This window comes from Streptomyces sp. SA15, from assembly GCF_002291145.1.
GTDB lineage: Bacteria > Actinomycetota > Actinomycetes > Streptomycetales > Streptomycetaceae > Streptomyces.
The window spans coordinates 179957-293706 of the sequence record NZ_NTGE01000099.1 but is presented as its reverse complement, the minus strand read 5'-3'; the positions used below and the strand labels follow the sequence as shown (position 1 = coordinate 293706).

Genomic DNA, 113750 nt, shown 5'->3' with positions numbered 1-113750 from the left:
TATAAAGAGATGCTACATCGAGCTGATACTCAGTATCAAGATGAGTTGCGGAGTCGATGCTGTACGCTGCCCCGCATCAGCGAGGCACGTTTGACAACTGGAGGACAGAGATGTCTTCACATGTGGCGGCCGGTGACCAAGTGACGTCAGGACTAGACCGGCGTACCGAGCTGAGAGAGTTCCTGCGTTCTCGCAGGGCCCGGCTCAGGCCCGAGGACGTGGGCATGCTCTCGCACGGGCGACGGCGGGTTCCCGGGTTGCGGCGCGAGGAACTGGCGCAGTTGGCGGGGGTGTCGTACGCCTACTACGCACGCCTGGAGCAGGGATACGGCGAAACCATGTCGGCCGAGGTGCTGGACGCCGTCGCCCGCGTCCTGCGCCTGAACGAGGAGGAGCGTGGCCATCTGATCCGGCTGGCCCAGCCCGAGCGGCAGAGCACGACGCAGGCCGCGCCCCCGCCGCAGCGGCTGCGGCCCACCGTCCAGCACCTCCTCGACACGATCGGCGTGCCCGCCTACGTCGTCGGCCGACGCCTGGACATCCTGGGGTGGAACCGGCTCGCCGCCGCCGTCTTCGGGGACTGGGCCCTGCTGCCGCCGGAGGAGCGCAACGTGGCCCGGCTGACCTTCCTCTCGCCCGCGGCGCGCGACTGCTTCGCCGACCCCGAGCGCGTGGCACTGAGGGTCGCCGGCGTTCTGCGCATGAACGCCGCCAAAAGCCCCGCGGATTCGCACCTCTCTTCCCTGGTCCAGGAGTTGTTGCAGAAGAGCGAGGAGTTCCGGCAGTTGTGGGCACGGCACGAGGTGAGCTGCGGGATCGTCGGCGAGTCCGTGCGGATGCGGCACCCGCTGGTGGGAGAGTTCGACCTCGTCCTCGAACCCATGACTCTGCCCGGGGGCGCCCCGATGCGGCTGATGACCTACCACGCCGAGCCGGGCTCCCGCTCGGAGGATGCTCTGCGGATGCTGGCCAGTTGGGAGATGGAGCGGCTGCGCTGAGACGTGGAGCCGGCCGGAGCCGATGACGGAGCTACGCGCCGACCCGCCCAACTCCGCGATCCGCCGCATCTCGGCCTCGGCCGTCGGGTGGCACAAATACCCCAGTCCTTCCACGTCCGCGCCTGAGTCATGATTCCGCACCGTGCCGACGAAGGGTGTCCAGGGAGACGTTGACCCGGTCCAGGCCCGCCGCCTTCAGGGCGGACGCGGTGCGCCCCAGGCCGATGCCGTTGGTGGTCAAGGACATCTGGGGGCGGGGGTCGAGGGCGGCGACTCGCTCGACTATGCCGACCAGGCCGGGGCGGAGCAGCGGCTCGCCGCCAGTGAAACGGACCTCTGTGACGCCGAGGACACGGACCGCGATGCCGACGAGGCGGACGATCTCGTCATCGGTGAGCAGGTCGGGCTTGGCCAGCCACTGCAGGCCCTCCTCGGGCATGCAGTACGTGCAGCGCAGATTGCAGCGGTCGGTCAGTGAGACCCTCAGGTCGGTGGCCACCCGGCCGTGGGTGTCGATGAGCACGGGGCCTCTCCTCCATGCATGTCGCGCCGTCATGCGGCCAGGACCGAGGCCGGTGACATCGGGGCCACCGGGACGGAACCGTGGATGGGACCGGGGACGCGGGACAAGGGCAGGCCGGTGCCGTTGTTGATGTGGGCGATGATCTCGGCGGTGATGGAGATCGCCGTCTCTTCGGGGGTGTGTGCGCCGAGGTCCAGTCCGATCGGTGAGTGCAGGAGCGCGAGGTGCTCTTCGGGAACGCCGGCCTCCCGTAGCCGGTCCAGGCGGTGTTCGTGGGTGCGCCGGGAGCCCATCGCACCGATGTAGCCGACCGGAAGGCCGAGGGCCAGCCGGAGCAGGGGGATGTCGAACTTGGCGTCGTGGGTGAGGACGCAGATCGCGGTACGGGCGTCGACTTCCGTGGCCTCCAGGTAGCGGTGGGGCCAGTCGACGACGACCTCGTCGGCGTGTGGGAAGCGCTGAGTGGTGGCGAAGACGGGGCGGGCGTCGCAGACGGTGACGTGGTAGCCGAGGAAGCGTCCGGCCTGGCTGAGGGCGGCGGCGAAGTCGACGGCTCCGAAGATCAGCATGCGGGGCGGCGCTGCCTGGGCGTGGACCAGGAGCGTCAGCTTCTCCGGGCAGGTGTCGGCATCCCCGCCGACCTCGACGCGGGCGGTACGGCCTGCCCGCAGCAGCGCGCGGACCTGGGTGGCCACCGCCCGGTCCTGCCGTCGGCTGCCGAGTGTCCCGTCGTACGCGCTGCCGCCCCCGAGGACGGACAGGGTGCGGCCGAGAAGGTGCTGCGGCCCGCCCACCACCTGTGCCACGGCGGCGGGCAGACCGGCCAGCACCTGTTCCAGGGTGGTGGTGAGGTGGGGCTGGTCGGCCGGGTCGTCCCGCTGCACCAGGACCTCCAGCTCCCCGCCGCAGGTCAGGCCCACGGCGAAGGCGTCGTCGTCGGAGTAGCCGAACGAGGCCCGTATCGGAGGTTCGCCCGTCTCCAGCACCTGCCCGCACAGCTCGTAGACGGCGCCCTCCACGCATCCTCCGGATATGCTGCCGACCGCCTCGCCGTCCGTGCCCACGGCCAGTGCTGTGCCGGGTGGCAGGGGTGCGCTGCCGCTGACCTTGACGACGGTGGCGAGGGCGAAGGGGCGGTCCTCGCGGCACCAGCGATACAGCGTGTCCGCGATGTTCAGCATGAGTGGCTCTCCTGGGGGAGGTTGGGAAGCCCGCCGCCGCGCCGGCATGGGGGGATCGGGGCACGCCGGCGGGCCGATCAGTGGGACGGCTCTCAGGGCCCCGCCCGGGTGGCGGGAGGGGCCCCTGCCGCCCGGGGTTCAGAGCAGGGCTTCGGCGGTGATGGGCAGGTCGCGGACGCGACGGCCGGTGGCGTTGAAGACCGCGTTCGCGATGGCCGGCGCGACCCCGACCTTCACGATCTCGCCGAGGCCCTTGACGCCGATGGGGTCGGCGTGGAGGTCCTCCCCGTCCAGATAGATCGCCTTGAGGTCGGGGATGTCGGCGTTGACGGGCACGAGGTAGTCGGCGAGGTTGGCGTTGACGATCCGGCCGTCGCGGTGGTCGGTGGCCGTGTGCTCCAGCAGGGCCTGCCCGATGCCGCCCACCATGGCGCCGAGCGCCTGGCTGTCGGCCAGCTTGGGGCTGATGATCCGCCCGACGTCGTAGACGCCCAGCATGCGCCGCATCCGCACCAGACCCAGCCGCCGGTCGACGGCCACCTCGGCGAACACCGCGCTGTAGGCGTTCATGGAGTACCGGTCGTCGCCGCTCGGGGTGAAGGTCCCACGCGTCTCCAGGTGCGTACGGCCGTTACGGGCCAGCAGTTGCCGGTAGGTCTCGCCGCGCGCGGGGTTGCCGCTCGCGTACATCCGGCCGCCGCGGACCACGATGTCGTCGGCGTCGACGCCGTGCAACGGTGACCGCTCGTCCTCGATGGCGAGTTTGATCGCCTCCTGTCGCAGCTTGTCGCAGCCGTCCTGGACGGCGGAGCCGACGCCGGCCATGGTCTGCGATCCGCCGTGCGGCGGCGCCGCCGGGAAGGTGGAGTCGCCGAGTTCGAAGCGGACCGTGCGCATGGTCAGGCCGAGGGCGTCGGCGGCGAGCTGGGTCATGGAGGTGTAGGTGCCGGGGCCCATGTCGCTGGTCGACGCCTGGACCAGGGCCGTGCCGTCGGCGTCCAGCCTGACCCGTGCCTCGGACCGCATGCGCAGGGTGTCGTAGATACCGCTGGCCATGCCCATGCCGATCAGCCAGTCGCCGTCCCGCCGGGAGCGGGGCTTGGGGTTGCGCCGGTGCCAGCCGAACTCGCGGGCTCCGGTCCGCAGGCACTCGCTCAGGCGCCGGGTGGAGAAGGGCAGCCCGCTGGAAGGGTCCTCCTGCGGTTCGTTGCGCAGCCGCAGCTCGACCGGGTCGATGCCGGTCTCGTGGGCGAGTTCGTCCATGGCCGACTCGATGGCGAAGGCGGCGCTGGACCAGCCGGGGCCCCGCATGAACGTCGGTGTGTTCACGTCCAGCGGCACGGTCCGAAACGCCTGGCGGACGTGGGGCGTGGCGTAGAGCATCTGCCCGGGGTTCATCACGCCCTCGGCGAAGTGCTCGTACGAGGACGTCTCGGCCCGTATCCGGTGGACCGCCGCGGTCAGGCGTCCGCCTCGGGTGCTGCCCAGACGCAGCCCGTACTCGTAGGCGGGCCGGTAGCCCACCCCGTAGTACAGCTGCTCGCGGGTCAGGACCAGTTTGACCGGGCGGCGGATCTCGCGGGCGGCGAGAGCCGCGATGGTGGTGTGCGGCCAGGTACGCAGCCCGTTGCCGAACGCGCCGCCGACGAACGGCGAGATGACGCGCACGTTCTCCGCCGACATGCCGAACACGGCGGCGAGTTCGTCCCGCGCGCCCACCACCCACTGGGTCTTGTCCCACACGGTGAGCTTCTCGCCGTCCCAGCGGGCGGTGGTGGCGTGCGGCTCCAGTGCGTTGTGGTGGTTACGGGTGAGCCGGTAGGTGCCCTCCAGCGTCACCTCCGCCGAGGCCAGCGCCTCTTCGGGGTTGCCGCGCACGTAGTTCTGCGGCGGCAGGGGGGCGTTCTCGGGCGCACCGGTCAGGTCGGTAGAGGGCTTCTCGGCGTCGTAGGAGACCTTCACCAGGTCAGCGGCGTGCTGGGCGGCCTCCAGCGTGTGGGCGACGACCACGGCGACGGGCTGTCCGAAGAAGCGGACCTTGTCGTCCTGGAAGACGTGCAGCCGTTCGCCGACGAAGGGGTCCAACCAGGCGCCCGGGTTGTCGCGGTAGGTCAGCGCGGGTTTGTCGAGGTGGCTGATGACGCCCAGGACGCCGGGCTGGGCGTCGGCGGCTCGGGTGTCGATGCCGGTGATCCGTCCGCGGCCGACGCTGCTGTCGACGATGACCGCGTGGACGGCTCCGTCGATGTCGTGGTCGGCGGCGTATTTGGCCTGTCCGGTCACCTTCAGCCGTCCGTCCACCCGGGACAGCGGCGCTCCGACGGCTGCCTGTGGCTGCGGGCTCACTTGCCACCTCCTACGACGCGCAGTTGGCGCTCGACGGTCCGTTTGAGCAACTCGACCTTGAAACGGTTGTGCTGGAGGGGCCGGGCCCCGTCCGCCGCCCGCTCGGCGGCCTTGGTCCACAGGGCGTCGGACGGCCGCCTGCCGATGAGCTCCCGCTCGACGGCGGTGAGCTTCCAGGGGACGGTGCCCACGCCTCCGGCGGCCACCTTCGCCTGGCGGATCACTCCGCCGCTGATGTGCAGGGCGACGGCCGCCGAGGTGAGCGCGAACTCGTAGGACTGCCGGTCGCGCACCTTCAGGTAGCCCGACCTCAGCGGGCGCGGAAGGGCCGGAAGCTCGACAGTGGTGATCAACTCGCCTGGGCGCAGGGCCTGTTCGCGTTGCGGGGTGCTCCCCGGCTTGAGGAGGAAGTCGGCGAAGGGCACGGTGTGCTCGCCGTCCGGCCCCAACAGGTGCACGGTCGCTTCCAGGGCGGCGAAGGCCACGGCCACGTCGGAGGGATGGGTGGCCACGCAGTCGTCGGAGGTGCCGAGGATCGCGTGGGTGCGGTTGACGCCGTGCAGGGCCGCGCAACCGGAGCCCGGCTCACGCTTGTTGCAGGCGGCCGTCACATCGCGGAAGTACGTGCACCGGGTGCGCTGCATGATGTTGCCGCCGATGGTGGCCATGTTGCGCAGCTGCGCCGACGCGCTCAGCTCCAGCGCCTGCGAGATCACCGGATACAGAGCGCGCACGCCCCGGTGGGCGGCGGCCTCGGACATACGGACCAGCGCGCCGATGCGCAGGCCCCCGCGCCGGGTGACCATGATCTCGCGCAGCGGCAGGGCGCTGATGTCGACCAGCGTGCGGGGGCGTTCGACGGTCTCGCGCATCAGGTCGACCAGTGTGGTGCCGCCGGCGATGTAACGGCCGCCGTCGCGACCCGCGTCGAGGGCCTGCCGGGTGCTGGAGGCCCTGGTGTAGGAGAAGGGATGCATGGGGACCGTGCCTCATTTCCCGTGCGCGGTCTGCTCGACCGCCCGCACGATCTTCACGTAGCAGCCGCAGCGGCAGATGTTGCCGCTCATGAACTCCCGGATCTCCTCCGCCGAGCCGGTGTGCCCCTCGTCGATGCAGCCGACGCCGGACATGATCTGGCCGGAGGTGCAGTAGCCGCACTGGAAGGCGTCCTGGTCGATGAACGCCTGCTGCAGCGGGTGCAGCCGTTCCCCCTTGGCCAGGCCCTCGATGGTGGTGACCTCGGCGCCGTCCAGCCGAACCGCCAGTGTCAGGCAGGAGTTGACCCGGCGGCCGTCGACCAGGACGGTGCAGGCGCCGCAGGCACCGGCGTTGCAGCCTTTCTTCGAGCCGGTCAGCCCGAGGTGTTCGCGCAGCAGGTCCAGCAGTGAGGTCCGGTTGTCGACCGTGACGGTGTGCCGCTTGCCGTTGACGGTCAGGGAGACGCGGCTGCCGGGCGGCGCCTCCGCGGCGTCCGCGGGCTCAGCGCCGAACACGGACTGCCCCGCCATGAGGCCGCCCGCCACGACCGCACCACCGACGACGGTGGTGGTCGCGATGAACGTGCGCCGGGAAGGGTCGGACGAGGGTGCCTCAGGAGATCCCTCAGGGGGAGCGACTGTTGACTCGGGGGGTTCGATGGACATGCCCACTCTCTCGGTCGACGGAAGACGGATGGCGGTACCGACCACCGTCATGTGCACGATCGGCGTGAGGACGCGAGACGGTTCAGGCCGCGGTGGACGAGCCGGGCCCTCGGCCCGCGAGGACGGCGGCGACCGGGGGTCTGAACACGGTCGGCAGCCGTCTCACCAGGCCTTCGGTGCGGCATGGCATCCACTGTGCTGCATGCGGCGCGTTACAACGAGCAAGCAGTTTTGGGACGACTCCGGTAGCTACGACTGCCGTTGGTACGTCTGGCAGTGGCAGGCAGAGCGGTCCGACCGTCGGCGGTTGTCTTCATGACGTCATGGCCGGCAGCCGGGCATGACGACACGGCGGCCGTACAGTCCGCGTACGGCCGCCGTGGTCCGGAATCGAGTGGCGGAACGGGAAACCACGGAGCGATGGTCAGGAGGGTGGTGCCGCCACGACTTGCCCCGCGCCCGACATCACCTTGCTGCACGAGGCGGACTTGGGGTGGAGCAGCCCCAGCACATGGCCGATCTCGTGGGCGGTCACGCGCGTGGAGTCGTACTCCTCGTTCTGGGCGCAGTCGAGGAAGATGTAGCCGTCGCCGTGCCCGCTCGGTGAGCGCGGCGTCGACCACGCTTGGGAGTCCTGCCCCGACCACCGTGTCCTTGTCCCGCTCCGCACCGAGCGGAATGTCACGTACGGAGAGCATGGCGCGGGACGCGTCGTGCGGAGAGCTGCGTGATCCACAGGTGCCGTGCCCCTCTCGCACCCGTGCCGCGGTCAGATCAAATCCCCATGCTCGGGAAGCGCTTGGGAGTCATGCCCCGATCGTGGTGTGCATGAGCGGATTAAATCGTTTCAAGGTCACTCAGGCCAATTCCGTCCCATCTGTTGACCATTTTCTCCACCTGCCTCTAACCTCCGGGCACTCCGACTGAAACCTTTCACCCTCGAAGGTGCCCATGCCCAGACCGCTGTCGCGCCGTAGCCTCCTCCAGCTGGGGGGCGCCGTGGCCGCCTCCGTCGTCCTCACCGGACCTCGCGCGGTCGCCGCCGCGCAGGGCGCGGGCACCGGCAAGGGCGCGCCCCCCGCGCCGACCGGGATGCTGACCGACCTGCTGCCGAAGGGGCTGGGCACCACCGCCGGGAAGCAGCCGCGGTTCAGCTGGCAGGTCCCCGACTCCGGCCCGGGCACGCTCCAGCGCGCCTACCAGCTGCAGCTCGCCGCCACCCCGGCCGGGTTCGAGGACGACCAGCTGCTCTGGGACAGCGGAAAAGTGGCCTCCGGCGCGTCCACCGCCGTGGCCTACGGGGGACCGGGGCTGAAGCCCCGTACCGCCTACTGGTGGCGGGTCAGCAGCTGGACGGACAACAACGAGCGGTCGTCCTGGTCGGAGCCGGTACTGCTGGCCACCTCGGTGGAGGACGAGTGGGAGGCCGAGCCCATCTGGGTCAAGGCCGGGCCGACCATGACCGACGGTACCTTCGCCACCCGGCTGAAGATCACCACGGTGGCCGCCGGCCTGTGGTTCCGCGCCACCAACACCGCCAACAACTACATGTGGCAGCTGCGCGCCGGAAGCACCGCCGGAGTGCTGCGTAAGCACGTGTGCGTGAACGGGACCTACACCGTCCTCGGCGAGGTCACGTTGCCCTTCCCGGTCGCCACCGGCGAGTGGGTGGACTTCGCGGTCACCCTGTCCGGCTCCACCTTCACCACCACCGTGGGCGGCACCGTCGTCGACACGACCACCCACACCCGCTACACCTCGGGCAACGTCGGCCTGCGCAACGGCTCCACCGAATCACAGGCGTACGACAGCGTCCGCTTCACCGCCGCCGACGGCACGGTGCTGCTGCAGGACGACTTCGCCTCCGACAAGGGCACTTTCTCCGCCGGCACCGTGGCGAACGGCGTGCTCACCTTCCCGGCCGGCGCCTCCTCGCTCTCCTCCTACGGCGCCGACGACACCTGGGCCCTGCTCCGCCACGAGTACGACCTGGTCGGCAAGGACATCGCCGCCGCCGTGCTCTACGTCGCGGCCACCTCCGCCACCCCCGCCCGGCAGTACGTGGCCAAGGTGTGGAGCAACGGCAGCCTGGTCGGCCATGCCTCGGTGCGCTCCGGCAGCGGAGTGGCGTACCAGGCCTTCGACATCACCGACACACTGCGCTCGGGCCGGGCCAACGCTCTGGCCGCGCTCTGCAACACCACCTCGCAGCAGAAGTTCCTGGCCCAGCTGGAGGTCACGTACGCCGACGGCAGCCGGGCCACCATCGGCTCCGGCAGCGACTGGAAGGCCCGCCGCCAGGCCGGTCTGCTGCCGGCCAAGGGCAGCGCCGGCAGCAGCTACTTCACCGTTCCCCAGGAGTACTGGGACCTGCGCCAGGAGCCCGTCGGCTGGACCGAGCCCGGCTTCGACGACGGCGACTGGTCCGCCCCCGCCGCCCGCGCCGCCATCGACGGCCTCGTCCCCGCCCCGATCGAGCCCGTACGGCTGCACGACGTCACCCCGGCCAAGGTCACCAAGGTGACCGACGGCCGCTGGCTGGTGGACCTGGGCCGGGAGATCGTCGGCGGGCTGGCGCTGGAGGTCAGCGGAAGCGCGGGCGAGACCGTCGAGGTGCGCCTCGGTGAGGAGCTGAACACCGACGGCACCGTCAAGTACCAGCTGCGCGCCACCAACACCTACCGCGAGGTGTGGACCCTGCGCGACGGCGCCCAGCGCTTCGAGCACTGGGGCTACCGCGGCTTCCGCTGGGCGGAGCTGCACACATCCCTGGACCTTTCCGAGGCAACCGTCACCGGCCGCGCCTGGAAGCTGGACTGGGACGACTCCCAGACCTCCTTCAGCAGCTCCGACGCGGACCTCGACCGGGTCTGGGACCTCTGCCGCTACTCCATCGAAGCCACCCGCGGCGACCTCTACACGGACACTCCGACCCGCGAACGCGGCCCCTACGAGGGCGACGCGCTGATCAACCAGCTCTCCGAGTACGGCGTCCAGCGCTCCTACGCGCTCGCCCGGTGGTCCAACGACTACCTGGTACGCCAGGGCACCTGGCCCACCGAGTACCGGCTGATGTGCGCGATGTCCGCCTGGGAGGACTACCTCGCCACCGGCGACGACCGGCAGCTCGCCAAGGACTACGATCTGCTCGTCGCCAAGAACCTCACCTCATACCTCGGCTCCGACGGCCTCGTCCACAAGTCGCCGGGCAACACCAGCCAGAACCTCGGCGACCTGGTGGACTGGCCGGCCGCCAGCCGTGACGGCTACGTCTTCACCAACGTCAACACGGTCGTCAACGCCTTCCAGTACGCGGCCTTCGACGCCCTCGCCAAGTGCGCCACCGCGCTGGGGAAGACCGACGACGCCACGTCCCTGCGCGACCGGGCCGACACCCTATCCGCCGCCATGCGCGACACCCTGCTCGACAGCTCGGCCGGCAGGTTCCGCGACGGCGCCGGCACCACCCACAGCGCCCAGCACGCCACCGCCTTCCCGGTGGCGCTCGGAGTCACCGACGCCCTGGACGACGCCGTACTGGCCAGACTCGGCGACACGCTCGCCGCGGGCGGAATGAAGGTGAGCGTGTACGGGGCGCAGTTCCTCCTCGACGCGCTCTTCCGGCTCGGCCGGGCCGACGCCGCACTCGGGCTGCTCACCTCGAAGGCCACCAACTCCTGGCTGCACATGCTGGACGACCTGAAGGCCACCATCGTCACCGAGGCTTGGGATCCGGCGCTGAAGCCCAACATGACCCTCTCTCACGCGTGGGCCTCCGCCCCGGCCAACGCCGTCGCCAGGCATGTGCTGGGCGTGCAGGTCACGGAGGCGGGCGCGGCCACGTTCCGGATCCGGCCCAGGACCGGCGGCCTCACCGAGGTCGACGGCACGGTCCCGTCACTGCGCGGCCCGGTCTCGGTCGCCGTCCGCCGATCCGCCGGCGCCAACTCCCTGGAGGTGACCCTGCCGCCCAACACCCGCGCCATCCTGGAACTGGAGATCGGCGACGCCGACCCGGCGGCGTACCAGGTGACCGCGGCCACCCCGGGGAACAGCGGCCGCGCCAAGGTGACATCGTTCACCGACCTGACGGGAACAGTGCTGCGGGTCGGCCCGGTCGGCTCCGGCACCGCGACGGTCGCGTTGACGCAGTAGCCCGCCCGCGAGGGCGGAGCGCCGGCTGCCCTCGGCCCACCTTGAGCACACCCAGCTGGGCCGAGGGAGGCTGGAGTGGATCGTCCGGTCGGCCGGTCATGGGTGACGAGAATCGAACTCGCGCTCTCAGCTTGGGAAGCGATGGCGCTCATGCGGCTGCACAGCAGCTGACCTGCGTGGATTCGCTGCGCCAACGCCGTTGCGCGGGCCTGATCGCACCCCCTGTTGACGCGCCGCTCGGCGGCGCGGCCGACGACGACCGGCAGCACCGTGCCGTCGGCGGCGGTGCGCCGCTCGGCGGCCTCGCCTCTGCGCCGCCGAGCGGCGCAAGCCGGGGCCGTGGGGCGACGCCCTCGCTGCCGCCGGCACTGAGCGCAGGTCCGCGACGTAGGGCCCTTGCCGGGTGATGGCAGCAGCACCCGATAGGCACCGCCTGCCTCTCAAAGCCGCGCGCCAGTCGCCCACTCGCCTCATCCAGTACGGATGACTACCTGAATGCCGGCGCTGTCAGGCCCCGGAACCCCGTCGGAGAGACGGCCCTCGAAGGAGCTCTCACTAGAGTGCGATCCATGGAACCCCGTTGGCTCTCCCCCGAGGAGCAGCGCGCCTGGCGCGCCTACCGCGACCTCAGCCTGGTACTGGAGGACGTTCTCGACCAGCAACTGCGACACAAGGCCGACCTCAGCCACCTGTACTACTCGGTGATGGTGTTCCTCTCGGAGGCCCCCGAGCGACGGCTGCGCATGACAGACCTCGCCGAACAGCTGAAGATCGCCCGGACACGGCTCTCCTACACCGTCAGCCGCATGGAGGAGCGCGGCTGGGTGCGCCGCGAGGACGCGCCGGGGGACGGACGGGCCCAGCTCGCCGTGCTGACGGACGAGGGGCTGACCGCCCTTGAGCAGGCCGCCCCCAGTCACGTCGCCACCGTCCGGGCTGCCGTCTTCGACCGGCTGACGCCTGAGCAGGCGCGCGCCTTCGGTGAAGCGTGCGAGATCATCCTCACCGGCCTCACGGGCCCGGACCGCCCGGCCTTCCCCACCGACCTCCCCTGGCGCCGCTGACCTCCTTCCAGAGGCAGAGACGAGCCTGCCGAACCCCCACCCCTCCCCGACTACCCTGCATGACCATCCAGACACCCATCGCAATATATTGCAGATTTGCAATATCAGTTTCTGGAGTGCAAGCTAATGCTTGAACCATCAAGCTTCCCCTTCTTGTCCCCACCACGAAGGAGTCGAGTGTGAAGTCCTCCCGCAAGGCATGGGCCGTCGCCGCCACCCTGGGCGTCCTGGCCGCGAGCGGTGCCACCATCGCCGCCGCCACCCCTTCCCCGAAGTCCGCCCCCAAGCACACGAGTGAAGAAGACCGGCTGCAGAAGCTGTACAAGGAGGCCGTAGCCGAGGGCGGCCGCCTGGTCGTCTACGCCGGTGACAAGCCGGGCCAGGCGGACTACCTCAAGTCCGCGTTCGTCAAGAAGTTCCCCAAGATGAAGGTCGACATCGTCGTCGACTTCAGCAAGAACCACGACGCCCGCGTCGACAACCAGATCGCCGAGCACCACGTGGTTGCCGACGTCGTCCACCTCCAGACCGTCGACGACTTCCCGCGCTGGAAGAAGGAAGGAGTGCTGCAGAAGTACAAGCCGGTCGGCTGGGACAAGGTCTTCGACCAGATCAAGGACAAGGACGGCTACTACACCGGCCTGTTCTTCTTCGCCTTCTCCAACGTCACGGCCGCCAAGCTCGGCGACGACGCGCCCGTCGAGGCCAAGGACTTCCTCAAGCCCGAGTTCAAGAACAAGCTCGTCTTCACCTACCCGAACGACGACGACGCCGTCCTCTACTACTTCAAACAGCTCACCGACAAGTACGGCTTCGACTATCTGAAGAAGCTGCTCGCCCAGAACCCGAAGTTCGTCCGCGGCACCCAGGACTCCGCCGACCTGGTCGGCTCCGGCGACTACGTGGCGAGCTTCGGCACCAGCGGAGGCGTCCCGGGCGTCGCTGAGACCACCCTGCCGAAGAAGTCGCCGTGGGTCGCCTGGCCGCAGACCGGTGCCATCCTCAAGAAGGCCCCGCACAAGGCCGCCGCCAAGCTCTACCTCAGCTGGCTGCTGTCCAAGGATGCCCAACACAACTCCATCGGCACCTGGAGCGCCCGCACCGACGTCGCCGCGCCGGCGGACCGCAAGGGCATCTTCGACTACGAGAACATGAACCCGCTCGGTCTCGGCGAGTTCATGAGCAACCGCACCGCCCTCGACCGCTACAAGGCCCGCATCAACCTCTATGTCGGCGACGTCAAGGGCGTGAACCCCTCCGACCCGCAGGGCGTGCTCGGCCTGCACCCCGTCAACCAGGACGGCACCCAGGGCTGACGGCCCTTTTCCTCCCCCTCTGCTCCCCACCGCCCGGTGCTTGTTCTTCGAGCCGGAGGCCGTCCAGGGCCTGGTCGTGTGGGTTTCGGTGCGGCCGCCGGTCTCGCGGTCGTGGCGCGCAGGTTGCGAAACCCGCGGCGGACGCGGGCCGGGGTGAGGCGTCGGGCTCGGTGCGGCGTTCCCAGAGCCGGCGGACGTCCTCAGCGAGGGGCCGGGCGAGCCGGAGCTGGGTGTGGGCGGCGATGATGAGCCAGGTCAACAGGTCGGCGGTGTCGGCGTGGCGGATCTTCGGGGCGGTCCAGCCAAGCGTCTGCTTCATCAGCCGAAACGTGTGCCCCAAGTCGAAGCGGCGCAGGAACGACCGCCACCAGCGGTCGATGTCCGCCGACGTGGCGCTCGCGGCCGAGGACCACAGCCAGACGGGTTTCGGGGACCGTGGGAAAGCGTGTTCAACGGGCAGCAGCGGCACGGCATCGCCTACCGGGCCACCGTCGTTGCTCCCGGCGCCTTCCCGATGGAGCAGGCGGGCTGATCGTCGTGACCGACCTGGTGACGTGGGCCGAGCTGGGCGGGTCGCTCGCTGCGCAGGCGGCGCGGCCTACGCCCGGCACGCCCACCCGGCGGCGTACTGGTCCACGGCTGCCCGTCTCGGTGGCCCGGCTGCTGGCCTCGTACACCTCCACCTGGACAGGGTCTGTGAGGGCAGCTCGGCAGCCCGGGCAACGCGACGAAGGCGCTGTGTACATCAATCCAGTACATGGACTACGCTTGGTACATGTCCATGAAGCGCACGAACGTCTACGCCGACCCCGAGGACCTGGCGATCATCAAGGAGGCGGCCAAGCGCCGGGGCATAAGCGAGGCCGAGATCATCCGTCAGGGGATTCATCTCGCGGCGATGGCGAACCGGGTCTGGGACGAACCGTTGTTCTCGCGGACATTCGAGGGGTCGGGGCGCACGCCCTCCAAGGCTGAGGTCGGTGACGCGGTCGCCGACGCGGTCCGCCGCGAGACGGACTCCGGAACTGCCGCGTGATCATCGTCATCGCGGATGCATCCGGCCTCCTGGCCGCTCTCGACTCGACTCACCCGGAGCACAGGGGCGCGAACGAGGCGATCATGGCGGCCGGTCTCCTGATCATGTCCCCGCTCCTGCTGGCGGAACTCGATCACGTGGCCACGCGTGAGTTGGGGCGCGAGGCCGCCCTGAGCGCGGTCGACGACCTGCGGCGCTGGATGAGCCGGGGTCGTGTCGTGATGCCGGAGATCACGGAGGACCACTTGGGTGCCGCCCAGTCCGTCCGAGTCCGCTACGGCGCGCTCGACCTGGACCTCGCCGACGCGGTGAACGTGGCGCTTGCGGCCGACTACGACACCGACGCGATCCTCACCCTCGACCGAAGGGACTTCCGGGCCGTAAGACCATTGGGCCGCCACAAGTCGTTCCGGGTACTCCCGGACGACCTTCCGCTCTGACGCGGGATCCTCGGCGGCCAAGCGCCTGCTCGCGCAAGGAGGTTGTGCCCCCTCTTGTCGAGATGCGCGATGAGCGGTAGGCGTCCGGTGTCGTTCGGGACGGGCAGGCTGAGTGCTCTGAGCACGCGAACCTGCTCATGGTTGACGTGAAGTCGCAGGTCAGTGCCGTGCTGCAGCGTGAGCGGGCTGCAACCGCAAGGCTCTCGTGCCCTCCGCATGCCCCATCTTCGAGCGCGACACGTGCCAGAAAACGCGGGAGAGCCCAGCTCGCGTAAAAGCCCCAGGCCGTTGACCTGGGGCTTCATCGTGGAGCGGGTGAAGAATCGAACTCGCGCTCTCAGCTTGGGAAGCTGCGATCATTTGCGGTCGGCCCGGCCGCTGACCTGGGCCAGAGGCCATGATGCAGTCCCATAGGGCCCTGTTGCTTTCACCGTGGTTCCCCGCTGTTCCCCGCTCGTTCTGGTGCGCTTGTGGTGCGGCGCCGCCCGGGCGGCCCTGACCGGGGAGGGCTGGCGGCCAGCGTTGTCGCGGGCGGCACGCGCGCCGACCTTGGATGGTCGGTCGCCGTCGTGATGGTGGGCGCGCCTGCCACACCACTTCTTCACGATGAGTTACATATGTGTACATAGAGTGATCATATCTGGTCACTCCCTTCACGGCTGACCTGGTGAAGCCGTGCAGATCATGACGCGAACCGGAAGAGGGGCAGGCGATGGCAGTCGAGACACGTGAGGCACCGGCGGCGAAGGCTCCGGAGGAGCTACAGGGGCAGGAACAGCTCAGCCTCAGTACCGCGGCAGCGCGCAATTTGGCCACGACCACCAAGTCGGAACCCCAGATGCAGGGGATCAGCTCGCGGTGGCTGCTGCGGAAGCTGCCGTGGGTCAACGTCCCGGGCGGTGCCTACCGGGTGAACCGGCGTTTGTCGTTCACGGTCGGGGACGGGAAGGTGACCTTCGACAAGAACGGGTCGAAGGTCCGTGTCGTTCCCGAGGAGCTGGCCGAACTTCCGTTGCTGCAGGGGTTCGACGACCGCGCGGCGTTGGGGGCGCTGGCCGACAAGTTCGTCCAGAAGGAGTACGAGCCCGGTCAGGTCATCGCGCAGGAAGGCCGGAAAGCCGACCACGTGTTCCTGATCGCGCATGGCAAGGTGGAGCAGGTCACAGCCGCGCCGTACGAGGGCGAGGCCATCGTGGGCCGGCTGTCGGACGGGGACAGCTTCGGCGGCATGGTGCTGGCCGGAGGAGATGGCAAGTGGCCGTCCACGGTCCGCGCGGCGACGGCGGCCACGATCCTGGCGCTGCCGGTCTCCGCGTACAAGACGGTCGCCGACCAGTACGAGGCACTGCGGTCGCACGTCCAAAAGCGCAGCGCCGATGCGCAGAGGCCGGCGAACAAGGCTGGCGAGGCCGCGATCGAGTTCCTCTCCAGCCACAAGGGCGAGCCGACGCTGCCCACCACGTTCGCCGACTACGAACTCCGCCCGCGTGAGTACGAGTTGAGCGTGGCGCAGACGGTGCTGAAGGTGCACACCCGGGTCGCCGACCTCTACAACGAGCCGATGAACCAGACACAGCAGCAGTTGCGGCTCACCATCGAGGCACTGCGCGAGCGCCAGGAGAAGGAACTGGTCAACAACCCCGACTTCGGACTGCTCCACAACACCGACTTCGACCAGCGCATCCCGACCCACTCCGGCCCGCCCACCCCGGACGACCTCGACGACCTGCTGAGCATGCGCCGCGGCACCAAGTACCTCTTCGCCCACCCCCGCGTCATCGCCGCCTTCGGCAAGGAGTGCAACAAGCGGGGCATCTACTTCGGCAGCGTCGATGTCGACGGGCACCACATTCCCGCCTGGCGGGGAGTGCCGATCCTGCCGTGCGGCAAGATCCCGATCACCGAACACCACACCTCGTCCGTCATCGCCATGCGCACCGGCGAGGACGACGAAGGCGTCATCGGCCTCTACCAGACCGGTCTGCCCGACGAGGTCGAGCCCGGACTCAATGTGCGATTCATGGGGATCGATGAGAAGGCGATCATCTCCTACCTCGTCAGCACCTACTACTCCGCCGCGGTACTCGTCCCGGATGCAATCGGCATTCTCGAAAACGTCGAGGTATGCGCGCGTGGCTGAGCACTCGGTTCAACGAGTGAAGGAGGGCTGAGACGGTGTCATTGCTGTCCTGGGAGTTCGCCGCCCCCGCCCCCCATGAGGCGGCGGGCCTGGCGAGCGCCTTGCGGCCCGAATCGGTAAATCCCGGGAAACGGGATCCCTTCGCCCGGTGGCCGGAGTCGGCGGCCTCGCGGCCCACGCCCCCGGCGAAGCGGGTGGCGGCATGGCTTCCCACAGGCCCGACAGGCTTGGGCACATCAGCGGCCAGGGCCCTGCTTCCGCCGCATGCGGGTCACGGCTGGTCCGCTCCGGCGACCACGGCTCCGCCCCGCGCCGGTGACCCGATTCCGGGCCTGTACTGCCCGCCCGCTGTGCCGGCCGACCCTGTCAAGGTCGCCGAGGTGGACCGGCGGCTTGAAGCCTGGGCGCATGAGCTCGCGCTGGTTCCCCCTCAATGGGCGGGCGACTTCGCCGGATTCCAGGTCGGCCGTGCTGTTGTCCTGCAACATCCCGGGGCAGCCGACCTGGAGCGCCTCGTCGTCGCGGGCAAGCTACTGGTCGCGGAGAACGTCGTTGACGACTGCTACTGCGAGGACTACGGCGGGTCTCCCATCGGCCTGGGCGGCAGGCTCGTCATCGCGCAGAGCGCCTTGGACCCCTTGCACACTGCGGACGGCTATCAGCAGCAGTGGCAGGAGGGGCTGGGCGCGGATGCTCCACTGCGCTCCTATGCAGGTGCGATGCGCGCCTTCCGGGACATCGCCACTCCCAGTCAGGTCACCCGGTTCATCCACGACATGGCGCGCCTGCACCTGGGGTATCTCGCCGAGGGCGCTTGGGCGCAGACCCGCACTACCCCGCCGGTGTGGCAGTACCTGGTGATGCGGCAGTTCAACAACTTCCGTCCCTGCCTGTCCATCGTCGACGCCGTGGACGGCTACGAACTGCCCGAGCCGCTCTACTCCCGACCTGAAGTCCAGCGCGTCACCGCGCTGGCCTGCAACGCCACCACACTCGTCAACGACCTGTACTCCTTCACCAAGGAGATGGCACTCGACGAGCACCACCTGAACCTCCCGGTGGTGATCGCCGCCGAGGAGCGCTGCGGCCTCAAGGACGCCTATCTAAAGGCCGTCGACATCCACAACGAAATCATGCACGCCTTCGAGGACGAATCCTCCGTCTTGGTCGCCGAGGACCCGATCCTGGCCCGTTACACCACCGGCCTCGCCGCTTGGGTCGCTGGCAACCACGAATGGCACCACACCAACACCTACCGCTACTCCCTGCCCAACTACTGGTGAGAAAGAAGGCAGCCGCATGACCACCACAGCGCAGCGCGCCAGCGCCGCCGAAGCCCCTCCCTTCAGCCCCTACCAGAAGTCAGTGGCCGACTACTGGAACCGCGAGAAGAACCCCGTCAACCTCCGGCTGGGCGAGGTCGACGGCTTCTACCATCACCATTACGGCATCGGCGACGTCGACTGGTCGGTTCTGGAGGGCCCTGAGGAAAACCGCGACGAGCGCATCATCGCCGAACTGCACCGCCTGGAGTGCGCCCAGGCCGACTTCCTCGCCGACCATCTCGGCGCCGTCGCCCCCGATGACCGCGTGCTGGACTCTGGCTGCGGACGAGGCGGCGGCAGCCTGGTCGCCAACAAGCGCTTCGGCTGCCACGTCGACGGGATCTCCATCTCCGAGACCCAGGTGGCCTTCGCCAACGCGCAGGCCAAGAAGCGCGGCGTGGACGACAAGGTGCGCTTCCACCTCAAGAACATGCTCGACACCGGCTTCGAGACCGGCTCGTTCCGCGCCATCTGGAACAACGAGTCGACCATGTACGTCGACCTGTCGATGCTGTTCGCCGAATACGCCCGTCTCCTCGAAGGCAGCGGCCGGTACGTCACCATCACCGGCTGCTACAACGACACGTACGGGCTGCCCTCTCGCGAGGTCTCGACGATCAACGCCCACTACATCTGCGACATCCACCCCCGCTCCACCTATTTCAAGGAGATGGCGAACAACCGGCTCGTGCCGATCAGCGTGGTGGACCTCACCGCGGCGACCATCCCGTACTGGGAGCTGCGCGCCAAGTCTTCCCTGGCCACCGGCATCGAGGACGCGTTCCTGACCGCGTACAAGAACGGCAGCTTCCAGTACCTGCTCATCGCCGCCGACCGAATCTGATCCCGCCGACCGCTTGCGAGACGCAGCGCGGACACACCGGCATGCGTCCCGCACCACTTGCGAAGGGGCTGCCCGCCGATGGATCCCGCACTGTCAGAGTGGGTGCCGGACCTGCTCCGCAAGAGAAAGCCAAGCCTCTCCGACAGCAAGTCCAGCGGTATGGACTCCGCCCCGAGCAGCACACACGACGCAGCGGACCTTGGTCGGGTACATCGTCAGCCGCAGGCCGAGGCTGATCGGCGACTAGCCCCCCGATGACCACAGGCCTTGTCCAGCGTGAGGTGCCCCGAGGGTTCTGGACAGGGCGGACTGCCAGAGATGCACGGAGTTCAAGGTCGGTGGAGCGGCTTTGGGGTGGCGCTGCTTTGGCGCGAGTGATCATGGCCCCGTAAGCTGGCGGCGCGTCGGGCAGTCTGTGGACCTGCCCGGTAAAGCACGACGTTGGGGCCATGATCTTCGAGGCTCGCGCCAAAGTGGCTCCGTAAAGCCGTGGAGCCGACCGCCCCAGCCACGACGTACCTCTTCTACGGCAAGCGGCTGATTGCTGAGCGCGCGGCTCGGGCGCCGGCCGGGCTGGAGCGGGGCGGAGACAGGAGCGCAGGCCCGGCCGGGGGCCGGGCCGCGCGCGGCGAGCGGAGCGAGCCGACTTGAACCCGTGAAGAAGGTTGTTACTCAGGCTTCGGCTGCGTCTTGGGTGTCGCTTGCAGTGCTCTCCGGCGTTTCGGCAGCTGCGATTTTGCGTCCCTGTTGAGCGGCCCGCTGAAGTGCTTGGGCTACCTCTTCGGCGGCATCAGGAGACAGCAGGATTTCTTGCGTCCAGAGGATCGACAGTCTGACGTCACCGGTCAACAGATTGGTGGCCACATCGACTTCAGTGCCGTTGCCGGTCACGTCGCGCACGGTGTCCAGATTGAAGTCGCTGCTGAATGCGCTCATGCCCTGGGTTCTCCCTGGGTGGAGGTACCGGTGGCTGCGATGCGCCACAAGGGCGCGTCGTACCGCTCCGGATGGCTGCTGATCAGCAGTTGGCGTAGGTCCTCGCGTAGGGAGCCGTTGAGGTTCAGCGCCTCGGTGATGCGGCGGAATGTTGTGTGGGTGATTCCGCGGTTCCGGGCCTCGGCTTCGAACTGGTCGAGTTGGGAGAACACGGCCTGGGGGTCGAGCTTCACTGGTGGCTGGTCTTTGAGCCATGTGGCCTTGTTGCGTTCGTAGTCGATCTCCGAGTAGCCGCAGATTTCGCGGCTGTGTGCCTCTACCTCGTCCAGAGTGGTGGTCGCCAGGATGGCGCGGGCCAGCTGGTTGCGGCTCAACGCGTCGTCCAGGTCGACCTCATGGACCCTCGGCCCTTCATCCGTGAGAGGCACGGGGAGTCCGGCGTCGCGCATCTCGCATCTGCCGCGTACGCCTCGGGCTGTCGCCGCCAGCATCCCGGTTGCCTCAGAGGGGTGCCACTCCAGGACCGAGCTGATCGACTCAACGTCCTTCGCTGTGAAGGTGTGGACTAGCGGGCCGAGCATTCCGCGCAGTTCATCGGGAGGCAGTTCGCCGTCCAGACCGGGGCCTGCCACCAGGAGGCGGATCGGTGCGTTCACCTGGCAGCACGCGGCGAGCGTGACGGCGTCGGCAAGCGGGCTCTTCAGGGTCGGCTCATCGCCTCGGGCCAGGATGTCGCCGCCTACGTCCAGGAGGTCGATCGACTCCGGGGAGAAGTGGCTTACCAACTCTTCGAGTTGGCGGGTGATGCCCTCGGCTCCGTGATGCGGGTCGATCAGCGCAAAGGTGTGCGGGAGCTCTGCTGCGAGTCGGGGCAGGGTGGAGCCTGCCGGAGCGATCGGGCGAGCCTCGGCCGGCACTGCCCAGACCGCTGGGGTGAGCTGTTCGAGGCCGGTGAAGTTGTCCGGTCCTCGGGGTCCTGGCACTGGGTCGATCAACAGGCGGTCCCACGCGTAGGTGAGGATCACCGCCTGGTCCTCGTCGCCGTAGAGGGCGGCGTGAAGCATTGCGGCGGCGACTGCGTCGCCTCCTCCTCCTGCTGCGACGATCAACCGCTTCATGCGGTTCAGCCTACGGGGTCGGAGGTTGACCACTCACTCTGTAGTGGCTAAAGGCTATAGCCACTTGGACCAGGACGTAGACCTTGATTCCCTCGTGATCCGGGTCCGGGTTGCCGAGCCTGAGCGGACCAACGGCAAACGCGCTCCCGGTGCGACCAAGTCGGATGCCGGCGCACGCTTCGTCGTCCTTCCGGGCTTCCTGGAGAAGGAGTTGAAGCGCCACCTTGCCTGGTACGCCGAGAAGGGGCCTGATGGGCTCTATTCGTCGGTGAGAAGGGAGCCCCCTTCCGCCGCACTTCTTTCGGCCGGAAGTGGAGGCGGGTCCGTACTGCTGTCGGCCTCCCAGAAGGCTTCCGCTTCTACGACCTTCGTCACACCGGACACACGCATTCAACGCGTTCTGGCGCGATGCTGAAGGACACCATGGTCCGGGCCGGACAGTCCTCCGAGAAGGCCGCGTTGATCTATCAGCACTCCGATGACGAACGGCAGCGCGAGGTGGCGGCTGGGCTCGACGAGATGGTGCGCGCCGAGCGTGCGAAGCACCACAAGGACGACCCCGCGCACCACAAGCAGAAGCCCACCGGTAGCTAGTGCCGCATCAGGCAACGCTCGCCCTGTCGTGACGCGTCGCGCCGGATCGCGCCTTGGGATCCGTTCAAGCTGGACTGAATGCCGAGCTCAGCAGTAGTTTGTGGCCGCGTGAGTCACAACGACGCCATCGCCGTGTCCCCGCCCGTGCCATCGGCCGAGCGCGAGCCGCTCTTTGTACCGAAGGCGATGACGACTGTAGTCGTGGCCGCGCTCGGGGCTTGCGTGCTGGTGAATGTCGCGTTACTTGTCGCTCAGCTGCGTCTTTACCGCGCGGCTCACGGCTCGTATGCCGCCTTCGAGAGGGAGATATGGGTCGGCAACCTCACCGGTATGAGGCTGTTCGCCTTCCTGCTGACTGGATTCGTCTTCCTTCGGTGGCTGTGGCAGATGCGGGTGAACGCCGAGGCTCTGGCGCCCGGCGGACACCGGATGAAGCGCGGCTGGACTACAGGCGCGTGGCTGGTTCCGGTCGCCTGCTTCTTCCTCCCGAAGCGGATCCTCAATGACATCTGGGCTGCCAGCTCTCCGGCCGACCGCCCGCGGCGCACCGGCGTACTGCTGACCTCGTGGTGGCTGCTCTTCGTGGCGGCGCAGCTTCTCGACTTTCCCTCCACCTCCCGAGGCCCGCTGTCAACAGAGATGGCCGGGGCCGCGCTGTATGTCGTCTCAGGGGCTCTGTGTATCCGTGTGGTGCGGCGGCTTGCCGCGATGCAGAGGGCGCGCCTCCGGGGGGCGACTGGTGAACCTGTCTGTTGAGGTGCCGCGCGTTCGCCGCTTCCACTCATGACGATGGGTGAGAAGTTGGGGCGGGTCGATTGCGGCCGGGCATGACCCCGCCGATCAACAGCTCCTGACTCAACCGTATCGAGGCCACTTCACCGCCCTGCGCTACTTCGCACTCGACGGCACTGACCATGCCTGCCACAAGAAGCAAGAAAGGCGAACGTTGCCTGATGCGGCACTAGCCTGCGCGTTTCACTTGCCGCGGTGTCCGGATCTTGATCGGAAACGCGAAACCCTCTGAGCTGGGAAGATGAGGCTTGTCGAAGGTCTCTGTCATCCCAGCAGGAAGGCACTTTCTGCGTGCACACTATCGCCTCGCGCCCCAAGCTCGTCGTCTCGGCCGACGGCCACGGGGTGGTCGGCCATGCCGGGTCCCGTCTGCTGGCCGATCTCGCCGACGCCACCGGCCTGACCGCCGCGTTCACCGACGCGCTGCGCCGCCTGCGGCCACGCGGAACCGGACACGACCCGGGCAGGATCGCGGTGGATCTGGCGGTGATGCTCGCGGACGGCGGCGAGGCCATCGCCGACCTGTCTCTGCTGCGTGACCAGGCCGAGGCTTTCGGCCCGGTGGCCTCTACCCCGACCGCCTGGCGCCTCCTGGCCGGCATCGACCACACGGCACTGGCAGCACTGCGCACGGCCCGAGCTGCAGCGCGCGAGGTCGCCTGGCTGCAGGCCGCCGAGACGGACAGCGGCATACCCGCGGCTCAGGCCGGCGGGCGGGACCTGCCCGGGCTGGTCATTGATATGGACGCCACCCTGGTCACCTGCCACTCCGAGAAAGAGCAGGCCGCCGCCACGGCACCCCCATCCTCGTCCGCACCGACAGCGCCGGAGGGGCCAAAGCGTTCCTGGCACACCTGCGGGCCCTGCGCGCGCGAGGCATCCACACATCCTTCTCGGTCGGCCACCCCGTCACCGAGCCGGTCCGCCGCGCGATCCGCGCCCTGACCGATGAGGTCTGGCACCCCGCGCTGGAGCAGGACGGCACCCTGTGCGCCGGCGCCGAGGTCGCCGAGCTGACCGGCATGGTCGACCTGGGCGGCTACCCCGACGGCACCCGGATCATCGTCCGCCGCGAGCGCCCGCACCCCGGCGCCCAACTGTCCGTGTTCGACCTCGACGAGGGCATACGCCACCAGGTCTTCCTGACCGACACCCCTACAGTGAAGGCTCGCTGCAGCACCTGGAGGTCCGCCACCGCGCGCACGCACGCGTCGAGGACCGCATCCGCTGCGGAAAGACCACCGGCTTCGGCCGCTTCCCCTCCCGCAACTTCACCCTCAACCAAGCGTGGCTGGAGCTGTCCCTGGCCGCCACCGACCTGCTCGCCTGGACCCAGACCCTGCTGCTGGAAGGAGAATTGGCCACCGCCGAGCCGAAGAAGCTGCGCTACCGGCTGCTGCACGCAGCCGCCCGCATCACTCGCGGCGGCCGCCGTCTTCGCCTGCGGATCGCCGCGACCTGGCCCTGGCGGCACGAACTCATCAACGCCTTCGCCCGCCTCACGGCACTACCGCGACCGGCCACCTGACCTGTGGCACTGTCCCTGCCCGCCCACCACCGAGGAAGCCGTTGGAGACCCCGGACCGAGCGTCGGGCCCAAGCCATGCCCACTCACCGACCAGGGCCCGACAGCACCAGTCCTCCGCCATCACCCCAGCTCAACCACTCGAAGCGAAACGGGGAGGCTAGGCCTTCTCTTTCGGATCGCTCTCGTGGGCGAGGGATAGGTTGCCCGCCATGACTGAACTCGGACCCGTCGCCTGGCCACCTGCCGCGATCAGAACCGAGCGGCTCCTGCTCCGGGAGCCCGAGGCCCGAGACCGTGCGGCGTTCATCGAACTGCTCGCCTCACCGGAGGTGCACACCTACCTCGGTGGCCCCCGGGCGCGTGACGAGCTTGAGCGCGAGATGCCCGAGGTGCCCGAGCGGTGGCCGGGGAGTTTCGTCGTCGATCTCGACGGGGCGATGATCGGCCAGATCCTGCTCAGGAGAGCACCGGAGCACCATCGTCCGGCTGCCGCGGGGAAGGCCGATCTCGGCTACCTGTTCCTGCCGCGGGCATGGGGATTCGGATACGCCGCCGAGGCGTGCGCGGCGGCACTCGACTGGTTCGACGGCGTCCTTCCCGGCGAGCCGGTGGTGCTCGCCACCCAGACCGCCAACGTCGGCTCGATGCGCCTCGCGGCAAAGCTGGGGTTCACCGAGGTAGAGCGGTTCCGGGCCTGGGACGCTGAGCAGTGGCTCGGCATGCGGTCCCCGGTCACGCCGTCCGATTGATCCATAGCCCAGCCCTTATGGTGCGGTTGTGGTGCGCCACCCGCCCACCGGTCCAGACAACAAAGAACCCCCGGGTCTCTGACCTGGGGGTTTCGCATGGAGCGGGTGACGAGAATCGAACTCGCGCTCTCAGCTTGGGAAGCGACGGCGCTTCCGGGGGCTCTGTGGTTCTGACCTGCACAGATGTCTTCTTCCTGGGGTTGTGGTGCGGGTCGGGTCACACCGCTGTTGACTGTGGTTGTCCGTTCTTACGGGCACGCTATGGGCACGACGCCGTTGATCGGCGGGATATCGCGTGAGCGCGATGGCCGAAGCGTCGGGCTCGGCTCTCTCTGCTGCCCGGCCCACCAGCCCCGTCGCGAGTGCACACGCAAGCCCCAGCCGTCGCCATCGCGGCACCGGCGCCGGTTCCACCGGTATCAGCAAGCTGTGGCGGATCCCGCTGAGGGCTGGAAACACTCGCCGTCCCTGTCGGTGCTGGCGTTGCCGTCCTCCTGCTCGGTGTCGGGGCATGGCGGCTCAGGGCCGTCGCGGTGGAGGGTCGGCCGGAAAGCCCTGCGGTTGTGACGTACCCCACAGGGCAGGGGCGCACGGAACTCGCTCCTTACGTGGCCCGACTCCTCTATACGGTACGGCCGTAGGGGATCCCGCCGTGATCCCTGTTTCCGAGCCGTCCGACCAAGGTCAGGAGGCCGGTGATGGAAGAACCCCAGCAGTCCTCCACTGAAGCGGGTTTCGCGCTGCGGAGACTGGTGCCGCCGCCCGCCCTCTGCGGTTTCCTTCTCCTGCTCGCCCTGGTCTTCACGGTGTCGTACGCCGCCGGAGCCGCCGTCGGCCCCGTCGCGCCCGACATGCAGCGCTCCGGAACGAGCGGCGACGGTAGTGGTGGCACGGAGGGCGGCATGGACATGAAGCACGGGGGTGGCGGCTGATGACCACGGAGCCGGCCACCTCTTTGGTGACCACCGACCTGACCGTCGGCGGGATGACCTGTGCGGCCTGCGTCGGGCGTGTGGAGAAGAAGCTCGCGAAGCTGGAGGGCGTGACCGCGACGGTCAATCTGGCCACAGGGCGTGCCAGGGTGAGCCATCCGCAGCATGTCCGCCCCGGTGAACTCGTGGCGACGGTCGAGCAGGCGGGGTACACGGCCGCGCTGCCCGAGCCGCTGAAGCAGCAGCGCGAGGAGGGCCAGGGCGGGGAGTCCGATGGCACCCGGCAGGAGCTCGAACGGCTGGTGATCACGGCGCTGCTCGCGGTGCCGGTGGTCGTGCTGTCCATGGTGCCCGACCTGCAGTTCCGCGCCTGGCAGTGGCTGTGCTTCGTGCTGGCCGCGCCGGTCGCGGTGTGGAGCGCTTGGCCGTTCCACGTGCGGGCGCTGCGCGGGCTGCGGCACTCGACGGCGACCATGGACACCTTGGTCTCGCTGGGCGTGGCGGCGTCCTTCGCCTGGTCGGTGTACGCGCTCTTTCTCGGCGGCGCGGGCGATCCGGGCATGACGATGCCGTTCAGCCTGCTGCCCGAAGCCTCCGACGGCACGGCGCACGTCTACCTCGAAGTGGCCGTCGTCGTACCGCTGTTCGTGCTCACCGGACGGTTCCTGGAAGCGCGGGCCCGGAACGGCACCGGGGCGGCCCTGCGGTCGCTGGCCCAACTCGCCGCGAAGGAAGTGGCGGTACGCGAGGGCGGGGCCGAGCGGCTGATCCCCGTCGAGGAGTTGAGGGTGGGGCAGGTCTTCGTCGTCCGACCTGGCGAGCGCGTCGCCACCGACGGCGTGGTGGCGGAGGGCAGCTCCGCCGTGGACCTGTCCTTAGTCACGGGGGAGACCGAGCCGGTCGAGACCGGGCCGGGTTCGACCGTGGTCGGCGGGGCGGTCAACGCCGGCGGACGGATGCTCGTACGGGCCACCGCGGTCGGTGCGGACACACAGCTTGCCCGCATCACCCGGCTGGTGACCGAGGCGCAGGCGGGCAAGGCGCGGGCGCAGCGGCTGGCGGACACGGTGGCCGGGGTGTTCGTGCCGGTGGTGCTGGCGCTCGCCGTGACCGTGCTCGGGTTCTGGCTGGGCGCCGGGGCCGACCCGCAGGCCGCCGTCACCGTGTGCGTGGCCGTCCTGGTGGTGGCCTGCCCGTGTGCGCTGGGGCTGGCCACGCCGACCGCGCTGATGGCCGCCACCGGACGCGGCGCGCAGCTCGGTGTCCTGGTCCGGGGCCCGCAGTCCCTGGAAGGGTTGCAGCACATCGACACGGTCGTGCTTGACAAGACCGGCACCCTCACCTCCGGCCACATGACCGTCGCCCGGGTCACGGCTGTGCCGGACGGGCTCGGCCGCGAGGCGGTGCTGCGGCTGGCCGGTGCGGTGGAGCAGGGCTCGGAGCACCCGCTGGGCCGGGCGATCGTCGCGTACGCCATGGTGGTGTCCCCGCGCGGGCGTACGCGAGCGTCGGGTGATGTCCTGCCCGGGCAGGGCACGCTGCCGGAGGTGAGCGACTTCGCCGCGACGGCGGGCGAGGGCGTGCGTGGCCGGGTCGAGGGGCGGCTGGTCGAAGTCCTCGCGCCGGACGACGAGTTGCCCGACGCCCTCACCGACGCGCTGCAGGCGGCGGAGGCCGACGTCAACACCCCCGTCCTGGTCCGTGTCGACGGGGTTGCCGAGGCGCTGATCGAGGTCGGAGACGTCGTACGCCCCGGCAGTTACCAGGCCGTGGACCGGCTGCGGCGCCTCGGCGTGCGGCCGGTGCTCGCCACCGGCGACCGGGATGCAACGGCGCGGGCGGTCGCCGCCGCGCTCGGCATCGAGGAGGTGCACGCCCGCTGTACCCCCGAGGACAAGGCCGGCCTCGTACGGGAGTTGAGGGAACAGGGCTGCCGGGTCGCGGTCGTCGGCGACGGCGTCAACGACGCCGCCGCGCTGGCCGGTGCCGATCTCGGCATCGCCATGGGCGGTGGCACGGACGCGGCGATCGGGGCCGCCGACGTGACACTCGTACGCGGTGACATCGAGGCCCTCGGCGACGCGGTCCGGCTCGCCCGGCGCACCCTGGGCACGATCCGCGTCAACCTCCTGTGGGCGTTCGGCTACAACGTGGTGACCGTGCCGCTCGCCATGGTCGGACTGCTGAACCCGATGCTCGCCGCGGCGGCCATGTCGGTGAGTTCCCTGCTGGTGGTCGGCAACAGCCTGCGGCTGCGGGCCTGGCAGCCGTCGCGGGACCGGGGCCGTACGCGATGACCGGACAGCGACTGTGGCGGCCGACCCGCCGCCGGCTCACGGACACCCTGATCGCCGCGCTCGCGCCCGTCGCCGCGTGCAGCATCGCCCTCGGCGGCCTGACCACCTGGGCCGTCCAGGACAACGCGGGCAGCCCCGCGCGGATCGCGGTCACCCACGGGCTCGTCTTCCTCCCGTTCGGCGACCCCCGGGAGACCGCCACCCGGGAGACCGCCGCGTTCTTCCGCATCACCAACTCCGGCGGCGCGGACGACCGACTGCTGAAGGTCACCTCCTCCGCCACCGGTGGCGACGCAACGCTCAGCCGCCACCGCATGGCCGGCGGGCAGGCGGCGTACGGGCAGACGGTGGACTCCGTCGCCGTCCCGGCCGGCGGCAGCCTCGCCATGTCTCCGTTCGGCACGGATGTGACGGTGCGGGCGAAGGAGACGTGGCGCGAGGGCGACGTCCTGCCATTCACGCTGCACTTTGCGCGCAGCGGTCGGATCAAGACCCTCGCGGTGGTGGTCCGCCCGGGCACGGTCGGGGCGTGACCGGCGGCCTGCCCGGTGGACTCGGCGCGGATACGACAGTGTTCAGGGTGCTGTGGCGGGCTGCACGCACAGGTCGTGGCTGCGCCGGCAGGCGATGAGGCACGCTTCGACCGGCGCGGCGAGCAGTGCCGGGCCGTGTGGCTGCTGCCGCGGGCCGGGACGCGGTGGTCGCGGCTGTGATGTCGGCGCAGTCCAGGTCCTGGCTGATCGCGGTGCGCAGCCCGCCGGTGTCCTTCTCGGCGCGCATGCCGGCCGTGCACGCGGTGACGGCGTCCTCGCAGAGAGAGCGAAGGCGCGGGGCGGTGCCCTGCCGACGCGGCGGGTCCGGCGGGACGCCGCGCGACCGAGTGGAGAGCGGGTCCGAGAGAGACCCCGCACCTTCAGATGTCGGCCGAAGCGTGCGTCGAGTTCCAGCCCGCCCGCGTGTTCTGTGTCACCGGTTGGGGATTGAGTGGAGGGCGGGGGCGTTGTCCGTACCCCTCCATGGCGACGGAATCCCGGATGCGAGGATGAGGGCCGTCATGACTGCTGGGCGGTGTGCGCGCACGATACGGGCCGCGGTGTTCGCGGCCGTCTGCGTGCTGCTCGCCGCCCTCGGCCACGTCCTGATGTCCGGGGCCACCGTCTCATGGTGGGCACTGGCGGCCGGACTTGCCGTCACGGGCGGTGCGGGCTGGTGCCTCGCGGGCCGTGAGCGCGGACTCCCGCTGGTCGTGTCCCTGGTCGTGGTCACTCAGGGCGTGCTCCACTCGGTCTTCGAACGAGCGCAGTCGACGGCCACGAGCGCAGCCGGACCGGACACCACGCCGCCCGGCTCCGGGGGCCAGGGCCACGCCATGGAGGCCATGGGCCACGACATGAGCGCCATGCCCATGGACTCCATGGACATGGGTCACATGGACATGGACCACGCGGGACACATGGGCCACATGGCGACGGATCACGCGGCGCACATCGGGCACATGGGCTCCATGGGCCACGACATGGGCGGCATGTCGTCTTTCGGCATGCTGGCCGCCCATACGCTCGCCGCGCTGCTGTGCGGCCTGTGGCTGGCCCATGGGGAGCGTGCCGCGTTCCGCGTCCTGCGGGCCGTCGCCGGCTGGCTGGCCGCACCCCTGCGGCTGCTGTTCGCTGTTGTCGCGCCGCCGCGCCGACTGCGCGTCCGGCTGCACCGCGCCCGCTCGGAACGAGTGCCGCGGCGCCTTCTTCTCGTTCACTCGATCACTCCTCGGGGGCCTCCGGCCAGGACCGCTGTCGTCTGAGACAGCCGGTTCCCCGGGGCCCTAAGCGACCCCGGGGAAGTGCGGGCACGCCCCCACGCCGCCCGGCACGCACTCTCGCCGCACCGGCCAAGGCCCAAGTAGCTCCGCTACAAGGACCTTCGTCCGGCACGCCGAGAGCACGCACCGGCTGCGACATCAGCCGCTGCCGCGGCGGGCGCGGGAACGCACCCGCACTTCCCCGGACCCGCTTAGCCGGGTGTCGTGTCATCGACGCCCGCGCCTCGGGCAACGGCCGTACGCGTCGTACGGCCGTCTCCCCTTCACTCCCGGACCCATCCGCAAGCGGTGTCACACGCCCGTCGTGCCCCAGCACGGTCGTCGTGCCACCGTGCCGGATGCCGGATGACCCGAGAAGGACATCAGGTGATCACTCCTGTTCTGCCCGCCTCCCGCGACAAACGCAGAGGGGTGGACCAAGACGGTGCGGTGGCGTCGTTCGACGAGTCGGCGACCGCCTGGGCGCTCGCCGCCCGCGCCGGAGACCCGGCCGCCGTCGACCGTTTCGTACGGGCCCTGCACCCCGACGTCGTCCGTTATGTCGCGCATCTGTCCTCCGACCCCCAGGCCGCCGATGACCTGGCCCAGGACACGTTCCTGCGGGCACTCGGCAGCCTGCACCGATTCGAGGGGCGCTCCTCGGCGCGGGCGTGGCTGCTGTCCATCGCACGCCGCGCGGTGATCGACAGTTACCGGTACGCCGCCGCCCGGCCACGCCTGTGCGGCGCGGACGACTGGAGAGCGGCGGTCGAACGCGCCCAGCCCAGCGGTCTGCCCGGCTTCGACGACGGCGTCGCGCTACTCGACCTGCTGGACGCGCTGCCCGACGAGCGCCGTGAGGCGTTCGTTCTCACCCAGTTGATCGGGCTGCCCTACGCGGAGGCGGCCGAGGCCAGTGGCTGCCCCGTCGGAACGGTCCGCTCACGCGTGTCCCGTGCCCGGGCGACGCTCATCGAGCTGCTGGCCGAGGCCGAGGCGACGGCCGAGCCGCCCCCGCTGGCCGCGTGATCGAAGGGCGTCGGCGCCGTCCGTCCGAAGCGCGGGTCGGCGCCCTTCCTTTCTCGCCGAACAGTCCGAGCACCGGCCCATGGATGGCAGTCAGATGACAGTCACGCGCAGGATGATGCGCGTAAGAGCGAGGTCGTGATGAACCGCCTACACCATACGAGCGAGCAGCAGCCCCACCTGGTGCTCATCCTGCTTTTCGACGGGGCCCAGAGCCTCGGCTTCTCAGGGCCCGCCGATGTCTTCGCCGCGGCGGGTGAGACGAGCTCAGGAGCCTGCCGGTACGAGGTGAGGACAGCCTCCCTGGACGGCGGTCCCGTCCGCGTGTCCGGCGGACTCACCGTCCGGCCGGACCACGGCACGACGGACGTGGCCGAGGCCGGCACGCTGATCGTGCCGGGCACGGACGGCATCCCTGCCCTCGATCGGGCGATCGTCGACGCGGTTGGTTCCCTGGCCCGGCGGGCCCGGCGCGTGGCCTCGGTGGACACCGGCGCCTTCCTCCTCGCCGATGCCGGGCTTCTCGACGGCCGTAGGGCGGCCACGCACTGGGAGTTCGCGGACGAACTCGCCCGCCGGTACCCGGCTGTCGAGGCCGACGCACGGGACACGGTGGTGCGGGACGGCCGCGTCACGACCTCCGGGGGCGCCGCCTCCGGCCTCGACCTGGCCCTCGCCCTCGTGGGGGACGACCTGGGCGGCGAGGCAGCCCAGCAGGTCGCCCGGTCCCTGGTCACGTACCAACGCAGGCCGGGCGGTCAGCTCCAGTTCGCCGAGCCGCTCGGCCCCGACGCGCGCAGCCCGGTGCTGCGCGCGGTGCAGCGGCGGATCCTCGCCGACCCGGGCAGCGATCTGTCGATCCGCTCCCTGTCCCGTCAGGCAGGCATCTCCGAGCGCCACTTCACCCGCCTGTTCCGCGCCCAGGTCGGCATGTCGGCGCGGGAGTACGTCGAGCGGGCCCGGGTGGCCGCCGCCTCCCGCCTGCTCACGGAGACGCTCCGCAGCCCCGAGGCCATCGCGCGCGAGGCCGGGTTCGGAACGCAGGCCACGATGGGCACATCGTTCCAGCGGGTGCTGCGAATCTCGCCCCTCGACTACCGGGAGCGCTTCTCCTGACACGGACGTACAGCCAATCCCGGCATGGTGGGCGCCGGCACAGCCGGGTCATCTCGCGTCGGTGGTCACGGGTACCCGGACACCGACCCTTCCGCTGTACCGGAACCAGAGGTTGTAGAGCACTTCCCGGCCCGGCTTCAGCACAGGCGGATCCATGATCAGGACGCCCAGACCATCCGGGGCCATGCGCACGGTGCCGCCCGCCGGAACGTCGACGGACCACACCTGTTCCGTGAGCCCCGCCCGCTCCCTGCCTCCGGCGCGGCGGATGGCGCTGACTCCCAGCTCCGGCGAGTCCGCGTACAGGAGCGTGTCCCGCGAGACGCCGGCGTTTCGGATCTCGAAATATGCGGCGGTGGAGCTCGCGCCCCTGGGCGGAGCGATGATCCGGGCGTCCACGACCGTGATCCGGGGCGGAGGATCGCCGGCCAGGCCGGTCATGGTGTAGGCGGTCAGCAGGATCAGAGCCGCGCAGCACGCGACGAGGGGTGCCGCGGCGGACCGCAGCGCGCTCGTGAACAGACTTCTCGGCGTCGAACGCGTCCCACGTATCCCACTCGTCCCACGTACCGGACGCATCGGGCTCTTCGGGCTCTTCGGGCTCTTTGGGCTCCTCCGCTTCACACCTCAGTAGTCGCGATGCTCCCTCCTGGGGTTCCGGCAGCGGATGAACCGGCACCCCAAGTGGCGGGAACCCACGCGGAGTCCGCCCCGACTACTGGAACGGGTGGCAGAGGTCCGCCCGTGCCCGAGTGGATCCTGGAGAGTTTCGATGCGTTCTCGCGTGTGGTGGGGTACGACGACCGTGGTGCTCGGCGGCCTGCTGGCGGCGGGCTGCGGCAGCGGGGACGGCGGCGAGGCGAGCCCCGCTGCCGGAAAGGCCGCCTCCGACGGCTACCCGGTGACCGTCACCGACTGCATGGGCGCCAAGACCACGTTCTCCGAGGCTCCGCAGAAGATCGTCACCAGCAATGCCTCCAGCCTGGAGTTGCTGCTCCGGCTGGGAGCCGGGGACAAGGTGATCGGCACCGGCTTCCCGCCCGGCAAGGGCACCCTGCCCGCCGAACTGGGCGCCCAGGCCCAGAACGTCAAGGTACTCAGCCAGACCGTGATCCCCAAGGAGAAACTGCTCGGTTCCGGCGCCGACCTGTACATCGACACCTTCGCCAACATGAACATGGGCGGCGGGATGGGCGACGCGCCGACCGAGGAGGAGTTCAAGGCCGCCGGGATCAAGCACATCTACCTGAAGTCCACCGCCTGCGCGGCGCAGAGCAAGAGCCCCGTCACCGACCTGACGGCCGTCGAGGACGACATCACCTCCCTCGGTGCCGTCACCGGCACTTCGGCGAAGGCGAAAGAACTCGTCACGAGCATGATGGAGAAGGCGGACGCCGTGCGGAAGGCCGTCGGCGGCACGGCCGAGGCCGAGCGGCCGACGTACTTCTTCTTCGACTACGACGCCGGCACCAAGCAGCCCATGGCCGTCTGCAACCGGCAGATCGCCAACGCGGTGATCACCCAGGCCGGGGCCCGCAACGTCTTCGCCGACTGCGACGGCGACTTCGAACCGGTCGGCTGGGAGGACGTGATCGCCAAGAACCCGGACTGGATCCAGCTGGGCGTGCGCAACCGGGGCAGCGAGGCCGCGAACAAGAAGGCGTTCGACGAGGCCCAGAAGTGGCTGGAGACGAACTCCGCCACCAAGGGGCTGAAGGCGGTCAAGGAGGGGCACTTCCTGCGGATCGGCTCCGAGCAGACCACCATCGCCGGTGTCGAGAACGCCGACACGGTCGAGGCGATCGCCAAGGCTCTTTACCCCGGCAAGGTCGGCTGACCGTGATCGACGCCCGGCTGAGCCGAAACGGCACGGGCCGAAACGGCACGGGCCGAAAGAGCACAGACCGAAAGAGCACAGACCGAAAGGGCACGGATCGAAAGCGCACGGACGCCCGCAGGCAGGCGCGTTCGGTACCCGCCGGCCCCTTGGCCGCGGTCCTCGCCGTGGCGCTGCTCGCCGCTCTCACGGCGGCGGTCTCCTGGGGCTCGACGTCGATTCCGCCGGGTGAGGTGTGGGGCGTGGTGGGGCGGCGGCTCTCCGGAGAGGCGCCCCGGCCGGGTACGGACGACCTCATCGTGTGGCAACTGCGCGTCCCCCGAGCCCTGCTCGCCGCCCTCGTCGGTGCCGGGCTCGGCCTCGTCGGTACGGCGATGCAGGCCCTCGTGCGCAACCCGCTGGCCGACCCCTACTTCCTGGGTATCTCCAACGGCGCGTCCCTCGGGGCGGTCGCCGCGATCGTGCTCGGCGTCGGGACGGGCGGGGCGCTGGGGCTCGGCCTGTCGGGCGCGGCGTTCGCCGGGGCGCTGGCGACGTTCGCGCTGGTGTGGACGGTGGCCCGGCGCCGTGGGGGATTCGCCCCACTGCGGTTGGTGCTGGCGGGGGTGGCGATCGGCCAGTTCCTGTCCGGCTTCACCAGTTATCTCGTTCTCCAGGCCGGCGACGAGCAGCAGACGCACAGCGTGCTGTTCTGGCTCATGGGCAGTCTGAGCGGGGCGAGTTGGCAGCTGCTCGCCGTACCCGCCGTCGCCGTACCCGCCACCCTGGTGTGGCTCCAGGCGCGCGCCCGGGCGCTCAACGCCCTGCTCATGGGCGACGAGACGGCTGCCGGGCTCGGCGTCGACGCCACCAGGCTGCGCCGTGAGCTGTTCACCGCGACCAGCCTGCTGACCGGCGTCCTGGTCGCGGTGTCCGGCGCCATCGCCTTCGTCGCACTGATGGTGCCGCACGCCTGCCGCCTGGTCGTCGGCGGCGACCACCGGCGACTGCTGCCGGTCTCCGCGCTGTTCGGGGCGCTGCTGCTGGTGGTGGTCGACATCGTGTGCCGTACCGCCATGGACACGCAGGAACTGCCGGTCGGGGTGGTCACCTCGCTGATCGGCGCACCGGCGCTGCTGTACCTGCTGGACCGGCGCCTGGGAAGCGGCAGTTGAGATTCGGAGGAGTGGCGGTTGAGGATCTGGGGGAGCGGAAGTTGAGGATCGACGTCGAGGACCTGCACATCGCCTACGACGGCCGTACGGTCGTGGCCGGCGCGCATCTCATCGCCGCCGGAGGCGAGATCACCGGCCTGGTCGGACCGAACGGCAGCGGCAAGTCCTCGCTCCTGCGGACCGTCTACCGTCACCTGAAGCCCGCCGCCGGGCGCGTCCTGCTCGACGGCACCGACCTGCGAGAGCTGAGCCCTGTCCAGGCGGCCCGGCGGGTGGCCGCGCTCCCGCAGGAGCGGGGCGGCGACTTCGAGCTGACCGTGCGCGAGGTCGTCGCCATGGGACGCACCCCGTACAAGCGGGCCTTCGCCGGGGAGGACGCCACCGACCGGGACGTCGTCGCGAAGGCGCTGGCCGACGTCGGCATGGCCGACCACACCGGGCGCCGCTTCACGGAGCTGTCCGGTGGCGAACGCCAACGCGTCCTGCTGGCCCGTGCCTTCGCCCAGGAGACGGATGTCCTGGTCCTGGACGAGCCCACCAACCACCTGGACATCCGCCACCAGGTGGAGCTGCTCGCCCTGCTGCGCGCCCAGCGCCGTACGACGCTGGTGTCGCTGCACGACCTCAACGCCGCCGCGTCCGTGTGCGACCGGCTGCACGTCCTGCACGAGGGAAGCGTGGTCGCGTCCGGCCCGCCCCGCGAGGTGCTCGTCCCCGCCCTGCTGGCCGAGGTGTTCGGCGTACACGCGGCCGTGGTGGAACATCCGCTGACCGGCGACCCCCTGATCGCCTTCGACCACCGGGCCCCGGCGGACGGACCGGTACGCCCGAGAAGCGGCCCCACCCCTGCACAAGTCGGCTCGTGAGGCGGCTGAGTTCCCGGGATCCGGCGTGAGATGCCCCATCCGGGCCGTCCGGACTGGCGGAATGCCGGCGCGGGTATCCCCGGGTCAGTCCCCGAGGGGCACCCCGGTGAGCCGGTGAGCGCCCTCCCCAGCGCGAAAGGTTGTGGACGATGACCGACATCGATGGCCTGACCCCGGTGGCGACATTCTGCGGCAACTGCGACTGCGGATGCCCGCAGCTGTTCGTCGACCCGACCGCGCCGGCGGAGCGGCGCGTAGTGCTCACGGATGACTTCGGACAGCGAGTGCAGATGAGCGCCGATCAGTTCGCGTCGCTCGTCGCGGACGCCAAGTCCGGCACACTGGACGGCGTGGCCACTTCCTGACCGCCCGCCGCGGCTCTTCCGGCCTCTCCCTCCGGTTGGCGCGGACGGGGAGGGGCCGGCACCGGCGTACGGCACGAGGGAAGGACCCCTCCTGAGCTCGGGCCGGCGAGGCGGGTCCGGGCCCTTGACCGCCGCCGGCCCGGCCTGTCGGCCGACGGCTACGGCCGGCTGGGCTCCGTCGTCGTGGCACCTCCGGTGCCCTGGTCGACTGTGCCGTCGGCCGGCACTCGCTGCCGTGCTGTATCTGCTGGTGAAGACGGCGACACCAGGCCCGCGAGCGGTACGCCGCCGGGGCTGTGGCGCGGCAGACCTGAGGCGCCGCGCCCCTTGAACTTCCTTCCTCCCCTCGCCTTTTCGGCCAGTTCCGGGAACTGACCCGAGCGCTCCCCCGACCCCTGGGACGAGGCTGCTGTTCGGCAGCCCGTTCCGCGACGGAAGGGGCGGAGAGTGACGGACCACGGTTCCGGTTCGCAGCGGCCCGGTCACATACCCGCGGTCGAGGACCGCTGGCTCCTGGTGGCCGTGGCGGGCCTGCTGTCGTTCGTGGCGATGCTCGACATGAACATCGTCAATGTGGCGCTCGCCGATCTCTCCGAGGGGCTGCACGTCTCGGCCGCGACCGCCCAGTGGGCGGTGCTGGGCTACCAACTTCCGGTCGTCGCCTTGCTGTTGCCCGTCGGCCGGTGGCTGGACGGTATGGGCCTGCGTCCCGCGCTGCTGGCCGCGACCGGTGGCTTCACGCTGTGCAGTGCCCTGGCCGCCGCCTCACCGTGGGCGGCCTGGTTGATCGCCGCCCGTATCGGGCAGGGCGCGTGCGGGGCGGTGCTGTTCGTGCTGATGCCGGTGCTGGCTATGCGCGCCGTACGGCCTCAGGCGCGCGGCCGGGCGATGAGCGTGCCCGCGACGCTCGGCCCGCTGGGCGCGGTGGCCGGTCCGGCGGTGGGCGGGCTGCTGCTGGACCATCTGGGCTGGCGCTCGGTCTTCCTGGTGAAGATCCCGTTCTGTCTGCTGGCGCTGGTCGTGGCCTGGAAGGCGATGCCTCGTGACGGCCGCCTGCGCCGGCCCGACCGGCGGTCTTCGGCCGACATGGCGCTGGTCGCCACCGGCCTGACGGTTCTGCTGCTGGCTCTGACCCTGGCCTCCGACGCCTCCGCGTGGCTGTTGCTCGCGCTCGCCGCCGTACCGCCGCTGTGGTGGTGGCTGCGCGGACCGGGCGGTCGTCCGGTGGCCGGCGTGCTGCGGGAGGCGCGGCTGCTGCGGGCGCACGGCGCGGTGCTGGCGCTGGCGGCCGGGTTCGCCGCCATGCACTACGTCGTCGCCCTGCACCTTCAGCGCGACGACGGCGTGAGCGCCACCACGACCGGGGTGACCGTGCTCGCTTTCCCGCTCGGCATGGGGTTGGCCGGACCCCTCGGCGGACGACTGGCCGACCGGTACGGTCCCCAGCCCGTCGCGGTGGCAGGCGCCGTGCTCACCTCCGTCGGACTGCTCCTGCTGATCCCCCTCGGCGACACCTGGTCGCCGCCCGACGTGGCCTGGCGCCTCGCACTGGCCGGGATCGGCATGGGCCTGGGCGGCGGTCCCACTCAGGCCCTGATCATGGGCGCCGCCCCACCGGACCGGGCCGCCACCGTCGGCTCGGCCGTACAACTCGCCCGCAGCCTCGGCTTCACACTCGGCCCGGCCCTGGCCACCGCCACGTGGGCGCCGGCCGGGGCGGACGGCGGCGTACGGGCCTCCCTGGCGCTCGCCGCGGTGGCCGCCTGCCTTGCCGTGCCCCTGCTGGCCCTGCCCGGCCGACGGCCGACCCCCATCCCCGAGAAGACCACCGACGCGGCGACTGCCGCCCCTCACTGACCCAGGAGCCATCGGCATGTGCGGAATCACCGGCTGGGCGTCCTTCCACAGCGACGCCCGCACCCACGCCCCGGTCATCGAAGCCATGACCGCCACCCTCGCCCCGCGCGGCCCCGACGCCGAAGGCATATGGCTGGGCGAGCACGCCGCGATCGGCCACCGCCGCTTGGCCGTCATCGACATCGAGGGCGGCGTCCAGCCGATGGCCGACCGGCCCGACCGGCCCGACCGGCCCGACCGGCCCGACCGGCCCGACCGGCCCGACCGGCCCGACCGGCCGACCCTCGTGCTCAGCTACAGCGGCGAGGTCTACAACCACCACGAACTGCGGGCCGAGCTGCGCGCCCGCGGGCACGCATTCCATACGCACAGCGACACCGAGGTGGTGCTGCGCGCCTACGCCGAGTGGGGTGAGGACGTGGCCGGCCACCTGGACGGCATGTTCGCCTTCGCCGTCTGGGACGAACGAGCCCGGCGGCTGCTGCTGGTCCGTGACCGGCTCGGCGTCAAACCGCTGTTCTGGGCGGTCATCGACGGTGGCCTGGCCTTCGCCTCCGAACCCAAGGCGCTGTTCGCCCACCCGGAGATACGGCCCCGGGTGGACGCGGACGGGCTGCGGGAGGCGTACAGCCTGCTGTTCAACACCGGGCCGACCGTGTGGTCCGGGATACGGGAGGTCGAGCCCGGCGGCCTGCTCGTCCTCGACCGGTCCGGCATCCGCGAACGCCGCTACTGGCAGCTGGAGGCCGGTGCCCACGCCGATGACCAGGACGCGACCGTCGAGCGCGTCCGCAGCCTGGTCAGTACGGCCGCCCGCAGTCAGCTGGAGGCCGACGTCCCGCTGTGCAGCCTGCTCTCCGGCGGCATCGACTCCACTGTCCTGACCGCCCTGCTCGCCGACGAACTCCGCCTGCGCCAGGGCCCGGACGCCCGCATCCGCTCCTACGCCGTGGACTACAGCGACCAGGCCGAGCAGTTCGCCGGCGATGTGCTGCGTACCAGTCACGACACCCCGTACGCCACCGAGGCCGGCGCGTTCATCGGCACGGACCACAGCACGGTCGTCCTCGACCCGCGGACCCTGCTCGACCCCGAGCACCGCAAGGCGGTGGTCGCGGCGCGAGACTCGCCGATCGGCGTGGGCGACATGGACACCTCGCTGTACCTGCTCTTCGGGGAGATACGCCGGCACTCCACCGTCGCCCTGTCCGGCGAGGCGGCCGACGAGGTGTTCGGCGGCTACCCCTGGTTCCACAACCCCAAGGCGCTGGCCGCGGCCACCTTTCCCTGGCTGCTGGTCACCGGTGACGAGGCCGCCATGCCGCTCAACCCCGAACTCGACCTGCGCATCGCCGAGTTCCGCGACGACACCTACCGCAGCGCCCTGGCCGCCGTACCCCACCTCGACGGCGAAACCTCCACCGAGCACCGGCAGCGCGAGATGCAGCACCTGTCCCTGACCCGCTGGCTGCGCCAACTCCTGCACCGCAAGGACCGGTTGAGCATGGCCCAGGGCCTGGAGGTCCGTGTGCCGTACTGCGACCACCGCCTCGTCGAATACGCCTTCAATGCGCCCTGGGCGCTGAAGAGCTTCGACGGCCGGGAGAAGAGCCTGCTGCGCGCCACGGGTGCCGGGCTCGCCCCGGACTCGGTGCTGCACCGGCCCAAGAACCATTACCCGGCCACCCACCACCCCGACTACAACCGAGGCCTGCAGGACATGGCCCGTGACGCGCTGGCCGACGACCGGGTCCGTTCCCTCGCGGACGAGTCCCGCATCAAGCCCTGCCTCGACACCCCGCCCGACCGGCTGGAGTGGGGCCACCGCCTGCGTCTGGAACGCGTCGTCGACCTCGCCCTGTGGCTGGACCACTACCAGCCCGAACTCGCCCTGTAGACCTGTAGACCTGTAGACCTGTAGAGGAGCCTCCTCATGACCATCCAGGAACCCCGGTCGGCCGCGGAGCCGGAGACGACCTTGCCCGACCCGGTCCCGCTGATGGGCTGTCCCTACAAAAGCAATCCCTACCCCCTCTACGGGAAGATGCGCGAGGCCGGCCCGGTCCACCGCGTGCTCTTCCCCAGCGGGGTACAGGCGTGGCTCGTCACCGGATACGAGGCCGCCCACGCCGCCCTCAACGACGACCGCCTGGGCAAGAACCACGACCGCGGCAACGACCGCTGGCGCGCCCGCGCCTCGATCATGCCCGAGCCCCAGCACTCGCAGCTCCAGGTCCACCTCCTCCACCAGGACCCGCCCCAGCACACCCACATGCGGCGCTTCGTCACCGACGCATTCACCCCGCGCCGCATCGAGCGGCTGAGGCCCCGCTTCCATGAACTGGCCCACACGCTCGTCGACGCCCTGCCCGAGACCGGCCCCGCCGACCTCGTCACCGGCTTCGCCGCCCACTTCCCCTTCCAGGTCCTCGCCGAGATCATCGGCCTCCCCGCCGAACTGGCGTCCCGTTTCGACCGCGACTGGGGCAAAGTGGTCCAGCCGGTCGGCCCCGCCGACCCCGGACGCCCTGCGTACGAGGCACGGCTGCACGGCCTGCAGAGCTACATCGCCGACATCGTCGCCCACAAGCGCGAGCACGGGGACGACGACCTGCTCAGCCGCCTCGTCGCGGCCCGCGACCACGACGAGCTCTCCCAGGAGGAACTGGACTCGATGATCTTCCAGCTCCTCGTGGCAGGCCAGGAGCCGGTCACCAACCAGATCACCACCGCCCTGATCGCGCTCTTCCGCCACCCCGGCCAACTCGCCCGGCTCCGCGACAACCCGGACCTGCTGCCGCGCGCGGTCGAGGAGTTGCTCCGCTATGACAGTGCCTTCGAGCTGACCACCTGGCGCTTCTTCGACCAGGACAGCGACCTGCACTGCACCGAAGTTCCGTCCGGAGATTCCGTGATCGTCTCCCTGTGCGCGGCCAACCGCGACCCCCGCCGCTTCCCCGACCCCGACACCCTGGACTTCGAGCGATCGCCGAACCCGCACCTGTCCTTCGGCCACGGCATCCACTTCTGCCCCGGCGCCGCCCTCGCCCGCGCCGAACTCCAGATCGCCCTCGGCACCCTGCTTACGCGCCTGCCCGGCCTGCACCTGGCGATCAGCGACGAGGACCTCGAGTGGATCCCGGCCGTCCTCGGCCGCGGCACCAACCACCTGCCCGTCGGATACGACCGACGCCGCTGACACCTGACATCCGGCCGACAGGGCCCGGCCCCACAACCCGCACTGGTCCCGGCCGCCCAGGCTGACCACCCACCTGACCACCGTCGGCGCCCGGCGCCCCGCCACGGCGCCATACGGCCATGCCCGCATGCCCTCACGGAGGACCCACATGCCGCTGACGACCGCGCCGGACCCCCGCTCCACCGGCATCAGCGCCGCGATCCTGCGCCTGCTCCTGCCGTATCACCGCACCACCGACCACGCGCCCGCCACCGCGGAGGCGTTCCGGCACCAGCGGCGCCGTATCGACGGCTTCGTAAACGAACGAGAACCCGTCGTGTTCACCCTGCCCGGCTTCCCCTGCAAGTCCCCGAACCCAGCCAAGGTGCTCGGCCACCTCCCCGACCAGGGTGAGCGACTCTCCCTCACCTTTCTCCACACCCTGTGCATGAACATCGAACGGATCTACGCACCGGGCGCCCGGATCGTCATCTGCTCCGACGGCCACGTCTTCGGCGACCTCATCGGCGTCCCGGACGACCGCATAGACGCCTACTCGGACGAACTTCGCGCGGTCATACGGGCGTTGGATCTGCACCACCTGTCCGTCTTCGACCTGCGCGACGTCCTCGGCGACCTCCCCCACGACACACAACGCGCCCGCGTCCACGACCAGTACGCCCCGACCCTGGAGGCCCTGCGCGCCGAGGTCCGCACCGACGCCGACACCCTCGCCCTGTACCGGGGTATCACCCGCTTCCTCGTCGACGACACCGCCGACTTCACCGGCACCCGCTCCGCCCTCCAACGCGAGTGCCGCAAGCGCGCGTACGGCGTCATCCAGCGCAGCCGCGCCTGGGGCGCCCTCATCGCCGAGCACCACCCCCGCGCCGTACGCCTGTCCATCCACCCCCAGCCCGTCGGCGCCGCCAAGTTCGGCATCCGCCTCCTCGACGTCCCCGATGCCTGGACCACCCCCTGGCACTCGGCGGCCCTGCGTGATTCCGAAGGCAGGTGGACGCTCATGCCCCGGGCGAGGGCGGAGCGGCTCGGCCGTCTGGTCCACCGGCACGGCAGACCGAGCCACTTCGAGGAGGCTGACACACGCGCCGCCGTCAACCCATGGCGTGCGTAAACGCCGCCGCCCGGCAGAAAGCGCATGCCATTCAAAATCCCGGATCAACCGACTCCGCCGAACTGTCGACGCAATGCGAACTGCCCGGCGGAGTCGGTCGATCGGACAATTACCTGGTCAGGCGGAAGGCGCTCCGGTGAGCACTTCCACCCGGCCGGTGTCGAGCGAGTAATAGGCGCTGACCACCGCCAGAGATCCCTTTTTCACGAGCGGGCCGAGATCCTTGTTGGACCGCAGCGCGGCAGAGGTCTGCTTCACGTGGATGCGGGTCATCGCGTCCACCGGGTCGCCGTGCTTTTCCTGCACGGTCTCCTCGTACGCCGGCCGCAGCGCGTCGGCGATCGACTGGAGGTTGCCGGGGAGTTCCTTGCCGCCTCGCATGGCCTCGTACGACGCCTTGACGGCGCCGCAGCGCTGGTGCCCGAGGACGACGATCAGGCGAGTTGCCGAGGTCATGGGCCCGTACTCGACGGAACCGGTGACCACCGAGTCGACCACCTGCCCACCGGTGCGCATCACGAACAGGTCGCCGAGCCCGGTGTCGAAGAGCAACTCCGGCGGCACCCGGGAGTCGATGCACGAAAGGATCACGCCGAAGGGGTCCTGCTCCTCGGCCACGAATTCCCGCCGCTCGGGGTCTCGGTCAGGGTGCTGGAGGCTGCCGTCCTGCCAGCGCTTGTTGCCGTCCATCAGCCTTGAGAATGCCCCCCAGGGCGAGGAGGGGCGGGCGTTCGGGGCCGGCGAGGCGGTTGCCGCGGCTGCTGCGTTTGCCGCTTTCCCGGTTTCCTTTCCCTCTGACTTCGAGGAACAGCCGGAGAGCGCGACAGCGGTGGCCGCCAATCCTCCGGTGAGAAAGGTTCTGCGGAGCGGATTTCCAGCTACAGACATTGCTCGGTCTTCCTTGGGTTTACGCCGGATTCCCCCCGAGCGCTTTGAGTACGTAGTTATATCAGGGGCAGGTAATGCGAGGTGAAAGACCGATGAGGACTTCACGATGAATTGATGGAGGATGGATGGGGAATGTGTGCGTCATGCGGGCGGTGTTGTGAAAAGGGGTGATTCCCGGATCGCCGCGTCGAAGGGCGGGAAGTGTGACGTGCGCCATACCACCCCATTGGTTACGTTGAGGTGACTGGTTATGGATCACGAGTATGGGTGGCGCCAGGAAGGACTCCGGCAAAGCAAGGAGATCGGCCATGCAGTTCGCCGAAACACGCCTTCTTGAACGGCAGCTGAGCCCAGAACTCCGGAGTCCTTCTCGTCGGCGGTCACACCCGGCCGTCGCACCCCCCGAACGTCGCCCGGAGTCCTATTCCCCCGAGTGCCCGGGCGACAACCAAGGCCCCGGCGGTCATCTGCACCGGCCGCCGGGGCCGTTTCCTGGGCGCCGCCCGCGAGACTTACGACACCCTGCGCTGACTTCCTTCCCTGGCATCCCGTCTCACGACGCCGCGTCAGGAACCGGATCCGGGATCGACAGCGCCCAGGTGGCCATGGCTTCGAGGACTTCGCGCAGTCCCTCGCCGAGTGGGGTGAGGCGGTATTCGACGCGTGGCGGGATCTCTGCGTACGCGGTGCGGGTGACGATGCCGTACTGCTCGAACTGGCGCAGGCGGCTGGTGAGCGTGTGCGGGCTGATGCCGGGCAGGGTGCCGCGCAACTCTGTGAACCGCCTGGGGCCCAGGAGGAGTTCCCGCACGATCAGCGTGGCCCACGGACCGTTGAGCAGGGTGAGGAACCGGGCGACCCCGCACCCGGGCTCGCAGAACTTGTTCATTTTTTGAACCTATCCATTAGTGCAGTTGATGTAACTGGTGCAGCATATGCACTAATGGCATGAGGTACGTGATTCATGGCGCCACCGGCGCCCAAGGTGCTCCTGTCGTCGCCGCCCTGGCCGCTGCGGACAAGTCCGTCGTGGCCCTGACCCGCAATGCGGAGGCCACCGTCGCCGGCGCGTGCGTGGTGGCCGCCGACTCCTCCTCCACTGCGGACCTGACCCGGGCCTACCGTGACGCCGAGGGGGTGTTCGTCCACCTGCCCATAGTCTCGGAGGAGGACCGCCGGGCCTTCGCACGCAACGTCGTGGCCGCCGTCCGCGCGGCCCGCCCGGCCCGTGTGGTGTTCTCCACCAGCGGCTTCGTCGTCGATGACCCTGGTAACGGCTATCAGGACGGCACGGCCGAGAGCGCGGTCGCGACGCTGGTCGACGGGCTGGCGGACAGCGGCGTGTCCTACGCGGTGATCGAGCCCCGGCTGTTCTTCGAGAACCTGCTCATGCCGCACGTGGTCGGAGCGGTCCGCGAGCAGGGCGTACTGCGCTATCCGCTGCCTGCCGGCTTCCGCGTCTCATGGGCTTCGCACCTGGACATCGCCGACGTCGCCGCCGCGCTGTTCGGGCAGTCGGATGTCACCGGTGTCGTCTCCGTCGGGCAGTACCCGGCCATCACCGGACAGGAACTGGGCGAGGCGTTCAGTGCCCGGCTCGGGCGGAACGTGGCCTACGAGGCGATCACCCCCGAGGACTTCCGCGCCTCCCTCGCGCCCCTGATCGGGGAGGGGCCCGCCGCGGACGTCGCGGGCGGCTACCAGGCCATGCAAGCGCTGCCGGACCGCTCGATCGCACCCGAGCGCTCCGCCCAGAAACTGCTGGGCATCACTCCCCGGACCGCGATCCAGTGGCTGACCGACATCGGTGTGGCATAGCACGTGCCCACGGCATCGGGGCCGCGCAGGTGCACACAGGACCGCCCGGCCCCGATGCCACACCTGACGGTCACGCTGAAGTCAGGTGCTCGCGGAGGGCGACCTGGTGGCTGTGCACGGCCACTTCGTGAACGCGCCGGGCGAGCGGGGCCAGGCGATCGTCGACCTCGCCAGGACTGCGGGTCGTCGTCGGCGGCTGCTCCGCCGGTGCGCGATCGCACGGACAGAAAGCGGCCTAAGCGGCCTTTCAGGCGGCCGCCACGCGAACGAGCACGAAGCCCGCGACCGCCAGTACGAAGACCGAGAACGCGCGTCGCAGCGCCTTGGCCGGGAGCCGGCAGCCCACCGGCGCGGCCGCGGCGGCGCCGAGGAGGGCGCACGCCGTGAAACTGCCTGCCAGCAGCGGGTCGAGATCCACGTGGCCGAGCCAGGACACCAGCCCGCTGAACGAGTTCAGCACGATGATCACCAACGCCGTGCCCGCCGCCGTAGCGATCGGCAGCCCCAGCACCACCGTGAGCGCGGGAACGATGAGGAACCCGCCGCCCACGCCGAACAACCCGGTCAGAAAACCGACCAGCGCACCGACGGCCACCGCGCGCGGCAGACACCGGCGCAGCTCCGTCCCACCGTCCGGCGCGGCGCAACCGGTACGGCGCACCGGACGGTCGAGGAACATCCGCGCCCCTGTGACGACGAGCAGGATGCCGAATCCGGCGAGCACCAGGCGCGGTTCGAGCCGGCGGTTCACCAGGGCGCCGCCGTACGTCGCTGCCGCACCGGTCACCGCGAAGATGCCCGCGATCCGCCAGTGGACGTGTCCGGCGCGGATCCGGCTCAGGGACGCGACCGCCGCTGAACAGCCCACCACCAGCAGCGACATCGGCACCGCCGACGTCGTCGGCAGCCCCGCCACGAAAACCAGGACCGGCAGAGCCAGGATCGAGCCGCCGCCTCCCAGCAGTCCGAGCGCGCCGCCGACGAGCAGCGCGAGCACGAGCGTGGCCATCAGCGTCATGTCGATGCCTCGACGCCCGGCGATCCGGGCTCCAGCCAGGCGCGCAGACAGCCGTCGACGAGAACGACGTCGTACCCGTGTGCTGCGAGCAGGGACGCCGCCACCGTCGCCCGGTAACCCGAGGCGCAGTGCACCCAGATCTGCCGGTCCAGCGGCAGTTCGCCGCGGCGCGCCAGGAGTTCGTGCAGCGGGATGGGGACCGAGCCGTGGACAACCCCGTCGGCGTGTTCCGCGGTCCGGCGTACGTCGAGCACGAGCACGTCGGTCCGCTCTCGGGCCCGCGCCAGTTCCTCGTACGACGCGCGCGGCAGCGACGCCAGTGTCGCTTTCCCGGCGAGCGCCTCGATGGGGCCGCTGGCCGCACCGGCCAGTTCGTCGACGCCGATCCGTACCAACTCGCGCTGTGCCTCGGCCACCTGCTCGGGGGTCTCGCCGACGAGCGTGAGCGGCATGCCCTCCGGCAGCAGCCAGCCCAGGTGCGTGAGGAAGCTCGCGGACAGCTCGAAGCTGAGGGAGCCGGGCAGATGCCGGCGTGCGTACGCCGTACGGTCCCGCAGATCGACCACCCACTCTCCGGCGTCGATCCGGGCGCGCAACTCCTGCGGCGCGGCCGTTTCGGGCGGGGTCAGGTCCACGGGCGAGGGGCCCGCCCGGTTGACCGGAGCCATGCGGGCGTACCAGGCCGGGACATCGGACAGCCCGGCGAGCGACTGCGATACGTAGGCGTCCTCGTCGAGCAGCAGCGCGGGGTTACGCTCGCGTTCCCGCCCGATGGTCGAATCCTCGCCGTCGGCCGGAGTGGCCGCGCAGAAGGAGCCGAACCCGTGCGTCGGCAGCACCCGGGTCGTGGCAGCCGCCTCCGTGGCGAGCCGGCGGACCGACGCGTGCTGGGACCGGGCGAGCGGCTCGGTGTGCTCCGACCCCAGCAGGTCGGTGCGCCCGGTCGTGCCGTACAGCATCGAACCGCCGGTGAACACCGCCACCTCGTCCCCGACGGCGTCGGTCAGCAGGTAGCTCACGTGGTGGTGGGTGTGCCCCGGCGTCGCCACGACCCGCATCCGCATGCTGCCGACCTCGAGCACCTCGCCGTCGACCACGCCGAGCCGCCCGAAGCTCACTTTCTCGGCCGCCGGCAGGACGTACGTCGCCTCCAGCGACCGCGCGAGCTCCAGCCCCCCGGTCACATAGTCGTTGTGGACATGGGTCTCGAACACATGGCTGAGGCGGACGCCCGTACGGTCCAGCAGCGTCCGTATCCGGTCGATGTCGCGCTGCGGGTCCACGACCAGCGCCATGTGGCCGTCGTGGGCGAGATAGCTCCGGTTGCCCAGTCCTGGCGTCTCGATGATCTCGACGGTCACGGGACGCACGGCCTTGGGTTGCTCCAGTGGGCCGCCGTCGCGCTGCCACCGCACGATGCCGCCGGTGAGGGTGCGGGCGTCGTACCCTCTGCCGCCGAGCCAGGAGCTGATGCGGTCGGCGCGGCGACCGGACCGGCAGATCACCAGGACCGGGCGGCCGGGGTCGAGTTCGCCGAGCCGGTCGGGGACCTCGTCCATGGGGATGTGCCGTGATCCCGGGATGCGTCCCGTGTTCCACTCGTGGATTTCGCGGATGTCGAGGAGTTGGAGGTCGGTGAGGGAGGTGACCTGGTCCGGGGTCACCGGGCTGCTGCCTTGCGCTCACGGCGGGGCTGCAGCAGCCACCGTGCCTGGGCGTCGATCGCGTATCCGATGAGGCCGATGATGAGGATGAGCGCGGTGATGTCGCTGTAGGCGAGCTGGTCCTTCGCGTTGAGGATCGCGTACCCGAGTCCGGAGGTGACGCCGAGCATCTCGGCGGGCACGAGCACGACCCAGCTGATGCCGATCGCCATCCGGATGCCCGACAGCAGGTAGGGCTGTGCGGAGGGCCACGTCACCGAGCGGACGACCTCCCACCCGGTGGCGCCCAGGCCACGGGCCACGCGCACATGGTCGGGATCGATCCGCCGTACGCCGTCGGCCGTGCTCATCAGGATCGGCCAGACCGCGGTCGCCGCGACCAGCGCGATCACCGGGCTGTCGCCGACGCCGAAGAGGCTGATCGCCACCGGTGCCCAGGACAGTGGCGAGATCATGCGCAGGAACATCAGTACCGGCCGGGTGCCGCGCTCCACGATCCGCCGCGATCCGATCGCGGCGCCGGAGAGGATGCCGGTGACCGCGGCCAGGGCCAGTCCGGCCGTCAGCCGCCACATGCTGCTGGTCGCGTCGTCGAACACGGACCCCTTGCGCAGCAGCGCGACCAGGGCGTCCCAGGTCGGCCCGGGCGCGAAGTCGCGCAGCATGGAGCCGGATGCGGCGAACACCTCGGTGACGAACCACCACAGCAGCAGCGCCGCGGCGACTCCGATCACCGGCGCCAGGGTGTCCGCGGCGGTGCCCGCACGGACAGGGGTACGACGGTCACGGCCGCTGCGCGGGCTCGGGGGCGCGGTACCGGCGCTGACGCCTTCCCCGGTTTCCCCGGTTTCCCCGGTTTCCCCGGTGACGAGCGAGGTCATGGTTCGATCAGCTCCTTGCGGTTACGAACCAGCGGGATACCGGCGGCGCTCAGGGCCCGGGTGACGAAACGGTCGTCGACGAGCTCCCGGTGCGCGGCGGCACCGGTCAGGCCGGACAGGAACGAGGTGTCGCCGTCGACCGTCGTCCTGCCCATCAGCTCCACGAGCGAGGCGGTGTAACTGGCCGCCGGGAAGGCGGAGAAGCCGAGCCGCTGACCCTGCCATGCCGGGTGCCGCAGCACATCGCGGTACGCGGCGGCGGTGCGGTTGAAGACCTTGTCGATCGCCTCCACCGGCTGCGGGAGGTAGCCGGTCGGCCCCAGCTCGCGCGCGCCGCGTGTGCGGTGCGCGGAGAGCCACTGCTGGGCCCGGACGACGGAGGCGACCAGCGCGGTCGCGGCCTCGGGGTGCGCGGTGGCGAGGTCTTCGCGGACCGTGACCGCGCAGCAGGCGTGGTCCTTCCACACGTCGCCGAGGAAGCGGAGCACGTGGCCGGCCTCGCTCGCCTCGGCCAGCGCGGAGAACGGGTCGGCGACGACGAAGCCTGCGATCGACCCGGCCCGCAGCGCGGGCACCATGTCGGCCGGCGACATCACCAGCAACTCGACGGTTCCGGCCGCGGCGGACGCCGTGCCGGTGACCGCCTTCAGACCGGCGGCGTCGAGCATCCGCTGGAGCAGGACGTTGTGCACCGACCACCAGAACGGGATCGCCACCTTCGCACCGGCCAGCTGAGCGACGTCGGTGATCCGCGGCGCGACGGTGAGCGTGGATCCGTTGGTGTGCCCCCAGGCGACCACCTTGATCGGTGCCCTCTTGGCGATCCGCAATTGCAGCGCCATCGGCATCAGCATGTGGACCACGTCCACCTGACCGGTCGTCAGCGCCTGGGCCAGGCTGTCCCAGGAGCGGAACAGCACGGGGCGTTCGGCATCGACGCCGGCGTCGGCCAGCAGGCCGCGCTCGTAGGCGACGAGGAGAGCACTGGCGTCGGTGATCGGCAGGTATCCGATGCGCAGCGGCCGGTCCAGGAGGCCGCCGTGGGTCGAGGTGGAGGCGGCGAGGGAGCGGACCGCGCCCGTACCGGCCAGTCCGGCCAGCGCGGCCCCGGTCAGCACCCGGCCGCCGAGCCGCAGTGCGCCCCGGCGCGAGTACGGGCGGGAGGGCCGTGGTGTCTCAGACATGGTCCGGCTCCTTCGCCGCGGTGTGGTAGGCCGCCTGGATCACGGCGCGCAGCTCCGCCTGGCGGGCGGAGCGGCCCGGCGGGCCGTCCTGCGACTCGGGCTGGTGGGTCCAGCGGTCCGCGATACGGCCGCCTGTGCCCAGCAGCACGATCTCGTCGGCGAGCACGAGCGCCTCGTCGATGTCGTGGGTGACCATGACCGTGGTCCAGCCCCGCTCCGTCACCTGCCGGCGCAGCCAGCTCTGCAGCTCGGCGCGGGTGAGCGGATCGAGCGCGGAGAACGGCTCGTCGAGCAGCAGCACGTCCGGCGCGATGGCCAACGCCCTGGCGAGCGCGACCCGTTGGGCCTGGCCGCCGGAGATCTCCTCGGCATAGCTGTCCGCCACGGCAGTCAGTCCCAGCAGTTCCAGCAACTCGTCGACGAGTTCCGGGGGGACGTCCTTGTTGGCGGCGTACGTCTGGCCGAGTCCGGCGTTCTCACGCACCGTCAGCCAGGGGAACAGCAGCGGCGCCTGGTGGACGGTGCCCTTCTTGAGGTCGTGCCCGCCGGAGTCGATCTCGCCTCGACTCGGCGCCAGGTCGCCCGTGAGGACGTGCAGCAGCGTGGACTTGCCGGCACCGGACTGGCCGAGCAGGGCCAGCACCCGGCCGCAGTTGATGGACAGGGAGATGCCGTCGAGCACCAGCTTGTCGCCGCGGCGCACGGACACATCGATCAATTGCGCCACCAGTTGGCCGGTGCGGAGTCTCGGCGTCATGGCGTGCCGTCCTTCCGGCCCGCCCGCCGGTCACCGGTCACCGGCGGTACCAGGGTCGGCGTCCAGTCGTGCAGGGCGCCCGCCTGGTAGAGCAGCGGGGTGTGGGCCGACCGGTGCAGGGCGTGCACCCGGGCGAGGAGGATGACGTGGTCACCGCCGTCGTAGATCCGCACGATGTGGGTGGACAGCCAGGCGGCGGTCTCCTCGATGAGGGGGACGCCGTGGGGCCCGGTCCGGTGCTCCACGACGGCGAAGCGGTCCTCCACCGGGGAGGCGAACGTCTTCGCCACGTGCGCCTGGCCGCGGGACAGCACGTTCACGCCCATCGGGGAACCGACGCGGAAGGCCGGCAGGCAGCTTGCCGTCCGCGCGACGCACACCAGGATCAGCGGCGGGTCGAGGGAGACGCTGGTGAACGAGCTCACCGTCATCCCGACCGGCTTACCGGCCGGAGCCGTGGTGATCACGGTGACTCCGCTGGGGAAGGCGCCGGCCACGGCCTTGAGCGCCTGCGGCTCGATGACTTCCTCGGGCTGCCAGTGCCCCACCGCGTCCTCGTCGACGAGTGTGAAGCGCGGCCGGGAGTCGATTTTGTCGAGCAGTTCCCTGACCCGCGGGTCATCGTTCGGCAGCGTCTCGGTGTCCATGCCGCGCAGGAGGCGGCGTACGTCCTGGAGTTGCTCCAGGTAGACCTCGCAGGGCGGGCAGTCCTTCAGGTGCTGCACCACCTCGGCCTGCCAGGTCTCCTCGTCGGCGTCGAGCAGGTCGTCGACCATGCCGATGAACTCGCGGCAGTCGAGTACGGTCGTCACGGCCGGATTCCCTTCTTGTCCTGGTAGCCCTCCAGTGCGCCGCGGAGCTTCACGCGGCCGCGGTGGAGGAGCGCACGCTGGTTGGTGTCGTCGAGGTCGAGCAGTTCGCGGGTCTCGGCCGCCGACAGCCCCTCGACGTCGCGCAGCAGCACGACCAGGCGCTGGTTGCGCGGCAGCCCGGCCAGTGCGTCGGAGACCACGCCCATCAGCTCGGTGAACATCGCCGACTCCTCGGGCAGGAAGCGGCTGGTCGGCGGTACGGACCAGTGGTGGGCCTTCGGATGGCCCTCCGGGTGCATGCGCTCCGCGAACAGGTCCGTCTCCTCGAATCCGGAGCTCTCCCGCTGGGCACGGCGCAGTTCGCGTTCGGCGAGCTTGAGCGCCTTGTTGCGCAGCACTCCGAACAGCCAGGTGCGAAACCGTGACCGCCCCTCGAAGGTGTCGACCCGGTTGAGAACGGCGATCCAGGTCTCCTGAACGACGTCCTCGGCCAGGGTCCGGTCACCGGGGATCAGCGAGTCGGCGAAGCGCAGCATCGCCGGGTAGTGCGCGGAGATGAGCGCCGCGACTGCGTCGCGGTCCCCGCCCTTGAGCACCGCCGCCTCCGGACAGTACGACCGTGCATCCTCCTGGGGCACTTTGCCCCGTTCCGCCTCGGTGCTCATGGCCGGCACTGGGCGAGCTCCCACTTCAGCTGGGCCTCGGAGGGGGACTGCACCGGGATGAAGAACGACTCCCTGAAGCGCCGCGAGGCGCCGGAGGTGCGGGCATAGCCGCGCCCGCCGGCGGTCTTCGCCTCCAGGGTCGCCGCCTCCGTGGCGACCTCGGCCGCCGCGAGCCGCATGGACAGCATCTCCATGCGGGTGGCGGGGTTGCCGGATCCGACGCGACGTGCGACGTCACGCATCGCGGTACGCGCGACGGACAGGCGCCCGGTGGCCCGGTCGACATCTCCGGCGAACACCGTGTTCACCCCGGTCAGGCTGGCCCTGGCGTTGTCGAGGCAGGTGCCTGCCAGGCCGACGCACAGTGCGGTCTGCAGGGTGAGGAAGGTGCCCCGCACGGAGGTGAGGAAGCCTTCGAAGTCCGTGGTGAGCACCTGCTCGGGGGGCACCTTCACGTCCTTGAGGTTGAGGTAGGACGACGCGGTGCTGCCCAGGGCGAGCAGCGGGAACGGACGGCCGACGCTGATGCCCTCGCTGTCGAGCGGCAGCGCGACGACGATCCGGTCGCCGGCGTCGGTGCGGGCCGCGGTGACCAGCACCGCGTCGTCGTACAGGTTGGACGCCCAGCGGATCGGCCCCGACAGCTCGTAACCGTCCCCGGTGGCGGTCGCCGTGATCTCCAGCGATCCGCAGCCCGCCAGCTCCCGGAAGGCCGACGCCATCCCGGTCACGCCGGGCACGGTGCCGGCGCGGAGCCGTTCCGCCAGGGCGAGGGCGTACGGCGTACCGGACATGAGCAGGTACTCCAGGCACATCCGGTGCGCCCATGTCGTGAACGCGGAGCTCACGCAGCGGGCGGCCAGGGCGCTGATCACCTCGGCCATGCCCGGGAGCCCGCCGCCGGCGTTGCCGGGAGCACCCAGGTCGGTGGCATCGGCCTCAGCCAGCCAGGTCAGCACCTGCCGAGCCTTCCCGCCCTCATCCGCGTCCAGCCGATCGGCTCCCTCACCGACGCGGGCCAGGAGGGCCTCGAATGCCTCTCGGTCGAGGTCGGCGACGCTGCCAACCGGTGATGCGTGCACGGTGGTCATCAGTCCTCCAGATGGTCGGTCGGTGGTCCGGTGCGCCGGCTCTGCCTTGGCGCTACCAGCGGTAGTCGAGGAACTTGCCGTCGAACGTCACCACCACCCGGTCGCCGTCGGGGTGGGCGCGACGCCGGATGTCGACCTTGAAGTTGATCGCCGACATGATTCCGTCGCCGAACTCCTCGTGTATGAGCTCCTTCAGCGCCGGGCCGTAGACCGACAGCGCCTCGAAGAAGCGGTAGACCGTCGGGTCCCTCATCAGCTCCGGGGCGATGTCGCGCGCGGGCTGCAGTTGCAGCGACTCGACGACGTCGTCCCCGAGCCCGAGCAGCGCGGCGACGGCCGCCGCGTCCTCGGCGGTCATGGGGTGCTGTCCCAGCAGCGCCGCCGTCGTCCACACGACGGGCTTGTCGATCTCGGCGGCGATCGCCGACCAGGTCAGGCCCCCGCGGATCCGGGCGGCGGCCACCAGGGCCGCGGCCTCGGACTTGGGCAGGATAGGAGTGCTCATGGCGGGCCTCAGCCGATGGTCAGGGTCGAGGAGATCTCGACGTTGTTCGCGAACGTGTTGACCACCGGCGACCACGTCATCGCGCTGTCCTTGATCTCGCCGAGGACCTCGTCGTCGGCGTCGCCGGCGAGCGTGACGGAGCAGCGCACGGCGGTGAAGCCCAGGACCTTGCCCTCCGGGGTGTCGCCGACGCCCCAGACGGCGGAGATGTCGATGTCGCCCTCCATGGCGACCTCGATCTTGCTCAGGGTCACACCGCGCTGGGTGGCGTTGGCGAGCAGGCCGACGGAGACGCAGGAGCCGAGGGCCGCGAGCGCCATCTCCGAGGGGTTGGGCGCGGCGTCGTCACCGAGCAGGTGGCAGGGCTCCGAGACCAGCACCGGCTCCAGGGTGCGGATCTGCGTGAGGTTGCGGAAGCCGCCCTCACAGGTGGTCACGGCCTTGAGCGTCTTCCGGCCGGTGCTCGGATCCGCCTTGGCGCTGCTGGCGAGTGCTTCCAGGCCGTCGGCGTCGATGCTCTCAAGGCCACTGGTCGGCACGGTCTGAGTCATGGCTTCGGATCCCTCTCTTCGCGTTCCGCTACCTGCCGGCGGCTGCCGGCAGCGGGCTTTCACGAGGTGAGTTCCGGTGGAGGCGCCCACCGTGACACCCGGCGGCCGTAAAACGCCGTCCGAGAGGGGGTATTTACATCCCGCTAACAGCAGGGCCGTGAACGCCGGGGCCGCGTAACCCCCGGGCAACACCGAGGCGATGTGTGACCTGTGTCACGTCAGTCCATTGGTTACGTTGAAGTGCCTGGTTACCGATGGTGAGTATGGCGGTGCAGCAGGACGAACTCACCGAAGGAGAGGGGCCGGCCATGGGGTCCACCACCGCGCTCAGGATCGCCCGGCAGTACGCCGACGCCGTCTCCGCCAAGGACTTCGCCACCGTCACCGGCTTGTTCGCCGACGACATCGTGTGGCACCAGCCGGGCGACAACCGCTTCTCCGGTTCCCATCGCGGCACGGCCGCGATCGGCGAGATGTTCGGCGGCATGATGACGGTCACCGAAGGGACGTTCGCACTGGAGCCGACCATGGAGCCCATGGCGAACGGCTCGCTGGTCGCGGTGCCCGTCCACTTCTCGGCCGAGCGGGACGGCGTGGAGATGGGGATGAACGGCGTCGACCTGCTGCGGCTCGAAGGCGAGCGCATCGCGGAGGTCTGGCTCTTCTCGGTGGGCCAGCAGGGCGAGGACGAGTTCTGGGGCAGTGCCTGAGGACGGGTCCGCCGAAGGCTGACCGGGCGTCGTTGATCCACCTTGAGTCGCGCACGTCGCGCCTCGTATCCAACCTGTAACAGTAAGTCGTACTGCCTCTATGTCAGGGGCGTAAGGAGCGTTGCCATGACCAGCAAGAACGTCGACATTGCGCGTGAGTACTTCCAGTCCGTACAGAAGGGCGACCTGGCCAAGGTTGGGGAGCTTCTGGACGAGGAGATCGTCTGGCATCAGCCGGGCGCCAACCAGTTCTCCGGTGAGCGCAAGGGGCGCGACGCCGTCTTCGCGATGCTCGGCGGGATGATGGAGGCCAGCCAGGGCTCCTTCGCCATCGACACGATCCACTCCCTCATGGGCAACGGCGACATGGTCGCCGCCTCGATCCACTTCGCCGGGCGGCGCGAGGACGCCTCCATGAGCATGGACGGCGTGGATGTCCTGCGCCTCAAGGACGGCAAGATCGTCGAGATGTGGCTGTTCTCCGGCGACCAGGCGGCCGAGGACGCCTTCTGGGGACAGTAGGCCGCCTGCATCCTTCCCAGACGGAGGCCGTCCGGCACTGCGGTACGTGCCGGACGGCTTGTGGCGTGGGTTACCGGGCGACCTGCGGCAGGATGCCTCGACTCCGGGCGGTTCCGGGCGCGAGTTCAGGACGCCGCCCGCTCACCTCTGGTGACCAGTCACGGTCACTGGCGGGCGTCGTAGCTCTCGCGGGCCGCGAGTACTTCGGAGATGTGGTCCTCGGCCCAACTGCCCAATGCATGAATCGGGGCGTGAAGGGTGCGACCCAGTGCGGTCAGCTCGTATTCGACTCTGGGCGGTACCTCGGCGTACACATGCCGGGTGACGATTCCGTCCCGTTCCAGGTCTCGGAGGGTTTCGGTGAGGACCTTGGAGCTGATGCCGTCGACGGTGGCGCGCAGGTCGCGGAAGCGCATGCGGTCGGCACTGAGGGCGATGACCACCATGGCCGTCCACTTGTTGGCGACGCGAGCGAGTGAGGTGCGGGACGGGCAGGTCGCCGTCATGACGTCGAAGGCCGGCAGTTGTGGCATGCGTGACATCCCCTCATCGGTTACGTGGAGGCGACTGGTTACCGGTGGTGAGTGTAGGGCCCCAGCAGGCAGTACTCGACTCAGCTCGGCCGAACTCGGCTGAGGAGAATCGACCATGGAGCCCACCACCACGCTCGCCGTCACCAACCGCTACGTCGAAGCGGTGTCCGCCAATGACTTCGCCGCGGTCGCCGGCATGTTCGCCGACGACATCGCCGGTAAACCCTCCACAACAGCGCCGGGAACTACCGGTGGGGCCGAGCCGACCAGTCAGTAGAGAGTTCTCACTGGGAGGTAATCCATGGAACGTCGTACTTTCCTGCAGGCGTCCGCGTTGTCGACCGGGCTGGCGGCGGCGGGCGCGCCCCTCGCCTCGGCGGCGTCGCCGTTGCGTGTCCAGATTCTGCTCTACGAGGGTGTGGAGGAACTGGATTCCATCGCGCCTTTCGACGTGCTGTCCATCGCCGCCACCATGGGCGGCGCCATCCGGACGACACTGGTGTCGACCAACAAGCCGACCATGGTCACCGCGTCGAGGGGGCTGCGGATCGAGGTACCGCGCGGCTGGTCACCGCAGGACGCCGATGTGCTGATCGTGCCCGGCGGCATGCGGCACGACCAGCCAGGATCGGGCATGCACCGGCTGCTCGCGGACAAGGCGTTCATCCGGCGCCTCGCCGACGTCGAAGCGATCATGGTCGGGGTCTGCACGGGCGTGATGGCCTTGTCGGCGGCCGGATTCACGCGCGGCAGGCCGGCCACCACCCACTCGGACACCAAGGCCGCACTCGCCGCACAGGGCGCGAAGGTGGTCAACGCGCGCGTGGTCGATGACGGTGACCTCGTCACGTGCGGTGGCATCACCTCCGGCCTGGATGCCGCGGTCTGGCTGGTCGAGCGGTTCCTCGGCGCGCAGTTCGCCAACCAGGTCGAGACCGTATTGGAGTACGAGCGCCGCGGCACGGTCTGGCGCAACTCGTAGCGCAGGTCAGGACTGGATGATCTGCCATTGCTGCCGCGTCTGTGACGCGTACGGCTGCTGCTCGATGTTGGCTCCGTCGGTGGTGCTGGCCTCGTCGACGCCGAGGGAGAGCCCGCTGTAGCGGTTGATGAGGAAGTAGTTGCCGTCACCGGTGGGCGTGACGGCCCAGTGCTGCTGGGGGGCGCCGGCGTCTGACCAGATGCCGACGTTGCCGCCGTCCGCGCGGGAGAGATCCGCGACCTCCAGGAGCTTGCCGCTGCCCACACCCTTGATCTTGTAGTAGCCGTCGCCGGTGCTGGTGAAGGTCCACTTCTGGTTCGCCTGGTTGAGCCATGGCCACTGATGGACGTTGGTGCCGTTGGCGGTGCGCGCGCCCTCCACGTCGGCGACCTTGCCGCTGTGCCGGGCGACCAGCCGGTAGACGGTGCCGTCGCCGGGCAGTGTGGTGGACACCAGCGCCGGCTTGGCGGTCCGGCCGCCGATCCGGAGGCCGCCGATGTTGGCGTAGCCGCCGGTGGCCGCGTTGACCTGGATCCGTACGAAGCCCACGTTCCTGGCCGGCCACTCGACCAGCTTGGTCTTCTGGTTGCCGGCCCAGGTGCCGGTGGCGACCTGGGTGAAGGTGACCCCGTCGGTGCTGGTGGAGATGGTGTAGGAGGTGATGTCGCCGTCGGTGGAGTTGCTGCGGTTCCACTGCTTGGGCAGGTACTCCAGGGTGGAGACGTTGCTCCACACGCCGCCCAGGTCGATGGTGATGGACTGCGGCAGCGACAGGCTCCACGTCGACCAGCAGGTCTCGTAGCGGACGTCGCTGAGTCCGTCGATGGCGTGGAGCGGTCCCTCGCCGGTGTGGAAGGCGGTCGCATACGCGTTGACCGGTGTGAGGGGGTGCTCGGCGCGCAGCAGCTGGGTGGGCAGCGGCGGCCTGGAGGTGTCGGGGCTCCATGCGGCGCCGACCTCGGCGAGGCGGTTGACGATGTTGGTGTCCAGCAGGCCGTCGCGGTTGGGCGGGCAGTTGAGGATGAAGGAGGTGTACTTGGGTTCCAGGTCGGTGAGGTGGGAGAGGATCGCGGACTTGCTCATGAGGCTTTCGGTCGGGGTGGAGGGGTGCCAGAACCAGCCGTTGCTGATGGTCTGTCCCTGCATTCCGGCGTAGGTGTTGCCCGCCGGCGCCGTGATGCCCAGCGGCTCCTCGAAGAAGATCGCGTCGCTGAGGAAGGGCTCGGTCAGTCCGCCGATGTCGATCATGACGCAGTCCGGCTGCAGCTGCTTCACCAGCGAACGGATCCTCTGGTAGGAGACGGCCTGCTGCCCCATCTGCCATGCGTAACCGTCGGTCATGAACATGTCGATGGTGCCGTAGTTGGTGAGCAACTCGGTGATCTGACCGAGGATGAAGGTCATGTCGCCGGGCTGGATGGCATCGGTGATCTCGAGCCCGGTCACCTTGTGTCGGCTCTCCCATGCCTCGACGCCGAAGGTGCGGTCCCAGATCGAGTAGTAGAACCCGACCTTCAGCCCCTTCGCCCGGAAGGCATCGCAGTACGCCCGCACCACGTCCTGCTTGTAAGAGCTGTTCGCGACGTTCTGGGTGCCATGGGCGCTCGGCCACAGGGCGAAGCCGTCATGGTGCTTGGTGGTCAGGATGCCGTAACTCATCTTCGCGGCAACCGCCGCGTCGGCCCACTGCGCGCAGTTGACGCTCGGGGGAGCGAAAAGGGTGGGGCTCTGGTTGGGTTCGGCCCACTCCTGGTTCGTGAACGTGCCCAGGCTGAAGTGGTTGAACATGCCGAACCGCATGTCGACCATCTTGCTCAGGTTGCTCTGTGTGTCTGCGGCGGCCGCCTGCGACAGAAGGCCGGAGAAGCCGGGGACGATCGGCAGGGCGGTCGCGGCGGTCGCCGCACCCGCGGCGCCGAGAAACGTACGGCGATTCATTCTTGATGAGGACATGGCCCACTCCTGAGGATCGATGGCATTGATCGCGATGACGACGTGCCAGGTGGCAGTCGACGTCGGCCTGGGTGCCGGGGCACGCACGGATTGTCAAAGTGGCTGCGAAACGGTGCTCCGCTGGAACCTGCCGGCTGGGCAGGTGCCAAGTGGAAGGTGACCGCCCGAGGTTGGCGACCGGGCTGTCGTGGGAGGCGTAATCGCCTCGGCGCTGAGAGGTAGACGTGCAGGTCAGGTCTTCCCGCTGCCAGGTGCCTCTGGCCGTCGCGCCAATGTCGCCTGGAAGAGGGGCGCGTCGCGGGACGTGGTACCGCTCGAGGCAGGCCGGAAGCTACCTGGCCAGGTGCGGTCGCCGTCGGCGGTGTCGGTGAAACCGGGATGCGTTGGTCACGGTGCCGGAGCGGCCTGGGCGCGCAATCCGTTGATGAGTAGTGGGACCACACTCAGGAAGGCGGCCGGCACGAGCACTACGGCGCGCCGGGCATCAGGAGCTCCTGCATGGAGAAGGCACGGACGGAGGGCGAAGCCCGCCCTCGGCGGACCGCCATGCCGGCGAGCTTCCCTTCGGTGGCTGACCGGCTCTGACAACGTGCGCTCCTAACTCTTTGCGGGACAACACACGGTGCTGCGGCTCGACAACCGGGCTGAACGGAGTGACTAGTCACCCTCAGACGGCGAGCAGGAGAGAGGCCACCCGCACTGCGTGTGTTTCGCCGGAGTAACATCGGATCTATTAAGGGGCTTCAGTGCAGGGTCTGTCTAGAGGATCGACAGAAATCCCGTGATCACAGCTGGTGGCACACTCAAGTCTCAGGATCAAGCCGCCGAGACGCAGGATGTGAAAGGTCCAATAGATCGGGTGAATAGGGTGGCTGGGGCCCTGCGAACGCACCTCCAGACGGGTCGGACGCGAGCAACGCCAGGACCGCCGCACGCGCCGCCCGTCCGTGACGACGCGGTAGCCGCCGGTATCGGGCAGCAGCGGGCCCGGGCAGGGTGATGACGCGTCCCCGCGGGGGTCCTGCTCCTGGGTGACACAGCCGGGTGTCGGCGAGCGTGGCGCCCGCTGCCTCGGGAAGGGCCGGGGTGCCCAGCCATACGACGTTGTCAGCACCGCTCACCGTACGTCCCCTTCCGTGGAGGCCAGGATTTCGGCCAGGTGCATCGTCCCGACGCCGGTACGCAGCCGGGACAGACCGCCGCCGATGTGCGTCAGGCAGGAGTTGTCGCCCGCGCACAGGAACTCGGCGCCGGTATCCAGGACATGGCGCATCTTGTCGGCCAGCATGGCGTTCGACACGTCCGCGTTCTTGAGCGCGAAGGTGCCGCCGAAGCCACAGCAGGACTCGGCGGCGGGCAGTTCGACCAGGTCGATGCCCTTCACCGCGCGCAGCAGCCTGAGCGGCCGGTCGCCGACGCGCAGCATGCGCAGCGAGTGGCAGGTCGGGTGGTAGGTGACCCTGTGCGGGAAGTACGCGCCGACATCGGTGACGCCGAGGACGTCGACGAGGAGTTCCGACAGCTCGTACACCGTCGGCACCACCCGCCCGACCGCCTCGGTGAGCGCGGGGTCCCCCAACTGGGCGGCCACCACCCGGTGATGGTCGCGGACCATGCCCGCGCAAGAGCCGGAAGGGGTGACCACGGCGTCGTAACCCGCGAAGACCTCCGCGAAACGGCGCACCAGGGGCAGGGTCTCGGGGCAGTAGCCGGTGTTGAAGTGCATCTGACCGCAGCAGGTCTGGCCCTGCGGGAACTCCACGGTGTGGCCGAGCCGTTCCAGTAGTTCGGTCACCGCGCGGCCGGTGCGGGGGAACATCATGTCGTTGAAACAGGTGATGAAGAGAGCTACGCGCATGGTGCTTCCTGAGGAGCCGGGGAGCCGGTGACGGTCAGTCCGTAGGTCCGCAGGGCGGTGCCGGTGAAGACCTCGCGGCGTTCGGCAGGATGGAGTGCTGCCGTCAACTCCTGGGCGGCGGCGACGACTTCGGCGTAGGTGGCGGCCAGCCGGCAGACGGGCCAGTCGGAGCCGAACATCAGCCGCCGCGGTCCGAAAGCATCCAGCACTGTGTCCGCGTACGGCCGGAGGTCCTCGACGCTCCCCTGGTCCCAGTCGGCCTCGGTCACCATGCCGGAGAGCTTGCAGACGGTGTTGGGCAGCGAGGCCAGCAGACGCACCGCGTCCGCCCACGGCCGCAGCTCGCCAGAGGCGATGGGGGGCTTGCCCGCGTGATCGAGTACGAAGGTGAGGCTGGGAAGCAGTCGGGCGGTCTCATGGGCGGCCGCAAGCTGGTGGGGCCTGATAACCAGGTCGTACACGAGCCCTGCCTCGGCCACTGCGGCGAGCCCACGCAGCACGTCCGGCCGCACCAGCCAGCGAGGATCGGATTCGCCCTGCACCTGGTGGCGGATGCCCACCAGGTGCTCGCCACCCGGCCCCTCGCGCAGCGCCGCGAGCGCGCGGGCGACATCCGGGGAGGTCAGGTCGGTCCAGCCCACGACGCCGGCCACCAGGTCGCTGTCCTGGGCCAAGGCCAGGAACTCGGGCGTTTCCTCCGGTACATCGATCGTCTGGACCAGGACCGTCGCGGTGACGCCGACTGCCCGGGCCTCCGGCTCCAGGTCGGCAAGCGTGAAGTCGCGGCGCAGCGGGGCGAGTTCCGGTCCGGTGATCCAGTCCTGGTCACGGAGGGAGAGGTCCCATACGTGGTGGTGTGCGTCGATGACGCCCTCACCGGTGTTCGCCTCCATGGCGGTCACCCCCACGACTCCTCCTTCGGTCGATCGGTTTCTTCGACCGGTGTGGCGGCGGGGACGGGGACGTGCGGGGGCAGCAGCCCCTCGGCGCGCAGTCCGTCCCAGACCGCGGCCGGCATCGTTCGCCGCAGCTGATCCACTGTGTCGCGGACCTCCTCGGCGGAACGAGCTCCGGACAGTACGCTCGCGACCGCCGGATGGCCGAATGGGAAGCGCAGAGCGGCTGCTCGCAGCGATACGCCGTGGCGTTCGGTGACCGCCTTCATGCGCAGGGCCCGGTCGAGCACATGTGGTGGGGTGGGCGCGTAGTCGTACGTGGCCCCGGGTTTCGGGTCGGTGAGCAGACCCGAGTTGAACACCCCGCCGACGATGACTCTCCTGCCGCGGGCGGCGGCCTCCGGCAGTACCTCCGCAAGCCCCTCCTGCTCCAGCAGGGTGTAGCGGCCGGCGAGCAACACCACGTCGATGTCGGTCTCGCGCAGGAAGCGGGCGGGGAGCGCGCACTGGTTCACTCCGATGCCGATCGCCTTGACGACGCCTTCGCCGCGCAGCCGTTCCAGCGCCGGGTATGCCTCGGTGAGAGCCTGCTCGGCGTGGTGGTCCGGGTCGTGTAGCAAGGCGATGTCCACACGGTCCAGGCCGAGGCGGTCCAGGCTCCCTTCCAGGGAGCGCAGGACACCGTCGGAGCTGAAGTCCCACACTCGCCGGTGGGTGTCGGACACGGCGAAGCCGTGGGCGAGATCGTCGCCGTGGCCGCCCTCCGGGTTGGGTTCGAGCAGCCGCCCGACCTTGGTGGAGACGGTGTACGTGTCGCGGTCGCGTCCGCGCAGCGCGGCGCCCAGGCGTCGCTCGGACAGCCCGAGTCCGTAGTGCGGGGCGGTGTCGAAGGTGCGTACGCCCGCGTCCCAGGCCGCCTCCACCGTGGCGAAGGCGGCCTCGTCGGTGACCGGGCGGAAGAGGTTGCCGATGCCGGCGGCCCCGAACGACAGCTCGGTGATCCTGGCACCGGTGCCGCCCAGCGTCGTCGCTCTCATGAGCCGACCGCCGGGCGCAGCCGGAGCCCCTGCATGCCACCGTCGACGGCGAGGGCGATGCCGGTGACGGACCCTGCGGCAGGGCTCGCCAGGTAGACCACGGCCGCTGCCACCTCGTCCGCGGTGACCAGGCGTCCCAGGGGCTGGCGTGCGTCGAGGGCGGCGCGTTCCGCCTCCGGGTCGTCTGCGGCGTCCAGGAGCCGGGTCACCCAGGGTGTGTCGGCGGTGCCGGGGTTGACGCAGTTGACGCGGATGCCCTCACGGACATGGTCCACGGCCATCGCCAGGGTCAGCGACAGCACCGCACCCTTGCTGGCGGAGTACAGGGCGCGCTGGGGGAGGCCCGCGGTGGCCGCGATGGAGCATGTGTTGACGACCGCCGCGTGTGACGAGCGCCGTAGATACGGCAGGGCGGCGCGGGTGGTGCGCACCGTTCCGAGGACGTTGACGTCGAGGACGCGGTGCCACTCATCGTCCAGGTTGTCCTCGACGGTACCGACGGCGCCGATGCCCGCGTTGTTGACCAGGATGTCCAGGCCACCGAGCTGCCCGGCAGCGGTCTCCACGGCGACGCGTACCGAGGCATCGTCGCTGAGGTCGGCCTTGATGGCGATCAGTGGCTCGGGGGCACCGGAGGGGTCGAGGTCGAGGACGGCCACCGTGGCGCCGTGCTCGGCCAGCATCCGGGACGTGGCCAGCCCGATCCCGGACGCGCCGCCGGTGACGACGGCCTTGAGCCCTGACAGGCCGCTCATGCTGGTCAAAGGGGTGCCTTTCACGCTTGGCCGAAGGTCTGGCGCTGGGCGCCGAAACCGTCGACGGAGAGCTCGACGGTGTCGCCGGGGCGGAGGTAGGCGGTGCCGGGAAGGCCGAGGCCACGCCCGCGGGAGCACCGGTGTTGATCACTCCTTCCGTGAGTGTGGGCGGCGTTGCCGGACAGCCCGCCATGGGCCTGCCTGGTGACGCACTGGCGTGGCCGTCCGCACGGCGTGGGGCTTGGCACGACGCCGACGTCAGGGGACGCCGGTTGAGTACGGCGCCGGCGCCAAGGGTGCGGCTGCCACCTCACTCCTTCGTCGAGCCGGCGAGCATGCCGGACACGAGAGCGCGTTGGGAGAAGAGGAAGACGATCAGAACGGGGACGATGGTCACGAGGGTGGCCAGGGCCAGTTCGGGTCGCATGATCTGGTTGCCCGTGCCGCTGGAGGTGTTGAACAGCGGCGAGGCGGCGAGCAGGTTGTTCAGCCCCACCTGCGCCGGATATTGGGAGCTGTCGGGCAGCATCACGAACGGCAGGAAGAAGTTGTTCCAGTTGCCGACGAAGTTGAAGAAGCCGACCAGGGCGATCACGGGCTTGGCCAGCGGCATCGCGACGAGACGGAAGACCTGCCACTCCGAGCAGCCGTCGATCCGCGCGGCGGACAGCAGGTCCGAGGGGACATTGGAGGAGAAGTAGATGTAGGTGAGGTAGACCCCGAACGGGAAGAAGGAGAACGGCAGGATCACCGACCAGATCGTGCCGTCCAGGTGCACGGCGTTCATCCCCAGGTACAGGGGCAGCACCATCGCGGCCGTCGGCATGAGCATCACGAGCATGGTGATGGTCAGCAGCATCCGTCGCCCGATGAACTGAGTGAGAGCCAGCGCGTATCCGGCGGGGATCGACGTCACCAGGGTCAGGGCCAACGCGCCGAACGTGTAGACCGCCGAGTTCAGCAGCCAGGTGAGGATGGCGCCGTCCTGGAACGCGTAGAGGTGGTGCCAGGTGTCGGCGACCACGCCGAGAGAGCCGAAGGAGAACGGGTTGTCCCGCACGATCTGGCCGTCGGTCTTGGTCGGGGCCAGCAGGAGCCACACCACCGGCACGCAGAAGAACAGCACGGACAGGCCCATGACGATGAGCCAGGCCAGCCGGGCGGCCAGTGAGCTTGGGCGGCGCTTCCGGCGCATGGGCTTCCTCGGGCTGGTGCGGGCGCCGGCGGTACGGGGCGGCGGGGTTCGGCGGGCTGTGGTCGTGGGAGCTGTGGTCATCCTTCGTCCCTGTCGAACAGGCCGGTACGGAAGACGACGAGCGCCGCGCAGGCGAGGCCCAGGATGAGGAGGTCGACGGAGAGCGCCGCCGCGCCGTTGAAGTCGCCTGCCTGGAAGGCGTACTGGTAGGACAGCTGGTTCGGTGACCAGCTGTCGGGAATCATGCCCCAGCTGGCGAGGGAGACCAGTTGCGGCTCGACGAAGAGCTGGGTGCCGGCCGCGAAGGCCAGGATCAGCATGTACGCGATCCACTTGGTGATCATCGGGATCTGGATGCGCAGGGCGATCTGGAGCGTGCTGGCGCCGTCGATGCGGGCGGCCTCCAGGATTTCGTCGGGGATGCTGTTGAGCGCGCCGTACATGACCACGATCCAGCCGCCGGCCCCGGTCCAGAAGGCGATGACGGTGAAGAGCACCGGCAGGTGACCGGGGGCGTTGACCTCGGCGAGGGTGTTCCAGCCGAAGCCCTTCAGCAGCCAGCCGACGGGACTGGCAGCCGGGTCGAGGAGGATCAGGAAGAGCAGTACGCTCGCCACCCCGGCGAGGGCACCCGGCAGGTAGAACAGGAACCGCAGGCTGGTGGAGGTCCTGCGCATGCGGCCGTGCAGCATCAGGGAGAGCAGCACCACCAGGATCATCAGGCTCGCCAGCCAGACCACCAGGTACAGGCCGATGTGGAGGAAGGCCGGTCCGAAGCGGTAGTCGGTGAACGTCCGGGTGAAGTTGCCGATTCCGACGAGCTGGTTGCGGGAGTTGGACAGCGCCAGCCACACCGCGTAACAGGTGGGCAGGACGCCGAAGGCGAGTAGGAGGAGGACGTAGCCGGAGACGAAGACGTAGCCGGCTCGTCCGACCGGGTTTCGGGCCGAGCGGCCGCCGCGGCGGCCGCGGCGGCCGCTCCGCTCCGTTGCGAGGTGGGTGGTCATCGGTCCGCTTCGCTAGTTGACGGTGTAGCCGAGGGACTTGGCCTTGTTGGTGATGGCCGTCTGCCAGGTGTCCAGGGTGTCGGTGAGGGTCTTGCCGGAGTTCAGGGCGGGGACCACCGTGGAGGAGTAGATGGCTTCCTGGCTGTACTGGGTGGCGGACCAGCCGGGCCAGATCAGTTCCGCGGATTCCTTGAAGACGGGACCGACGTCCTCGGCGAAGTAGCCGGTCTTCTTCTGGTTGGCGAGCCAGGTGACCGCGGCCTTCTTGTACGCGGGGTAGGTGCCCGCGGTGCCCTGGTAGGCGTCGGAGGTCGTCATCCAGGTGACCAGGTCGGCGGCCGCCTTGAGGTTCTTGCTGTGGGAGGAGACGAACCACAGTCCGCCGCCGACGTTCCCGGTGTAGTTCTTGGCGTCGCCCTCGAACTTCAGCGGGGAGGCGGCGGCGATCTGTCCCTTGGAGGTCTTGAAGGTGGAGTTGAAGAGCACCTGGCCGAACCAGGACGGGCCGGGGAGCATCAGGACCTTGCTCGCCTGGTTCTTGATGAAGCCGGCGCTGAAGACGGTGTCCTTGGAGACCGAACCCTTGGCAATCAGAGTGTCGAGCAGCTTGGCCATCCGGGTGCACTTGGCGTCTTGCAGGTCCACCTTCACCTTCTTGGCACCGGTCGCCGTGCTGGCAGGGCACTGGCTCGCCCAGAAGTACACCTCGGGGCTCCAGGCGTCCCCGGCGGTGCCGACCAGGTAGCCGGGGTGCTCCTTGGCGACCTTCTCGCCGAGTGCCTGGTACTCCTCCCAGGTGGTCGGGACGGAGTACCCGAACTTCTCCATGAGGGACTTGTTGTACCAGAGCACGTTCTGGGCCAGGTCGTTCCGGAGGCAGTAGGTGTTGCCGTTGAAGGTGCAGGGATTCAGCGCGCCGTCCGCGAAGCCCTTCAACGTGGACTGCGAGACCACGCCCTGGTTGACGGGCGCGGCATACGGGCTCTTGCCCTGAGATGCCCAGGTGCCGTCGTTGACGTTGGCGCTGAATGCGACGTCGGGCCAGCCGCTGCCGGTGCGATCGAACAGCTGGACCTTGGTCTGCAGATCGTTGGCGCCGTTGGCGTCCCCGCTGTACGTGACGATCTTGATCTTCACGCTCGGGTGCGCCTTCTGGTATGCCTGCACGCCAGGAACGCGGGTGGCGTCCGCCCAGACCGTGATCTCGCTGCCTTCCTTCTGAGCGACAGGTTTGAAGGCGTCGGGGGAGGAAGTCGTCGTCGGTGTGGGATCCGCGCTGCCGCAGGCAGCGAGCACGAGCAGGGAGACGGCGCCCAGGACAGCGACGGCCGTGCGCCTGAGCTGGCGGCGGGAGGAAACCGGAACGTCGTCGTTCATGACTGACCTCAGATCTTGGGAAATGACGCACAGCGGTGAGAGGCGCCGCGCTCGGGGTGTTCGAGACAGGCCGTCGGGCCTGGGGCTCCCGTCATCAGGCCCGAGGCGGGGTGACGGTCTCCTTGTCGACAAATGACTGAAGGGCGGGAGGGTAATCCAGGCCCGCCGGAAGGGCGACGCCCGGACCGGTGGGGGCATGAACGAGGCCGTGGGCGTCGATGCCGCTCTCGCGGCTGATGGGATTGCCCATGACCAGCGACTCGTAGTAGGTGGTGTTCGAGATGGCCATGCACAGGTGCCGGTTGGGGATCTCCGGCCCGTGCACCTCGGCGCGCAGCCGGTAGGCGTCGGCGAGGTGGGCGGTGCGCATCGCGCCGGTGAAGCCGCCGCGCAGTTGGGTGGAGGCGCGGACTCCGAAGGTGGCGGCGCCGGCCTGGATGAAATCGGCCGAGTTCATGTGCGCCCCGTCGGAGGTCTCGGCCACGAGGAGGGGAACGGCCACCGCGTCGGCGAGGCGCTTGTACGCGGTGACACTGAACTCCCTCATCGGCTCCTCGTACCAGAGGTAGTCGGCGTCCGAGAGAGCGTGTCCGAGATAGACCGCGTCGGGGAGGTCGAAGCCCGCCGACCCGTCGAACATCAGCGGGATGTCGTCCCCCACATGTTCACGCAAAGCCACCGACAGGCGGGCGTCGCGGCGGGCGTCACCCCAGGCGTGGAGCTTGATGGCCGGGTAGCCGAGCTCCAGGGCCTGGTCGGCGATGTCCAGGTACTCCTCGACCGAGGAGTAGGTGACAGTGGAGGCGTAGGCGGGTATCGAGGTGCGGTAACCGCCGAGCATCTGCCAGGTGGGCCGGTCGGCGAGTCGTCCGGCCAGGTCCCACAGCGCGGTGTCGACCAGACCCAGCAGATAGAGCGGGAACTCCTCCGTGCGGTCCAGCTCCCACATGCGGTGCCAGAGCCATTCCCGCTGCAGGGGATCGTGCCCCACCAGTTCCTTGCGCAGTACGCGGTCCAGCAGGTCCGCCAGGATGACCCCACTGCCCCGCCGGGGGGACATCGCCACCCCCTCGACCCCTTCGTCCGTGCAGATGCGCAGCACCGCGGCCTCGCCCTCGGACGGGCTGCCCAGGAGTCCGTCCCGCCAGACGAAGGGCGGACTGGCTCCCGGCACCCGGACCGGATGGCACTCGACTTCGGCAATGCGCACGGCTTGCACCCCTTGTAGCGGGAAGTACTGTTGCGAAATTTTCGTGTAACGTAAGTCGTCATACGAATGCTGTCAAGGAGTCCCGCGCAGTAGACTCGCCGCCATCCGCATCAGCAAGGGGGACCCGCATGGCCAAGGACAGCACCGGCAGAACAGGAGAGCCTCCCGTTCTCAAGCCCTGGCCGAAGCGTCCGGCCCGACTGGCGCAGGCCGTCATGGAGAGCCTGACCGACACGATCGTGTCGGGCTCCATTCCGCCAGGATCGACCCTGCCGGTGGAACCCGAACTCTGCGAGACATTCGGCGTCAGCCGGATCACCATCCGCGAGGCGGTCAAGTCCCTGGAGGCCAAGGGACTGGTCCAGGCCCGGCAGGGCTACGGCACCACCGTCACCCCACCCGAGGAATGGAACCTCCTCGACCCCGTCGTGCTCGCCGCGACCGTCCAGCATGACGACCAGCTCGTCGTCCTCGACCAGTTGGTCGACATCCGGTCGACGCTGGAAGCCCAGATGACAGCCCAGGCCGCGGAGCTGGCCACCGACGACGACCTGCGAGCCATCGAGCGGCTACTCGCCCGGCTCGACGAGGAGACGGCCGTCCCGGCACGCTTCATCGAGACCGATGTGGCCTTCCACGACCGGATCATGCAGGCATCCCACAACAGGCTCGGGCGTTCCATCATCCGGATCCTCCACGCCCAGGCGCGCACGACGTTCCTGTACAACGGCACTCCGGACGCGACCGCATGCGAGCGGGCCAACGCGGAGCACCGCGCAGTCGCCGAGCGGCTGCTGGCCCGGGACTCCGAGGGGGCCGCGCAGGCCATGGCGGCACACATCCAGACCGCTTGGAGCCGCCGCCGCTCGCCGAACGTCGGCTCGCCCGCCTCCTGAGAGCACTCCCACCGACTCGCCCCCGAGCCAAACAGGCCGGGGGCGTTCGCATGTCCAGGTCCGGCCGAGTCGACAGCGCGCGACCTATTGACGAAATTCGTATGACGTCTAATGTTACATCGCTATTACCCCTTCCCTCTCCTGCCGCTGGGCTCTCCCCTGCCCGCCAAGAGCACCACGGGCCCCTGAACCTCCCGGAAGGTGTCACATGCGAACAACCCGCATACGTCCCGCGGTTCCTGACCGTCTCAGGTCATGGCTGGCCACAGCCGCCGTCCTCACTGCCTCGACCGCGGCAGTCCTCACCCAGGCCGGCCCCGCCTTCGCGGCCGGCACGACGCTCTACGCCTCACCGAGCGGCTCCGGCACCGCCTGCTCCGTGAAACGGCCGTGCTCCGTCACCCAGGCCAAGACCAAGGTGCGGGCGATCAACAACTCCATGAAAGGTGACATCACCGTCGAGCTCGCCGACGGCACCTACCGGCTCTCCGCGCCGCTCGCCTTCACCTCGGCGGACTCCGGCACAGGCGGCCACACGGTGACCTGGAAGGCCGCGCTGGGCGCCCACCCCGTCATCACCGGAGCACAGAAGGCCACCGGCTGGACCGTGCAGGACTCGGCCAAGAACATCTGGAAGGCCGACGTCGGCACCGGCTTCGACACGCGCCATCTGTCCGTCGACGGCGTCATGGCCACCAGGGCCCGCGCCGAGATCCCCCGCTCGGACCTGACCGCGACCACCAGCGGCTACACGTTCACCAACAGCTCACTGAGCTACCTCAACAGCCTCGCGCAGCCCGGCCGGACCGAGATCCACGGCATCGGATCCTTCACCGACCGCTATGCCCCGGTGACCGGCATCAGCGGCGGCACCATCACCATGGCCCAGCCCTCGTGGAACAACAACACGTTCGGCTACGACACCCTGACGAGCCCCTTCCGGGCCGGCCCCCTCTACATCGAGAACGCCTACGAGTTCCTCGACACAGCCGGCGAGTGGTACCTCGACACCGCTACCGGCACCCTGTACTACAAGCCGCTCACCGGGCAGGACATGAGCAAGGCCGACGTCGAGGTGCCGAAGCTGGAGTCGCTCATCAGCGTCGGAGGGACGTACTCCTCCCCCGCCACCCACATCGCCTTCTCCGGGCTGCAGTTCTCGGGCACCAGCTGGCTGGACCCCACCACCCACGGCTACGCCAGCCAGCAGACCGGCGCGTACCTCTCCGGTACCTGGGACCGCCCCTCGGACGCGTTGACCTCGTGTCAGAGCGGTTGCCGGCTCTTCGAGGCGGCACGCCCTCACTGGAAGCAGATGCCCTCCGCCGTCCAGGTCTCGGCCGCCGACCACATCGCGTTCACCGGCAACCGGTTCACCCAGCTCGGACAGAACAGCCTCGGCATCGGCAACGACGCCAACGCCCACACCACCGGCGTCGGACTCGGCGCCCGCAGCATCACAGCGACCGGCAACGTCTTCACCCAGGACGCGGGCGGCGGCATCGCCGTCGGCGGCGTTCAGGCGGACGCGCACCACCCCCGTGACAGGCGGATGACCAACCGGGACATCACGCTGACCAACAATCTCATCCATGACGTGGCGCTGGAATACCGTGACATGTCGGCCATCCTCGTCACCTACGTGAACGGCGCGACCATCTCGCACAACGAGGTGTACAACCTGCCCTACTCCGGCCTCACCATCGGCTACGGCTGGGGCGCCAACGACATCGGCGGCAGCCAGGACTACGTCAACCGCGGCCTGTACAACTACCAGCCCATCTACACGACCGCGACCACCGCCGCGAACAACCACGTCACCGACAACTACATCCACGACCTCATGCAGCAGATGACCGACGGCGGCTGCCTGTACACCCTGTCGGCGTCACCGGGCAGCACCTTCGAACGCAACTACTGCCACAGCAACAACGGTTGGTTCGGCTTCTACCACGACGAGGGCTCCCGGAACTTCACGGACACCAACAACGTCTTCCGGAACACCGGCGAATGGGGCCACGAGAACAGCAATGCGACCAACAACACCGGCGCCCTGACCCTGACCGACAACTGGACGAACAACAGTTCCGCGAACATCACCAACACCAACGGCCGCGGTGACGTAGTCAGCGGCACCGTCGTCGTCAGCGACGGCAACTGGCCGTCAGCCGCCAAGACGGTCATGAACAACGCCGGTATCCAGCCCCTGTACCGTCCGCTGACCACCGACGCCGTCAGCTCCCCCTACAGCGCCTACTCCTCCACCCCCGCCAACACCGGCCAGAGCGGCGGCCACTTCACGATCACCGACGCGGGCAAGGACATCTGGGGTGCCGGCGGACAGCACGACGACGAGTACGGCACCGTCTTCCGAAACGGGGCAGCTGTCGACGGCACGTCGGTGACCGCCCGGGTCGACAGCCTGGACAAGACCAGCGGCTGGGCCAAGGCCGGCGTCGTCCTGCGCAACGACCTCACGGACGACGGCTCCTCCGCCGGATACGCGGCTGTGGTGGTGACCCCGAACCACGGCGTCAGCTTCCAGCGGGACTCCAACGCCGACGGCTACCTCGACCAGCTCACGTCCACCGCTGCCACCGTCAAGGCACCGGTCTGGTTGCGGCTCACCCGCACTGCCACCCAGGTGTCCGCCTCCTACTCCACCGACGGATCCACCTTCACTCAGGTCGGCTCGACGGTGACCCTGCCATCCATGGCGACCACCCAGGATGCCGGTGTCATCCACACAGCCCACAGCACCACCGCCGGCAGCGCGACATTCAGCAACCTGCGCATCGTCACCTCTCCCTACAAGGCATACAGTTCGATTCCGGCCGCCGTCAGCCAAAGCGGCGGAGTGACCTCCCTGACCAGCGCGGGCATCGACGTATGGCGCTCCGGCACGGCATACGACGACGAGTATTCCGCCGCCTACCAGACGGGGGCCGCTGGAACGTCCTCGACCGTCACCGTCCGCGTCGCCAGTCAGGACAAGACCAACAGCTGGGCCAAAGCCGGCCTGATGCTGCGAAACAACATCGCCTCCGCCGGCTCGTCCACCGGGTACCTCGTCCTCGCCACCACCCCCGGCAACGGAATCGCCCTGCAGTCGGACTCCAACGGTGACGGCTACCTCGACACCAACACCATCAAGACCGGAAGCGCCACCGTCGCCCCGGTCTGGCTCCGCCTGGTCAGGAGCGGCACGTCGGTCACCGGCTCCTACTCCGCCGACGGCACCACCTGGACCACTGTCGGCACCACGACACTGACCGGGGCGAACAGCACCCTGGACGCGGGCATGTTCTCCACGGCCCACGCCGGAAGTATCGGCACCGCGAGCTTCAGCCAGTTCTCCGTCAGCTGACGCAGCGGTTCGGGTCACGATCTCCGAAACGAGCTCCGCGTGCCGGTGCGACCTCCGCACCGGCACGTGGAGCACCGTCATGTCCGGGCCGACCTGCGTGCGGCATGGCAACGCGCACGCGCAATCGACGGTGCCGCACCCACCCTGCAACGCGCGGAGTCTTCACGGCCGCGCCGGCGAGCCGGTCGGCCGCCCCGGGTACGGGCGGCGGGCCCGCAGCGCGTCGGTGTGAGCAAGAACCTCAGCAGAGGATGAATCCTGGATCCGGACACGCGTTCTGCGGGCGCGGGGTGCTCAGGTGCCCCGCGTCGTGTCTCCGCGGTCCGGGATCACGCCCGGACCGAGACGGGTGGAGATCAGGACGCCGCGAGGTCGAGCCCCCGAAGTGTGGTGCCGGGGGCCGCGGTCAGGGCCTGCCGGTCTCGGCTGCCTCCTCCGCGGTCCGCAAGGATCGGCTCGCCTGAGGGTGCCGGGCGTCCGCGAGCAGGCGGCGGAGCCCGACACCCGGAGTGGCGAGAGCGCGGACGTGGACGGCACTCCGGACGCAGACGGCACATGACGGCTTCCGGAACTCGACCGATGCCGGCACTGAACAGGTGGCGACACGCGTGGTCTCCTCGAAGCCGACTTCCCCCGGTGCGGCCCGTTCGACCTGCACGACCAGATTTTCCGTGAGCTGCTCCAGGACGGCCTGGTACAAGCCCTCCTTCGTACCGAAGGTGTAGTGCACGGTGGCCTGGGCGACGCCCAGCTCGGCAGCGATCGCGCGTGTGCTTCCGGCCGCGACGCCCTCCCTGCTCATGAGGTCGATGGCCGCTTTGGTCAGTTGAGGGCGGCGCTCGGCCGCTGAGACGTATGCCACGAAAGTAAGGCATTGACTTAGTCATTCGATTTCGTCAACCAACCAAGTCGCCCTCTGTCGAAGGATGCGGAGGGCATTACGTAGTCGACGCCTCGCCACACTCCTCAACCGCCGGGGCCCTCTCTCCACGCCGACCAACGGGACGGACACCCGGTCGAAGTCCTTCGGCCGCCTCAAGACCAGAGCCGTCCTTGTGACGTGACCCTGGGCTTGCGACTGGAGGACGGCGGCATCGAGACAGCCCATGCTCGGCAGGATCACTGCGTTGAGCGGGAGACCCAGAGCAAGAGTCGCAACCGGCAGGCGCAAATTCCTTGCTGAATCGCGATCCACACTGGGTGGCTCTTTGCCGCTCCGAAGGTGGATAGCACAAGAAAGGCAAACAATGCGCGCGACATGCGGTCTATTTTCGCTTCATGGATGACGCATTGAAGGACCTCACTGGAACTCGCGGCGTGAACCCACTGCGGCAGCTGTCTCTGGAGCAGCTGCGGCAGCGCACGAGTATGAAGTGGACGACCTACCAGGACGACGTATTGCCACTGTGGGTGGCGGAGATGGACGTGCCGGTCGCCGAGCCCGTAGCACGAGCCATCCACAGTGCGGTGGAGCGCGGAGATACCGGGTATCCGGCCGGAACCGCCTATGGCGAGGCATTCGCGGACTTCGCCGCGCGACGTTGGGACTGGGACGACCTGGTTGTTGAGCGGACGGCGATCGTCCCTGACGTGATGCTGGGCATCGTCGAGATGCTCAAGTTGGTCTCCGGCCACGGGGACCCCGTCGTGGTCAACTGCCCTGTGTATCCGCCCTTCTATCAGTTCATCCGCAACGACGGCCGGCCGGTTGTCGAGGCGCCGCTGACCGAGGAAGGGCGGATCGACCTGACCACCCTGGAGGTCGCATTCCAGAAAGCCACCGGTCGCGGCGGGCGGCCGGTGTATCTGCTGTGCAGTCCGCACAATCCGACCGGCACCGTACACACCGCCACTGAACTGACCGATGTTGCCGAGCTTGCGCGCAGGTACGCCGTGCGCGTCGTGGCGGACGAGATCCACGCTCCCATCGTGGCTGCCGGAACCCCCTTCGTTCCTTACCTGAGCGTGCCGGGCGCGGAGAACAGCCTGTCGGTGATGTCCGCCTCCAAGGCATGGAACCTGGCCGGTCTCAAAGCCGCCCTCGCCATCGCTGGCCCCGAGGCCGCCGACGACCTGGCCCGCCTCCCCGAGGAAGTCAGTCACGGCCCCAGCCACCTCGGCGTCATCGCCCACACCGCGGCCCTACGGGAGGGCGGTGCCTGGCTCGATAGCCTGCTGGCCGGACTGGACGAAAACCGTCATCTGCTCGGCGATCTACTGTCCACTCACCTGCCCGCCGTGCGCTGCCGCCCAGGCCAGGCCACCTACCTGGCCTGGCTGGACTGCCGGAAACTGGCCCTTGGCAACGACCCGGCGGCCGTCTTCCTGGAACGAGGCAGGATCGCCCTCAACTCCGGGATGGCCTTCGGGCCAGGCGGAGCGGGGTTTGTCCGTATGAACCTGGCCACCTCCCCGGAAATCCTCGCCGAAGGGGTCCGCAGGATGGCCTCCGTACTGTGAGTTCGTCGACTCGAAAGGGACGTGATGGGTAGCCTCTGCGGTCCGCTCAGCAGGACTGCTTAGGTAACCGCCTGTGCGCCGCCGCAGAACCGTGCCGCGTCTCAGAGGCCGGCCCATGCGATCCGTCTTCGGCCACTCTTGGTCTCACTGACGAGCTCCCGATGCCCCAGGAGGGGGTCCCATCCAGGCGGGGCGAGAAGCGGGCCTGGGCATTCGGTTCCGCGCGTCTCTCAGCCCATTGGCATCTCAGCGATGAGTCCATGCGCAATTGAGGGAAACAGGCGCGCCTGAGCCCGGATACCGCCGTGCGGGGTCTCCAGGCTCCTCCTGCGGATGCCCACCCTGGAAGACACCAGCGCACGTGGCTGACCCGCCGTCCGATGCCGCTTTCGGGCGGATGCGGGCAGCGGGTCGTGCGCCGCGACTGTCCTTTACAGTTCGGGCGTCCGGGCTGTCGCGTGCTCAGACAAGCGTGGTGACGACGTCGACCGGGTTAACGAGGGTGTCGCGGATGGGCGAACGGCTCTCGACGAGGGAGATCAGCTCTTCGAGCTGCTCGCGGGTGGCATCAGGGGCCTCGATGTGGACGCGAACGCGCAGCTGCTGCACGCCCGGACGGATTGCGGTGTCGATACCGAGGAAACCGCGCAGGTCGATTTCGCCTTCGAGCTCCAGCCGGAAGCTCTTGAGCTCGATGCCGCGCGAGGCGGCGTTGGCGGTGAGTGTGACGGTGTAGCAGCCTGCCAGCGCCTGCAGAACGTACTCCGCGGGCGAGACCGCGGTGTCGGTGCCCAGCAGCGCGGTCGGCTCGTCGCTGGTCATCGTGTACTTCGCCACACGCTGCTCGTCGCGCTCACCGCCCTGCGTCAGGGCGCCGGTCTGCGCCTTGATCCGGAAACCGCCCTGCCACGTACCGTCGACAGCGAAGGTGACCTGGCCGAGCTTGGGAGTGGCCCGAACGGCGTCGATGGTCTCCTGCAGAGCCTTTACGTCGATCTCGTTGACTACGGACATCAGTACTGGTTCCTCCGATTGGCGTGGGGCGGTCAGGGTGAGCGATGGCCGCGGCCATCGGACCGCCACTCAGGACTGAGAAATGTGTCGCGGCGCGGCGCACACTTCGCCCCTGAAGAAGCAGTCGACCGCGTTAACTCTCTAAGACGAGGCTAGGCGGGATCGACCGCTATATTTTTGCCACCTTTGCTAGCAGCCAGACGGATTGGGGAGAGAGTTGCCCATTGACCGGGTGGATCGCGAAATTCTTGCGGAGCTACAGAAGGACGGTCGCCAGACGATCACGGAACTGTCGGAGAAGGTCCGGCTGAGCATCTCGCGTTGCCAGCGGCGGCTGCGCGAGCTCGAGCGCGCAGGCGTGATTCGCGGATACAAGGCAGTGCTGGATCCGGAGGCGATGGGACTCGGCTTCGAAGCGCTGGTCTTCGTGACGCTGCGGCGGGAGGATCAGTCGACGCTGGCGGCCTTCGACGAGGCCGTCGCCGCAATTCCCAACGTTCTGCAGGCACAACGCCTTTTCGGCGATCCCGATTGCCTCCTGCACGTCGTGGCCGTCGACCTTGCCGACTACCGGAAGCTCTACGAAGGGCAACTGACCAGGCTGCCAGGTGTACAGAAACTGACCTCCACCATCGTCATGAAGCACATCGTCGAGGCGCGCCCACTCCCCACCTGAGACGACGCCCCGCCACCCCGCTCGGCACTGGGCCCAATGCCGGCACGAGCGGCCCTGGTGGTGTTGGCGCTGACGCCGGTGGACGACCTGCGTCAGCGGCGGTTGCCCCCTGCGGCGCTGGGGTCAGGTCGCGGGTCGTGGACCAGTTGTAAGGTTTCGTCGAAGCGCTTGGTGGCACGGAGCCGGGCGTCGTAGGCGGGCCAACCGCGGTCGCCGGTGATGGCGAAGTCGATCCAGGCAATGTTCATGGTGTCGGCGAGTGCTCCGAGGGCACGGAGCCGATCAGGCCAGTGAAGCGCAGGATGTCGAAGACGAAGGCGAGTTCACCCGCGCGGCAGGCGCCGAGTCGGCCATCAAAGGTGGGCGACTGCAGAGCGCCCAGACGCTTCTCCACCACGGAGGTGACCACACATTCCAGGCGCGGGCGCACCGTCCGCAGCCGCGGGGACCGGGAAGACTTCGTCACACCCGGTCAACACGACCAGCCCAGGACCGGACACGGCGGGGCAGCAACTGCACCCGACTCAGCCACCCGCGAAGTACGGAGCTAGTCGCACCCTCCGGCGGCTTCGCGATCACGGCTTCCAGCGGCAGCCCAGAGACTGGGTAGGCCGCGCTCACGCCCGCCACTCGCTACACGAAGGGCAACGCGGTCATGAAGCGAGTAGAGGCCCGACAGCTGCTGCTGTTCGGCGAGACCGAGGCAGAGCCGGAGCAGCAGGACACGGGAGACGGCATCCCCACCTGGTTCCTGCTCTACCACCACTCGAAGACCGAGCAAGGCACGCGACTCCACGCGGAGCTGTCGTTTCCGAACGACACGGGCAGCCGTGGCAAGATCAGCAGCTGGTACGAGCGGATCATCCTCCCCTGGATCGACTTCGAGGGCTTCACTCCGTTCGCCGACGATGCCGACCAGGGCGCCATCGACATTCCGATCGAGCGCCTGTCCTGACCTCCCTGCCCAGACCTCCCACTTGGCTCCTCCCATGACCACCGCATCTCGGCCAGTCCTGGCGCGCAAGCGCCGGGGGCTGACCGTCACCCGGCTCGCCCGGATGGCCGGCCTGACGCCACGCAGGCTGTCCGACTTCGAGAGCGGACGGGCCACTCCCAGCCCTCCATCTCTGGAGGCGATCGCGACAGCACCGACGTTCCCCCCTTCCTTCTTCAGCGCCGAGGAAGTGGCCGAGCTGACGGCCGACTCGGTCAGCTTCCGTGCCCTGAGTAAGATGACCGCCTCTCAGCGTGACATCGCCCTCAGCTCAGGGCGGCTGGCGCGCACGCTGCAGGACTGGATCGGGGCGCACTTCCGCTTGCCCATCCCCGAAACCCCGTCGCTGACCTCGTTCAGCCGCCTGGGCTCGGACGAGGATCGGATTCCCCATCCAGGGGAGGCGGCCGGCAGGGACGTCCCGGCGGAGGAAGCCGCATCCCTGGTGCGCGCCCGCTGGGGACTCGGAAACGCACCGATCCCGAACGTGGTGCACCTGTTGGAGGCGCACGGTGTTCGCGTCCATTCCCTCTCCCGGGACTGCCCCGAAGTCGATGCCTTCTCCTTCTGGGACCGGGGGATCCTATTCATCCTGCTGAGCACAGAGAAGACCGCGGGCGCTTCGACGCCGCCCACGAACTCGGACACCTCGTCCTGCACGGAGAGGAACAGATGCCGCACGGCCCGCAGGCCGAGGCGGAAGCACATCGGTTCGCCGCCGCGTTCCTCATGCCGCGGGCGGACATCCTCGCCCACGTGCCGCATGGTGCGAGCACGAGTTGGATCCTCCAGGCCAAGCGCCGCTGGAAGGTCGCAGCCATGGCGCTCGCCCACCGGTTGCACGAACTGGGTCTGACGACCGAGTGGCAGTACCGGACCCACTGCGTGGAACTGGGCCGCCTCGGCGACCGCAAGTCAGAGCCGCGGAGCGGAGTCGCCCGCGAGACTTCCCAGGTACTGGGCAAGGTGTTCACTGCTCTGCGCAGGGAGGGGACGCGACTTCCGGATGTGGCCCGCGAGCTTCACCTGCGGCCCGCCGACCTCAACGACCTGATCTTCGGGCTCGTCGTCACCGCGCAGGAGGGAGAGGGGCAACGGCACAGCGGTGCGGACAACCGGCCGCGGTTGTCCGTGGTCCGCTGACACGCCGTCCGACGGGGGCTGGTCAGCTCTGGCAGCCGCACCCTGAGGCGGCCTTGGCCTCCGACACCGTGGTGGCTGGATCGGTGGCCTGCTCGTCCGAGGTGCAGCAGGCGGCGACGCCGCAGCACGCGCCCATCGCGGCGTTCGAGGAGCCCGGCTCATCAGTGGTGGAGGGCTTGACCGTGCGAACGATGGCTGAGTGCATCCCGTCGGCGACGGCGTGGGTGGGCGTGATCTCGACGCCGGTGAACCCGGCGGCTTCGAGCCCTTCCCGGTATTCGGCGAAGGACAACGCGCCGGCGATGCAGCCGACGTAGTCGCCGCGTTCGGAGCGCTGTTCGGGGGTGAGGGTGTCGTCGGCGACGACGTCGGTGACGCCGATGCGGCCGCCGGCCTTGAGGACGCGGAAAGTCTCGGCGAAGACGGCTGGTTTGTCGACGGACAGGTTGATGACGCAGTTGGAGATGACCACGTCGATGATGTTCGCGGGCAGCGGGATGGCCTCGATGGTGCCCTTGAGGAACTCGACGTTGGTCGCGCCCGCCTTCGCCACGTTGGCGAGAGCCATGGCGAGCATCTCGTCGGTCATGTCCAGCCCGTACGCCTTACCGGTGGGGCCGACGCGGCGGGCGGAGAGCAGGACGTCGATGCCGCCGCCGGAGCCGAGGTCGAGGACGTGCTCGCCCTCGCACAGTTCCACTACAGCGGTCGGGTTGCCGCAGCCGAGGGAGGCGGCGACCGCTTCGGCAGGCAGGATGTTGCGCTCGTCGGCGGCGTACAGCGTGGAGCCGAAGTTCTCGTCGACCTCGACCGGCTGCGGCCCGCAACAGGCGGTGCCGCCCTCGGTGACCTTCACGGCTGCGGCGGCGTAGCGCCGACGGACGGTTTCGCGCAGGTCGGTGGACTGCTCGTTCATCACTTCACTCCTGGGTGACTGGGCATGGCGGTGCCCGGAACAGCCTGTATTGAAGTTGATGCAACCGTGCGCCTTGGATCGAAAAACTTCAACATAGAGGTATGTCGAAACAGCAGCTTGAGGTGATCGGCCAGGATGCCGCCTGCTGCCCGGGGCCCTCGTCTGCTCCGCTGGACGAGGGCCAGGCGGCCGAGCTGGCGAAGGTGTTCAAGGCTCTCGGTGACCCGGTCCGGCTGCGCCTGCTGTCGATGATCGCCTCACGCGGCGAGGGCGGTGAGGTCTGCGTCTGCGAACTGTCCCCTGCCTTCGACCTGTCCCAGCCGACGATCTCCCACCACCTCAAGCTCCTGCGCCAGGCCGGTCTCATCGACTGCGAGCGCCGTGGCACGTGGGTGTACTACTGGGTGCTGCCGGCGGCTCTCGACCGGCTCGCCGTGTTCCTGAAGACGCCGACTGCGGTCGAGGCACTCGCGTGAGCGCCTCCCTGGGGCGCCGTGCCCTGGCCGAGGCCGTCGGCTCGGCGGCGCTGGTCGCGGTGGTGGTCGGCTCCGGCATCCAGGCCACCGAACTGTCCCGGGACGTCGGCGTCCAATTGCTCGCCAACTCGCTGGCCACCGTGTTCGGCCTGGGCGTGCTCATCGTGCTGCTCGGGCCTGTCTCCGGCGCTCACTTCAACCCTGTCGTCACGCTTGCCGCCTGGCTGACTGGCCGTCGCGCAGGCGACGGGCTCACGGCGCGGGACGTGGGCGCGTATGTCCCTGCCCAGATCGCTGGTGCGGCAGCGGGTGCCGCCCTGGCCGACGCCATGTTCGGCAAGCCGCTGGTGAGGACCACATCCGCGGCCTGCTCGCCGACCTCGGCGTGGAGCCGCGCCTATAGCGGCCGCCTGGGCATCGTCAATCACGAACGCATCGGCTTCTGCAATGGCGGACGCCTGTCTGTGAACTGCCGCTTTGCATACGCGACTTCGCGAGCCAGGCACGCGGTGGTGACCCAGGTCACACAAAATGCGTCTCACGATTTGAGGCGTTCGGGAGTCGAGTGACCCAAAGTGGCCCCTGAATGCCTCTGAAGTGGCCGCTTCACCTCGACTTAGGGCATGCGGAGGGCACGCCACCCCCAAATTGGTCTAGACAATAAACAAACCCCAGGCCGCTGACCTGGGGTTTCATCATGGAGCGGGTGACGAGAATCGAACTCGCGCTCTCAGCTTGGGAAGCTGATGTTCTACCATTAAACTACACCCGCGTAAGACGCCGGTCGGAACCGGTGTCGGAACGCGTCGTCACTTTACCTCATGTCGGGCCCCCGGTGCTGAAGCCGTGGGGCCCGAGGGCGTTTCAGAGGTGTGACGGGGCTGCGGGGGGCGGGAGTTGGGGCGTACGGTGGAGAGGTGGGAGAGGTCCGGGTGGTACGGGGTGCCGCCTGGAGAGTCGTTCCTTTGATCCCGTAATGTGGCATTTGTCGTCAGGCAAGCAGCAGCCAGACGCGGCTCTTGGGGAAGGGACTTAAGCGACTTGATGGAGCGCACCGTCGTCCGTTGTGCCGAAGGGCACGTGTTCAGCACCGCTTCGTTCCCGATGCAGCAGGCCGAGCGGCTCGGCCCCGGTCGGCTCGTCCGATGTCCACGGTGTGCCCGGCTCCGCAGTGTGGTGCCGGTGAGCCTGGAGAAGCGGTAAGGGAGCGACAGGAGTAGCAGCAGCACAGGCGCGCGGTCGTCCGATTGTGGTCGGTCCGCGCGCCTTGCGTATCCTCGGGGCGTGCTTCTCTCAGACAAGGACATCCGGGCCGAGATCGACGCCGGGCGGGTACGGATCGATCCCTACGACGAATCCATGGTGCAGCCGTCCAGCGTCGATGTGCGGCTTGATCGGTATTTTCGGGTGTTCGAGAATCACCGGTACCCCCACATCGACCCCTCCATCGAGCAGGTGGATCTGACGCGGCTCGTGGAGCCGGAGGGGGACGAGCCGTTCATCCTGCATCCCGGGGAGTTCGTCCTCGCCAGTACCTACGAGGTCATCACGCTTCCCGATGATCTGGCTTCGCGGCTGGAGGGCAAGAGTTCTCTCGGGCGGCTGGGGCTCGTCACCCACTCCACCGCCGGGTTCATCGACCCCGGGTTCTCCGGGCATGTGACCCTCGAGCTGTCCAACCTGGCCACCCTCCCCATTAAGCTCTGGCCCGGCATGAAGATCGGGCAGCTGTGCATGTTCCGGCTCAGTTCGCCGGCCGAGTTCCCGTACGGCAGCGATCGGTACGGGTCCCGGTACCAGGGGCAGCGGGGGCCCACCGCCTCCCGGTCCTTCCTCAATTTCCATCGGACGCAGGTGTGACGGACGGGGAGCCGGCGACATGAGTGACATACGAGAGAACCTGACCTACGAGGCGTTCGGCGTCGCCGTGCGCGAGCTCGCGCAGGCCGTCGCCGATGACGGGTACGAGCCCGACGTCGTGCTCTCCATCGCCCGGGGCGGTGTCTTCGTGGCCGGCGGGCTCGCCTATGCCCTCGACTGCAAGAACCTCCACCTGGTGAATGTGGAGTTCTACACAGGGGTGGGGACGACCCTCGAGATGCCCGTCATGCTCGCTCCCGTCCCCAACGCCATCGACTTCACCGACAAGAAGGTGCTCATCGCGGACGACGTCGCCGACACCGGCAAGACGCTCAAGCTGGTACGCGACTTCTGCGTCGACGCCGTGGCGGAGGTGCGCAGCGCCGTGATCTACGAGAAGTCGCAGTCGCTCGTGAAATGCGAGTACGTGTGGAAGCGGACGGATGACTGGATCAACTTCCCGTGGTCCGTCCAGCCGCCCGTGGTCCGGCACGCGGGGCAGGTCCTCGACGCCTGAGGGCAGGCCGGCAGCCTGAGGGCCGGCCGCCTGACGGTCACAGCGACAAGGGCTCCCGGCCTCGCGCCGGGAGCCCTTGTCGTCGTACGGCAAACGCCTAGAACGTGCCCAGTTTCACGATCGACAGCAGCGCGATCAGCTGGATCGCCGCCGCGCCCAGCGCCTTCGGCCACGGCAGGTCGTGGGAGCGGCTGACCATGAGGGTCAGCAGGGCGCCGGCCGCCACCCAGGTCGCCCAGCCCAGGAGCTGGACAAAGCCGGCGTCGCCGCCGAAGAACATGGCGACGATCAAGCGGGGGGCGTCCGTGAGGGACATGATCAGCATGGAGAGGCCGACCGTGGGCTGCCAGGCGCCGTCGCCGCCGAGCTGGCGGGCCAGGGTGTGGGTGACCACGCCCAGGACGAAGGAGCTCAGCACCATCGCGACGGCGGTGACCAGGACGATGGGCACCGCGTTCGAGAGTGTGGCGTTTATCGCATCCTCGCGGGCGCCGTCGAAGCCGAAGACCGCGAGCAGGCCGTAGAAGAAGGTCACGATGAGGGCCGGGCCCCACATCGTGTAGTCGCGCATCTGGAGGAAGGTCTGGTTGGGGGAGAGGAGCACTCCCCGCAGCAGTTGCTTCCAGTGCAGGCGGGGGCCGACCGGGGCCGCGGGAGCCGAGCCCGCGCGGTAGGTCCCGCCCTGGTTGTAGGGGTCCTCGCCGACGGCGAACGCCTGGGTGTGGCCAGGGTGGTTGGCGGCGTACGGGTCCGGGCCGCCCTGCTGCGGGTACGGGGCGCCGTCGCCGAAGTACTCCGGCTCGTCGTAGCCACCGCCCTGGCCGCCGGGCCCGGGGCCGTACTGCTGCTGCCCTGGGTACGGCTGCGGCGCCGGGGGATAGCCGCCGTACGACGGGCCCGGTCCCTGGGGCGCCTGCTGCTGCCCGTACGGAGGTTGTTGCGGTCGCGCGTGAGGAGCGCCGTTGGTCCGGCCGCGTCCGATCCTGAATCCAGCCACGTCTTCGAACGTACCTGGTCCCCGAGAGTGACGTGCCGGGCCCGACGGATCGGGCCCGGCTTTGCGGCCGAGCTGTGACATCCCCTAAGGGAAGGGGCGGGGGAGTCAAGGGGGTGGCTCAGGGGTTCGCCGTACGGGAGAGGCCTTGACGGTCCGCCTGGTCCGCCTGGTCCGCCCGGTCCGACCGGTCTGCCTGGTCCGCTCGGTCTGCCCCGCCCGCCCGGTCCGCCTCGTCAGCCGGCCAGGATCGAGCCGAGCCTGGGGTCGTCCGCCGTGGAGATGCCGAAGGCGCTCGGGCCGTAGGTCTTCGCGCCGGACGTCGTGATGCCCGTGGCGGAGCCCTTCAGGACGGTGACGAGGCCGTCCATCTCGTTCTCGCCGTTCGCGGCGGCCAGCAGGTCGGCCTTGCCGTCCTTGGTGAGGTCGGTGAGCAGGATGCCCTCGCCGAAGAAGTCGTTCGTCTCGGCGGCTCCGGGGACGCCGGCACTGTTCTGGGTGAGGGTCACGGCGTCCGCGGTGAGGCCGGCGGCCTTGCCGTAGTGCAGGTGGACCGCTCCGGCGACCCCGCCCTCGGTGGAGTCGTCGGGGTCGCCGAGCGCCAGGTCCTTGTAGCCGTCGCCGTTGATGTCGCCGACGGACGGGATGCCGGGCCACGGAAGTCGGAGGGAGGAGGAGACGCTTGCGGAGGACGTGAGGTACGAGACGACCGCCGGGCCGTTGCCGTCCTGGTCGCTGCCGGTCGCGGTCTGGGTCCAGCCGGAGACGACGTCGCCGTAGCCGTCCTTGTTCAGGTCGGCGATGGCGACCTGGGTGCCGTACGGCAGCTCGGACCTCTTCGTCGGGGCCGAACTCGTGCCGAAGTACACGAAGTTGTGGTCGAGAGTGCGCTGCGTGCCGATCTTGGCGCGGCCGCCGACGACCAGGTCGGCCTTGGTGTCGGTGTTGATCTTGCCGGAGGTCAGGCGCCGCACGCCCGCGCTGCCGGTCCACGACGTCGTGTACGTGATCTTCGCGCCCGTCGCACCGGCCTTGGTGAAGCCGCCCTTGATGATCCACTGGGTGGTGCCGGTGGCGCCGACGGCGAGGTCGGGCCTGCCGTCGCCGGTGAAGTCGCCCACGGCCAGGGCCTGTCCCCAGCGGTCGTGCTTGGTGGGTGCCGGGTCCTTGACGGTGGTCGCGCCCTTCAGGCCGCTCGACGAGCCCCAGACGATCACCACCGTGCCGCCCGCCACGTCCTCGCCGACCTGCTCGTACGGCGTGCCGACCACCAGGTCGCTGTAGCCGTCCTTGTTGAGGTCGCCGACCGCCACGGCCTCACCGAACAGGTCCGAGTCCTCGGCCCCGCCGGGCACACCGGTGGCGTTCTGGCTGACGGACGCGGTACGGCCGACGCCGCTCGACGAGCCGTACACGATGCCGACGGCACCCGACCACCACTTGCCGCCGACCGAGGCCTGCGGCGCCGTGGCCACGGCGTCCTTGTAGCCGTCGCCGTTGAAGTCGGCCGCGTACTGGCCGGTCGCGGCCGTCGCCGGTGCGGCCGTCGCGAACGTGAGCAGACCGCCCGTCAGCGCGGCCGCGGTGGCCGTCGCGAGGGCTCGTCCGAAGTGCTTGTGCATGCGGGTTCTCCTGCGGCACGCGGGGATGCCTGGCGGGCATCCGCAGTCGATGGGGCGCGGACCGTCGGACGTGTGCGTGGGAGGGCCCGGGTGCGCGCACGGTCGGTCGGCGATCAGGAGACCTGCGCTGGTGGGGAAGGGTTGTACGGGAGTTCGGTGAATTTCGGAGGCGCGGGGTCAGAAGCGGCTGGTGGGGTGCGCGTCAGCGGCTGGTGGTGGCCGTCGCGGCGATCGCCACGGTCACGTACGGCATCGTGAAGCTGCCGCCCATCGCGTCGACGGCCGCGCCGACGCCGTCCAGGATCTGCGCCAGCCGGTCCGGCGGGAGGCGGGTGAAGGCGCCCTGGGTGGGCATCTGGTCGAGCCACGCGTCGCGGGTGTAGGTGTGCTGCCAGTCGTACCGCCACTGCTCCGGTTCGCTGTACCGGCCGACCTCGCGGATACCGTCGGCGGCCTTGTCGAACAGGGTCTGGTACGTGTCGAGGGCGGGCCCGGCCGCCACGGCCCGGAAGTCGAACGGGGCGTCCGGCACGACCCGTTCGCAGACGTCGGCGATGGCTTCCGCGAGGCGGGGCGGCAGTTGGAAGACGTGGTGGAAGGGTGCCAGCAGCCCGCCCGGCCGCAGTACTCGCGCGGCCTTGGCCGCCCCGGCGACCGGGTCGATCCAGTGCCAGGCGGTCCCGGCGACAACCGCGTCGAACTCCCTCCCCGCCGGATCCCACTCCTCGAACCTCGCCACGTCGACGTCGACGCCGAGTTGCCGTGCGAGCTCGGCCATCCGCGCGTCGGGCTCGACGCCGAGGACGCGGCAGCCGGCCGCCTGGAGCTGCCGGGCGGCGATGCCGGTGCCGCAGCCGACGTCGAGGATGTCCGGTCCAGGGGTGCTCTCGGCGATCCGGCTCACCAGGGCGTCGGGATAACGAGGCCGGGCGCGGTCGTAGCGTTCGGCGTCCGTGCCGAAGGACTCGGCGGTCCGGCGGGCCTGGTGGGGCTGTTCCTGGGTCGGCGATGGGGTCCCCGATGGGGTCGGCAACTCTGGAGTGGGCATACGCCCACTATGGTGGGCGCTCGCCCACTCGTCAATACTGGGCGCACGCCCACTCGCGAAGGGAGACGCGGTATGCCGACAGGGGTGGCCATGCGCGACGCGCGCCGGCAGTTGTTCGACGCGGCCGAGCGGATCCTGCTCCGCGACGGCCCGCACGCGCTCACCAGCCGGGCGGTCACCACGGAGGCGGGCTGCGCCAAGGGAGTCCTGCACCGGCACTTCGCCGACTTCGACGCGTTCCTCGCGGAGCTCGTACTGGACCGCATCGCCCGGCTGGACGGCCGCTCCGCGGCCCTGCGCGCGGCGGCCGGCACCGGCACCGTCGTCGGCAACCTCGCCGCCGCGCTGACGGAGCTGTTCGACGCGGTCGCCGTGTCGATCGTCGGCCTCGTCATCTTCCGGGACGACCTGCGGGCGCGACTGCGCGCGGCCGGCTCGACCGGCGTCCCGCTGCTGACCGAGGCGACGGCGATGGTCGCGTCGTACCTCACCGCCGAGCGCGACCACGGCCGTCTCGCACCGGACGCGGACGTCGAGACACTCGCCCCCACCCTCATCGGAGCCGCCCACCTGCTCTTCGCCGACCGAACGAGCGCCCCACCGGATGCGAGTGCCGTCCGCAGACTGGTGATCACGGTCGTGGGTGTCGGGGGGTGATTGGCAGATCTGTTCCACCCCCGCGAAGGAAAACCCCAGGTCACGCAGTCCCGCCGGTGGAACAGATCTGCCAATTGGTCCCGCATGTCACTGTCGCGGCGGGGGCACCAAGCCGGATTCGTAGGCCAGGACCACCAGTTGGGCTCGGTCGCGGGCGTGGAGTTTGGTCATCGCCCGGTTGATGTGGGTCTTGGCCGTCGTCGGGCTGATCACCATGGCGTTGGCGATCTGGGTGTTGGAGAGGCCTTGTGCTACCAGGGCTACGGCCTCTCGTTCGCGGTTGGTGAGCTCTTTCAGCTGGGTGCCGACCGCGGTGGGGAGCGGCTGGGTGACGTAGCGGTTGATCAGTTTGCGGGTGATCGACGGGGCCAGCAGCGCGTCACCGCGTGCGGCGACGCGTACGGCGTGGAGGAAGTCCTCCGGCACGATGTCCTTGACGAGGAAACCGGCGGCGCCTGCGCGCAGCGCGTTGAAGACGTACTCGTCGAAGCCGTAGTTGGTGAGGATGACGACGTGCACCCCGGCCAGGTCCGGGTCGGCGGCGATGCGTCGGGTCGCCTCGATGCCGTCGACGACCGGCATCCGGATGTCGATGAGGGCGATGTCGGGGAGGTGTTCCTTGACGAGGGCCAGGCCCTCCTGTCCGTCGCCTGCCTCGGCCACCACCTCGATGTCGTCCTCGAGGTCCAGGAGCGCGCGGAATCCGCTGCGCAGGAGCGGCTGGTCGTCGACCAGCAGGACACGGATCATGACGTCTGGTCCAACCGGTCGACAGGGAGTTCGGCCTGGACGGTGAAGCCGCCCTGGTCGCGCGGTTCCGCGCGCAGGCGACCGCCGAGTGCGGTGACGCGTTCGCTCATGCCCAGCAGGCCGACCCCGGGTAGCGGGGCGGTGCCCGGCGTCGCCTTGCCGTCGTCGTCGACGCGTATCGCGAGGGCGTCCGGACGGCAGTCGATCCGGACCGACGCCGTGGCGGCGTCCGCGTGCCGGGCGATGTTGGTGAGCGATTCCTGGACGATCCGGTAGGCGGTACGGTCCACTGCGGCCGGCACGTCGTGCCGTTGCCCCTCGATCGTCAGCGTGGCGTCCAGGCCGATGGCACGGGCTCGTTCCACCAGTTCCGGGACGTGGTCGAGCCCTCGGGGCGGGGTCGTGTCGTCGTCGCGCAGCGCGCCCAGGGTCGCGCGCAGTTCCCGGGTCGCCTCCCGTCCGGCCTGCTGGATCGCCAGCAGGGCCTCCGGCACCTGTTCGCCGCGCTTGCGGGCCACGTGGACGGCGACTTCGGCCTGCACCTTGATGATCGAGATCTGGTGGGTGAGCGAATCGTGCAGCTCCCGCGCGATGTGCAGCCGCTCTTCGTCGGCGCGGCGCCGCGCGGTCTCCTCCCGGGTGCGCTCGGCCTCGTCCGCCCGCCGCTCGGCCTGCCGCAGCGCTTCACCCGCGGCGCCGGCCGCGATCAGCCAGGCCAGCTCGAGGGCGCCCCGGGCCTGCGCGAACGCCTCGCTCGTGTCGTGCGGGCCCGAGGCCAGGGCAGCGAGGGGGAGAGCGGCCAGCATGGCCACGGACACCGCGAGGGTGAGGGTGCGGTGTCCCGCCCGTACGGCGGCGTAGACCGCGAAGAGGTACGCGACGGCGGCCACGTCGAATCCGGCCGCCTGGTAACCCACCGCGCACAGCCCGGTGACGGCCAGGACAGGAACCGGGGCCCGGCGGCGTGCGGCCAGCGTCAGGCCGCCGGCCACCAGGAGCGCGTAGCCGAGCAGGTCGAGGTTCGTGGCGGAGTGCTGCCCGGACAGCCCGGTGACCAGCAGCGCCGTCGCCACGCCGACGGCGATCACCCAGTCTCTGACACCGGCCGGGACTCCGGACAGTCCTGTGCTCATGCGCGCACCGTAGCCGGATGTCGTCGCGGGCGAGTCCCGCTCGGGGACGAGCGGCCGACTACCGCGCCCGCGGTACCGCCGCGGCGTCTACGACGTCCGCGGCAGCCGGGTTCGCCATCGGCGGCAGCGCGGAGTGTATGCGTCTGCGGGACGACCGGCGGGTGCGCCCGGCGACATGATCGGGCGACAGCCGAACGAACCGACAGTCGAACGAACCGACAGCCAAACGAACGAGGAGAGGGATATGAGCCCAACAGTGGTCGCCGCCAGTGTCTACGCCATGAGCGCCGGGCGGCTCGGGGCCAGTTCGGCCGCCGTGCTGGGGCTGATCGGCGTCGTCGTCGGTGGGCTGGCTCTGGCCCGCCCCACCGGCCGTTTCGGCTCCGGCTCCGGCTCCGGCACCGGCTCCGGCACCGGCTCCGGGCGACTCGGAATCACCGTGGCCCTGGCGGCGGGACTGATCGCCATGGGCCTCGGTGGGCTGGTCGTAGCCACCTCCGACGGTGGTCTCGGCACCGGCAACGGGCTGGGCGGGGCCATCGTGGCCCTGGTGGTGGGGCTGATCGCCATGGTCCTCGGGGGGCTGGCACTGGCGCACTCCCGCAACAGCGCCGCAGAGCCGCATCGCAGCGCGGGCTGACCGGCTGAAGACTCGTTGAGGAAACGACGACGCCCCCTGCCCCGCAAAGGGCAGAGGGCGTCGAAACAGCCGTAACGCCTACTTCACCGGCTGCGGCTCCGGCGCGCTCTCCGCGTCCGTCTCGCCCGCCGGGGGCTCGTCGTCCGGCTCGTCGTCCGCGACCGGCGTCTTGACGGACTGCAGCAGCAGCTGGGCCACGTCGACCACCTGGATGGACTCCTTCGCCTTGCCCTCGTTCTTCTTGCCGTTGACGGAGTCGGTCAGCATCACGAGGCAGAAGGGGCAGGCCGTCGACACGATGTCGGGGTTCAGCGACAGCGCCTCGTCCACCCGCTCGTTGTTGATGCGCTTGCCGATCCGCTCCTCCATCCACATCCGCGCACCGCCCGCGCCGCAGCAGAAGCCGCGCTCCTTGTGGCGGTGCATCTCCTCGTTGCGGAGGCCGGGGACGCCCGCGATGATCTCGCGCGGAGGCGTGTAGATCTTGTTGTGGCGGCCCAGGTAGCAGGGGTCGTGGTAGGTGATGAGGCCCTCGACCGGCGTCACCGGGATCAGCTTGCCCTCGTCCACCAGGTGCTGGAGCAGCTGTGTGTGGTGGATGACCTCGTAGTCGCCGCCGAGCTGCGGGTACTCGTTGCCGAGGGTGTTGAGGCAGTGCGGGCAGGTGGCGACGATCTTCTTGGCCGACTTCGGCTTACGAGTGGACTCGTCCACCTCTCCCTCCTCGTTGAGGGACTCCCCGAACGCCATGTTCAGCGCGGCCACGTTCTCCATGCCGAGTTCCTGGAACAGGGGCTCGTTGCCGAGCCTCCGCGCCGAGTCACCCGTGCACTTCTCGTCGCCGCCCATGATCGCGAACTTCACGCCCGCCATGTGCAGCAGCTCTGCGAAGGCCTTGGTGGTCTTCTTGGCGCGGTCCTCCAGCGCACCCGCACACCCGACCCAGTACAGGTACTCGACCTCGGACAGGTCCTCGATGTCCTTGCCGACGACCGGCACCTCGAAGTCGACTTCCTTCGTCCACTCCAGGCGCTGCTTCTTCGCCAGGCCCCAGGGGTTGCCCTTCTTCTCCAGGTTCTTGAGCATCGTGCCCGCCTCGGAGGGGAAGCTGGACTCGATCATCACCTGGTAGCGGCGCATGTCGACGATGTGATCGACGTGCTCGATGTCCACCGGGCACTGCTCGACGCAGGCGCCGCAGGTGGTGCAGGACCACAGGACGTCCGGGTCGATGACGCCGTTCTCCTCGGCGGTGCCGATCAGCGGGCGCTCGGCCTCGGCGAGAGCCGCGGCGGGGACGGAAGCCAGCTGCTCCTCCGACGCCTTCTCCTCGCCCTCCATCGTCTTGCCGCCGCCGGCCAGCAGGTACGGCGCCTTGGCGTGCGCGTGGTCCCGCAGGGACATGATCAGCAGCTTCGGGGAGAGCGGCTTGCCGGTGTTCCATGCGGGGCACTGCGACTGGCAGCGCCCGCACTCGGTGCAGGTGGAGAAGTCCAGCAGGCCCTTCCAGGAGAACTGCTCGACCTGGGAGACACCGAAGACGTCGTCATCGCCCGGGTCGGTGAAGTCGATCGGCTTGCCGGCGGATGTCATCGGCTGCAGGGCGCCCAGGGCCGTCTCACCGGTCGCCTCGCGCTTGAACCAGATGTTCGGGAACGCCAGGAAGCGGTGCCAGGCCACACCCATGTTCGTGTTGAGCGAGACCGTGATCATCCAGATCATGGTCGTGCCCAGCTTGATCATCGCGAAGAGGTAGACGAGGTTCTGCAGCGCGCCGACGCTCAGGCCCTTGAAGGCCAGGACCAGGGGGTACGAGGCGAAGTACGCGGCCTCGTAGTGCTCTACGTGGTGCAGCGCGCCCTCCAGGCCGCGCAGTACGTAGATGGCCAGGCCGATGGTGAGGATGACGTACTCGACGAAGTACGCCTGGCCCATCTTCGAGCCCGCGAACCGCGACTTGCGGCCGGGCCGCGAGGGCAGGTTCAGCAGGCGGATGACCATCAGGACCGCGATGCCGATGGTCGTCATCGCCGCGATGAACTCGATGTACAGCTCGTACGGCAGGAAGCCGCCGATCACCGGGAGCGTCCAGTCGGCCTGGAAGAGCTGGCCGTAGGCGGTGATGATGGTCGGCGGCAGCGTCAGGAAGCCGATCGCCACGAACCAGTGGGCGAAGCCGACGATGCCCCAGCGGTTCATCCGCGTGTGGCCGAGGAACTCCCGCACCAGCGTCACACTGCGCGAATAGGGGTTGTCGGTCCGGCTGCCGGCGGGCACGGGCTGGCCCAGTTTGAAGTACCGGACGAACTGGCCGATGGCGCGTGCGAGCAGCGCAACGCCGACCACGGTCAGGACCAGCGACACGATGATCGCGGCGAGTTGCATTTCGGGGCTCCTCGGGCCTGCGAGGGTTCGAGATACCTGCGTGGGGCTCTTCGAGATTACCAAGCGGTATTACTAAGCGGTAACTTATGCGGTCGGTTTGAGACTACCCCCATCTTCCGTCGCACTGTAGCCAGCCGTGCGGTGATCTGCGTCGCTGAGGCTTGCCTTAAGATCCGAACGTGTTATTCGTACCAAATTGGTACATTCGCCCCTAACTTAGATCCGTGCTCTACGGGATCGCAGCCGCCACCACCGCCTTGCTCCTCGCCGCCGTGCTCACCGTGCTGCTCCGGGCCCCCGCCCGGCGCCTCGGTGTCCTCGACCGGCGGCGGCAGCGGCCGCTTCCGCTCTTCGGCGGAGTGGCCGTCGCGCTCGTCACCTGCCTGGTGACGGCCGCCGGGGAGTGGACCGGCGTCGCGCCGCTCGACGACGAGGTCGGCGATCTGCTCGTGGCCGGGGCGGTCGTCGCCCTGCTCGGGCTGGTCGCCGACGTGCGGCGGGTGAAGGCGCGGTTCCTGATCGGCGGTACGGCGGCCGCGGCGGCCTGCGTGGTGCCGTACGAGGAGACCGGGGTGCCGGGCGGGCTGCTCGCGGTGGGCTGGATCGTGTGCGTCGCCATCGGCTTCCGGTCGCTCGACCACACGGACGCCCTGGCGGGGACCCTGGGGGTCGTCACCGCCTTCGGTGTGGGTGTGTGCGCGGCGGCCGAGGTGATGGACGGGCTCGCCGCGCTGCTGAGCGTGCTGGCCGCCGCGCTGACCGGGTTCCTCATGCACAACTGGCCGCCCGCGCGCGTGGGGCTCGGTTCGTGCGGGTCCCTGTTCACCGGGTTCGTGCTCGCCTCGGCGGCCGTGTTCACCCGCACCGGATACGAACTGTCCTCCAGCGCCGGGGTGTTGTTCGCGCTCACGGCCGTGGCGGGCGCCGACGTCGTCCTCGTCGTCCTCTCCCGGCGGCTGGCCGGACGGCCCCTGCTGCGCCGCGGTCCCGACCACCTCGCGCACCGGCTGCGCCGGCTCGGGCTCACCCCGGCGGGCGTGACGATCCTGCTCGGTGTCGCCGGGTTCTCCGGGGTACTCGTCGGAGTCCTCGTGCACATGGGATGGGTGGCGGAGTCCCGGGTGTTGTGGGTGGTGGGGGGTGCCCTGCTCGTCGTACTCGCACTGCTGCCGATCCGGGTCTACGGCCCTCAGGGCCCTCAGGGCCCTCGTGGCACTCACGGCCCTCACCGCCCTCGCGACCCTCACGGTGCCGCCCGGAGATCCGCGTCACCGCAGGTCAGCACCCAGTTGCGTGTAAGGAACGGATAAGAGTTGAGTCCGTGCGACTCAGGTCTGTTGACCCAGCGCGGGGCGTCGTGCACACTTGAGTCCGTTCCACTCAAGTCAGCTGGAGGAATCACAATGGCACGTGCGGTCGGCATCGACCTGGGCACGACTAACTCCGTCGTCAGCGTTCTGGAGGGCGGCGAGCCCACCGTCATCACCAACGCCGAGGGCGCCAGGACCACGCCTTCCGTCGTCGCCTTCGCCAAGAACGGTGAGGTGCTCGTCGGTGAGGTGGCCAAGCGTCAGGCCGTCACCAACGTGGACCGGACGATCCGCTCCGTGAAGCGTCACATGGGCACCGACTGGAAGATCGAGCTCGACGGGAAGCCCTTCAACCCGCAGCAGATCTCCGCGTTCATCCTGCAGAAGCTGAAGCGGGACGCCGAGTCGTACCTGGGTGAGAAGGTCACGGACGCGGTCATCACCGTCCCGGCGTACTTCAACGACTCCGAGCGTCAGGCGACGAAGGAAGCCGGTGAGATCGCCGGTCTCAACGTCCTTCGTATCGTCAACGAGCCCACCGCGGCGGCCCTGGCCTACGGTCTCGACAAGGACGACCAGACGATCCTCGTCTTCGACCTCGGTGGCGGCACCTTCGACGTGTCCCTCCTGGAGATCGGTGACGGCGTCGTCGAGGTGAAGGCCACCAACGGCGACAACCACCTCGGTGGTGACGACTGGGACCAGCGGGTCATGGACTACCTGGTCAAGCAGTTCCAGTCCGGCCACGGCGTGGACCTGTCCAAGGACAAGATGGCCCTGCAGCGTCTCCGTGAGGCCGCCGAGAAGGCCAAGATCGAGCTGTCGAGCTCCACCGAGACCTCGATCAATCTGCCCTACATCACGGCCTCCGCCGAGGGCCCGCTGCACCTGGACGAGAAGCTCACCCGGGCCCAGTTCCAGCAGCTGACCGCGGACCTGCTGGAGCGCTGCAAGACGCCGTTCCACAACGTCATCAAGGACGCCGGGATCAGCCTCTCCGAGATCGACCACGTCGTTCTCGTCGGTGGCTCCACCCGTATGCCCGCGGTCGCCGAGCTCGTCAAGGAGCTGACCGGCGGCAAGGAGGCCAACAAGGGTGTGAACCCGGACGAGGTCGTCGCCATCGGCGCCTCGCTCCAGGCCGGTGTCCTCAAGGGCGAGGTCAAGGACGTCCTGCTGCTCGACGTCACCCCGCTGTCCCTCGGTATCGAGACCAAGGGCGGCATCATGACCAAGCTGATCGAGCGCAACACCACGATCCCGACGAAGCGCTCCGAGATCTTCACCACGGCCGAGGACAACCAGCCGTCGGTGCAGATCCAGGTCTACCAGGGCGAGCGCGAGATCGCGGCGTACAACAAGAAGCTCGGGATGTTCGAGCTGACCGGTCTGCCCCCGGCGCCGCGCGGCGTCCCGCAGATCGAGGTCTCCTTCGACATCGACGCCAACGGCATCATGCACGTGACCGCGAAGGACCTGGGCACGGGCAAGGAGCAGAAGATGACCGTCACCGGCGGCTCCTCGCTGCCGAAGGACGAGGTCGACCGGATGCGCCAGGAGGCCGAGCAGTACGCGGAGGAGGACCACCGCCGCCGCGAGGCCGCCGAGACCCGCAACCAGGGCGAGCAGCTGGTCTACCAGACCGAGAAGTTCCTCAAGGACAACGAGGACAAGGTCCCGGGCGACATCAAGACCGAGGTCGAGGCATCGGTCGAGGAGCTGAAGGCCGCGCTCAAGGGCGAGGACACCGCGGAGATCCGCACGGCCACCGAGAAGGTCGCGGCGGTCTCGCAGAAGCTGGGCCAGGCGATGTACGCCGACACCCAGGCCTCGCAGGCCACCGGTGGCGCGTCCGCCGGTGCCGAGGCTCCCAAGGCCGACGACGATGTCGTGGACGCTGAAATCGTGGACGACGAGCGCAAGGACGGTGCCGCGTGACGGAGGAGACCCCGGGCTTTGAAGAAAAGCCCGACGTCCCTTCCGGCGCCACCCCTGACGACGCCGAGCCGCAGGCCGCCTCCCCCACGAACGGCCCGACCGGCTCGGCCGGTTCGAGCACGGAGGGGGCGGCCCCGGCCGGGGACGCATCAGCACAGATCGCCGGCCTGACGGCGCAGCTGGACCAGGTACGCACGGCGCTCGGTGAGCGCACGGCGGACCTCCAGCGGCTGCAGGCCGAGTACCAGAACTACCGCCGCCGGGTCGAGCGGGACCGGATCACGGTCAAGGAGATCGCCATCGCGAACCTCCTGACCGAGCTCCTGCCCGTGCTCGACGACATCGGCCGCGCGCGGGAACACGGTGAGCTGGTCGGCGGCTTCAAGTCGGTGGCCGAGTCGCTGGAGACCGTCGCGGCGAAGATGGGGCTTCAGCAGTTCGGCAAGGAGGGCGAGCCCTTCGACCCGACGATCCACGAGGCCCTGATGCACAGTTACGCGCCGGACGTCACCGAGACGACGTGCGTGGCGATTCTGCAGCCCGGGTATCGCTTCGGCGAGCGCACCATCCGCCCCGCGCGGGTGGCCGTGGCCGAGCCTCAGCCGGGGGCGCAGACCGTCAAGGGCGAGGAGCCGTCCGAGGCGGCCGCCTCCGGTCAATCCGGCGCCGGCGACGACAAGGACAAGGAGAACGGTGGCCCGGACGAGGGCTGACGTTGAACCGACAGGAGAGGAGGGACGTCGAGGATGAGCACCAAGGACTTCATCGAGAAGGACTACTACAAGGTCCTCGGCGTCCCCAAGGACGCCACCGAAGCCGAGATCAAGAAGGCGTACCGCAAGCTGGCCCGCGAGTACCACCCGGACGCCAACAAGGGCAACGTCAAGGCGGAGGAGCGCTTCAAGGAGATCTCCGAGGCGAATGACATCCTCGGCGACCCCAAGAAGCGCAAGGAGTACGACGAGGCACGCGCCCTCTTCGGCAACGGCGGCTTCCGCCCGGGGCCCGGCGGTGCCGGCGGCTCCTTCAACTTCGACCTGGGCGACCTCTTCGGAGGCGGCGCCCCAGGCGGCCAGGGCGGCCAGGGAGCCGGCGGCTTCGGCGGCGGACTCGGAGACGTCTTCGGGGGCCTGTTCAACCGGGGCGGCACGGGCACGGGAACGCGTACGCAGCCCCGGCGCGGTCAGGACATCGAGTCCGAGGTCACCCTCAGCTTCACCGAGGCGATCGAGGGCGCGACGGTCCCGCTGCGGATGTCCAGCCAGCAGCCCTGCAAGGCCTGTTCCGGCACCGGCGACAAGAACGGCACACCGCGCGTGTGCCCGACCTGCGTCGGCACCGGCCAGGTGGCGCGGGGCTCCGGCGGAGGCTTCTCCCTCACCGACCCCTGCCCCGACTGCAAGGGGCGCGGCCTGATCGCCGAGCACCCCTGCCTGGAGTGCAAGGGCAGCGGCCGGGCGAAGTCGTCCCGGACGATGCAGGTCCGCATCCCGGCGGGCGTCACCGACGGGCAGCGGATCCGGCTGCGCGCCAAGGGCGCACCGGGCGAGCGCGGCGGCCCGGCCGGCGACCTGTACGTCACCGTGCACGTGGACGCCCACCCGGTCTTCGGCCGCAAGGGCGACAACCTCACGGTGACGGTTCCGGTCACGTTCGCGGAGGCGGCACTGGGCGGCGAGGTCCGGGTTCCCACTCTCGGCGGCCCGTCGGTCACGCTCAAGCTGCCGCCGGGCACGCCCAACGGCCGCACCATGCGCGCCCGGGGCAAGGGCGCGGTCCGCAAGGACGGAACCCGCGGAGACCTGTTGGTCACCGTAGAGGTGAGTGTCCCGAAGGACCTGACGGGGAAGGCTCGTGATGCGCTGGAGGCGTATCGCGAGGCCACTGCGGGCGAGGACCCGCGGGCGGAGCTGTTCCAGGCCGCGAAGGGAGCATGAAGCAGATGGACGGGCGTCGACGCAACCCGTATGAACTGACCGAGGAAACCCCGGTCTACGTCATCTCGGTGGCGGCCCAGCTCTCCGGCCTGCACCCACAGACCCTGCGCCAGTACGACCGCCTGGGCCTGGTCTCCCCGGACCGCACCCCCGGCCGGGGCCGCCGCTACTCGGCCCGCGACATCGAACTGCTCCGCCAGGTGCAGCAGTTGTCGCAGGACGAGGGCATCAACCTGGCCGGCATCAAGCGGATCATCGAACTGGAGAACCAAGTCGCCGCCCTGCAGTCCCGGGTCGCGGAACTGCAAGCGGCACTCGAGGGCGCCGCCGCGGCGATGCAGCAACGGGAAGCCGCGGTGCACGCGTCGTACCGCCGCGACCTGGTGCCGTACCAGGAGGTGCAGCAGACCAGCGCGTTGGTGGTGTGGCGGCCGAAACGGCAGCAGACGTCGGACTGACGAGGACTGCCGCGCACGTACACGTACGCGTATGTACACGAAAGGGGCCCGGAGAATCCTCCGGCCCCCTTTCGCATACTCAGGGTGCAGGGTGCTCAGGGCGCCATGACCGCCCAGTCGCCGCCGGCCGCCGACTCGGTGCCGTCGGCGTACAGGGCGGTCACCCAGTAGAAGTGGGTGGTGCCCTTGGCGGCGGCGGTGTCCACGTAGGAGGTGGCCGTCGTGGTGGCCGCCAGCTTCTCGTACGCCTTGGTGTCCGGGTTCCAGCGGTAGACCTGGTAGCCGGTGGCGTCGGCCACGTCGTACCAGGACAGGTCGACATTCCCCTGGTTGGGGATCGCCGTCAGCCGGACCGGCGAGTCCTCGGGCGTCGGCACGCTCGGCGTCATGTCGAGCTCGGTGACGCTCACGATCTCGCCCGACTTGCTCCACTCGTACGGGGAGTTCCAGGAGGTGTCGTAGGGGTCGACGAGGAAGCAGCGCTCCACGCCGTCCGGGAGGGTCGTGTACGTGTACGAGGTGACGTCGGGCGCCAGCCACACTTCCTGGTGCGCGGAGCAGACGCTGTCCTCCCCGTCCCGCAGGACCTCGCCCGCGTAGACGAGGTACCGGAACAGGTCGGGAGCCGGGTTCGCGTCCCAGTCCAGCTCGAAGCCGTACTCGGTCGGGGTGACCGTCACTCCGGTGACGGCGGGCGGCGGGGTGTCGTCCGCGCGCAGCCCGCTGACAGCGGCGGACCGCGCGGACTCGTTGCCCGCCGCGTCGAGCGCGCTCACCCGGTAGTAGTACGTGGTGCGCACCGCCGCCGAGGCGTCCTTGTAGGACAACTGATCCGTGCTGCCGATGCCGGTGTACGTGCCGTCCGCGCTCGCCGCCCGGTACACCCGGTACGACGTCGCGCCCTCGACCCCGCTCCAGCCGATCGTCAGCCCGCCCGCCTCGGAGTCGTCGGTGACCTTCAGCCCGGCCGGCACGCCGGGCGCGACCCGGTCGACGGTGGTCACGAGCTGGTCGGCGGTGCCGGCCGACTCGTTGCCGGCTTTGTCGTGGGCGCGGACCTCGTAGTAGTAGCTTGCGCCGGTCACCGGGAGGGTGCTGTCGGTGTACGACGTCGAAGTCGTCGTCGCGAGGGGCGTGCTGCCGTACGACGTGCCCTTGAGGCGGCGGTAGACGCGGTAGCCCGCGAGGTCCATCTCCTTGTTCTTCGCCCAGGTCAGCTTCGCCTTGCCGGTGGTGGTGTCGTACGACACCGAAGTCCCGGTCGGCGTCAGCGGCTTGACGGTGTCGACGGTCGCCGAGGTGCGGGGCGTGTAGGCGAACTTGACGTTCGCGGTGCCGGTCCAGTTGACGAAGTCGACGCGGAGGGTGTGCTTGCCGGAGGGGATGGTGACGTTGACGGTCTTCTTCACCGTCGTCGACACGTTCTTCCAGAGGTCGACCTTGCGGACGCCGTCGAGATAGACGCGGATGCCGTCCTGGGCGGAGGCGGCGAAGGAGAAGGGACCGCCGGAGCCGAAGTCCCGCGTCACGGACCACCGCACGCCGAAGTTGTTGCTCGGCAGGCCGGAAGCCGGGGTGCCCGTGCCCCAGTTCTGGTCGATCACGCTGTCGCAGTCGGTCTTCTTCGGCGTACCGGAGAAGGTGGTGTTGGCGAAGAACTGCCGCTTGAAGACGGGGGAAGTGCAGGTCGTGGCGGCCGACGCGGGCGCCGCGAGGGTCGTGAGCAGGCCGCCGGCGCTGGCGAGGACGACCGCCGGTGCCGTGGCCCGCAGGGCGAGGTTTCTCATGCTCATGCTCCGCTCGGCGGGACCACGACGGGGGCGAGGCCGGAGAAGGCCTCCGAGCCGTCCGCGGCGATGGTCGAGATCAGGTAGTAGCTGGTCGTGGCGCTCGGCGTGGCCGGGTCGGTGTAGCCGCGGGCGTCGGCGGCCAGGGGTACGTCGGTGAGCCGGACGTACTGGGCCGCCGTACGGTCCCAGCGGTAGACGTGGAAGCCGGTGGTCGTGCAGCCGGTGTGGCAGGTCCACGACAGGGCGGCGTGGCCTGTCTCGTCCGCGGTGGCGGACAGGTTCCAGGCGGCGGTGTTCGGGGGGACCTGGGACGGGGTGAGGTCGAACTCGTTGACGCTCACGTTGGCGGAGACGCTCTCCGGGTAACCCCTCAGCGTGTAGAGGGAGTTGTTGCTCGTGTCCACCGAGTCCACGAAGTAGAACCAGTTCTCGTCGTTCGGGACGTTGAGGTCGGTGAACCGGGTCGTGCCGGGCGGGAGCGTGGCGAGATGCTCGTAGGTGGCGGTGTCGCGGAGGTCGGTCGCCCGGAAGACGTTGTACGAGTCGAGGTCCGGGGCGGGGTTCTCGTCCCAGTCCAGGACCGTGCCGTACTCCGTGCTCGTGTGGGTCAGGCCGGTGACGGCGGGCGGCGGGGTGGTGTCCCTGAGGCCCGCGTAGGCCGTCCGCGAAGGCGCCGACTCACGGCCCGCGCCGTCGACGCTGGTGACGTGGTAGCCGTACCCCGTGTGCCGCTCGGCGGAGAAGTCGGTGCAGCCGTACTCCGGGTAGTAGTCGGCCTCGTTGCCCACCCGGTACGACTCACAGGTGACCTGCACGGGGACGGCGTTCGGGTCGGAGGAGTCCCAGCGGTAGACACGGAAGCTGGTCGGCGCCGCCTTCGACGTCGTCCAGCGCACCTCGATCCCGGTCTCCGCCTCGTTCGTGCGCGGGGTGTCCATGGAGGGCACGGCCAGCGGCCGGGCGAAGGCGAGGACCTGCGAGGTGGCGGTGTTGCCGGCGGGGTCCTTGGCGACGACCTTGTAGTACGAGGTGTCGCCGTAGGGCGCGGTCTCGTCCAGCCTGCTCGACCCGTACGAGATGCCCAGCTTGACGAACTCCCCGTCGGCGGCGGCCGCCCGGTAGACGTCGTACGTCACGCCGTAGGTGTCGTCCTGCCAGTCGAGGTTGACCCCGCGCACCGGGTCGTCGCTCGCGGACAGCACCGGCGTCAGCGGGGCCGTCTTGTCGACGGTGGTGACGAGCTTGTCGGCGCTGCCCGCCGACTCGTTGCCCGCCTTGTCCACGGCCCGCACCTCGTAGTAGTACGCGGCACCGGTGGGCAGGAGCGCCTCGGTGAACGAGGTGCCGGTGAGCGGGTCGCCACCGCTGACCCTGTAGTAGTCGGCCCTGCCCTTGTCCCGCCGGTAGACGCGGTACCCGGCGAGGTCCATCTCCTGGTTCTTCGCCCAGGTGACCTTGGCCTTGCTGGTGGCGGGGTCGTACGAGACCGCGGCGCCCGTCGGGGCAAGGGGCTTGACCTTGTCGACGGTCGCCGAAGTGCGGGGCGTGTAGGCGAACTTGACGCGGGCGCTGCCGGTCCAGTTCACGTAGTCGACGCGCAGGGTGTGCTTGCCGGAGGGGATGGTGACGTTGACGGTCTTGGATACGGTCGTGGAGGTGTTCTTCCACAGGTCGATCTTGCGGACACCGTCGAGGTAGACGCGGATGCCGTCCAGGCCCGAGGCGGCGAAGGAGAAGGGGCCGCCGGAGCCGAAGTCCCGCGTCACGGACCACCGCACGCCGAAGTTGTTGCTCGGCAGGCCGGAAGCCGGGGCGCCCGTGCCCCAGTTCTGGTCGATCACGCTGTCGCAGTCGGTCTTCTTCGGCGTACCGGAGAAGGTGGTGTTGGCGAAGAACTGCCGCTTGAAGACCGGCGAGGTGCAGGTCGTGGCGGCGGAGGCGGGTGCGGCGAGCGCGCTGAGCAGTCCGCCCGTGGTGGCGAGGACGACCGCGCTCGCGGCGGCGGTCGTGAAGCGGGGGTGATTCATCGAGTCCTTTTCCCTCGGGATCAGACCAGGTCCGGACGGATCCGCCAGGGGTGCGCGGCGGCGGTCTCGGTGCCGTCGGCCAGGACGCCGACGACGCGGTAGTAGGAGATGGATCCGAGCGGCTGGGTGGCGTCGGAGTAGGAGTGGTAGTAGTCGACGTTCTGCGGCGGCACGGTGCCCAGCAGGTCGTAGGTCCCCGTGTCGGGGTTCCAGCGGCTCACCCGGTACTCGGTGACGTCCGCGCAGAGGTCGCCCTCGCAGTGCCACTGGATCGGCCCGGCCGCCTCGGAGACCGTCCAGCCTCCGCCGCCGTGCATCGGGCCGCCGGAGTCCGCGCCGATGGGCTCACCCGGGGTGATGGCCAGCTCGGTGGCGTCCACGGTGGCCCAGGCCGAGGCGTTGCCCCACTTGTCCACCGCGTAGATCGCGTAGACGGCCGTCTCACCGTCCGGAACGCCGATGCACAGGGCGGCCAGTGGATCGTCCGTGCCCCTCACACAGGGGTTCGTCGCCTTGAATGAGCCGTCGGCCTGCCGCACGCCCTGCGCCGCCCAGTAGTAGGCGATGTCGTCGTCCGCGGCCGCGTTCCAGCGCAGCAGCATGCCGTCGGCGCGGGGCGTCGCGGTCAGGCCGGTGACGGGCGGCGGAGCGACGCCGTCGGCCGTGGTCACCGTGACGGTGTCGGAGGGGGCGGACTCGTTGCCCTGCCAGTCGGTGAAGGTGACGCCGTAGGTGTAGGTGGTGTCGAGCGCCCAGCCGGTGTCGTAGCAGGTGAACACGTACGTGTCGTTGCCGCTGTCGAGCGTGGTGGTGTAGTCGCAGTCCAGGCGTTCGGCGTCCGCGCCGAGGGTGCTGCCCGCGGAGCGGAGCACGGTGAAGCGGCCGTCGTTGTCCAACTCGTCGCGGGTGGGGTGTTCCGGTGCCTTCCAGGTCACCAGCACGTCGCCGCGGTGGGTGATCACCTCGAGGCTGTGCGGCGGGGCCGGAGCCGCGCGGTCGATGCTGTCGGAGCTGACCGGCGCCGAGTACGCGCCTGCGTTCCCCAACGCGTCGAGGGCGCGCACGACGTAGGTGTGCTGCGTCTCGGTGTGGCCCATGTGGTGCAGGTAGGAGGTGCCGGTGAGCGCCTTCACCAGTGTGTACGAGCCGGTGGCCGGGTCCCTCTCGTAGAGCTCGTAACCGACCGCGTCCGGCACGGCGTCCCAGCCCAGCACCATCCCGTAGAGGTCACCGTGGGCGGTGAGCCCTGTGGGCGCGGCCGGACCCGTGCGGTCCGGGGTCGTCACGCCCTGGTCGGCGGTGCCGGTGGAGGTGTTGCCGGCCTTGTCGTGGGCGCGGACCTCGTAGTAGTACGTCTGTCCCGTCGCGGGAGGGGTGTCGGTGTACGAGGTGGAGGTGGTCGTCGCCAGCGGGGTGCCCGGGAAGGAGGCGCCCTGGAGACGGCGGTACACCTTGTACCCCGCGAGGTCCATCTCCTTGTTCTTCGCCCAGGTCAGCTTGGCCCGGCCGGTGGCCTGGTCGTACGTCACGGCGGCACCGGTGGGCGTGAGTGGCTTGACGGTGTCGACGGTCGCCGAAGTCCTCGGCGTGTAGCTGAACTTGACGCGGGCGCTGCCGGTCCAGTTGACGTAGTCGATGCGGAGGGTGTGCTTGCCGGAGGGGATGGTGACGTTGACGGTCTTGGAGACGGTCGTGGAGGTGTTCTTCCACAGGTCGATCTTGCGGCTGCCGTCGAGGTAGACGCGGATGCCGTCCAGGCCGGAGGCGGAGAGGGCGAAGGGACCGCCGGAGCCGAAGTCCCGGGTCACGGACCAGCGCACACCGAAGTTGTTGCTGGGCAGTCCGGAAGCCGGGGCGCCCGTGCCCCAGTTCTGGTCGATCACGCTGTCGCAGTCGGTCTTCTTCGGCGTGCCGGAGAAGGTGGTGTTGGCGAAGAACTGCCGCTTGAAGACCGGCGAGGTGCAGGTCACTGCGGCGGAGGCGGGCGCGGCGGTGACAGTGAGCAGGCCGCCCGCGGTGGAGAGCACGACGGCGGTCGCGGCCGCGGCGGTCGTGCGTCTGGCTGGGTTCATGCGGTCCTTCAGTCCTGATCGTCAACGGCAGGCAAGCCGTTGACGATCACGACCGATAAGGACGGGGATTGGTTGTACAGGACTTGACTTGTTCCGCCGCTTATCCCATTTGCTGTCATTGATGGGGAATGTCTTCACGCAAGCCCCACACGTTAACGTTGCTATCTCATTGTGTGATTGCTCCTTGACGGTCACATGAAGGCCGCGTTGGCTTCGCTTCACCTGGGTCGCGATACGCGCCCTCGTCCGGAAGGCAAGCTCAGTGAACACCCGTACCCGTCGTAGCTCCCTGGCAGTGGCCGCAGGTTCCCTCACGCTTTCGCTGACGGCCTGTGGGGCACTGGGGGTAACCAGTGACAGCAGCGAGGCCAGCCCGACCAAGGGCAACGACATCACCGTGGGGCTGCTGCTTCCGGAGAAGGCGAACACGCGGTACGACAAGTTCGACTACCCGATCATCAAGGCGAAGGTCGCCTCGCTCACCGACAAGCAGGGCACGGTCGAGTACGCCAACGCCGACGCGAGCGCGAGCAAGCAGGCCGAGCAGCTGCAGAAGATGATCGACGACCAGGTCGACGTGATTCTGCTGGACGCCGTGGACGCGCACGCGATCGCGGACGGCGTGAAGAAGGCGAAGGACGCGGGCATCCCGGTCCTCGCTTACGACCGGCTGGCCGAGGGCCCGATCGACGCGTACGTCTCCTTCGACAACGCGCTGGTCGGCGAGGTGCAGGGGCGTTCCCTGATCGAGGCCCTGGGCTCGGACATCGACACATCCGACAAGATCGTCATGATGAACGGCTCGCTCACCGACCCCAACGCCAAGCAGTTCAAGACGGGCGCGCTCTCCGAGATGGAGGGCAAGGTGACGATCGCCAAGCAGTACGACACCACGGACTGGAAGCCGGAGAACGCCGAGTCCAACATGATGATGGCGATCCAGGCGATCGGCGCGAACAACATCGCCGGCGTCTACTCCGCCAACGACGGCATGGCCGGCGCCATCATCAAGGCCCTGAAGGCGGCGGGCGTCGACGAACTGCCACCGATCACCGGCCAGGACGCGGAACTGGCCGCGGTGCAGCGGATCGTCACGGGCGATCAGTACATGAGCGTGTACAAGCCGTACCCGAACGAGGCCGAGGCGGCCGCGGAGATGGCCGTGGCGAAGGTCCAGGGCAGGAACATCCAGTTCGACGCGCTGGCCTCGGAACGGGTGGACAGCCCCACGGACAAGGACATCCCCGCACAGTTGCTCCCCGTGGTCGCCCTGACGAAGGACAACATCAAGTCCACGGTGATCCAGGACGGTATCTACAAGGTGTCCGACATCTGCACGGGCAAGATCGAGAGCGCTTGTGAGGCGGTTGGGCTGAAGTAGGGGGTTCTTCGTGTTCGCGCCGGCGTAGCTCAGTCGAGCCAGGAAAGCGGGTCTTCTTCGTCTTCCCCGGATTCCGTAACCGTCGTGAAGGTGAGGGGAACTCCCAACTCCGCCAGACGGGCAAGGTTGTTCGGGGAGATGTGGAGCCGGGATCCTGACTCGGCAACACCCGAGAGGTCGACCTTCGCGGATATTCCCGCCTTCTTCAGCGCGTCGAGCGCCGACTCGCGGCGGCCCAAGAAGCCGACAAGTCCTGCAGCCTGTTCATCGGCGGTTTTCGAGTGCCGTTCGTCAACCGTGAGCGTGGCCCAGCCCGGTCCGGAATAGGCACCCATGCCTTCAGGCAGGGAAAGCTCTTCACCGGTGGCGTTCTGCAGTGCGGAAAACAGGGCGGCGGAATCCACTCCTCGCCCCGAAACCACCAGGGACGTACTCAGGTTGCCCCAAGGCTTCAATTTCACTCCAGGTCCCTCAGCGTTCGTTCATATTGGCTGCGACCCTCAAGGGGAACCCCAGGAGGGCGATTCGCTTGACTTCTTCTGGCTGGAGGGCGAGGGTGCAGTCGTTTCCGGCGAATCCGTAGATGCTGACCACCACCTCGTATCCCCGTTCGGTCAGTACCGTGAGCTCGGTCCGCTTGCTTTCCACGATGGAAAGGATGTTGTCCAGCTGCTCGTGAAAGTCCCGGGTGATGTGCTCGTTGCAGGTGATCCCCCACAGTCCGTCGACGTCGCCCGGCCGATGCCATTTGCTGGGGCCCGGGTTGCGCACACCAGTAGGCTCGATACCCAGGAAGGACGTGATCTCCTCGGGCTGGAGATCTCCTCCCGCGATGTCGAGTGACACATCCGTCAGCACCCACTGGCGCTTCTTTGTTACATTCATGCACGGCTCCTTACAGGTCGAGACATCCTACGTGAGCTCGCGGCACGCCGCCCAGTGGACATTTCCCATGCCGGGCTCCAGCAGATCTTTCAGTGCGGTTCGTTGGCCGACGGTCGTCGAATTCTCGAACACGCTGAAACCTCCGGCGCCCGATGGAGCGGGAGGCCCCAATGTGTAGTTCGGAATGACATCGCCCCCCTTGAACGTCTCCACGTACCCTCCCGGATAGACGCCTCGCTCGACGGTCAGGCCGTTGAGTCCGGGAAGTTGGTCTCCGTGTTGCACGTAGAAAGAGATGGAAGTTCCCTCGGGGACCACGATGTCGCCGGCCTTGGGTGCGAGATAGCCATGGCCGGCGAAGACTTTCTCTCCGTCCGGGCGGCCACCGGCGAGAACCCGGTCCGCGTAGTAACGGCCGTCAGTGTCCGGCCAGTCCTTCTTGATGATCTCCGGCTTGCTGTCTTTGAGTGCCTGCATGACGTCGGCACGCTCGGGCATGGGATCCCCGGCACCTCGGCCCCCCTCGGGCTTGAAGCCGTCCCGCGCCGCGCGCTGTGCCGCCGTCTCCAGGCCTTCCTTCGTGGCCATGCGGAGTCCGCCGCGGGCCAGGCCGGCGCCTTTGGTGCCGATGAGTTCGGGGATGAGGCGGCCGACGAACTCGGAGGGGTCCTTCTTGAACCCGTCGACGGCGGCCTGGACGACGCGTTCGGGGTGGGCGGCGGTGGAGGTGAGGCCGGAGAGCGTTCCTCGGAACTCGCCACCAACGTGCACCTGCACACCAAGGGCTCGCACTCGTCGCGGAGATGGCGGACAGGTGGGGCGTGGTGGCGGATCGGGCGGGGCGGTATGTGAAGGGGGTTTGGAGTTGCTGTCGTTGGAGTGTGCTCAAGGGTGTTCTGGTGAGCAGGAGTGAGTGCTGGTGGTCTTGGCCGTGCGCGTGTCGGCCATGGACTGGCCCTTTCCTGCGAGAACGGATGTTCTTGTATCGAATGCGTGACCTTTGCTGGCGGGCCTCGTTGGATGCGGTGACGGGATCTTCGGACGGAGCCGGGCAGGGGGTGACGGGGTGGGCGGGCTGCGGTCACTGGCCAAGCCGTTCGTCGCGACCGGCCCGAGCGGTGTGTCCGTGCGGACCCGCCTCAAGCATCTGACGCCGCAGGACGAGAAGGTCCTGGGGCTGGTCGGCGCGCATCTCGGCTCGCTCGCCTCGAAGGACCTCAAGGCCCGCTGCGCGGACGCTCTGGAGCACTCCGCTGACACGTGGGCGGTGCGCAAGCGGGAGCTGACGGCGATGTCGTCGTCGCGGTGGGCAGGCAGCATCACCAAGGCCACCCATGATCAGTGGGCGCTCGCCCGCCGCTGCCAGTCCGCCCACATCCAGGGCCTGGAAGCGGGCATCGCCACGATCGCGCACCGGTTGTCGCTCCCGGTCGGGCAGAAGGGCAGCAAGAAGACGCCGGGCGGCTACCGTTCCCGTCAGGAGTGGCACGCCAAGGCCCGCCGCCTGCACATCCTCGAAGACCGGCTGGCTGCCGAGAAAGATGACCGCGAGGCCGGCATCGTGCATGTGATGAGGGGCGGCAAGCGCCTGGCCCGCACCCGCCACCACCTCGACACCGCCCAGCTCACCGAGCACCAGTGGCGTCGACAGTGGGAAGCCGAACGCTGGTTTCTCGCCGCCGACGGCGAGTCCGGGAAGCGATACGGCAACGAGACCATCCGCGTCAGCCCCCAGGGCGAGGTGAGCGTCAGGCTGCCCGCCCCGCTGGCAGACCTGGCGAACGCGAAGCACGGCCGCTATGTGCTCACCGCCCGTGTGAGCTTCCCGCACCGGGGGCAGGAATGGGCCGACCGTGTCGAGGCGAACCGGGCCGTGGCCTACCGCATCCACTACGACGTCGCACGCGGGCGCTGGTACCTCACCGCGTCCTGGCAGTACGCACCGACGCAGACGATCCCGCTTCAGGCTGCCCTGGCCGAGGGCGTGATCGGCGTGGACACCAACGTCGATCACCTCGCCGCCTGGCGCCTGGATGTCCACGGCAATCCGATCGGCACCCCGCGCCGCTTCTTCTACGATCTGTCCGGCACCGCGCAGCATCGCGACGCCCAGGTCCGTCACGCCCTCACGCGGTTGCTGAACTGGGCGAAGACCTGTGGCGTCACAGCGATCGCGGTGGAGGACCTGGACTTCGGCGCGGAGAAGACCCGGGAGAAGCACGGTCGCAAGAAACGCTTCAGACAGCTGATCTCCGGCATGCCCACCGGGAAGCTCCGCGCCCGGCTGACCTCGATGGCCGACCACACGGGCATCGCGATCATCGCCGTGGACCCGGCCTACACCTCCCGATGGGGCGCCCAGCACTGGCAGCGCCCACTGACCTCGAAAAACCGCACCACCACTCGCCACGACGCGGCCGCCGTGGCGATCGGCAGGCGCGCCCAGGGACACCCGATCCGGCGACGGACGGCACCGCCCCACGACGACCGGAGTGATCGTCGTGGGCATCGGACCGTCCAGGCCAGGCCGGAGGTCCCCGGGCGTGAGGAAACCCGCCCCCGCATTCCCGGACCACGCACCAGATGCGTGCCGCCCGGATGCGGAGCGAACGCGGGGGACCAGAACGCCCAACACCGTTCGGGGCGTTCGGCTGAGCATGCGTCCTGGCAACAGGACTCACTCCCGCTCAGTCTTTAGGAACGGTGTGGTTCGAGCTGGGCGGAGGGCCGGGTGTCGGGAGCACTCCATCGGGTGATCCGTCCCTCAACGTCGTCCGACCTCTCGAATGGCGTTGCTAGACATGGATCCGTGCAGTTCACATGCACTCAAGGAACCCTGGCCGCCGAAAGGGGGCGCTCGGAGTGCTGTTGAATTTCCGTACGGCCAATCACCGCTCCATTCGTGACGAGCAGCAGCTCAACCTGAGCCCCGTCTACGACGCGGACAGGCCGGAGGCCGCCGACTGGGAGGCCGTCCCGGTGGCTGCGATCTTCGGCGCCAACGCTGCCGGGAAGTCGAACGTCGTAGACGCCTTCCGCTTCATGCGGGACATGGTCTGCTACTCGCACCGTGAGGCCGAGCCGGGCGGCGGCATCGAGCGCACGCCCTTCGCCCTGGACCCCGAAGAGATCGCTGAACCCTCTTGGTACGTCGTCGACCTACGGCTGGACGGCGTGCGCTTCACGTACGGCTTCAGCATCGACGACGAGCGGGTCCTGGAGGAGTGGCTCTACAGCTACCCCAAGGGCAGAAAAGCCAAGGTCTTCCACCGTTCGGGCGACGACATGGAGTACGGGGACGCCCTGCGTCACTCGCGTCGCGAACTGGACCTGGTCAGCGGCATCACTGAACCGAACAGTCTCTACATCTCCGTCGCGGCCCGGGCCAAGCAAGACTCGGTGCGGCCGGTGTACGACTGGTTCGCCCGGTCGGTCCACTGCCGTCCGGAGTCCCGTACCCGTACGTCTCACACCTTGGTGTACGACGCTCGGATGCTGGAGGACCCGCGGCTGGCTCCGGCGATCGTCGAGCTGCTCCGAGCGGCGGACCTGGGAATCAAAGACGTCGGGGTGGAGTACGTCGAAGAACTTCGGCCCTCGCGGCGTGGCACGTCAAGTACGCTTGTCCAGCAGGAGCTTCCCGGGATGGCGTCGGACGAGGAGAAGACGCACCGGCTTCCCGGCCGTTCGCGCCGCAGCCAGCCCCGGGTCTGGGTGGAGCAGAGGGGCCGCCACGGCACGGTGAGGCTGGGACTCGGAGACCAGTCCGAGGCAACCCGGCGGCTGTTCTCCTTCGCGGGGCCGGTCCTGGAGACACTCGGCCGTGGCGGACTGCTCGTACTGGACGAGATCGACGCGAGCCTGCATCCGCGCCTTACGGCTCACCTCATCCGGCTCTTCCAGCAGCCTGATTCCAATCCGCTCGGTGCACAGCTCGTCCTCACCACGCACGACGCGAGCCTGCTGGGCCGCAGCGAGGGCGAGGACATCCTCAAACGCGACCAGATCTGGTTCGTGGAGAAGGACGAGTTCGGCGAGACGACACTGTTCCCGCTGTCCGATTTCCGGCCCCGCCAGGAGGAGAGCCGGGAACGGCGTTATCTGGGGGGAAGCTACGGCGCGGTGCCCGTGCTCAGCGACGAACGATTCGCGACAGCGGTCGCGGCGAGGTGAGGGCTGGTCGACGGCTGTCACAAGGGCTCGCAGCCTGGCTCCCCCGGGCAAGGAACACGAGGTCAATCCGGCGACTGGGGCCTGGACGCTCGTGGAGCGGATCGCCGGTCAGCAGTGACGAGTTGACGATGTCAAGGAGAGCAGGCGTGATCGGTGACGATCCGGACGAGGCCGAGCTGGACAGGGTCCTTTGGCGAGTGTGGCGAGCCGTGGAACTCCCCGAGGGGTACCGCGCCGAGATCATTGAGGGTGCCCTCGAAGTCCAGCGCATCGGCCGAGTGCGGCACGCGGGGATCGTCAACCGGCTGCGTCGCGCGCTGTCCGAGAGCGAGATGGGGGACGAGTCCGGCGCCTTCCAGGGTCTTGCGGTCGTCCACCGGCGCAGTGTGTGGATTCCGGATCTCGTGATCGCCCGGCTCGATGCGGGCGCGGACAGCGAGGACATCGGGGTCCTCGCCTCAGCTGTGCACCTCGTCGCGGAGGTGGTCTCCCGAGGCGAACGGCATCAGGACCGGGACCGTGTCAAAAAGCGCCGTGCATACGCCCGCGCCGACATCCCCGTCTACGTGATCATCGATGACTACGACGGCCAAGGCTCTGTCACCGTCCTCACCGATCCCCGGCCCGACAAGGCCGACTGGGGTGGGATCCACCGCGTCCCCTACGGCACCGACATCACCATCCCCAAAGGCCCTGCCAAGGGCTTCGTGATCGGAGAAGCGATCACGGGCCCGAAGCGGGCCTGAGGGTCACCAAACCGAGCCCAGGGCCGGTGTGATCTCTACGTCATGAGCGGTCTGATGAAGGCGCTCGACGAGATGGTCGTGGAAGAACACCGCAACTGAACGCCGGTCGTAGCCCGCATCGGTGACTGCTCACCACCCCCCGTTCGTCACGTACACCGCGTACGGGACCAGGACCGCCGGCAGAGTCAGCAGGCGTGGCTTGAGGGGGCGGCCGGCGTACAGGGGGCGGAGGACGTCGAAGAGGAGGAGCAGGAGGAGGACAAGGGCGCCGATCCAGATCAGGGCGATCAGGGCGAAGCCGTTGTTCTCGATCTGGTCGTAGGTGCAGCCGTCCAGGTCGCGGCGGCCCAGGTCGTCGTACTCGCAGTGGCCGTAGGCGATGTACCAGCGCGCGCAGAGGACGGCGAGGGCCGCGGGGACACCTATCAGGAGGTGAACCAGGAGCGGTGGCAGGTAGCCGCGCAGTGCGGTGACGGCGGTACGCATCCGGCCACCTCACCAGGGCAGGGTCGGCCGGGCTATGGCGGAAGCCACTCCTCCGGTCACAGGGCCGTCACAGCGGCCTCAGCGCTCGTTCAGCGTGCCGGGAACCTCGCGTGGACCTCCCCGGGCGGCCCTCCGGTAGCGGACGAATACGGCGGCACCGGCCTGCTCGGCGGCCAGGCACTCCAGCTCGGCGTGGGGGCCATCGATCGGGAAGAGCCGCCGGCCGGTGCCGAGGACGGTGGGGAAGGTCAGCAGCCGGTACTCGTCGACCAGGTCCGCGGCCATCAGCCGGTCCACGACGCTCAGGCTCCCGGTGATGACCACGTCGCGTCGCTCGCGCTTGACGGCGTCGACCGGATCGCCGTCGAGGAGCCGGGAGTTCGCCCACACCGATGTGTCGGCGTGGGTCAGGGTGCGGGAGGCGACCAGCTTCGGGACGGCGTTCATCCGCGCGGCGAACGGGTCGTCGCGGCCCGGCCAGAGCCGTGAGAACAGCTGCCAGGTGGCGCGCCCGAGCAGCAGTACTCCCTCGTCCAGCGTGCGGCCGAGCCGGAACTTGTCCCCGGCGACCGCCTCCGGGCCGTGCCGGAATGCCCAGCCGCCCAGCGGCGTGCCGGCGGACCCGTCCGGGTCGGACACGATCCCGTCCAGGGTGATGAACTCGATGACGATGACGCTCACGATGAGATTCCCTTCGGTTCGGTGCTCACCGGTACGTACCGGCCGCACCGCCCCGACTCATCGCTCCCGGCGGAACTCGTTGCCGGCAATCCCGCCCGGCAGCTCGAAGGCGTCGAAGACGCGCGGATCGGCGAACACGACGTTGCGCGTGATGCGGCCGTCGGTGACGGTGAAGACCTGCAGGGTGTGCAGACGGCACCCGCCACCGGGCTCCGGCGCGTACGCGGCGAGCGCGGGCTGCCCGTTGGCGGTGAGCCCCCGCATGCCCCAGCCCACGCCACGCATCCGGAACACCCGCTCCAGGAACCGGCCGTAGTCCCGGCTACCCCGGTACCACAGCGGCACCGGAGGCATCTCCAGCACCGCGTCGTCGGCCAGCAGCCGCACCAGCGCGGGTACATCCGCCGCCTCGAACGCCCGCATGTACCGCTGGACCACTGCCCGCACCTCGGGATCGTCCGGCTCGGTGACCGCACCGGCATCGCCCACGTCGGCGAGGGCGGCACGGGCGCGCTGCAACGCGCTGTTGACGGCCGCGACCGTGGTCCCCAACTGCTCGGCGACCTCGGCGGCGGTGAACGCCAGCACCTCGCGCAGCACCAGCACCGCCCGCTGCCGCGCCGGCAGGACCTGCACCGCCGCCACCCACGCGAGCCGCAGATCGGCCCTGACCTCCACATCGAACCGCGCGTCGGGGAACGGCTGAAGCCAGGGCACATCGAGCGCCGGCATCAGTGGCGCCTCGGGATCGTCGCTCGGCATCCCCAGCCCGGACGGCAGGGGACGCCGCCCGCGCCCCTCCAGCGCGGTCAGGCACACATTGGTCGCGATCCGGTACAGCCAGGTCCGCACCGACGCGCGCGCCGGGTCGTACCGGTCACGGGCCTTCCAGGCACGCAGCAGCGTCTCCTGCACCAGATCCTCGGCCTCGTGCACCGAACCCAGCATCCGGTAGCAGAACGCCACCAACTCACCCCGGTACGCCTCGAAGTCCACAGGCTCATCATGCTGCAGCGGTCAGAGGATGCGGCGGTGGGCCTCGGATCTCGCGGGCCTGCCCGGTCAGAGCTCGCGGGAGCACCGGAACGCTACGTTGACTCCATGTACTCGACCCAGGTCTCACGGCACGTCAACGCCCCACGCCCGGCCGTCTACCGAGCACTGGTCGACGCGGACGCGATCGCGCGATGGCGGGTGCCGGACGGTATGAGCAGTCACGTGCACGAATTCGAGGCCCGCGAAGGGGGCAGGTTCCGTGTCTCGCTCACCTACGAGGCTCCGGGCGGAGGCGGCGTCGGCAAGTCGGCCGCGCACACCGACACCTACCACGGTCACTTCGCGAGGCTCGTGCCGAACGAGCAGGTCGTCGAAGTGCTCGAGTTCGAGTCGGATGATCCCGCGCTGCGCGGCACGATGACGATGACGACCACGCTCACCGACGCGGACGGTGGCACCGACGTGCTCGTGGTGCACGAAGGGATCCCCGACGCCGTGCCCGCCGCCGGCAACGAGACGGGCACACGCATGGCCCTGGACAACCTCGCTCGGCTCGTCGAGGAGGGTGAGCGTTCCTGGTAGGACGACCTCAGGTCGGCACGCGGATTCCCGGTTCCGAGCGCAGGCGGAAGCCGCCGTTCTCGCGGCGGACGACACCCGCGGACGGCTCGGGGAAGTGGGTGCCCAGCAGCAGGGTGTCGGTGTCGGCCAGTGCGTCGAGGAGGCGGCCCCGGGTGCGGCGGGCCTGACGTGGGTGGCCGGGGGTGTGGCCGGGGGCCGGGACCAGCCGGATGCCGTCGGCCACCTCGCGCCCGCGTTCGGGGACGTCGAGAAGGTCGTACTGTCCGCTGTCGCGGACGGGGTCGACGGGGTCGCGGAACATCTGGCGGCGGGCCTCGTCCATCTCGGCGGCGGCCCAGTGGTCCGCTTCGGTACGGCTGGTGAGGTAGCGGGCGTGGGAGAAGGCGGGCGTGCCGAGGTTCCAGGCCGGGCAGGCGTCGATGTTCCCGCTGAGGCGTGTCTTATTGGCAGATCTGTTCCACCGGCGCGGCCACGTGACCTGCGGTTTTCCCTCGCGGGGGTGGAACAGATCTGCCAATTACCCACGCCCACCCGCCCACCGGCCACCGGCCGCCGCCCGCCCACCGGCCACCGGCCGCCGCCCGC

At 69.4% G+C, this 113750-nt stretch carries 100 protein-coding genes, 1 tRNA gene and 11 pseudogenes; 56 read left to right on the top strand and 56 right to left on the bottom strand.

All coding sequences use genetic code 11. The annotated features are described in order from the left end of the window. Positions 1-110 precede the first annotated feature (110 nt). Entirely contained in the window at positions 111-998 is an 888-nt protein-coding gene (locus tag CLM62_RS21505) for a helix-turn-helix domain-containing protein (protein WP_095751703.1), read from the top strand. A gap of 51 nt (positions 999-1049) precedes the next feature. Here CLM62_RS21505 and CLM62_RS50785 read toward each other — a convergent pair. The 7 genes and pseudogenes from CLM62_RS50785 to CLM62_RS21470 all read right to left on the bottom strand — a co-directional run. Continuing rightward, positions 1050-1151, bottom strand: a pseudogene (locus tag CLM62_RS50785) (molybdenum cofactor biosynthesis protein MoaE); the annotation flags it as partial. Continuing rightward, positions 1147-1521, bottom strand: a pseudogene (locus CLM62_RS21495) (radical SAM protein); the annotation flags it as partial. The pseudogenes CLM62_RS21495 and CLM62_RS50785, both read right to left, overlap by 5 nt. Positions 1522-1550: 29 nt before the next feature. After that, positions 1551-2702, bottom strand: coding sequence for an XdhC family protein (locus CLM62_RS21490; protein ID WP_095751511.1), 1152 nt, complete (start codon positions 2700-2702; stop codon positions 1551-1553). A 138-nt stretch (positions 2703-2840) separates the two neighbouring features. After that, entirely contained in the window at positions 2841-5048 is a 2208-nt protein-coding gene (locus CLM62_RS21485) for a xanthine dehydrogenase family protein molybdopterin-binding subunit (protein ID WP_095751510.1), read from the bottom strand. After that, the gene (locus tag CLM62_RS21480) at positions 5045-6025 is read right to left on the bottom strand and encodes a xanthine dehydrogenase family protein subunit M (RefSeq protein WP_095751509.1); all 981 of its coding nucleotides are present in this window, start codon (positions 6023-6025) and stop codon (positions 5045-5047) included. The genes CLM62_RS21485 and CLM62_RS21480 overlap by 4 nt, the downstream gene beginning before the upstream one ends. A 12-nt stretch (positions 6026-6037) precedes the next feature. Further along, positions 6038-6691 carry a (2Fe-2S)-binding protein gene (locus tag CLM62_RS21475; RefSeq protein ID WP_095751702.1) on the bottom strand — a complete coding sequence of 218 codons (654 nt, stop codon included), beginning with the start codon at positions 6689-6691 and terminating at the stop codon, positions 6038-6040. 451 nt (positions 6692-7142) lie between these two features. Beyond that, positions 7143-7337: pseudogene (locus tag CLM62_RS21470) on the bottom strand (snapalysin family zinc-dependent metalloprotease); the annotation flags it as partial. 305 nt (positions 7338-7642) lie between these two features. Here CLM62_RS21470 and CLM62_RS21465 point away from each other — a divergent pair. The 3 genes from CLM62_RS21465 (at position 7643) to CLM62_RS21455 (ending at position 13226) form a co-directional block, all read left to right on the top strand. After that, positions 7643-10846: a family 78 glycoside hydrolase catalytic domain gene (locus CLM62_RS21465; protein ID WP_095751507.1), complete on the top strand. Its 3204-nt coding sequence runs from the start codon at positions 7643-7645 to the stop codon at positions 10844-10846. 569 nt (positions 10847-11415) lie between these two features. Continuing rightward, positions 11416-11910 (top strand): MarR family winged helix-turn-helix transcriptional regulator, encoded by a 495-nt coding sequence (locus CLM62_RS21460; protein WP_095751506.1) that lies wholly within the window; start codon positions 11416-11418, stop codon positions 11908-11910. A 179-nt stretch (positions 11911-12089) separates the two neighbouring features. Then, positions 12090-13226, top strand: a complete 1137-nt coding sequence (locus tag CLM62_RS21455) for an ABC transporter substrate-binding protein (protein ID WP_095751505.1) — start codon at positions 12090-12092, stop codon at positions 13224-13226. Here CLM62_RS21455 and CLM62_RS51665 read toward each other — a convergent pair. Then, positions 13136-13656: pseudogene (locus tag CLM62_RS51665) on the bottom strand (hypothetical protein); the annotation flags it as partial. The gene CLM62_RS21455 and the pseudogene CLM62_RS51665 sit on opposite strands and share 91 nt — an antisense overlap. Positions 13657-14001: 345 nt before the next feature. Between CLM62_RS51665 and CLM62_RS21445 the strand changes: the two are divergent. From CLM62_RS21445 to CLM62_RS21425, 5 genes are all read left to right on the top strand, one after another. Beyond that, positions 14002-14262 (top strand): CopG family transcriptional regulator, encoded by a 261-nt coding sequence (locus CLM62_RS21445; RefSeq protein WP_095751701.1) that lies wholly within the window; start codon positions 14002-14004, stop codon positions 14260-14262. Further along, the gene (locus CLM62_RS21440) at positions 14259-14702 is read left to right on the top strand and encodes a PIN domain-containing protein (protein ID WP_095751504.1); all 444 of its coding nucleotides are present in this window, start codon (positions 14259-14261) and stop codon (positions 14700-14702) included. Before CLM62_RS21445 ends, CLM62_RS21440 begins: the two co-directional genes overlap by 4 nt. A gap of 712 nt (positions 14703-15414) precedes the next feature. After that, a complete protein-coding gene (locus CLM62_RS21435; protein WP_095751503.1) occupies positions 15415-16842 on the top strand; it encodes a family 2B encapsulin nanocompartment shell protein in 1428 nt (475 codons plus the stop codon). A gap of 227 nt (positions 16843-17069) precedes the next feature. Beyond that, positions 17070-18125: a family 2 encapsulin nanocompartment cargo protein terpene cyclase gene (locus CLM62_RS21430; protein ID WP_373559177.1), complete on the top strand. Its 1056-nt coding sequence runs from the start codon at positions 17070-17072 to the stop codon at positions 18123-18125. A gap of 16 nt (positions 18126-18141) precedes the next feature. After that, a complete protein-coding gene (locus CLM62_RS21425; RefSeq protein ID WP_095751501.1) occupies positions 18142-19011 on the top strand; it encodes a geranyl diphosphate 2-C-methyltransferase in 870 nt (289 codons plus the stop codon). A 672-nt stretch (positions 19012-19683) separates the two neighbouring features. Here CLM62_RS21425 and CLM62_RS21420 read toward each other — a convergent pair. Further along, positions 19684-19947, bottom strand: a complete 264-nt coding sequence (locus CLM62_RS21420; RefSeq protein WP_095751500.1) for a hypothetical protein — start codon at positions 19945-19947, stop codon at positions 19684-19686. Next, the gene (locus tag CLM62_RS21415; RefSeq protein WP_095751499.1) at positions 19944-21065 is read right to left on the bottom strand and encodes a DUF1152 domain-containing protein; all 1122 of its coding nucleotides are present in this window, start codon (positions 21063-21065) and stop codon (positions 19944-19946) included. The genes CLM62_RS21420 and CLM62_RS21415 overlap by 4 nt, the downstream gene beginning before the upstream one ends. A gap of 70 nt (positions 21066-21135) precedes the next feature. Here CLM62_RS21415 and CLM62_RS21410 point away from each other — a divergent pair. From CLM62_RS21410 to CLM62_RS21365, 11 genes and pseudogenes are all read left to right on the top strand, one after another. After that, a pseudogene (locus CLM62_RS21410) lies at positions 21136-21659 on the top strand (tyrosine-type recombinase/integrase); the annotation flags it as partial. Positions 21660-21791: 132 nt separating this feature from the next. Next, positions 21792-22415, top strand: coding sequence for a DUF4328 domain-containing protein (locus CLM62_RS21405; protein ID WP_179382175.1), 624 nt, complete (start codon positions 21792-21794; stop codon positions 22413-22415). A 98-nt stretch (positions 22416-22513) separates the two neighbouring features. Next, a pseudogene (locus CLM62_RS52710) lies at positions 22514-22593 on the top strand (transposase); the annotation flags it as partial. Between the two features lie 119 nt (positions 22594-22712). Beyond that, a pseudogene (locus CLM62_RS21400) lies at positions 22713-23979 on the top strand (transposase). 209 nt (positions 23980-24188) lie between these two features. Then, positions 24189-24728: a GNAT family N-acetyltransferase gene (locus tag CLM62_RS21395; protein ID WP_095751497.1), complete on the top strand. Its 540-nt coding sequence runs from the start codon at positions 24189-24191 to the stop codon at positions 24726-24728. Positions 24729-25426: 698 nt separating this feature from the next. Next, complete coding sequence (locus tag CLM62_RS21390; RefSeq protein WP_095751496.1) at positions 25427-25660, top strand: hypothetical protein; 234 nt, start codon at positions 25427-25429, stop codon at positions 25658-25660. Then, entirely contained in the window at positions 25660-27957 is a 2298-nt protein-coding gene (locus CLM62_RS21385) for a cation-translocating P-type ATPase (RefSeq protein WP_095751495.1), read from the top strand. Before CLM62_RS21390 ends, CLM62_RS21385 begins: the two co-directional genes overlap by 1 nt. Beyond that, the gene (locus CLM62_RS21380; RefSeq protein ID WP_095751494.1) at positions 27954-28490 is read left to right on the top strand and encodes a copper chaperone PCu(A)C; all 537 of its coding nucleotides are present in this window, start codon (positions 27954-27956) and stop codon (positions 28488-28490) included. Before CLM62_RS21385 ends, CLM62_RS21380 begins: the two co-directional genes overlap by 4 nt. 521 nt (positions 28491-29011) lie before the next feature. After that, on the top strand, positions 29012-29755 hold the full coding sequence (locus CLM62_RS21375; protein WP_095751700.1) for a hypothetical protein: 744 nt from the start codon (positions 29012-29014) through the stop codon (positions 29753-29755). Positions 29756-30139: 384 nt separating this feature from the next. Further along, a complete protein-coding gene (locus CLM62_RS21370) occupies positions 30140-30781 on the top strand; it encodes a sigma-70 family RNA polymerase sigma factor (protein WP_257003973.1) in 642 nt (213 codons plus the stop codon). 138 nt (positions 30782-30919) lie between these two features. Then, positions 30920-31894: a GlxA family transcriptional regulator gene (locus CLM62_RS21365; protein ID WP_095751492.1), complete on the top strand. Its 975-nt coding sequence runs from the start codon at positions 30920-30922 to the stop codon at positions 31892-31894. A 48-nt stretch (positions 31895-31942) separates the two neighbouring features. On the opposite strand, the gene CLM62_RS21360 is transcribed toward CLM62_RS21365, so the two are convergent. Further along, positions 31943-32335 (bottom strand): copper chaperone PCu(A)C, encoded by a 393-nt coding sequence (locus tag CLM62_RS21360; protein WP_257003972.1) that lies wholly within the window; start codon positions 32333-32335, stop codon positions 31943-31945. Positions 32336-32666: 331 nt separating this feature from the next. Between CLM62_RS21360 and CLM62_RS21355 the strand changes: the two genes are divergently transcribed. The 8 genes from CLM62_RS21355 to CLM62_RS21320 all read left to right on the top strand — a co-directional run bounded on the left by CLM62_RS21355 (position 32667) and on the right by CLM62_RS21320 (position 42286). Continuing rightward, positions 32667-33731 carry an ABC transporter substrate-binding protein gene (locus CLM62_RS21355; RefSeq protein WP_095751490.1) on the top strand — a complete coding sequence of 355 codons (1065 nt, stop codon included), beginning with the start codon at positions 32667-32669 and terminating at the stop codon, positions 33729-33731. Positions 33732-33880: 149 nt separating this feature from the next. Beyond that, entirely contained in the window at positions 33881-34885 is a 1005-nt protein-coding gene (locus CLM62_RS21350) for an iron ABC transporter permease (RefSeq protein WP_095751699.1), read from the top strand. 41 nt (positions 34886-34926) lie between these two features. Then, positions 34927-35751: an ABC transporter ATP-binding protein gene (locus CLM62_RS21345; protein WP_095751698.1), complete on the top strand. Its 825-nt coding sequence runs from the start codon at positions 34927-34929 to the stop codon at positions 35749-35751. Positions 35752-35900: 149 nt separating this feature from the next. After that, a complete protein-coding gene (locus tag CLM62_RS21340; RefSeq protein WP_095751489.1) occupies positions 35901-36116 on the top strand; it encodes a hypothetical protein in 216 nt (71 codons plus the stop codon). Positions 36117-36563: 447 nt separating this feature from the next. After that, positions 36564-37973, top strand: coding sequence for an MFS transporter (locus CLM62_RS21335; RefSeq protein WP_095751488.1), 1410 nt, complete (start codon positions 36564-36566; stop codon positions 37971-37973). A 16-nt stretch (positions 37974-37989) separates the two neighbouring features. Further along, positions 37990-39870 carry an asparagine synthase (glutamine-hydrolyzing) gene (asnB, locus tag CLM62_RS21330; RefSeq protein WP_095751487.1) on the top strand — a complete coding sequence of 627 codons (1881 nt, stop codon included), beginning with the start codon at positions 37990-37992 and terminating at the stop codon, positions 39868-39870. Between the two features lie 36 nt (positions 39871-39906). Further along, complete coding sequence (locus CLM62_RS21325) at positions 39907-41172, top strand: cytochrome P450 (protein WP_095751486.1); 1266 nt, start codon at positions 39907-39909, stop codon at positions 41170-41172. A gap of 148 nt (positions 41173-41320) precedes the next feature. Continuing rightward, positions 41321-42286: an L-tyrosine/L-tryptophan isonitrile synthase family protein gene (locus CLM62_RS21320; RefSeq protein WP_095751485.1), complete on the top strand. Its 966-nt coding sequence runs from the start codon at positions 41321-41323 to the stop codon at positions 42284-42286. 117 nt (positions 42287-42403) lie between these two features. Here CLM62_RS21320 and CLM62_RS21315 read toward each other — a convergent pair whose 3' ends face one another. Together CLM62_RS21315 and CLM62_RS21310 are read right to left on the bottom strand one after the other, a co-directional pair. Further along, on the bottom strand, positions 42404-42976 hold the full coding sequence (locus CLM62_RS21315) for a carbonic anhydrase (protein ID WP_095751484.1): 573 nt from the start codon (positions 42974-42976) through the stop codon (positions 42404-42406). A gap of 751 nt (positions 42977-43727) precedes the next feature. Further along, complete coding sequence (locus CLM62_RS21310; RefSeq protein ID WP_095751483.1) at positions 43728-44063, bottom strand: helix-turn-helix domain-containing protein; 336 nt, start codon at positions 44061-44063, stop codon at positions 43728-43730. 59 nt (positions 44064-44122) lie between these two features. Here CLM62_RS21310 and CLM62_RS21305 point away from each other — a divergent pair, with 59 nt between their 5' ends. Then, positions 44123-44992, top strand: a complete 870-nt coding sequence (locus tag CLM62_RS21305; RefSeq protein WP_095751482.1) for an NmrA family NAD(P)-binding protein — start codon at positions 44123-44125, stop codon at positions 44990-44992. Between the two features lie 247 nt (positions 44993-45239). Here the strand turns inward: CLM62_RS21305 and CLM62_RS21295 are convergent, their stop codons facing one another. Genes CLM62_RS21295 through CLM62_RS21250 form a run of 10 tightly spaced genes read right to left on the bottom strand, consistent with a single transcriptional unit; the run spans position 45240 to position 54120 of the window. After that, positions 45240-46010: a sulfite exporter TauE/SafE family protein gene (locus CLM62_RS21295; RefSeq protein WP_218835612.1), complete on the bottom strand. Its 771-nt coding sequence runs from the start codon at positions 46008-46010 to the stop codon at positions 45240-45242. After that, positions 46007-47674 carry a rhodanese-like domain-containing protein gene (locus CLM62_RS21290; RefSeq protein ID WP_095751481.1) on the bottom strand — a complete coding sequence of 556 codons (1668 nt, stop codon included), beginning with the start codon at positions 47672-47674 and terminating at the stop codon, positions 46007-46009. Before CLM62_RS21290 ends, CLM62_RS21295 begins: the two co-directional genes overlap by 4 nt. Continuing rightward, on the bottom strand, positions 47671-48555 hold the full coding sequence (locus tag CLM62_RS21285; RefSeq protein WP_095751480.1) for an ABC transporter permease: 885 nt from the start codon (positions 48553-48555) through the stop codon (positions 47671-47673). Before CLM62_RS21285 ends, CLM62_RS21290 begins: the two co-directional genes overlap by 4 nt. Further along, entirely contained in the window at positions 48552-49739 is a 1188-nt protein-coding gene (locus CLM62_RS21280) for an ABC transporter substrate-binding protein (protein ID WP_095751479.1), read from the bottom strand. Before CLM62_RS21280 ends, CLM62_RS21285 begins: the two co-directional genes overlap by 4 nt. Beyond that, positions 49732-50496, bottom strand: a complete 765-nt coding sequence (locus CLM62_RS21275) for an ABC transporter ATP-binding protein (RefSeq protein ID WP_095751478.1) — start codon at positions 50494-50496, stop codon at positions 49732-49734. The genes CLM62_RS21280 and CLM62_RS21275 overlap by 8 nt, the downstream gene beginning before the upstream one ends. Beyond that, positions 50493-51308, bottom strand: coding sequence for a flavin reductase (locus CLM62_RS21270; RefSeq protein ID WP_095751477.1), 816 nt, complete (start codon positions 51306-51308; stop codon positions 50493-50495). The genes CLM62_RS21275 and CLM62_RS21270 overlap by 4 nt, the downstream gene beginning before the upstream one ends. Further along, the gene (locus tag CLM62_RS21265) at positions 51305-51973 is read right to left on the bottom strand and encodes an RNA polymerase sigma factor (RefSeq protein ID WP_143659122.1); all 669 of its coding nucleotides are present in this window, start codon (positions 51971-51973) and stop codon (positions 51305-51307) included. Before CLM62_RS21265 ends, CLM62_RS21270 begins: the two co-directional genes overlap by 4 nt. Further along, the gene (locus CLM62_RS21260) at positions 51970-53064 is read right to left on the bottom strand and encodes an acyl-CoA dehydrogenase family protein (protein ID WP_095751475.1); all 1095 of its coding nucleotides are present in this window, start codon (positions 53062-53064) and stop codon (positions 51970-51972) included. Before CLM62_RS21260 ends, CLM62_RS21265 begins: the two co-directional genes overlap by 4 nt. Before the next feature lie 52 nt (positions 53065-53116). Continuing rightward, positions 53117-53569 carry a cyanase gene (cynS, locus tag CLM62_RS21255; protein ID WP_095751474.1) on the bottom strand — a complete coding sequence of 151 codons (453 nt, stop codon included), beginning with the start codon at positions 53567-53569 and terminating at the stop codon, positions 53117-53119. Positions 53570-53577: 8 nt separating this feature from the next. Next, entirely contained in the window at positions 53578-54120 is a 543-nt protein-coding gene (locus CLM62_RS21250) for an OsmC family protein (protein WP_095751473.1), read from the bottom strand. Between the two features lie 308 nt (positions 54121-54428). Here CLM62_RS21250 and CLM62_RS21245 point away from each other — a divergent pair, with 308 nt between their 5' ends. Then, entirely contained in the window at positions 54429-54830 is a 402-nt protein-coding gene (locus tag CLM62_RS21245) for a nuclear transport factor 2 family protein (RefSeq protein ID WP_095751696.1), read from the top strand. Between the two features lie 126 nt (positions 54831-54956). Continuing rightward, positions 54957-55352 carry a nuclear transport factor 2 family protein gene (locus CLM62_RS21240; protein WP_095751472.1) on the top strand — a complete coding sequence of 132 codons (396 nt, stop codon included), beginning with the start codon at positions 54957-54959 and terminating at the stop codon, positions 55350-55352. Positions 55353-55516: 164 nt separating this feature from the next. Here the strand turns inward: CLM62_RS21240 and CLM62_RS21235 are convergent, their stop codons facing one another. Next, complete coding sequence (locus CLM62_RS21235) at positions 55517-55885, bottom strand: helix-turn-helix domain-containing protein (RefSeq protein ID WP_095751471.1); 369 nt, start codon at positions 55883-55885, stop codon at positions 55517-55519. Positions 55886-56000: 115 nt separating this feature from the next. Between CLM62_RS21235 and CLM62_RS50135 the strand changes: the two genes are divergently transcribed. Together CLM62_RS50135 and CLM62_RS21230 are read left to right on the top strand one after the other, a co-directional pair. After that, a complete protein-coding gene (locus CLM62_RS50135; protein WP_179382173.1) occupies positions 56001-56162 on the top strand; it encodes a hypothetical protein in 162 nt (53 codons plus the stop codon). Positions 56163-56186: 24 nt separating this feature from the next. Beyond that, positions 56187-56867 (top strand): DJ-1/PfpI family protein, encoded by a 681-nt coding sequence (locus CLM62_RS21230; protein WP_095751470.1) that lies wholly within the window; start codon positions 56187-56189, stop codon positions 56865-56867. A 6-nt stretch (positions 56868-56873) separates the two neighbouring features. On the opposite strand, the gene CLM62_RS21225 is transcribed toward CLM62_RS21230, so the two are convergent. The 10 genes and pseudogenes from CLM62_RS21225 to CLM62_RS21180 all read right to left on the bottom strand — a co-directional run bounded on the left by CLM62_RS21225 (position 56874) and on the right by CLM62_RS21180 (position 68155). Further along, on the bottom strand, positions 56874-58820 hold the full coding sequence (locus tag CLM62_RS21225; protein ID WP_095751469.1) for an RICIN domain-containing protein: 1947 nt from the start codon (positions 58818-58820) through the stop codon (positions 56874-56876). Positions 58821-59937: 1117 nt separating this feature from the next. Continuing rightward, entirely contained in the window at positions 59938-60678 is a 741-nt protein-coding gene (locus CLM62_RS21220) for a (Fe-S)-binding protein (RefSeq protein WP_095751468.1), read from the bottom strand. Further along, on the bottom strand, positions 60669-61571 hold the full coding sequence (locus tag CLM62_RS21215; protein WP_095751695.1) for an amidohydrolase: 903 nt from the start codon (positions 61569-61571) through the stop codon (positions 60669-60671). Before CLM62_RS21215 ends, CLM62_RS21220 begins: the two co-directional genes overlap by 10 nt. Before the next feature lie 5 nt (positions 61572-61576). After that, positions 61577-62611, bottom strand: a complete 1035-nt coding sequence (locus tag CLM62_RS21210; protein ID WP_095751467.1) for an aldo/keto reductase — start codon at positions 62609-62611, stop codon at positions 61577-61579. Then, on the bottom strand, positions 62608-63366 hold the full coding sequence (locus CLM62_RS21205) for an SDR family NAD(P)-dependent oxidoreductase (protein WP_095751694.1): 759 nt from the start codon (positions 63364-63366) through the stop codon (positions 62608-62610). The genes CLM62_RS21210 and CLM62_RS21205 overlap by 4 nt, the downstream gene beginning before the upstream one ends. A gap of 20 nt (positions 63367-63386) precedes the next feature. After that, positions 63387-63517: pseudogene (locus tag CLM62_RS51660) on the bottom strand (fumarylacetoacetate hydrolase family protein); the annotation flags it as partial. Positions 63518-63676: 159 nt separating this feature from the next. Continuing rightward, a complete protein-coding gene (locus tag CLM62_RS21195) occupies positions 63677-64561 on the bottom strand; it encodes a carbohydrate ABC transporter permease (protein ID WP_095751466.1) in 885 nt (294 codons plus the stop codon). 77 nt (positions 64562-64638) lie between these two features. Then, complete coding sequence (locus tag CLM62_RS21190) at positions 64639-65568, bottom strand: carbohydrate ABC transporter permease (RefSeq protein WP_179382172.1); 930 nt, start codon at positions 65566-65568, stop codon at positions 64639-64641. Positions 65569-65580: 12 nt separating this feature from the next. Next, positions 65581-66945: an ABC transporter substrate-binding protein gene (locus tag CLM62_RS21185; protein WP_095751465.1), complete on the bottom strand. Its 1365-nt coding sequence runs from the start codon at positions 66943-66945 to the stop codon at positions 65581-65583. A gap of 94 nt (positions 66946-67039) precedes the next feature. Next, entirely contained in the window at positions 67040-68155 is a 1116-nt protein-coding gene (locus CLM62_RS21180; protein WP_095751692.1) for an enolase C-terminal domain-like protein, read from the bottom strand. Between the two features lie 128 nt (positions 68156-68283). Here CLM62_RS21180 and CLM62_RS21175 point away from each other — a divergent pair, with 128 nt between their 5' ends. Beyond that, the gene (locus CLM62_RS21175; protein WP_095751464.1) at positions 68284-69051 is read left to right on the top strand and encodes a FadR/GntR family transcriptional regulator; all 768 of its coding nucleotides are present in this window, start codon (positions 68284-68286) and stop codon (positions 69049-69051) included. A gap of 208 nt (positions 69052-69259) precedes the next feature. Then, positions 69260-72418, top strand: coding sequence for a DUF1349 domain-containing protein (locus tag CLM62_RS21170; protein ID WP_095751463.1), 3159 nt, complete (start codon positions 69260-69262; stop codon positions 72416-72418). A gap of 406 nt (positions 72419-72824) precedes the next feature. Here CLM62_RS21170 and CLM62_RS53115 read toward each other — a convergent pair whose 3' ends face one another. Continuing rightward, complete coding sequence (locus CLM62_RS53115; RefSeq protein ID WP_373559169.1) at positions 72825-73280, bottom strand: TetR/AcrR family transcriptional regulator; 456 nt, start codon at positions 73278-73280, stop codon at positions 72825-72827. A 416-nt stretch (positions 73281-73696) separates the two neighbouring features. On the opposite strand from CLM62_RS53115, the gene CLM62_RS21160 reads away from it, so the two are divergent. After that, a complete protein-coding gene (locus tag CLM62_RS21160) occupies positions 73697-74878 on the top strand; it encodes a MalY/PatB family protein (RefSeq protein ID WP_095751462.1) in 1182 nt (393 codons plus the stop codon). Between the two features lie 462 nt (positions 74879-75340). On the opposite strand, the gene CLM62_RS21155 is transcribed toward CLM62_RS21160, so the two are convergent. Next, the gene (locus CLM62_RS21155; protein WP_095751461.1) at positions 75341-75892 is read right to left on the bottom strand and encodes an OsmC family protein; all 552 of its coding nucleotides are present in this window, start codon (positions 75890-75892) and stop codon (positions 75341-75343) included. Positions 75893-76115: 223 nt separating this feature from the next. On the opposite strand from CLM62_RS21155, the gene CLM62_RS21150 reads away from it, so the two are divergent. Then, positions 76116-76568, top strand: coding sequence for an Lrp/AsnC family transcriptional regulator (locus tag CLM62_RS21150; RefSeq protein ID WP_095751691.1), 453 nt, complete (start codon positions 76116-76118; stop codon positions 76566-76568). A gap of 92 nt (positions 76569-76660) precedes the next feature. Here CLM62_RS21150 and CLM62_RS50130 read toward each other — a convergent pair whose 3' ends face one another. Together CLM62_RS50130 and CLM62_RS50125 are read right to left on the bottom strand one after the other, a co-directional pair. Further along, on the bottom strand, positions 76661-76816 hold the full coding sequence (locus tag CLM62_RS50130; RefSeq protein ID WP_179382171.1) for a hypothetical protein: 156 nt from the start codon (positions 76814-76816) through the stop codon (positions 76661-76663). Then, entirely contained in the window at positions 76813-76965 is a 153-nt protein-coding gene (locus CLM62_RS50125) for a hypothetical protein (protein WP_179382170.1), read from the bottom strand. Before CLM62_RS50125 ends, CLM62_RS50130 begins: the two co-directional genes overlap by 4 nt. 258 nt (positions 76966-77223) lie before the next feature. On the opposite strand from CLM62_RS50125, the gene CLM62_RS21145 reads away from it, so the two are divergent. From CLM62_RS21145 to CLM62_RS51655, 3 genes and pseudogenes are all read left to right on the top strand, one after another. Next, entirely contained in the window at positions 77224-77523 is a 300-nt protein-coding gene (locus tag CLM62_RS21145; RefSeq protein WP_095751460.1) for a hypothetical protein, read from the top strand. Further along, a pseudogene (locus CLM62_RS53110) lies at positions 77477-77656 on the top strand (hypothetical protein); the annotation flags it as partial. The gene CLM62_RS21145 and the pseudogene CLM62_RS53110, both read left to right, overlap by 47 nt. Positions 77657-77862: 206 nt before the next feature. Continuing rightward, positions 77863-78705, top strand: a complete 843-nt coding sequence (locus tag CLM62_RS51655) for an ImmA/IrrE family metallo-endopeptidase (RefSeq protein WP_306457928.1) — start codon at positions 77863-77865, stop codon at positions 78703-78705. A gap of 22 nt (positions 78706-78727) precedes the next feature. Here the strand turns inward: CLM62_RS51655 and arsM are convergent, their stop codons facing one another. After that, complete coding sequence (arsM, locus tag CLM62_RS21135; RefSeq protein WP_095751459.1) at positions 78728-79621, bottom strand: arsenite methyltransferase; 894 nt, start codon at positions 79619-79621, stop codon at positions 78728-78730. A 101-nt stretch (positions 79622-79722) separates the two neighbouring features. On the opposite strand from arsM, the gene CLM62_RS21130 reads away from it, so the two are divergent. Both CLM62_RS21130 and CLM62_RS53105 read left to right on the top strand, forming a co-directional pair. Further along, positions 79723-80097, top strand: coding sequence for a helix-turn-helix transcriptional regulator (locus tag CLM62_RS21130; RefSeq protein WP_095751458.1), 375 nt, complete (start codon positions 79723-79725; stop codon positions 80095-80097). Continuing rightward, positions 80094-80450: pseudogene (locus tag CLM62_RS53105) on the top strand (aquaporin); the annotation flags it as partial. The gene CLM62_RS21130 and the pseudogene CLM62_RS53105, both read left to right, overlap by 4 nt. A gap of 345 nt (positions 80451-80795) precedes the next feature. Here the strand turns inward: CLM62_RS53105 and CLM62_RS21120 are convergent. After that, a tRNA-Gly gene (locus CLM62_RS21120) sits at positions 80796-80869 on the bottom strand. A 512-nt stretch (positions 80870-81381) separates the two neighbouring features. Here CLM62_RS21120 and dcd point away from each other — a divergent pair. Both dcd and CLM62_RS21110 read left to right on the top strand, forming a co-directional pair. Continuing rightward, entirely contained in the window at positions 81382-81957 is a 576-nt protein-coding gene (dcd, locus tag CLM62_RS21115; protein ID WP_095751457.1) for a dCTP deaminase, read from the top strand. 19 nt (positions 81958-81976) lie between these two features. Continuing rightward, the gene (locus tag CLM62_RS21110; RefSeq protein ID WP_095751456.1) at positions 81977-82474 is read left to right on the top strand and encodes a phosphoribosyltransferase; all 498 of its coding nucleotides are present in this window, start codon (positions 81977-81979) and stop codon (positions 82472-82474) included. Positions 82475-82571: 97 nt separating this feature from the next. Here the strand turns inward: CLM62_RS21110 and CLM62_RS21105 are convergent, their stop codons facing one another. From CLM62_RS21105 to CLM62_RS21095, 3 genes are all read right to left on the bottom strand, one after another. Continuing rightward, positions 82572-83552, bottom strand: coding sequence for a Yip1 family protein (locus CLM62_RS21105; RefSeq protein WP_095751455.1), 981 nt, complete (start codon positions 83550-83552; stop codon positions 82572-82574). Between the two features lie 152 nt (positions 83553-83704). Next, the gene (locus CLM62_RS21100; RefSeq protein WP_095751454.1) at positions 83705-85090 is read right to left on the bottom strand and encodes an FG-GAP-like repeat-containing protein; all 1386 of its coding nucleotides are present in this window, start codon (positions 85088-85090) and stop codon (positions 83705-83707) included. Positions 85091-85292: 202 nt separating this feature from the next. Continuing rightward, positions 85293-86138 carry a class I SAM-dependent methyltransferase gene (locus CLM62_RS21095; protein WP_095751453.1) on the bottom strand — a complete coding sequence of 282 codons (846 nt, stop codon included), beginning with the start codon at positions 86136-86138 and terminating at the stop codon, positions 85293-85295. Positions 86139-86210: 72 nt separating this feature from the next. Between CLM62_RS21095 and CLM62_RS21090 the strand changes: the two genes are divergently transcribed. Further along, complete coding sequence (locus CLM62_RS21090; RefSeq protein WP_095751452.1) at positions 86211-86795, top strand: TetR/AcrR family transcriptional regulator; 585 nt, start codon at positions 86211-86213, stop codon at positions 86793-86795. An 87-nt stretch (positions 86796-86882) separates the two neighbouring features. Here CLM62_RS21090 and CLM62_RS21085 read toward each other — a convergent pair whose 3' ends face one another. Together CLM62_RS21085 and CLM62_RS21080 are read right to left on the bottom strand one after the other, a co-directional pair. Beyond that, on the bottom strand, positions 86883-87545 hold the full coding sequence (locus tag CLM62_RS21085) for a response regulator transcription factor (RefSeq protein ID WP_095751451.1): 663 nt from the start codon (positions 87543-87545) through the stop codon (positions 86883-86885). Further along, positions 87542-88678, bottom strand: coding sequence for a sensor histidine kinase (locus tag CLM62_RS21080; RefSeq protein WP_095751450.1), 1137 nt, complete (start codon positions 88676-88678; stop codon positions 87542-87544). Before CLM62_RS21080 ends, CLM62_RS21085 begins: the two co-directional genes overlap by 4 nt. 244 nt (positions 88679-88922) lie before the next feature. On the opposite strand from CLM62_RS21080, the gene CLM62_RS21075 reads away from it, so the two are divergent. Beyond that, a complete protein-coding gene (locus tag CLM62_RS21075) occupies positions 88923-89318 on the top strand; it encodes a DUF6223 family protein (RefSeq protein WP_095751449.1) in 396 nt (131 codons plus the stop codon). A 78-nt stretch (positions 89319-89396) separates the two neighbouring features. Here CLM62_RS21075 and CLM62_RS21070 read toward each other — a convergent pair whose 3' ends face one another. Next, positions 89397-91703: a (Fe-S)-binding protein gene (locus CLM62_RS21070; protein WP_095751448.1), complete on the bottom strand. Its 2307-nt coding sequence runs from the start codon at positions 91701-91703 to the stop codon at positions 89397-89399. A 224-nt stretch (positions 91704-91927) separates the two neighbouring features. Here CLM62_RS21070 and CLM62_RS21065 point away from each other — a divergent pair, with 224 nt between their 5' ends. The 5 genes from CLM62_RS21065 to CLM62_RS21045 all read left to right on the top strand — a co-directional run bounded on the left by CLM62_RS21065 (position 91928) and on the right by CLM62_RS21045 (position 97346). Further along, positions 91928-93013: an MraY family glycosyltransferase gene (locus tag CLM62_RS21065; RefSeq protein ID WP_095751447.1), complete on the top strand. Its 1086-nt coding sequence runs from the start codon at positions 91928-91930 to the stop codon at positions 93011-93013. Positions 93014-93106: 93 nt separating this feature from the next. Next, positions 93107-94951, top strand: a complete 1845-nt coding sequence (gene dnaK / locus CLM62_RS21060; RefSeq protein WP_095751446.1) for a molecular chaperone DnaK — start codon at positions 93107-93109, stop codon at positions 94949-94951. Next, positions 94948-95664 carry a nucleotide exchange factor GrpE gene (gene grpE, locus CLM62_RS21055; protein ID WP_095751445.1) on the top strand — a complete coding sequence of 239 codons (717 nt, stop codon included), beginning with the start codon at positions 94948-94950 and terminating at the stop codon, positions 95662-95664. Before dnaK ends, grpE begins: the two co-directional genes overlap by 4 nt. Positions 95665-95697: 33 nt before the next feature. Beyond that, positions 95698-96888 carry a molecular chaperone DnaJ gene (gene dnaJ, locus CLM62_RS21050; protein WP_095751444.1) on the top strand — a complete coding sequence of 397 codons (1191 nt, stop codon included), beginning with the start codon at positions 95698-95700 and terminating at the stop codon, positions 96886-96888. A 5-nt stretch (positions 96889-96893) separates the two neighbouring features. After that, positions 96894-97346: a heat shock protein transcriptional repressor HspR gene (locus tag CLM62_RS21045; RefSeq protein ID WP_095751690.1), complete on the top strand. Its 453-nt coding sequence runs from the start codon at positions 96894-96896 to the stop codon at positions 97344-97346. 95 nt (positions 97347-97441) lie between these two features. Here CLM62_RS21045 and CLM62_RS21040 read toward each other — a convergent pair whose 3' ends face one another. From CLM62_RS21040 to CLM62_RS21030, 3 genes are read right to left on the bottom strand one after another with little or no spacing between them, the layout of a single operon-like run. Then, complete coding sequence (locus tag CLM62_RS21040) at positions 97442-99139, bottom strand: PA14 domain-containing protein (protein WP_095751443.1); 1698 nt, start codon at positions 99137-99139, stop codon at positions 97442-97444. Continuing rightward, positions 99136-101163: a fibronectin type III domain-containing protein gene (locus tag CLM62_RS21035; protein ID WP_095751442.1), complete on the bottom strand. Its 2028-nt coding sequence runs from the start codon at positions 101161-101163 to the stop codon at positions 99136-99138. Before CLM62_RS21035 ends, CLM62_RS21040 begins: the two co-directional genes overlap by 4 nt. A 20-nt stretch (positions 101164-101183) precedes the next feature. Further along, positions 101184-103235 carry a PA14 domain-containing protein gene (locus CLM62_RS21030; protein ID WP_095751441.1) on the bottom strand — a complete coding sequence of 684 codons (2052 nt, stop codon included), beginning with the start codon at positions 103233-103235 and terminating at the stop codon, positions 101184-101186. Between the two features lie 262 nt (positions 103236-103497). Between CLM62_RS21030 and CLM62_RS21025 the strand changes: the two genes are divergently transcribed. Next, complete coding sequence (locus CLM62_RS21025; RefSeq protein WP_095751440.1) at positions 103498-104616, top strand: sugar ABC transporter substrate-binding protein; 1119 nt, start codon at positions 103498-103500, stop codon at positions 104614-104616. Between the two features lie 29 nt (positions 104617-104645). Here CLM62_RS21025 and CLM62_RS21020 read toward each other — a convergent pair whose 3' ends face one another. From CLM62_RS21020 to CLM62_RS51645, 3 genes are all read right to left on the bottom strand, one after another. Continuing rightward, positions 104646-105020 carry a hypothetical protein gene (locus tag CLM62_RS21020; protein WP_095751439.1) on the bottom strand — a complete coding sequence of 125 codons (375 nt, stop codon included), beginning with the start codon at positions 105018-105020 and terminating at the stop codon, positions 104646-104648. Positions 105021-105087: 67 nt separating this feature from the next. Next, the gene (locus tag CLM62_RS21015; RefSeq protein WP_095751438.1) at positions 105088-105501 is read right to left on the bottom strand and encodes a DUF4279 domain-containing protein; all 414 of its coding nucleotides are present in this window, start codon (positions 105499-105501) and stop codon (positions 105088-105090) included. A 27-nt stretch (positions 105502-105528) separates the two neighbouring features. Beyond that, the gene (locus CLM62_RS51645) at positions 105529-106272 is read right to left on the bottom strand and encodes a putative adhesin (RefSeq protein ID WP_257003968.1); all 744 of its coding nucleotides are present in this window, start codon (positions 106270-106272) and stop codon (positions 105529-105531) included. Between the two features lie 295 nt (positions 106273-106567). On the opposite strand from CLM62_RS51645, the pseudogene CLM62_RS21000 reads away from it, so the two are divergent. The 3 genes and pseudogenes from CLM62_RS21000 (at position 106568) to CLM62_RS20990 (ending at position 110420) form a co-directional block, all read left to right on the top strand. Then, positions 106568-108199, top strand: a pseudogene (locus tag CLM62_RS21000) (IS200/IS605 family accessory protein TnpB-related protein). A 164-nt stretch (positions 108200-108363) separates the two neighbouring features. Next, positions 108364-109674 carry an ATP/GTP-binding protein gene (locus CLM62_RS20995; protein WP_095751437.1) on the top strand — a complete coding sequence of 437 codons (1311 nt, stop codon included), beginning with the start codon at positions 108364-108366 and terminating at the stop codon, positions 109672-109674. Between the two features lie 146 nt (positions 109675-109820). Further along, positions 109821-110420, top strand: a complete 600-nt coding sequence (locus tag CLM62_RS20990) for a Uma2 family endonuclease (RefSeq protein WP_257003967.1) — start codon at positions 109821-109823, stop codon at positions 110418-110420. Positions 110421-110549: 129 nt separating this feature from the next. On the opposite strand, the gene CLM62_RS20985 is transcribed toward CLM62_RS20990, so the two are convergent. From CLM62_RS20985 to CLM62_RS20975, 3 genes are all read right to left on the bottom strand, one after another. Continuing rightward, complete coding sequence (locus CLM62_RS20985; protein ID WP_095751435.1) at positions 110550-110906, bottom strand: hypothetical protein; 357 nt, start codon at positions 110904-110906, stop codon at positions 110550-110552. A 78-nt stretch (positions 110907-110984) separates the two neighbouring features. Further along, the gene (locus CLM62_RS20980) at positions 110985-111587 is read right to left on the bottom strand and encodes a dihydrofolate reductase family protein (RefSeq protein ID WP_095751689.1); all 603 of its coding nucleotides are present in this window, start codon (positions 111585-111587) and stop codon (positions 110985-110987) included. Positions 111588-111644: 57 nt separating this feature from the next. Further along, on the bottom strand, positions 111645-112583 hold the full coding sequence (locus CLM62_RS20975; RefSeq protein WP_095751434.1) for an RNA polymerase subunit sigma-70: 939 nt from the start codon (positions 112581-112583) through the stop codon (positions 111645-111647). A gap of 105 nt (positions 112584-112688) precedes the next feature. On the opposite strand from CLM62_RS20975, the gene CLM62_RS20970 reads away from it, so the two are divergent. Next, complete coding sequence (locus tag CLM62_RS20970) at positions 112689-113165, top strand: SRPBCC domain-containing protein (protein WP_095751433.1); 477 nt, start codon at positions 112689-112691, stop codon at positions 113163-113165. Positions 113166-113172: 7 nt separating this feature from the next. Here CLM62_RS20970 and CLM62_RS20965 read toward each other — a convergent pair whose 3' ends face one another. After that, entirely contained in the window at positions 113173-113682 is a 510-nt protein-coding gene (locus tag CLM62_RS20965; protein WP_373559168.1) for a hypothetical protein, read from the bottom strand. Between the last annotated feature and the right edge of the window lie 68 nt (positions 113683-113750).

Excerpts from the sequence above, each read along its gene's own strand:
- CLM62_RS21395 (WP_095751497.1), top strand. The coding sequence starts at position 24,189 with ATGACTGAACTCGGACCCGTCGCCTGGCCACCTGCCGCGATCAGAACC.
- CLM62_RS50135 (WP_179382173.1), top strand. The coding sequence starts at position 56,001 with ATGGAGCCCACCACCACGCTCGCCGTCACCAACCGCTACGTCGAAGCG.
- CLM62_RS21070 (WP_095751448.1), bottom strand. The coding sequence starts at position 91,703 with ATGCAACTCGCCGCGATCATCGTGTCGCTGGTCCTGACCGTGGTCGGC.
- CLM62_RS21230 (WP_095751470.1), top strand. The coding sequence starts at position 56,187 with ATGGAACGTCGTACTTTCCTGCAGGCGTCCGCGTTGTCGACCGGGCTG.
- CLM62_RS21420 (WP_095751500.1), bottom strand. The coding sequence starts at position 19,947 with ATGAGCGCATTCAGCAGCGACTTCAATCTGGACACCGTGCGCGACGTG.
- CLM62_RS21445 (WP_095751701.1), top strand. The coding sequence starts at position 14,002 with ATGTCCATGAAGCGCACGAACGTCTACGCCGACCCCGAGGACCTGGCG.
- CLM62_RS21305 (WP_095751482.1), top strand. The coding sequence starts at position 44,123 with ATGAGGTACGTGATTCATGGCGCCACCGGCGCCCAAGGTGCTCCTGTC.
- CLM62_RS21275 (WP_095751478.1), bottom strand. The coding sequence starts at position 50,496 with ATGACGCCGAGACTCCGCACCGGCCAACTGGTGGCGCAATTGATCGAT.
- CLM62_RS21145 (WP_095751460.1), top strand. The coding sequence starts at position 77,224 with ATGAAGCGAGTAGAGGCCCGACAGCTGCTGCTGTTCGGCGAGACCGAG.
- CLM62_RS21185 (WP_095751465.1), bottom strand. The coding sequence starts at position 66,945 with ATGAACGACGACGTTCCGGTTTCCTCCCGCCGCCAGCTCAGGCGCACG.
- CLM62_RS21205 (WP_095751694.1), bottom strand. The coding sequence starts at position 63,366 with ATGAGCGGCCTGTCAGGGCTCAAGGCCGTCGTCACCGGCGGCGCGTCC.
- cynS (WP_095751474.1), bottom strand. The coding sequence starts at position 53,569 with ATGAGCACTCCTATCCTGCCCAAGTCCGAGGCCGCGGCCCTGGTGGCC.
- CLM62_RS21480 (WP_095751509.1), bottom strand. The coding sequence starts at position 6,025 with ATGCATCCCTTCTCCTACACCAGGGCCTCCAGCACCCGGCAGGCCCTC.
- CLM62_RS21105 (WP_095751455.1), bottom strand. The coding sequence starts at position 83,552 with ATGTCACAGCTCGGCCGCAAAGCCGGGCCCGATCCGTCGGGCCCGGCA.
- CLM62_RS21310 (WP_095751483.1), bottom strand. The coding sequence starts at position 44,063 with ATGAACAAGTTCTGCGAGCCCGGGTGCGGGGTCGCCCGGTTCCTCACC.
- dnaJ (WP_095751444.1), top strand. The coding sequence starts at position 95,698 with ATGAGCACCAAGGACTTCATCGAGAAGGACTACTACAAGGTCCTCGGC.
- asnB (WP_095751487.1), top strand. The coding sequence starts at position 37,990 with ATGTGCGGAATCACCGGCTGGGCGTCCTTCCACAGCGACGCCCGCACC.
- CLM62_RS21220 (WP_095751468.1), bottom strand. The coding sequence starts at position 60,678 with ATGCGCGTAGCTCTCTTCATCACCTGTTTCAACGACATGATGTTCCCC.
- CLM62_RS21415 (WP_095751499.1), bottom strand. The coding sequence starts at position 21,065 with ATGAAGCGGTTGATCGTCGCAGCAGGAGGAGGAGGCGACGCAGTCGCC.
- CLM62_RS21085 (WP_095751451.1), bottom strand. The coding sequence starts at position 87,545 with ATGATCCGTGTCCTGCTGGTCGACGACCAGCCGCTCCTGCGCAGCGGA.
- CLM62_RS21460 (WP_095751506.1), top strand. The coding sequence starts at position 11,416 with ATGGAACCCCGTTGGCTCTCCCCCGAGGAGCAGCGCGCCTGGCGCGCC.
- CLM62_RS21260 (WP_095751475.1), bottom strand. The coding sequence starts at position 53,064 with ATGACCACCGTGCACGCATCACCGGTTGGCAGCGTCGCCGACCTCGAC.
- CLM62_RS21355 (WP_095751490.1), top strand. The coding sequence starts at position 32,667 with ATGCGTTCTCGCGTGTGGTGGGGTACGACGACCGTGGTGCTCGGCGGC.
- arsM (WP_095751459.1), bottom strand. The coding sequence starts at position 79,621 with ATGAACGAGCAGTCCACCGACCTGCGCGAAACCGTCCGTCGGCGCTAC.
- CLM62_RS21475 (WP_095751702.1), bottom strand. The coding sequence starts at position 6,691 with ATGTCCATCGAACCCCCCGAGTCAACAGTCGCTCCCCCTGAGGGATCT.
- CLM62_RS21465 (WP_095751507.1), top strand. The coding sequence starts at position 7,643 with ATGCCCAGACCGCTGTCGCGCCGTAGCCTCCTCCAGCTGGGGGGCGCC.
- CLM62_RS21210 (WP_095751467.1), bottom strand. The coding sequence starts at position 62,611 with ATGAGAGCGACGACGCTGGGCGGCACCGGTGCCAGGATCACCGAGCTG.
- CLM62_RS21045 (WP_095751690.1), top strand. The coding sequence starts at position 96,894 with ATGGACGGGCGTCGACGCAACCCGTATGAACTGACCGAGGAAACCCCG.
- CLM62_RS20970 (WP_095751433.1), top strand. The coding sequence starts at position 112,689 with ATGTACTCGACCCAGGTCTCACGGCACGTCAACGCCCCACGCCCGGCC.
- CLM62_RS21080 (WP_095751450.1), bottom strand. The coding sequence starts at position 88,678 with ATGAGCACAGGACTGTCCGGAGTCCCGGCCGGTGTCAGAGACTGGGTG.
- CLM62_RS21240 (WP_095751472.1), top strand. The coding sequence starts at position 54,957 with ATGACCAGCAAGAACGTCGACATTGCGCGTGAGTACTTCCAGTCCGTA.
- dnaK (WP_095751446.1), top strand. The coding sequence starts at position 93,107 with ATGGCACGTGCGGTCGGCATCGACCTGGGCACGACTAACTCCGTCGTC.
- CLM62_RS21075 (WP_095751449.1), top strand. The coding sequence starts at position 88,923 with ATGAGCCCAACAGTGGTCGCCGCCAGTGTCTACGCCATGAGCGCCGGG.
- CLM62_RS21035 (WP_095751442.1), bottom strand. The coding sequence starts at position 101,163 with ATGAATCACCCCCGCTTCACGACCGCCGCCGCGAGCGCGGTCGTCCTC.
- CLM62_RS21175 (WP_095751464.1), top strand. The coding sequence starts at position 68,284 with ATGGCCAAGGACAGCACCGGCAGAACAGGAGAGCCTCCCGTTCTCAAG.
- CLM62_RS21015 (WP_095751438.1), bottom strand. The coding sequence starts at position 105,501 with ATGAATGTAACAAAGAAGCGCCAGTGGGTGCTGACGGATGTGTCACTC.
- CLM62_RS21390 (WP_095751496.1), top strand. The coding sequence starts at position 25,427 with ATGGAAGAACCCCAGCAGTCCTCCACTGAAGCGGGTTTCGCGCTGCGG.
- CLM62_RS21170 (WP_095751463.1), top strand. The coding sequence starts at position 69,260 with ATGCGAACAACCCGCATACGTCCCGCGGTTCCTGACCGTCTCAGGTCA.
- CLM62_RS50130 (WP_179382171.1), bottom strand. The coding sequence starts at position 76,816 with ATGAACATTGCCTGGATCGACTTCGCCATCACCGGCGACCGCGGTTGG.
- CLM62_RS21030 (WP_095751441.1), bottom strand. The coding sequence starts at position 103,235 with ATGAACCCAGCCAGACGCACGACCGCCGCGGCCGCGACCGCCGTCGTG.
- CLM62_RS21110 (WP_095751456.1), top strand. The coding sequence starts at position 81,977 with ATGAGTGACATACGAGAGAACCTGACCTACGAGGCGTTCGGCGTCGCC.
- CLM62_RS21225 (WP_095751469.1), bottom strand. The coding sequence starts at position 58,820 with ATGTCCTCATCAAGAATGAATCGCCGTACGTTTCTCGGCGCCGCGGGT.
- CLM62_RS21315 (WP_095751484.1), bottom strand. The coding sequence starts at position 42,976 with ATGGACGGCAACAAGCGCTGGCAGGACGGCAGCCTCCAGCACCCTGAC.
- CLM62_RS21360 (WP_257003972.1), bottom strand. The coding sequence starts at position 32,335 with ATGACCGGCCTGGCCGGCGATCCTCCGCCCCGGATCACGGTCGTGGAC.
- CLM62_RS21235 (WP_095751471.1), bottom strand. The coding sequence starts at position 55,885 with ATGCCACAACTGCCGGCCTTCGACGTCATGACGGCGACCTGCCCGTCC.
- CLM62_RS21190 (WP_179382172.1), bottom strand. The coding sequence starts at position 65,568 with ATGACCACCCACCTCGCAACGGAGCGGAGCGGCCGCCGCGGCCGCCGC.
- CLM62_RS20985 (WP_095751435.1), bottom strand. The coding sequence starts at position 110,906 with ATGCGTACCGCCGTCACCGCACTGCGCGGCTACCTGCCACCGCTCCTG.
- CLM62_RS21280 (WP_095751479.1), bottom strand. The coding sequence starts at position 49,739 with ATGTCTGAGACACCACGGCCCTCCCGCCCGTACTCGCGCCGGGGCGCA.
- CLM62_RS21250 (WP_095751473.1), bottom strand. The coding sequence starts at position 54,120 with ATGACTCAGACCGTGCCGACCAGTGGCCTTGAGAGCATCGACGCCGAC.
- CLM62_RS21295 (WP_218835612.1), bottom strand. The coding sequence starts at position 46,010 with ATGACGCTGATGGCCACGCTCGTGCTCGCGCTGCTCGTCGGCGGCGCG.
- CLM62_RS21265 (WP_143659122.1), bottom strand. The coding sequence starts at position 51,973 with ATGAGCACCGAGGCGGAACGGGGCAAAGTGCCCCAGGAGGATGCACGG.
- CLM62_RS21285 (WP_095751480.1), bottom strand. The coding sequence starts at position 48,555 with ATGACCTCGCTCGTCACCGGGGAAACCGGGGAAACCGGGGAAACCGGG.
- CLM62_RS21375 (WP_095751700.1), top strand. The coding sequence starts at position 29,012 with ATGACTGCTGGGCGGTGTGCGCGCACGATACGGGCCGCGGTGTTCGCG.
- CLM62_RS21245 (WP_095751696.1), top strand. The coding sequence starts at position 54,429 with ATGGGGTCCACCACCGCGCTCAGGATCGCCCGGCAGTACGCCGACGCC.
- CLM62_RS21425 (WP_095751501.1), top strand. The coding sequence starts at position 18,142 with ATGACCACCACAGCGCAGCGCGCCAGCGCCGCCGAAGCCCCTCCCTTC.
- CLM62_RS21155 (WP_095751461.1), bottom strand. The coding sequence starts at position 75,892 with ATGTCCGTAGTCAACGAGATCGACGTAAAGGCTCTGCAGGAGACCATC.
- CLM62_RS21325 (WP_095751486.1), top strand. The coding sequence starts at position 39,907 with ATGACCATCCAGGAACCCCGGTCGGCCGCGGAGCCGGAGACGACCTTG.
- CLM62_RS21090 (WP_095751452.1), top strand. The coding sequence starts at position 86,211 with ATGCCGACAGGGGTGGCCATGCGCGACGCGCGCCGGCAGTTGTTCGAC.
- CLM62_RS21380 (WP_095751494.1), top strand. The coding sequence starts at position 27,954 with ATGACCGGACAGCGACTGTGGCGGCCGACCCGCCGCCGGCTCACGGAC.
- CLM62_RS21130 (WP_095751458.1), top strand. The coding sequence starts at position 79,723 with ATGTCGAAACAGCAGCTTGAGGTGATCGGCCAGGATGCCGCCTGCTGC.
- CLM62_RS21435 (WP_095751503.1), top strand. The coding sequence starts at position 15,415 with ATGGCAGTCGAGACACGTGAGGCACCGGCGGCGAAGGCTCCGGAGGAG.
- CLM62_RS21385 (WP_095751495.1), top strand. The coding sequence starts at position 25,660 with ATGACCACGGAGCCGGCCACCTCTTTGGTGACCACCGACCTGACCGTC.
- CLM62_RS21040 (WP_095751443.1), bottom strand. The coding sequence starts at position 99,139 with ATGAGCATGAGAAACCTCGCCCTGCGGGCCACGGCACCGGCGGTCGTC.
- CLM62_RS21490 (WP_095751511.1), bottom strand. The coding sequence starts at position 2,702 with ATGCTGAACATCGCGGACACGCTGTATCGCTGGTGCCGCGAGGACCGC.
- CLM62_RS21160 (WP_095751462.1), top strand. The coding sequence starts at position 73,697 with ATGGATGACGCATTGAAGGACCTCACTGGAACTCGCGGCGTGAACCCA.
- CLM62_RS21320 (WP_095751485.1), top strand. The coding sequence starts at position 41,321 with ATGCCGCTGACGACCGCGCCGGACCCCCGCTCCACCGGCATCAGCGCC.
- CLM62_RS21340 (WP_095751489.1), top strand. The coding sequence starts at position 35,901 with ATGACCGACATCGATGGCCTGACCCCGGTGGCGACATTCTGCGGCAAC.
- CLM62_RS21100 (WP_095751454.1), bottom strand. The coding sequence starts at position 85,090 with ATGCACAAGCACTTCGGACGAGCCCTCGCGACGGCCACCGCGGCCGCG.
- CLM62_RS21505 (WP_095751703.1), top strand. The coding sequence starts at position 111 with ATGTCTTCACATGTGGCGGCCGGTGACCAAGTGACGTCAGGACTAGAC.
- CLM62_RS21215 (WP_095751695.1), bottom strand. The coding sequence starts at position 61,571 with ATGGAGGCGAACACCGGTGAGGGCGTCATCGACGCACACCACCACGTA.
- CLM62_RS21365 (WP_095751492.1), top strand. The coding sequence starts at position 30,920 with ATGAACCGCCTACACCATACGAGCGAGCAGCAGCCCCACCTGGTGCTC.
- CLM62_RS21095 (WP_095751453.1), bottom strand. The coding sequence starts at position 86,138 with ATGCCCACTCCAGAGTTGCCGACCCCATCGGGGACCCCATCGCCGACC.
- CLM62_RS21195 (WP_095751466.1), bottom strand. The coding sequence starts at position 64,561 with ATGCGCCGGAAGCGCCGCCCAAGCTCACTGGCCGCCCGGCTGGCCTGG.